Genomic DNA, 115,343 nt, shown 5'->3' with positions numbered 1-115,343 from the left:
GATGCCGACGTCGGCGGCGCTGTTCGCGTCCTGCACGCCGCGGATGCCCTGGCGACGCAGACTGCTCCGCAGCTCTTCGGCGGTGACGCCCGGAGCAGGTTCGTAGATTGCGGTGTATGTGGTGCCGTCAGAACGTGGCTGGATCACGTAGACGGCGTTGTCCGCTCCGGCTTGGGCGCGCGTCTTCCCCGCCGAGGCACTCGTGTCTGCTTGTACGGCCGGGGCCGAGAGCGCGACGACCAGCGCGGTCACCGCCAGTCCGATCGCGGTTCTCGTTCTTCGCAGCATGTCCTTTCCCCCCAATCGCCCTCGGCCGTCTCCCACCGCTGACTTGGGGCGGGATGCGTGAACGGCCGTGGACAGGTGGCGCAAGACTGGCATGTCCTCGACAATCCGGGAACGGCGTGAACACGCCATACTGCGCTGCACCGGACCCCAGGCTCGCTGCGAAGATCACACATCGTTCGGCCAAGGGCTGAGGGAACGGGTGCCACTGAGGAGCACGAATGCGGAAAGGGTCGGCCCGTTTGCGCTGGCCGATCCCATGCTGGTCCCGTGGCCCATGGGTAAACCCCTGCGGTAGCTGAGATCAACCTGCCGTTGGATTCGCTGCTCTGGCGTGCTGTCTACCGTCGAAATGCTCGTCTGCCGACCGCAGACCACGTTTCTATGGGGGTAACAATGCGCCTGAAGCGCACCGTCGCCGCACTGGGCACCTGTGCGGCCGGAATCGGGCTGACACTCGGACTGTCGCCGCAAGCAATGGCCGTGGATCACTGGGATCCGGGCTATATCAGGTATCCGCATGTTCGCGATGTCCGCGACTCCGTGGAGTGGCACGGTGCCGTCGGCAGCGTCAGGATCTCCTGGGGGAGCTACACCCAAGTAAGCCTCAGCGGCTGGGTCAAGGACACCAGGGCCGACGGCAGGGGCGCGACCGTGCAGGTGTCGTACTACTGGTACGACTCCGGCGCCTGGGAATACGAGGTGAAGACCTTCATCTCCGCCTCTGGCGGCGTGGGCGACGTGCGGAAGAACGCGCAGCACACCACCGCTGAGATCAAGGACCTGGAGGTGCGGTTCTGCACCGTGAAGGGGGCCGACGAGTCCTGTACGCCGTGGGCGTGACCTTCTGCGGGCAGCGGATCCAGCTCACCTGTGCCGCGACATGTAGACCGGGGAACATCCTGGGCCGCACGCCCGGCTGACGAGCCGTTGGAAGCTGCTGTATGACAGAAGACGGTGTTGGCCGGTCCGTGCCGCCGCAGCGAAGTCGCTGGTGCCTCCAGGCCCATGGGGCCGCCAGAGCACCCGTCCGCTATCCGCCCGGGGTCACGAGCCCCGATTCGTACGCCACCACTACCGCTTGTGCCCTGCTGTCCAGGGCCAGTTTGTTCATCGTGCGGTTGAGGTGGGTCTTGACGGTCGCCTCGCTGATGTAGAGGCGGTCAGCGATCTCCAGGTTGGACAGGCCGCGTGCGATCAGTTCCAGTACCTCTAGCTCACGGGAGGTCAATGCATCCAGACCGGTCGGCTGTTCGCAGGCAGTCTGGCGCGCGTATGCCTGGACCAGGCGGCGGGTGACGCTGGGCGCGAAGAGGGCGTCACCAGCGGCGACCGCGGCCACCGCGGCGAGCAGCCGTTCCGGACCGGAGTCCTTGAGTAGAAACCCGGCGGCTCCGGCGCGCAGCGCCCCGTACACGTACTCGTCGAGGTCGAAGGTGGTCAGCACCAGAATCCGGGGCGGGCGATCGGCGCCCTGGGCGAGGATGCGTTCGGTGGCCTCGATGCCATTGATGCCCGGCATCCGGATGTCCATCAGGATCACGTCCGGGGCGGTCTCGGCGGCCAGCGCCACGGCCTCCGCGCCGTCGCCGGCCTCGCCGACCACCTCGATGCCGGGTGCGGCGCGCAGCAACCCCACCAGTCCGGCCCGGATGAGGAACTGGTCGTCCACGACGAGCACAGTGGTCATTGGCTGGCGTCGTCCCCCCCGCCCTGCTGCCCGCGCGGAGGTCGGTAGGGTCAGCCTGACGGCGAAGCCCCCTTGCTCCTGCGGGCCGATGCTGATCTGCCCGCCGTAGAGCTTGGCCCGCTCACGCATGCCGAGCAAGCCATGCCCGCCGTCGGTTCGTACTCTGTCTGGAATCACCCCCTCTCCGTCGTCTGTGACCGAAACGGCCACCTGATGCGGTTCATACCTCAGCCGTACTTCCGCACGCGCGCCGGGCGCGTGTTTCAGGACGTTGGTGAGCGCCTCCTGCACGACTCGGTAGGCGCACAGATCCACGCCGGGAGCGAGCGGGCGCGGAGTGCCCTCGACGGTCAGGGCCACCGGGACGCCGCCGGTGCGGACGCGTTCGGCCATCTCCTCGAGGCGGGCCAGGCCCGGCATCGGGCCGACCGGGGCGCCGTCGTCGGCGGCGCGCAGCACCGTGAGCATGCGGCGTAGCTCTTCGAGGGCCTCCTTGCCGGTGGCGTTGATGGTGTCGAGAGCGGTACGGGCGGTCTGGTGATCGGTGTCGAAGACGAACCGGGCGAGACCGGACTGCACGGAAATCACGGACATGTGGTGGGCGACCACGTCGTGCAGTTCGCGGGCGATCCGGCCCCGCTCCTCGGCCACCGCGCGCCGGGCCCGCTCGGCCTGTTCCCGGCGCAGTTGCCGGGTCAACTCGGCCGAGCGGCGGGCGACGACACCGAACCGCCACAACACCGCCGGATAGACCACGGCCTGCCCGACGACAGACGGCCAGGAGTCGGTGGGACTCACCGCGCCCGCATAGATCCAGACTCCGCCCATCAGCGCGGCGCAGGGGACGGAGACGCGCAGTGCTCGCAGGGAGGCGACGGTGTAGACGGCGAGCATGGGGCCGAAGCTGCACACGACGGGCCAGTAGCCGGCCGTGATGTACACCAGCCAGGTCGCGTGCGCGAGACAGCAGACCACGACGGGGGCCCGTCCGCGAAGCACGAGCGGCAGGTGGACCAGGACCACCAACGCATAGGCGGTCGCATCGAGCGGATTCTGCCCCTGTCGCGCGGCCTCCGGCCCCAGCAGCATCGCCACACTGGTCAGCGCCGCCGCAATCAGCGCGTCGACTGCGAGGGGGCGGATGCGCATCGCAGCAGCGTAAGGCCCACCCTGGCTGATGGGCGTCAAACTTCCGCGGTTCCACGGCAGTTGCAGGACCCGGGTGTACCGCGCTGGTCTGCAGAGCCCCGCTTGTGCAGGTGGGCGAGGGTCTCGTCCGGATCGGTCCGGCTGGCGAATTCCATCTGCCGGATCCGCTGTGCCACCCGCGCACGAGGGACGCCGGGTCGTCGAACCACTCGCCCTCGCTGTTCCGCACCCATGGCTCTACCGGTAGCAGCCGGGGCACCGAGGCCGTCAGAGGGTACGGCCGGCCGTCGAGCCCGTTCGTCGGGCCCGTTCGTCGGCCTCCTCCCCCAGGGGCAGGACGCTGCCGGCCTATGTGCACGACGTTCTGGCCCCACTTGGCGCTCCGAGGTCCTGCGCGGACGGCCTCATGACACGCGGTCGTCTTCCCTTCCCATCGCCAAGCCGTGCCGTTCGCCCGAGCACGGCCTGCCCCTTTTTCCGTTCGGTACAACCGAACACGTATCTGGCGTGTCTCAGATCTCACAACGCGCGTAAAGCGCCACACATGTGCCCAGGGGGGACCGAGTTGAGGAACATGAAACGAGTCGCGCAGGCGTGTCTGATCGGTGTCGGGATGGTCGTCACCGTCTGCGGGACCGCCCAGGCCGCTCCGGTGACCGAGGGCGGATCCAAGCCGGCCAGGACGATCGAGAAGGGCCACGCCCTGTCCTGCACCGGGCAGTCCGGAGGCGTCGCCGTCGCGGTGGACCTCTACCAGAACTCCGCGTTCGGCTCGCACGCCAGCCTGTCGGTCGAGACTCCGGAGGGGGAGTACGGCGGCGGTTACGGACCCGAGGACACCACGCTGTTCACCAACGGGACGATCGCGGCCGACATCCCGGTCAGGAAACTGGACGACACGGCCGAGCCCGTGGGCGATGCCGTCATCAGCGGCACCTACGCGGCCGCAGGACGGCCGAAGCCCGTACACGAGGTCATCGAGGACCCGGCGGGACACTACGTGATCACCAAGGGCACCAACACACCGCTCCGGACCGTGGCCACGGTGGATGTGCTCGGTGAGAGGGTCCCGCTGTCCTGTTCCACCGCCTTCGCGTTCGACCTCACGGTGTGGCGGCTGACTCCTGGCCAGGGCTGAGGAAGGGTTGCGCATGACCGGCCGCCGGGGCAGCGGCGGCCGGTTACGAGCGTGATCTGCATCCAGCGAGCGCATCCGTTCGCTTCACGAACGGGCCAGGCCGCGCGGTAGCGCTGCCGCTGGTGTTGCGAGGAAATGGGTCACTCCACGGGGATCGCGAGCTCCACCCAGAGCAGGTAACGGAAAGAGCTCGTTGTCAGAACCGCGCGGCACTCTTGATCCATGCAAACACTCTTCAGCGGCGAAGTGCACGTGGCCTACGGGCAGGTCTATGTCTGCAGCGACGACGACGGTCACGACCTCGGAGATTCTTTCGCCGGGCAGCGGGCCGGGCTGTGCGGCGGGGCGGTGCCAGGCCATCTCTTTCTGCTGACCGGAACGCACACCGGCTCCGTCCCCATGACCGTCGAGCTGTACGCGACGGAACCGCCCCTGGACGCCGACGCATGGGAGGACATCGTCGAGGTGTCTTTCCAACCCGTATCGGACAAGACCTGTCTCGTGGAGTGGGACTACCGCTGGTATCCGCTCCCCCTCTCCGAGACGTCGTACCGGGTCCGTTACCACTGTCGAGGTATGGACGAGACGCACAACGCGGTACGCGGCGCGGGTGAGCCCGTGCTGGACGAGTATCTGCTGCGATTCTGGCCGAGCCCGCCGGCCTCGGACCGCGTGGTCAAGGAAACCAGCCGAGCCGCCGCCTATTGGCACGAGTTCGCGCGCAAGCAACCCCCAGGCCCCACCCCCGAGGAGCAGGCCGAGGCGGAGCGCCGAGCCCGCGAGGAGCAGGAGCAAGCCAAGCTTCAAAAGGAGATGGACGCGTGGGGCGGGCGCCTGCCCAGCGGCCGACTGCGGGAGGTCCGGGACAAGCTCCGGGGGATCCAGGGCTATCCCAAGGGCCTCGTCGGCCTCGATGCCGCACTCGTGCATGCGATCGACGCCGCAGGTCCCGAGGAACAGCGCGCGCTCGCCCGCTGGGCAGCGCACCGCGCCTGTGCGGCAGCAGGGATCAGCGAAATCGACTGGGTGGCGCGCGGCCTGGCGGAGCTCGACAGGGGCGAGCCCTACTCGCCGCCCCTGGACGACTCACGACGGCTGCGGGACGCCGTGTTCTCCGACGCACGCGTTCCTCTGTCCCACGACGGAACCCCCGGCTTGCCCCAGGTCGCCGCCTTCACCGCGCTCTGGGACGCTGCCGCAGCCGACCCCCTCAAGGCGGCGCTGGACGCCCTCCTCGCGGCGGTGGTCACCCAAGGCGCCGACTACCCGCACCTCTTCGCGGAGGTCCGCCGCACCCTCTCAACGACGGCCCCCGCGCCCCGGATAGAGCGGAACGACCGCCAGTAGGAAACGCAAGGCGCTTCGGTATTCGCCTTCTGAGCCACCGCGGCCAGCGCACAGGGGCGGCGAAGGTGACGGCCAGGCAGCGGTGTTCGTGCCAGGCGCGGCCCCGCCTTCGCGTGGGGAGGGAATCGAGTTGCTGGGGACACACCCTCCTCACCAGACCTGCACCCGCGTCATCCGGTTCCCAGCGAGGCGGTCTGCGATGCGGTCGTCCACGTGAAGCCGTCCGGGTCGGTGAATGGCCCGGCATCGCTGCCGATCGTGAGCCGGTGCGATCCGGCGCCTTCGGCAGGGACGCCGACCACCTTGGCCAAGGCGCGGCGCTTGTACAGCGCCAGCTTGACGGGGCCCGACCCGGTGACGAACTCGACGTACTTGCTGCCGAAGCTCTTCGCCACGGCCAGTCCGCGCTCGACGTAGAACTGCTTGCCGGCCTTCACGTCCTCGACGCCGAGAAGAAGCACGATCTCGTCCATCTGCCGGGTGGCCGGCCCGGTGTCCTTCTTCGACGACAATGCGACTTGCCAGATCGTGCCGTCCGGGGCCTGTACGACGCCGCCGTAGCCCCAAAGCGACTTGGCGGCAGGCTTCAGCGTCGTGGCGCCGGCGTCCACGGCTGCGTCGATGAGGGCGTTGACGTCGGCCGGTTGGGACACCACGAGCGACAGCGTGAACCCGCGGAAGCCGGTGGTCGGTGTCTCCGAGGCCCGCAGTCGGATCTGACTGCCCAGGCCGAAGGCGGTGGCGTAGAAGCGGTGGGCAGCAGTGGGGTCGGTCACCTCAAGGGTGACGGATTCGATCGAAGTCATGCTGAAGACGCTAGCCACGGCTCCAGGACCTGCGCTTCTCGATTCCTGACCAGAACGAAGACCCAGCAGGCATGATGCAGCCCGTCATCGCCGGCAACGGAACGAGACACGATCCCTCTGCTCGTGTGGTCGTGTTTGCCGGATCAGGGGCGTACATCGACGTAGTCGCCGGTGGCCTTGGCCGGGCCGGTGGTGGGGGTGCCGGTGAAGTTCCAACGCCAGTAGCCGTCCTTCACCGCCTTGACCGTGGTGTGCAGGGTGCCGGTGTTGCTGGTGTTCACCGTGGCCACCGTGGTGTAGGTGCTGCTGCCCTTGGGGCGGAACTGCAGTTTCACGGCTTGGCCCGCGTATCCCGCATACCGGTAGGTGTCCCAATTGGCCCGCACGAGCTTGCCGGTGACGGTGATACGTGCGCCCTTGTCCACCGGTTCCGGTGCGGCATTGACTGTGAGCCGCGCGGCGCGTTTGAGGCCGAACGACCCTACGCCGGGGGCAAAGACGGAATCGCCGTCCTGGGCATCGACCAAGGCGTCGACCGACCACGTTCCCGCGTTGGCGTTGGCCAGGTCCACCGGGTCGTCGCTGCCCGGGGCCGGGTGGGCGTTGACGGTGAACACCGTCGTGCATGCCGTCGCGGTCTCGCAGAACGCGTCGGTGGTGTAGAAACCGCCGTGCGGCCCCTTCAGATCCACATCGACGAAAGACAGGCCGGAGTCATCCGATCCTGTGACCGTGACCGGGAACACCACGTTGTGCGTGATCCCCACGATGACGTCATGTCCGGAGTTGACAGTGGCACCGCTCACTACCGGGTCGCCGGCCGCGGTGTCGGAGGCGGCATCGGCCGAGGCGCCGGCCCCGGCCCCGGCCAGCAGAACGGCGACGGCCCCCACCACGACAGCGCGGTTTGTCGCGCGACCGACGGGCTTGTGCCTTAGGACACGTACGGCGGGGAGGGGCGGGGCGATGTCGCGCCCCTCGCTGTGTCTGTCGCCAGGTGATGTGGTGCAGCGGCTCATGAATCCTCCCAGGGATGACAGACCCCGCTGCCAACCACCCGACGAGCGACGACAGTTGGTGGCGAGCGCGGGAGACGGAGAGACGGATGTGTCTCACTCCTACGACTGCCGAACCGGACCGATCGTTGCCCCCGGCGGGATGGGAAAACGAACCGCCACCTGCCACGGGAGTCGTTGTGCGGCCTGCAACCGTGTCTCAAGTTCCGCCGGCTGATCATGGAGCACCGTGATGGTGTGGTCAGCGGGGCCGGGAGTGGAAGGTGCGGCGGTAGGTGTCCGGCGGCACACCGACCGTGCGGTGGAAGTGGCGGCGCAGTGTCGTGGCGGTGCCCATGCCGGTGGCTGTCGCGATGGTGTCGATGCTGTCGTCGGTCTTTTCCAGTAGTTCCTGGGCGTGGCGGATGCGCTGGGTCAGCAGCCATTGCAGGGGGGTGGTGCCGGTCGTGGCTTTGAAGCGGCGGCCGAGGTGGCGTGAGCTCATGTGTGCCTGGCGGGCCAGGTCCTGAACGGTCAGCGGTTGGTCGAGCCGTTCGATGATCCACGGGAACAGGGCGGCGAGGGGGTGGTCGTCCTGGGCGGGTACCGGGGTGGTGACGAACTGGGATTGGCCGCCGGCCCGGTGCGGTGGGACGACCAGGCGGCGGGCGACGGTGTTGGCGGTCGAGGTGCCGTGGTCGAGGCGGACGAGGTGCAGGCACAGGTCCATGGCCGCGGCCTTGCCGGCGGAGGTGAGGACGGTGCCGTTGTCGACGTACAGGACGTCCGGGTCGACCTCAACATGGGGGTAGCGAGCGGCCAGAGCCTCCGTGTGTGCCCAATGGGTGGTGGCGCGTCTACCGTCCAGCAGGCCGGCTGCGGCCAGCACGAACGCGCCCGTGCACAGGGAGGCCACGCGTGCGCCCGCTTCGTGGGCCGCGCGCACTGCGTCGACCAGGTCGGTGGGTGGGTCCTCGTCGATGTCGGCCCAGCCCGGGACGATCACGGTGTCGGCGTGCTGGAGCCGGTCGAGCCCGTGGTCCGGCTCCAGCTGGAACCGGCCGAAGCGCACGGCGTTCGGCCCGCAGATGGTGACGTCGTACCAAGGGCCCGGCACGGAGGCCGGGGCGCCGCCGAACACCTCGTACGCCACCGACAGTTCGAAATGGAGCATCCCGTCGGTGACCGCCAGCGCGACAGTAGTCATGTCCGTAATTGTATGTGTCACGTCGTTCCGGACACTCACGGTGGAGCGTCCGCCCGCACCAGGATGGTCGTAGTCGACCGATCGAGTACGGGGAGAGAGACATGGCAACGGGTCACAAGATCGCGGTGTACGGCGCGTACGGGCACACGGGGCGGTTCGTGGTGACGGAGCTGCTGGAGCGCGGGTTCGTGCCCGTTCTCGCCGGTCGCGACGCCGAGAAGCTGCGGGCGATGGCGCGGTCTCACCCCGGACTCGAGGTCAGACCGGCGTCGGTCGACGACCCCGCGGCGCTCGACCGGGCGCTGAGCGGTGCGGCGGCCGTCATCAACAGCGCCGGCCCCTTCGCCACGACCGGCGCGCCCCTGATCGAGGCGGCCCTGCGGGCCGGGATCCCGTACGTGGACGTGGCGGCCGAGATCGAGGCCAACGTCGACACGTTCGAGCGGTTCTCGGACCGGGCACGCGCCGCGGGAGCGGTGATCGTCCCCGCGATGGCCTTCTACGGCGGTCTCGGCGACCTGCTGGCCACGGCGGCGATGGGTGACTGGACCGAGGCGGACGAGGCGCACATCGCGTACGGGCTGAACGGCTGGCACCCCACGGAGGGGACGAGGTCCGCGGGCGCGGTCTCCCGGCAACGGCGGGACGGCGCACGCGTGGTGTACCGGAACGGGCGGCTGGACTACCGGCACGACGACATGCCGACCCTCAAGTGGTCCTTCCCCGAGCCGATGGGCACCCGGGAGGTCATCGGGGAGTTCACGATGGCCGACGTCGTCACCATCCCCAGCCACCTGCCCATTCCCGAAGTGCGCACCTATATGACGACCGAAGCGGCCCGGGATCTGTCGTCCCCGGACACGCCGGCGCCGTCCGCGGTCGACGAGAGCGGGCGGTCCGCGCAGACCTTCCTGGTCGATGTCGTGGTGCGCTCGGGTGCCACCGAGCGGCGTGCTGTGGCGAGCGGCCAGGACATCTATGCCGTCACCGCGCCGCTCGCGGTGGAAGCGGTGGCCCGCATCGTCACGGGACGGACCAGGACGGCCGGTGTCGCCTCCGCCGGCGGGATCTTCGACGCGCCCGACTTCCTGCGTGCGCTGTCCTCGCACATCCGCCTGGAACTGCCTTCGTAGCGGGCCGGCCGTAGGCGCGGCAGGTCCATTCGGTGCATCCCTTGCTGCCGGCGGTGGTCGACAGCACGCAGGTACCGCGTTTGTCGTTCCGGGACTCGTGGAGGACCCGTGTCCGCGTGTCCTCGGATGCGGAGGAAACCAATCGCACCCGCGTCGGGGCTCCCGTAGGGTGCGCGGGTCGGCGTGACGGAGAGGCGGTTCGGAGCGTGGCACCCAAGGCAGTGACGCGGGAGCAGTGGGCGGGTGTGGCGCGGGCCGCGCTGGGCGGCGGGCGTCGGCTGGAGGCTGTCGAACGGGTCGCGGGTGGCAGCAAGAAGGGCGTGTACCGCCTGGTGATGGACGATGCGACGACGGTGATCGCCTACCTGTGGAGCGAGGCCGAGAACTACTGGCCGGTGGCGGAGGGCGACGACGACCTCGCCGACCCGTTCTCGCCCGGCCTCGGGCTCGACCTGTTCGAGGCCGCACACGCGCGGCTGGACGCGCTCGGCGTCCGTGTCCCGGAGTTCCGTCTCGTCGAGCGCGACGGCGCCCACGGCCCCGCCGACCTCGCGATCGTCGAGGACATCCCGGGCGACAGCCTCCAGGAACTGCTCGCGCGCGACCCGAGCGCGGCTGCCCCGGTCATGGCCCGGCTCGGGGAAGCGCTGGGGGCGATGCGGCGTCATCAGGCGTCGACGTACGGCAAGGTGGCCGTGGTCGACGAAGGAGGCACCTCGCGCGGGACCTCGTGCGAGGGAGTCGTCCTGGAGCGTGCGCTGCGGGACCTCGCCGAAGCGGCGGCGCGCGATCCACGGATCGCGGGCGCACGCGACCGGCTGGAGGAACGGCTGCTGGGTCTGGCGGCGGCGGTACGGCCGCGCGCGGAGTATGCGGTCGTGCACGGCGAACTGGGGCCCGACCATGTGCTGGTGGACGCCGGCGGGAACCCGGTGTTGATCGACATCGAGGGCTTGATGTACTTCGACGTCGAGTGGGAGCACGTCTTTCTGCGGATCCGTCTGCACGACGCCTACCGGCCGCTGGAGGCGGACGGACTGGACGAGGACCGGCTCGCGTTCTACACGCTCGCGCAGCGGCTGTCGTTGACGGCGGGTCCGTTGCGATTGCTCGACGGGGCCTTCCCCGACCGGGCGTTCATGGCGGGCATCGCCGAGTACAACCTGAAGAAGGCGCTGGACCTGGTCCGTGTCTGAACGCCTCGGCGGAGGCGTTCGTGGCTCGGGAAGCGGACCCTCGGCCGAACCCGCCCCGGGCTCCGCACTCCCCGAGCCGCGGACCGCCGGACGTGGCTGGTCGACACCACCCACACCCAGCCCCGGGCCGGCATGTACCCGCCGCCCGGCCTCTCACCTCACAGTCGGGGCTTGTGCGCCGCGGCGAAGGCGTCGGCGGCGGTCAGGTCGAAGTCACCGTGATCGCTGCCCAGACCCTGCGCCACCAACGCCGCCGCCGCGCAGCCGAGGACGGCGGAGTCGTACGGAGTACGACCCAAACCCATACCGCGCACGAAGCCCGCCGAGAAGGCATCGCCGCAGCCGGTCGTGTCCACCACCTCGACCGCGAACGCGGGTACCCGCTCGCTGCCCTCCCCGGTCACCAGCAGCGCGCCGTCACCGCCGCGGGTGACCGCGACCAGGCCGGCGCCGGCGGCGAGGAGCTTGTTCGCGCCCGCCACCAGGTCCTCCTCGCCGGTGAACCCGAGGACCTGGTCTTCGTTGGGCAGCATGTGGTCGACGTAGGGCAGTGCCGACGCTATCTGCTCGAAACTCCCCAGCGCGCCGGGGGCGAGCAGGTCCACCGAGGTGGCCACGCCGTGCTCCTTGGCGTACGACAGGATGCGCGCGGCCGTCTCGACCCCGATCAGCTCCGGGCCGCCGAGGTGGAGATGGGTGGCTTCGGCGATCGCCTCCCAGGGCACGTCGTCGAGGCCGTAGGTGATGTTGGCGCCGAGCAGATGCAGCGACGGCCGGTCGCCGTTGGGGCGGATGGGCAGGACACTCGCGGAAGTCGCGGTGTCCGTACGACGGACCAGGAACCGGGTGTCGATGCCTGCCGTGCCCAGCAGTTGGACCAGCATGTCACCGGTGGGGTCGGCTCCGATCGCCCCGGCGCTGCGCACCGAAGCGCCGAGCTTGGCGAGGGTCAGGGCGGTGCCGCCGGCCGTCCCGGCGGCCGTCATCCTGATGTCCTCCACCAGCGTCGCGCCCTGGCCCTCGGGTATCGCCTCCACCGGCCGCACCAGCACGTCCAGCACATGTACGCCCATCGTGACGACCTTCATCGGTTTCCCTCCTGCGCAGGCGGTACGGGGTGGGTGGTGCCGTAGTTCCGGGCGAGGGCGGCTTCGATCACCGCGAGCTGCTGGTGTTCGTCGAGGACGCGGGGTGTTCCGAGGGCGGCCGCGTGCTGGTAGACGCCGCACGCCCACTCCAGCAGCAGCGCGTGCTCGACCGCCTTGCCGAGCGTCGGCGCGTGAGTCAGCGCGCCATGGCTGGCCATCAGCGCGGCGCTGCGGCCCTCCAACGCCGTCAGGACCGACTCGGCGAGCGCCGGCGTGCCGAAGGTGGCATACGGGGCCACGCGTACCGAGCCGCCCAGAGTGAGCAACTGGTAGTGGATGCAGGGCAGTTCGTCGAGCACGCAGGACAGGGCCGTCGCCATCGGCGCATGGGTGTGCACGACCGCTCCGGCGCCGTAGCGGCGGTAGACACCCAGGTGCAGATCGAGTTCCGAAGTGGGCTCGAACCCCCCGGACACGATCTTTCCGTCGAGGTCGACCACGCTCACCTGGTCTGCCGTCAGTTCGGCGAGCACCGCACCGGTGGCCGTGATCGCGACCCGGTCCGCCACCCGCACGCTGACATTGCCGGCCGTGCCGATCAGCAGCCCCTGCGCCCCCAGTCGACGGCACGCTTCGGCCACGGCGGCGCGTTCCTCGCCCAGCACCGAGCTTGAGTCGGTCATGTACGCGACGGTAACCTAAACATGAAACAAAGTCACGTTCATGTTCGGAGGCGCACATGAGGGATGCGAGGACCCCGGATCCCGGCGGCACACGGCACGCCCCCCTGCGCCGCACGCCCCAGCAGGCGCGCAGCAAGGCCCGGCTGGCCCGCGTCCTTCAGGCCGCCGAACGCGTCCTGGTCGGCGAGGGCGTCCAGGCGCTGACCACGACTCGTATCGCGGCGGAGGCGAAGGTCTCGGTCGGTTCGCTGTACCAGTACCTGCCCGACCGCGACGCGATCATCGACGCCCTCGCGGCCGGCTACTTCGCCCGGCTCGAGACGGCCATGGACGACCTCGTCCGCGCCGCGGCCGACGAGCGGTGGGACGACCCCGTCGGTGTGCTCATCGACGCCTACGCCGCCATCTACCGCACCGAACACGGCTTCAGGGCCCTGTGGTTCGGCAGCAGCCTCACCGAGCGGACCCGTGCCGCGGACCGTGCGCACAAGCGCCGGATGGCGGACGGCATCCGGCGCGTCGTGCTGGCCCTCGGCGTGGCCCCGGACGGCGAGGCGCTCGCCCGTGCCTGCCACGCCGCGGTCCTGGCCGCCGACGCGCTGGCGCAGGAAGCCTTCCGTCGTGACCCCGAGGGTGATCCGGGCCTCCTCGACGAAGCCAAGCTCATGCTGCGCGGATACCTCACCGCGATCACCGCCCGCCATGAGGGACAGGAGACCACGAGGTGACCGACGGGGTCTGGCGCGGTTTCCGGCGTCGGATCAGGGCTCTGTCATCCTGATGTCGTGCCGAAGCCCACTCCCGTCACCCCGGACGCTCCCGCTCCGATACCCGTACCTCTCCTCACCCAGCAGTGGCTCGACCTCGCTTTCATCCACTGGGCCGTCGAGCCGGACGCCGTGGCGGGGCTGTTGCCGAAGGGGACCGTTGCGGACACGCACGACGGGGTCACGTACATCGGGCTCGTCGCCTTCCGGATGCACCGGGTCGGCTGGCTGCGGCTGCCCGGCGTGCCGTATCTGGGGACCTTTCCCGAGACCAACGTGCGCCTGTACTCCATCGACGCGCACGGACGACGCGGTGTCGTGTTCCGGTCGATGGACGCCGCACGGCTGATCCCGGTCGTGATGGGGCGCCTGGGCTTCCGGCTGCCCTACCTGTGGTCCCGGATGAGCGTCCGCACGGCCGGCGACACCGTCACCTACACCAGCTCCCGCCGCTGGCCGGGCCCGCGCGGCGCGTCCAGCCGCATCACCGTGCGCACCGGTGAGCGCATCAAGGAGCCCACCGAGCTGGAGCACTTCCTCACCGCCCGCTGGGGCATGCACAACGCCTTCTTCGGCGGGCCCGAGCCGCTGGCGTACCTGCCCAACCACCACCCTCGATGGCCGCTGTACCGCGCCGAGCTGATCACCTGCGAGGAGAACCTCGTCACCGCGGCCGGGCTGCCCGCCCCCACCACCGCCCCGGCCAGCGTCCTGTACTCCCCCGGCGTCCCCGTCCGCCTCGGCCGCCCGGCCCGCCCCGCCGGCATCCCCACACCGTGATCGGTACGACCGTCACGTCGGAACGCCAGGGGCCCGGACCGGAATGACCGGTCCGAGCCCCGAGGGAACGTGTCGGCGTCAAGCGCCGCCACGGGCCCTTGCCGTCATCCGGCGCGGCGGCGCGTACGCATGAGCAGCAGGAAGCCGGCCATGAGGAGTACGGCGCCGGCCGCGGCCGGCCACAGGGTGGTGCCGGTCTCCGCGAGCCCCCCGACCGCCTGCGGCTCCGTTCCGCCACCGTCACCGGACTCCTCGCCGGCCGCGGCGGGCTGCGTCTGCGTGGGGGTGCTTCCCGCGTCGGCGCCGCCGTCCGCCGAACCGCCCGGTGCCGGTGCGGTGGCGTCCTGCGTGGCCGACGGAGTTCCGTAGGCCTTGGGCGCCACCGTGCTCGACATGGTGGGCTTGTCGTCGTTCGCCGGTTCCGTCTCGGGCGCCTCGGTCGCCGGCTCGTCGGTCGCGGGCGGCTCCGTCGCAGGCTTCTCCGTCGCCGGCGCCTCGGTCGGCTCGTCCCCGCCGTTGCCGGGCTCCGGATCCTCGTTGCCGCCGGGCGGAGTGCCGGGAGACTGGGTCGGCTGCGGCTGCTGCGTCGGCTCCTCCTCGCCCGGGTCGCCGCCCTGGTCGGCTCCGGCGCCGCACTCGCGGCCCTCGTTGATGCAGTCGACCATCTGACCCATCAGGTCCTCGGAGAAGACGTTGATGAAGTCGCCGTGGTCGGTGACCGGCTTGTGCAGCTGCTCGGGGAAGGTGTCCAGCGCGAACAGCGGGGTCGTACGGCCGCCGTCCTGAAGGCTCGGCGCGTCGATGTCGTACACGATCCGCTGCACCAGCTGCGGAATGGCCTTGAAGCCGTCCGGGCAGCTGCCGTCGGCGGCCGCGAAGGCCACGTGGGTGCGGTGGTTGGCGGAGTCGATGTTCTGTCCGTCCCAGCAGCTCTGGAACTTGAACGTCCGCACCACGTCGCTGCCCTGCGGGCACAGCGGGTACTTGTCCTTCAGCTGCCGGTCCTCGAAGCCCGTGCAGCTCCAGGAGGCGTTGGCGTTGGCGGTGCCGTTCACGAAGGCCTTCGCGTCGCCGGTGATGATGCGCAGCAGGCGCGGCATCTCGGTGACCTTGCCGCGCGGGTTGCCCACGAACGTCAGCGTCACTTCCTTGGGCGTGACGATCTCGCCGGCGTTGCCCTCGATGCCGCCGCCGGGGGCGTTCGCGTCCTGCTCCTGGGTTCCGTTCTGCAGGCGGATCACGGGCCAGTAGTAGGTGGACTTGTCGCCCTGGTCGACACAGGTCGTCTCGGCGTTCGCCAGGTCCTCGTCGCTCGCGAACGCGTCGTTGGCCTGGTTGCCGACGTAGTCGTGGAAGTGGTGGGCGCCGTTGGAGACGCCGGGGGCCACGATCACGTTGTCGGAGTTGAACAGGCCGTTCTCGTTCACCCCGCAGCTGGTGGCGAAAGTGCCGCGCGAGGCGCCCTTCTGGAGGGCCGGGCCGGTCACGTTCGGCTGTACGGCGGTGATGTCGGCGAAGTCCGCGGCGACGGGGCCGTTGCCGGCCTGGCCGCCGTTGCCGGGCTGTTCGCCGTTGCCCGGCTGCTCGTTGCCCTGGTCAGCGCCTTCCTGGCCCGCCTCGTCGTCACCGCCCTCGGCCTGGCCGTCGTTGCCCTGGTCGCCGTTGCCGCTGTCGGCGGCGCGCAGGGTGCAAGAAGCGAGGGGCTCCAGGCCCTGGGGCCGTTCTCCCTCGCGATCGACGGCGATGGCGATCCGCTCGATCGTCGCGGTGCGCTTGTCCTTCAGCGGATTCATGATGGCGCTGTCGGCGAAGCCGGCGTCCTGCTGGACGGCCTGGGCCGACTCCTGCAACCGCTGGTAGGCCTCGGCGATCTGCTGGTCCAGGAGGGCGAGTTCCTTCGCGACGTCCTCCTTCGCCCCGTCCGGCACGGCCGTCAGCCGGCTGCCGACATCCGGGCAGTCGATGGTGCCGGCCGGGGAGGACAGCGTCCGAGCCGGATCCGCTCCGCCGTCCTCGGTGGCCGAGGCATAGACGTTGGCCGCAACCAGGCCGCCGCCGCCCAACATCAGCGCGACCGCCGCAAAGGTCGCTCGCCGTGCGCCCGTGGGGCGTCTTCGCGTGCTGCGTCCCAAGGAAGTACTCCTACGCCTCGTCGTCGTTCAGGGCATGAAAATCCCCCGGCCCTATACGGAGACGAGCGGCGCACTGTTCAAAGGCCGCACGGATTCACAGAAAATTCCTTAGGAGCGGGGTCACTTCATCAGGCCGGCGGCAAGCGTGGCGCCCAGTTCCCAGCACGCCTCGATGTCCGGTTTGCCGGGTTCCCCGGTCACTGTCACGGGTTGTGCCGTGCGTCGCCAGGCGAGGCCGGTGGTGATGGAGCCGATCGCCCGGACGGCGCCGGTGACGTCGCTGCCGCCGTGGACGTAGTAACCGAAGGGGCGGCCGCGGGTCGCGTCCAGGCAGGGGTAGTAGACCTGGTCGAAGAAATGCTTGAGGGCTCCCGAGATGTAGCCGAGGTTCGCCGGGGTGCCCAGGAGATAGCCATCGGCGTTCAGTACGTCGGAGACCGTGGCCGACAGTGCCGGTCGCCGTACGACCTCGACGTCCTCGATCTCGGGGGCCGTCGCGCCCGAGATGACGGCTTCGAGCAGGGCCTGACAGTTGGGCGAAGGGGTGTGATGCACGATCAGCAAGGTAGGCACACCCCGAACCCTGCCGGTGCGCCGCCGATCGACGCAACCGCGACGGTTCAGTCGGCGGCTTGGGCGGGCTCTTGGCCCTTCGCCTCGCCTCCCGTCGTTTCCGCGCCGGAATTGACCCTGGCGACCGCCGAGGACAGCTGTTCCTGCACGGCTTCCGGCAACGCGTCGCCCTTGACCGCGGTGACCAGGTCTCCGGCCAGGGAGTGCAGCTTGGTGTTGGTGTTCTGGGAGGCCGCGACCAGGACCGTCCAGGCCTCCTCGGAACTCAGGCTGAACGAGGCCATCAGGATGCCCCGGGCCAGGTCGATGGTCGGCCGGGTCTGCATGGCCCGTCGTAGTTGGGCGACCTCGATCCGCAGGTCGTAGTCGGCGCCCTCGGACGTCTCCATGTCCTGCGTCTCCATGTCCTGCGTCTCCGTGTCCTGCGTCTGCGTGTCCTGGACGTGCTTGACCGGCGTGCCCTGGCCGTCCGGGTTCGGGCGGGCGAACAGCGCTTGTGTGCCGGTCAGGGCGAGCAGGCGATCCACTTCCGTGCTCGCGTGGTGGATGGCGATCGTCTTGGCCTGCGCCAGGGCTCGCCGACGCTGGGTGAGCAGGATGTTGAGGGCGGAGCAGTCGCAGAAGGTGACGCCCCCCAGATCCAGGTCGATGCCGTGGACCGAGCGGTGCAAGGCTTCGCGCAGGACGCCGCGGAAGCGCTCACTGGAATCCAGGTCGAGTTCTCCGCTGACCTTCACGGTGATCCGGTCACCGTCCGGGTGTATGGCGGTCACCAGCGAGCACGCCCGGGCGGACGCCGATGCGCCGCCGGCGTCCGCAGGGTCGGCAATGCCCCCCGCATGGGGGTTCGCAGAGGACGCGAGCTCTGCCATGACCGCCTCTCCCTCAGGTACTCCCGGTCTCGGTACCAGACTGAACCCGAACTGAGGGACACGTCAACAGATACATGAAATGCAGTGCGTGTATTTGTATACGTGAACATCCAGTCGTAGGCTTGGTACATGGACGGAGTCCCTGAGCCGCACACCGGATGGACCTTTCTGACGAACCATGCCCGTGTGCTGGCGGCCATCGCCGACAACCCGAACATCCGCATCCGGAACATCGCCGCGCATTGCCGGCTCACGGAGCGCGCCGTCCAGAAGATCATTTCCGATCTGGAGCAGGAAGGGTATTTGTCGCACACCCGCGAGGGGCGCACCAATACCTACCGGATCGCCCCGGCCAAGGTGCTGCGTCACCCCGCCGAGGCCGGGCTGACCGTGGCCGCGTTGCTCTCGCTGCTCGCCCAGGACGAGGCCGATCGCACCTCGCTCGGCCAGGACGAGGCCGATCGCACCTCGCTCACCCAGGAGGCCGATCGCACCTCCGCCCCCCAGCAGTTGAGGACGGCACGCCAGCGGATGCCGGTGGACGGCGGATGAGCGGTGGCCGAACCCGGCCGTCGGCGCGACGCCGACAGCTCCGGCCCCCGCTCGGCTCAGTACGCGCGGCTCAGCTCAGTACGCGCAGCGCTCCCGGCAGGACTCTGACCGTGACCGGGAGAACCGCCTCGACCTCGCCGTCGGCGCCGTAGGGCACCTCGCGGTCGGCCTCGATGCGGATTTCCCTGCCCCGCAGGATCCGCACCTGGGGGCGGTGGACGTGGGTGCCCGTCTTGAGGTCGTTCATCAGGGCGAAGAACAGTCGGCGCGGCGCTTCCCGGATCATGACGACGTCCAGCAGGCCGTCGTCCACGCGGGCGTCGGGCGCGATGAGGCGGCCTGAGCCGTAGTAGCCGGAGTTGGCGGCCACGACCGTGTAACCGGTGAGAGGGTGTTCGCGGCCGTCGACGGTGACCCGGTAGCGCGCGGGACGCCAGGTGGTGACGGCGCGCAGTCCGCCCGCGTAGTAGGAGGCGGCGCCGCGCAGGAGTGTGGCGTTGTTGGCGTGGCGGTTGGCCAGGGCGTCGACGCCCGCGTACACGCTGCCGAGGACCACGGTGCGGTCGTGGACGGCCGACTCGACTTCGATGGTGTCGACCCTACGGGGCTCGTGGTGGAGCAGTACCTGTGCGAGTGCCGTGGGTTCGGTGGGGAGGTTCAGCGCCCGGGCGAAGTCGTTGCCCCGGCCGGCCGGGACTAGGCCGAGCAGGGCGTCCGTGCCGCTGAGGGCGCCGCCGATGCCACCGGCGATTCCGTCGCCGCCGACGGCGAGCACCACCCTGCCGCGCTGTCCGGCGTCCCGGGCGAGGTCCCGGGCGTGGGGCAGGCTGCGGCTGTACTCGGTCTCCAGGTCGGCCCCGGCCTCCCGCAGCAGCCGGGCCACCTGCAAGAGGGCGGCAGCTGAGGCGGATCCGCCCGCCGTGGGGTTGACGATGGCGGTGAACTGTCGCATCGGGGAGCCTTTCGGGCCGACGGGAGGGTGCGCCGGAGGCGGGTGCGGGTGGATGAGCGGGTGGGTACGGGATCAGTCGGTGGGCAGGAGGACGCCGGGGTTGAGCAGGCCCGCCGGGTCCAGTCGGCGTTTGACGGCTTGCAGCGCCTCGATGCCCAGGGGGCCCGCCTCGCGGACGTACCAGTCCCGGTGGTCGGTGCCCACGCCGTGGTGGTGGGTGATCGTGCCGCCCGCGGTGAGGATCGCCTCGTTGGCGGCGTGCTTGGCCCGCTGCCAGTGCGCCACCGGGTCGTCGCCCTGTGCCGAGACGACGGTGAAGTACAGGGAGGCGCCGTTCTCGTAGACGTGGGAGATGTGACACATGATCAGGGGCGGGGTGCCGGCCTCGGTGAGCGTGGTGGTGAGGGCTTCGCGGACCGAGGCGTACAGCTCGGGGACGCGCGACCAGAAGGTCGCCGTCTCCAGTGTCTCCGCGAACGCCCCCGCGTCCAGCAGGGAATCCCGCAGGTAGGGGGCCGAGTAGCGGCCGTGCGCCCAGCGCTGTCCCGGTTCCTCGCCGAGCGGGGTTCCACCGCACACGCGCAGGACGGCCGCGGCCCTCTCCCGGCGGTACGAGATGTCCGCTTCCGCGCCTTCGTAGCCGGTGATCGCCATGCATCCCGCGGACTGGTGCCCGGCGACGGAGGCGCCGATCGCGTCGGGCTGGGCGAGGCCGATCAGCGTCTCGGTCTCGTCGGACAGCCGCAGGACCGTGGGGCGCGGGCCGTCCTGGGCGAGGCGGCGCAGCGCGGCGGCGCCTTCCTCGAAGGAGGCGAAGCGCCAGCCCTCGTACACGCGGGCCTGAGGGACGGGGCGGATCCGGACCGTGACGGAGGTGATGACGCCGAAGGCCCCTTCCGAGCCGAGGAGGAGCTGGCGCAGGTCGGGTCCGGCCGCCGAGCGTGGCGCGCGGCCGGTGTCGAGGGTGCCCTCGGGGGTGGCGAGGGTCAGGCCGAGGACCATCTCGTCGAAGCGGCCGTAGCCGGCGGATGCCTGGCCGCTGGAGCGGGTGGCGGCGAATCCGCCGATGGTGGCCCACTCGTAGGACTGGGGGAAGTGGCCGAGGGTGAAGCCGTGTTCGGCGAGCAGCGCCTCGGCCTGGGGGGCACGCAGGCCGGGTTGCAGGGTGGCGGTGCGGGAGACCGGGTCGAGGGCGAGCAGCTGGTCCATGCGCCGCAGGTCAAGAGCGACGAAGGGGCTGCGCCGGGTCGGGGCGAGGCCGCCGACGACGGAGGTGCCGCCGCCGAACGGGACCACGAGCAGGCCGTGTTCGGCGCATGCGCGCAGTACGGCGAGTACGTCGTCGTGGTCGGCGGGGAGTACGACGGCTGCGGGGATGTCGTCGACTTCGCCGTCGCGGATCCGCAGCAGGTCGGGGGTGGACTTGCCCCGCGTGTGCCGGATGCGGGTCTCCGCGTCGGTGCGGACGTGCTCCTCGCCTCCGACGGCGGCGAACAGGGCCTGGAGCGCGGGGGGTTCGAGGCGCGGTTCGGGTACGGCGATGTCCTCCAGGGCGAGCGGCCCGGCGGTGCGCGGCTTGACGCCGAGCAGGTCGCGCAGCAGCCCGGTCACCGTCTCGGGCAGCGGCGCCGCCTTGGCCGGGTCGCCCCAGCCGCTCCACAACATGTCCATGGCGCTCGTCCTCACCGGTCGTTTCGAGCGATGCCGTGTCCCGGACGGCCTCGCAGGCGTTACACTGTGACACATGACGCCTATTCGTCACAACCACTCGGACAGCGACGCGGTGCTCGACGCGGTGCGCGACTGTGTCCTGGCCGTCGGTGTCCGCCGTACGACGCTGACCGACGTGGCCCGCCGCGCGGGTGTCTCCCGGATGACGCTGTACCGCCGATGGCCCGATGTGCGCACTCTGGTGGGGGACTTGATGACCCGGGAGTGGGTCGCCGTGGCCACCGGTGCCATGCCCGAGCGGCATCCCGGGGCCGACACGCGTGGCCTGATCGTCGACGGGCTCGTGGCCGGGGTGGCGGCCTTCCGCGCCCATCCGCTGTTCCGGAAGATCGTCGACGTCGATCCGGAACTGCTCCTCCCCTACGTCCTCGACCGACGCGGCGCGAGCCAGGAGGCCCTCATCGCGCTGCTGGCCGACGCCCTGCGCGAAGGCCACACCGACGGGTCCGTACGCACCGGCCATGCCGAACGGCAGGCGCGGGCGCTGCTGCTGATCGTCCAGTCCTTCACCCTGTCCCTGCGGACCATGACCGACGAGGACGACGCCGACCTGAGCAGCGAGGCCTTCCTGGCGGAACTGCGCAGCATCCTGGAGAGGACCCTCACCCCATGAGCACTGCCACTCCCCCGGTTCCCGGATCCTCGCTGTCCGCCGCCCGGCGCTCGCGCGAACTGGCCGAGACGGTCGGCGGTCCGGCCGTGGACGTCCTGGTCGTCGGGCTGGGCGCGACCGGCGCCGGGGCCGCCCTGGACGCCGCCGCCCGAGGCCTGACGGTCGCTGCCGTCGACGCACACGACCTGGCCTTCGGCACGTCCCGGTTCAGCAGCAAGCTCATCCACGGCGGGCTGCGCTATCTCGCCTCGGGGCAGTTCGACGTGGCCCACGAGAGCGCGGTCGAACGCGGGGTGCTGATGGAGCGCACGGCACCGCATCTGGTGCGGGCCCAGCCCTTCGTCCTGCCGCTCACCCCGCTGGTCTCCCGCGGGCAGTCCGCCCTGGCCTGGGCCGGATTCCGGGCGGGTGACACCCTGCGCCTGGCGGCCCGTACCGCCCGCGCCACCCTGCCGGCCCCGCGCCGGCTCTCCGCGGTGGAGACCCGGCACCTCGCCCCCGCCCTGCGCACCCAGGGCCTGCGCGGCGGTCTGCTGTCCTGGGACGGCCGGCTCACCGACGACGCCCGCCTGGTGAGCGCGATCGCCCGCACCGCCGCCGCCCGCGGGGCCCGGATCCTGACCCGGGTCAGGGCCCTGCGGCTCACCGCCTCCGGCGCCGTGATACGTGACGAACTCACGGGCGAGGAGGGCGAGATCAGGGCCCGAGCCGTGATCAACGCGTCCGGCGTCTGGGCGGGGGGCCTGGTGGACGGCATCCGGATCCGCCCCTCACGCGGCACGCATCTCGTCCTGCGCGCCGACCGCCTCGGCCCGCTGCCCGCGGGGCTCCACGTCCCCGTCCCCGGGGAGACCAACCGCTTCCTCCTCGTCCTGCCCCAGGGCGACGGCCGGGTCTACGTCGGTCTCACCGACGAGCCCGTCGACGGCGACATCCCCGACGTGCCCGAGGTACCCGAGACGGACATCGGTTTCCTCCTCGACGTCCTCGGCTCCGTCCTGGACGTCCCGGTCCAACGCTCCGACGTCGTGGGCGCGTTCGCCGGACTGCGTCCCCTGCTCGACACCACCCCTGCCGAGCAGTCCGGCGCGGCTCCCCGGACCGCCGACATCTCCCGCCGGCATGCGGTCCTCACCTCGCCGGACGGCGTGATCACCGTGGTCGGCGGCAAGCTCACCACCTACCGGCGCATGGCCGAGGACGCCGTCGACGCCGCCGTGGCCACCCGCCGGCTCACCGCCGGCCCCTCCCCCACCGCCGCCCTTCCCCTCGTCGGCGCCGCATCACCCGACGTGCTCGGCTCGCTCCGGGCGCCGCGCCGCCTCGTCCAGCGCTACGGCACCGAGGCACCGGCCGTCCAGGCGCTCGGCGCGCGCGATCCCCGGCTGGGCGAGCCGGTGCTGCCGGGGCATCCCGTCACCGCAGCCGAACTGCTCTGGGCCGTACGCCACGAAGGTGCCCTGGACGAGGCCGACCTGCTCGACCGGCGCACCCGCATCGGGCTGGTGCCCGCCGATCGGGCGGCGGCGCTGGATGTGGCGCGCGAGGTGCTGGGAGAGGCGTTGGCCCAGCAGGGTTGAATACTGGTGAGCCGGCCCCGGGGTGCGGCATCAATGGGAGCGCCGACGGGTCTGCGGCCACGGAACTGCCGTAACAGGATAGGGAGTTGTGGCTGTCGACACCGACCGGCCGCGGCTCGGGACGAGCACGGCACGGTCGAGCGCTCTCCGTCAGGCGTCGCTGCGCCGGAGCCGCCACACGTGGTCGTCCCGGAAGCCCTCCACGCCCTCGGGCGACACGTTCACGCTGCGCACCGTCTCCAGCGTTTCCACGCTCCAGTCGGCCTGCGGCAGGGCGAGTTCGTCGAGGACGCTGTGCAGCGTGGGGAACTCCGCCTCGAAGGGTGGCTCGCTCTGCCACGACGGCCAGCCGGCGTGCATGACGATCAGGAGGGTTCCGCCCGCGGCGACCGCCGCTGCGGCCTGCCGCAGAACCCGCTGCTGGTCCAGTGCGACCGGCGACTGCAGGTACTGCGCGTTCACCAGATCGAAGGAGCCCTCCGGGAACGTCTCGCCCAGCACGTGACGTTCCCAGACCGTACGATCGCTCACGCCTGCCTCGGTGGCGTGCAGGGCGGCACGTTCCAGAGCCGTGTGCGAGATGTCCACGCCGGTGACCCGCCAGCCGCGCGAGGCGAGCCACACCGCGTCGGCCCCTTCGCCACAGCCGAGGTCGAGCGCGCGGCCCGGCCCGAGGTCGCCGGCCTCGCGTACCAGTAGTGCGTTGGGCCGGCCGCTCCACAGGCGGCCACCGTCTCGGTAGCGGGCCTCCCAGAAATCGGCGGCCCTCAGGGCGGGGGTCTCGGTCATGGCGCCTCCCGGATGCGCAGGGGTCGGGGAGGGACTCGGACTAGCGTGGCTGCCCTGTCCCCCAGTGAAGAAGCCTGCGGGACGCCTCGGAGAGAGCCAAAGGTTCTTGCCGATTCGGCAACGCGGCGCAGCGGCGTTGGGCACACGGGCTCCCCGAGGTCACGCCTCCAGCCAGAATCCCGTGCGGATCAGCCAGAGATCGAGCAGGGCCGTGTCGCCCTGCACCTGGACGGCGCGTGCGGGGCGCCGGTAGAGGAACAGGAGCAGGGCCGTGACCGGCCCCTGTACGGCGACGGTGGCGTCGTGGCATCCGGGACGCCAGGCCGGACGGTCGCCGGTGAGATCGACGAGCCATGCTCCGCCGTCGGTCGTGTGGAAGCCGAGCGTGCGGTCGGAGGCGAGCAGGCCGGGCAGGTCCGGGCGGGGTTCGAACGCCTCGGAGACGGTCGAGAACTCCAGCCATTCCTCCACCGCGTCTACGGCGAGGTCGTCGTCGAGCGTGAACTCCGTGCCGGTGACGAGCGCCGCGTCGGCCCGGTGCACGACCGTCTCGTAGGTCATGCGGCGGGCCCAGAAGGACGCGGAATCCCGGTCATCGGCCGGAGTCCACACGCGTGCGTCGGGGCCGGAGGAGCGGAGGGTGGTGCTCAGGGCCTCGGCGCCCTCGCTGAGCCAGGGGGTCAGGAGGGACTCGTTCTCGTGGGTGTAGTCGGACAGGTCCTCGGGGAACGGACGGGCGCCCCCGGTCCGTACGACCTCCTCGGCCCATCGGTGGTCGCCGCCCACGTGCCGCAGCAGTTGGCCGAGGTTCCAGCCGGGGCAGGACGGCACCGGCGCGGTCATGTCCGCGCCTCGTATGTGGGCCGCGAGTTGTTCGGTCTGGGTGACGATCTCGTCGCAGTAGCGGTCGAAGGGCAGCGAGGTCATCGCCTCATGATGCCGCAGGGGCAGGACCTGCCTTGTCAGTGCTCTCGGATACTGTGTGCCGCCTGAGCAAGATCAGACGGCAAGATCGGGTGGGGAGAGAGAACGATGCTGGTGGGGGCGGGAAAGGTGCGGCGCCGGCTGGCCCAGGTCGCTTTGCTGGCCGGGGTGCTGACGGGCTGTTCGGGGGCCGCTGAGGTCGACGGGACGAAGACCTCGGCGAGCGCCTCGGCGTCGGCCGACGCGGCGAGTGACAGCGATACGGCGGTGAAGAGCGGCGGCACCATCGGCGCCGCCGGGTCGGCCTGTGAGCTGCCCGTCACGTTCGACATCGCCGAGGACTGGGAGGCGGAGGCCATCGACACCGGGGCGGCCGAGGAGAAGGGGGCCGGCAGCGGTGAGGGCTCCGGCGATTCCGAGAAGGACGAATCGGCCCAGGAGATCGTCGACGCGCTCCTGTACCAGGGCCCGGTCGCTGCCGCCTGTGAGGTCGACGCCAAGCCGGCGGGGAACATCGGCTTCCTCCGGGTCTGGACGGGCAAGCGGGGGGACGCTGACGCACGCGCCGTACTGGAGGCCTTCGTCGCGGCGGAGAACGGCGCGAGCAAGGAGAAGTACAGCACCTTCAAGGCGGGCGGCCTCGCCGGTGTCGAGGTGAAGTACCTCTACACCAGCGAGCTCCTGGAGGAGACGAAGGAGGAGTCGGCCATAGCCGTCACCACCGAGAAGGGCCCGGTCGTCATACACCTCGGCGGACTGGACACCGACGAGCACCGGGCGATGCTGCCGGCGTACGAACTCGCCAAGCGGACCCTGCGCACCGCCTGAGCGACGCGGGGTGTCCGGCGCGGACGGCGAGCGCGCCGCGCCGGACACAGGACCGTGGGTGGTCGGACGAGGTACCCGGAGCCGGTCAGGACACCAAGCACCGCGTTGTACGGCCGGCTTCTTGTCGTAGTTGCCGTCGAACAGCAGCGGTGTTCCGCTCGCGCGCCAGGTGTACTTGTCGGTGACGCCCCAGAGGGTGATGCCGGTGCAGCGCGAGACCACCAGGAAGGCCCGCACCACGTTGCCATAGCTGTTGGCCTGTGCCGTTCCGGAGCCCTCGATGTCCGGCTCAGTTTGGCGGCCGGGTCGGCGGCGCGGGCTGTATCGCCGATCTGCGGTCGGGGGTGCCGAGTCCCGCGACCCAGCTCGGTAACCGGGAGTGCCAGACCAGGGTGTGGCCGCGGACCTTCATGCCTCTGCTCTGGGCGTGGTTCACGATCTGCTCGGCGGAGCCGAAGGCAAAGACACCTACGACTCGACTCCGGTGTAGAACGCGATCGTCGCCCTCGTCGTGGCCGTCACGGTCTCCTCGTCGGCACCCGAGGCGGCGTAGGCCTCTCCCCACAGCTCGCCCGACCGCGTCGCGTACGCCTTGCCCTCGTCCGAGAGCTGCCAGGCCTCGGCCTCCTCCCTGCTCATCCCGCCCCCGGCGAGGTGCATGCCGAGGCCCAGCAACGCCCCGTCCCAGCCGACACCTACGGCTCCCGGCCCGAACCTGCCCCAGAAGTCGGGCGGCACCACGGCCACGTGCTCCAGCTCCAGCACCGTCCGCTCCTCGCCCTCCGGCGTGAGCCGCACCTCGACCTCGCTGAAGCCGGGATCGGGCCCGTACAGCCAGCTGACCCGCAGCCGTGTCGGCTCCTCGCACTGCAGGATCTCCCCGCCGGCCTGGCCCTCCAGCTGGTAGCGCCCGCCCACCTTGAACTCTCCGCTCACCGGCAGGAACCAGCGGCCGATCCGCTCGGGCGACGTCACCGCGTCCCACACGTCCGCGATCTCGGCGTCGTAGGTGCGCCGCAGCAGCACCGTGCGAGCCTCGCCCGCCTCGACCTGCCGTACACCGACCTGCCGGTGCAGGCGGTTCAACTCGTCGACGATCTCACTCATCCCCGCTCACGTCCTTTCTCCGTCTGCGTTCGCGCTTGCCTCGCGCGAGTTCCGTTCCGAGGGCGTCGAGCCGCTGCTCCCAGAAACCGCGGAACCTCTCCAGCCAGGCGTCCACCTCCCGCAGCGGCGCGGCGTCGACGGCGTACAGCCGCCGTGTGCCCTCCGCCCGCACGGACGCGAAGCCGCTCTCGCGCAGCACCCTCAGGTGCTGCGAGACAGCCGGCTGGGAGATCCCGAACTCTTCCTGGATCACGGCACTGATGTCACCCGATGCCTGCTCGCCGTCGGCGAGCAGCTCCAATATCCGGCGCCTGACCGGATCACCCAGCACATCGAAGGCGTGCACGGTGCCCACTATGCCAGTGCCTGCTTATATAAGACAAGACTTAAATAAAGCGCCTGGTCGGGCCGGGGCCCGAGCTGGGTGTCCGCGTGTTTCTCCCGCCTATCCGCGGTCGGCGAGGAAGCGGTCGAGTGCCACCGTCAGTTCCGCCGGCTTCTCCACCGGTAGTTCGTGGCCGGCGTCCAGGATGCGGATCACCGCGTCCGGGTAGGCCTTGGCCATCCGCAGCATCTGGGCGACGGGCAGCTGGATGTCGTGATAGCCGTGCACCATCAGGGTGGGCGTGGCCATCTCGCCGACCCTGTCCAGCACATCGAAGGCGCGCATGGCGCCGTAGAGCGTCATGACGACCTCGCGGGGAGTCTCGGCGGAGCCGCGGATGTACGCGCGAACCTCCTCGCGCGGGTAACCGGGCGCGAAGGCGCGCTTGATGTTGGCGGCGACGAACAGCTTGAAGGGGGCGAGCGTCGAGGCGGCCATCAGCAGGGCGCGGCCCCGGCTGTAGGCCATCCTGCCGATGGAGTTCACCAGCACCATGCGTTCGACTCGCTCCTGGTGGGCGAGGGCGATGGTCTGGGCGATCATGCCGCCCATGGAGTGGCCGATGATCACGAACCGCTCGATCTTCAGGTGATCGAGGAGGGCGAGTACGTCCTTCGCCAGGTCGTCGATCGTGCGCGCCCCCGATCCGCTGCTCTCGCCGTGCCCGCGCAGGTCGAGGCGGACCACGCGGCGCGCCTCGGCGAAGTGGGCCACCTGGTGGTCCCAGCGGTGCCGGTTCGCCGTCCAGCCGTGGACGAACACCAGGGGCACACCGTCGCCGTCGCGGGGGCCCTCGTCGTCGTACGTCAGTGTCGCGCCGTCGACTTCGAGCTGCGGCATGGGTGGCCTCCTGGAGTGCGGCTTCTGGTTACTGACGCGTACGGTAACTGGCCGTCCCGGCTGCCGTCACCGGCGTTCGCCCAGGAAATCGAGGATGTGCCCGAAGACGTCGAGGGCCGCTCCCCTGCCGAGGAAGGTGTCCAGGTGGCCGTAGCCGGGGATCTCGGTGTAGGTGACGTCCAGTTGGGGTTGGCGGTGGGCGAGGACGTCGCGGCAGAGTTTCTGGGAGTCGAGCCACAGGCCGTTCTCGCTGCCCGCCAGGAGCAGGACCGGGGTGTCGATACGGGCCGCCGCGTCCAGGGCGTTCTGCGGGAGGGCCCGGTAGCGGTGGTCGGTGTCGTGCCAGCGGACCACGGTGCGGGCCAGTTCGATGCGGCGCAGGTGCGGCAGGATCCACAGCGGGGCGGGGCCGAGTAGTTCGGCGAGGCGGTCGTGGGTGGCGTCGGTCAGGTGCTCGTGGACGAACAGGGAAGCCCCGGTTCCCCAGGCCGAGTTGTGCAGGATCTGGCAGGTGGGGTCCGGGCATGCCGCCTTGCGGGAGGCGAGGGCGAACAGCGGGGTGTACTTGGACCAGAGGCCGACCTTGCGGAAGTCGACGGGGATGTGGTCGATACGGGACTTCAGGAGCTCTCCGGCCAAGGTCATGCGCAGGGAAGTGCGGCCCGCGAGCTTCGGGGTGAGGAAGACGCCCTGGGACACCACGCCGGCGAGGCCGGGCACGAGGCCTGCCGTCAGGCTCATCGAGAGGGTGAGGGAGCCTATGCAGTGGGCGACGACGAACAGGGGGCGGTCGCCGATGCGGGTGCGGATGTGGCGGACGGTCTCGGGGATGTCGTAGAGGGCTACGTCGTCGTAGGTGTAGCGGCGGCCCGTCTCGTTGTAGGGCAGGCGGCAGCTGCCTCGCCAGTCGAGCAGCCAGGGCTCGTGGCCCTCGTCCAGGAGGACGTCGACCAGGTTGCGGGTCTCGGGCAGCAGGAACATGTCGGCCGAGGCCGTGTGTCCGTGCAGGAGCAGGACGGCGGGGCGGTCGCGGGCGGGGGTGCGGTCGCCCGGGTCGATGCGGGTCAGGCCGAGGCGTACGCCGTCGGTCGTGTGGAACGGGATCTCCTCGACCGTCGCCGGGTCGAGGCGGTGGCGGAGCGGGCGCAGGGTCGTGGTGGTCCTGACTCTGCGCAGGGTCGGCCTGGTGGTCCTGGGGTTCGTCGTCCGGAAGATCATCGGTGGTGCTCCGTGGGGTTCGTGGTGCGGCGCAGGTCGAGCAGGTCCGCGGCGGCCCGGGCGAAGGGGCCGAGCAGGCCGCGGCCCATCTCCAGGCCGAACCAGGCGAGCCAGGTGAGCTTGGCGGCGCGCTTCTCCTGGCTGGTCAGGCGCGGGTCGACCTTGATGCCGTCGATCTGGTCGCGTACGTAGGAGTCGGCGGGGACGACCACCTCGCCGGCCAGGCTCGCCGGTTCGCCCTCGCGGCCGAGCTGCACGGTCAGGGCGCGGGTCTGGCGCCAGAGGTCGCGGCGGGGGCGGGCGTACTTGTGGCCCTCCAGCCACCAGCGGCCGCCGTCGGTGTCCGTCAACCGCAGGTGGTAGCGCAGGAGTTGGTGGCGCAGGCCGTGGCGGTGCGGGATGCCTTCCTCGGGGCGGATCCAGATGTCGCCGTGTTCCACGGTGAGCGGGTCGGGGTGCAGTGCCGGGCAGGTGACCTGGCCGCGGACGTCGATGCGGCGGTCCGTCAGCAGCTGGTGCATGCTCGCGATGGAGAGGGTGAGGGACATCGCGCAGGGGAGGTCAGGGCCGGCGGGAGATGCGGGCGTGGCGGGGGTAGCAGGCGTGGCGTCGATCGGGGCGACGGTTCCTTCGGTGGTCTCGGTGAACCACAGGTAGGGCTGGTCGTCCTTGTGCGGCAGGTGGGCCAGGCCGTCGTGGGCGAGGCGTTCGAAGGTCCTCAGCTGGGCTCGGGCGTCGTAGCGGGAGGCCGGCGGGAGGCCGAGGGCGTCGACGAGTGCGGTGGTGCGGTCGGCGGTGGCGGCCGGGCCTTTGAGGGTCGCCTCGCAGAGTTTCAGGGCGGTGGGGCTCTGCAACACGCGGGTGAGGAAGGCCAGTTCGGGGATCGGCTCGGCCTGGAGGCGGGCCAGGGCGTCGGTGCGCCACTCGTCCCAGTCCTGGACGCGGACGTGCATGCCGCCGAGGGCCATGTCCCGTACGACGTCGTCGAGGGTGTTGGGGACGCCGGTGAGGTGGTAGTCGAAGCCCCAGGCGTCGGGTTCGCAGATGACGGCGGCCGCGACGCGGCTGACCCAGTCGACGGGGGCGGCGTTGAGGTAGCGGAAGGCGGGGACCGTGCGGAAGCGGCCGAAGGCGGAGATGAGGCCGCTGCTGAGGTCCTGGGGGTTGTAGGCGCCGGTCTTCGTGTGGCCGCCGATGCCGCCGGGGCGCAGGGCGGTGACGACCAGGCCGTGGTCGCGGGCGCGGCGCAGGGCGACTTCGGCGGCCCATTTCGTCTGGTCGTAGCCGGCCACGAGGCGGTCGATGTGGGCGAGGGGGTCGTCCTCACCCATGGCGGGGATACCGACCTCGTTGAAGACGGCGATGGACGAGATGTGGTGCAGGGGCTTGGCGCGGCCGGTCGCGGCGAGTTCGGCGAGGGTGAGGGCGCCGAGGACGTTGCTGCTGCGCAGGGACTGGTAGCCGCGCAGGAAGTCCACGGCGGCCGCCACACCGACGATGCTGTCCACTTCGTGGGCGAGGGTGTTCCAGAGGTCGTCGGTGAGGCCCAGGTGGGGGTGGCGGATGTCGCCGGGCAGCACGGTGATGCGGCGGCGGATCTCCGACGACCAGGGCAGCGCGTAGCTCTTGAGTGCCTCGCCCAGCCGGGCCACGGCCGCCTCCTGGTCGGCGGCGCGGACCAGGCAGTACACGTGGGCGTCGCTGTGGCGCAGCAGGTCCAGGAGCAGGTGGCTGCCGAGGAAGCCGGTGGCGCCGGTCAGCAGGATGCGGCGGGGTGGGAGGGGGGCGGGCGAGGCCGTGAAGGGGAGGCGGTCGGCGAGGGCCAGGTCGGCGAGGATCTGGGCGAGGTCGTCGGGGCGGGCTGTGGAGTCGGACGGGTCGGTGCGGGCGAGGGTGACCGGTGGAGCGGCGACCGCCGCCGACTCAACCGCCTGGATCGCCCCATGGCCAGCCGTTTCCGGTACGGCGGGAGTGGCTCCGGTCCTTTCCAGGTGGCGTTCGGCCAGACTGATCGGCCGGGCGTCGGCGAACACCTCGTCCAGGTCGATCTCCATGCCCAGCTCGTCCTCCAGCGCGCCGACGAGTTCCACGGCGTTCACCGAGGTGCCTCCGGCGTCGAAGAAGTCCGCGTCGGGCACCAGGTGTCCGGAGGGAACGTAGCGGCCCGCTATGGCTGCGATGGTGGCGGCGAGCGTCTCCCCGTCAGGCGGCGGGGTGGTGTGGGCAGCCGACGTCCCGGCAGATCCCGTCACCCTGGCCAGCAGGTCGGTCACGGTCAGGCCGGTGCCGGCCCGCTCTATCGTCTCCGCGGTCGCCCGCTGATCGGCGGCTGCCGACACGTTCTCGTTCACCTCACGCATGAGAGCCCTTCACGGTGTTGCCCTGCCCCTTCATCGGTGCTGTCCGGGCGGCCCTTGGCCCCACCCTGATCCGCATCGTCATTGCTGCCGCCACGAGCGGAACGTCCGCAGCCGCTCCGGAGTGACCACGGTCTCCAGCCGTTCGTCGTCCTGATCGCCGCCGCCCAGTGCCGACAGCAGCCGGCGGGCGGGGGCGTTGCGCGGCGTCCGTTGCCCTGCCAGGCGGACCTTTGCGCAGCCGAGTTCCTCGGCGCGGTCGGCCAGCCATTGCAGGAGACGCTCCTCGACGCCCCGGCCGAGTGCGCGGCAGCTCATCAGCCAGGCCAGGACGTCGAGTTGGTCGCCCTCGTGGCGCAAGGCGAGCAGGCCGATCTGGCCGTAGTCGCCGAAGCGGTCGCGGGCCGCCGCCGTCCAGACCTCGCCGTGAGCGCGCCACCGGGCGACGTCGCCGTTGTCGGTGGAGCGGGCACGCAGGGTGAACTGGTTGGTGCGGCGGACGAGTTGCTCGGCCCGCTGCACATCGGCGTCGGACAGGGCCCGGATGTCGACCTCCAGTTCCAGCCGGTCCAGGAACTCCTCGAAGCCGGCCTGTTCGCGTACGGCGTCCCGCTCCCGCTCCTCCTCGTAGAACCGTGCGCGCAGCGCGTCCTCGGCCGTCGCCGCCGCAGGGACCAGCGGCCACAACCGGCCCAGGAAGTCCGGGAGTTCGGCTTCCGCCGGGCAGGTCACCGACAGCACCTGCGGCAGCGCGGCGCGCATCTTGGCGATCTCGGCGGGGTTGTCGTCAAGGAACAGGAAGCTGTCCAGTCCGAGGTTGAGCGTGCGGGCCGCCTCGACGAGGCGAGCCGGTTTCGGGCCCCAGGCGGCGGAGAGCACGCTGAAGTGCTCGGCGTTCAGGGGGTTTTCCGGGCGGTCCAGTACGGCGTGGACGGTGTCCTCGTCGTTGTTGCTGACCAGCACGAGCAGCGCGCCCGCCGCCCGCCACTGCAGGAGCCTGCGGGCGAGCAGGGCGCGCGGGCCGGTCAGGTCCACGGCGTCGGGGCCGATCTCCCCGGCCACGCCGCCCCACAGGGTCTCGTCGCCGTCGACCGCGATCACCTTCGGTGCCGGGCGTCGTGCCGCTTCGACGACCTCGGCGAGGCGGAGGGCCACGGCTGCCTGGAAGTGCGGGGTGAAGGGGAGGTGGGCCAGGCGTTCGGTCCGCTCGTCGAAGCGTTCCTCGACGGGGTGGTGGCGGGTCCAGTCGTCGTGGCCGAGCACGGCGATGCCTGGCGTGTCGGCCAACTCGGCGGAGATCTCCCGTTCCCATCGGCTGAGGCGGTCCTCGCCCTGTGCGGCGGGCAGGAAGCCGACGATCAGCGGCTTGCGGGTGCGCTCGGCGGCCGCGCGCAGTGCGGCCGGGTAGGCGGTGCGCAGTTCGGCGAGCAGCGCGTCGTCGACCGGGCCGAAGCGTTGCAGGTCCGTCGCCCGCAGCAGTACGACGCCCACCGTCGTGGCCGGGTCGGCGAACACTCCGGACGGGTCGCGCAGGCTCGCCAGTACGTGGTGGTACGGGGCCTGCGCGACGGTCGTCACGCTGCCGTCCCGTGCGGACTCCTTGATCGCCGTCTCGCACATCAGGGGCAGGTTGCCGAGGGCGAACGTGGCGGCGAGGGCGAGCGTGTGGCCCGGCTCGGCCAAGGCCGCTTCGTCGGTCGCCCTCGCCGCGCGCACCGGCCCCGACGGATCCTCGGCCGCCTCCGCGAGCAGACGCAGCAGTTCCTCACCGAGCTCGGTGACCGTCGCCGCGTCCAGGATGTCGAGGCTGTGGTCGAGGCGGATCCGGCCCGCGTCCGGCGTCATGGTGATCATCAGGTCGAGGTCGGAGTAACCGGTCCCGGCCGGCAGCACCTCCAGGCCGGTCAGCCCGCGGGCGGCACGGACGTAGTTGAAGTACACCTCCACCAGCGGTGCGTTGGCCCGGTACAGGCCCTGTCGGGCCAGCACCGGCAGCACGTCGGAGAACATCGCGCCCTTGGCCAGCACCCTCTCCAGCCGCCCGTCGGTGCGGCGCAGCACCTCCGCGATCCGCTCCCCCGCGTGCGCTTCGGCGGGGAACGGCACCGGCACACCGAAGAAGCCCACCGCGTCGTAGGCGTCGGCGTGGATGCGTGTGTCCACGGGCACGGCGAGGACGAAGCGTTCGCGCTCGCGCTTCCTGGCCAGCAGGACGGTCAGGGTGCCCAGGCAGAACGCGGCCGGGGTCACGGCCAGGCGGCTCGCGGTGGCCGAGATCCGGTCCATGAGGCCGTCGGGGATCGGCACGGTGACGCTGCCGGCGCGGTACGAGCGGGTCTGCGGGCGGGGTCGGCTCAGGGTCAGGTCGAGACGGGCGCTGCCTTGGAACGTCTCGCGCCAATCGCCCGCGTCCGGGCGCCTGTTGGCCTGCTCGGTGGACCGCCCATTGGCTTGCCCGGTGACCTGCCCGTCGGTCTGCTGCGCCTCGATCAGCAGGTCGATGTCCCGGTTGGTGACGGTGTCATCGAGGGTGTCGCCGGACAGTTCTGCGTCGATCTCGCCCGCCACCAGCAGCAGCGACTGCAGATCACTGACGGCGTGGTGGGCGCCGTACACGAGGATCTGGCCGCGCTCGCCGCCGTCCAGCAGCTCGAATCGCCACAGGGACACGGCGGTCAGGTCGAACGGTGGCTCCAGGAGCTCGCGCAGCCGGTCCGCGGCTTCCAGGGGGGTGTCCGCCGGGACGGCCGTCCATCGCAGCAGCGGTTCCGGCAGTTCGCGGTCCACCCTCAGCTGCCGGCCGCCTGCCTCGGCGGGGACGATGGCGGTGCGCAGGGCCGCGTGCCGGGCGGCGAGGCGGGTGAGGATGCCGGTGAGGGTCTCGCGGGTGGCCGGCGTGGTGAGGCGTACGGCGAGGCCGACGGCGTGGGCCGCGTCCGGCATGTCGGGCTGGGCGCTGCGAAGCAGCCGTACGACGTCGCGGGTCGCGGGGTGCAGTGCGCTCTCCGGTGCCTCGGGCGCGTGCTCCGGCTCCTCCTGTGGTGTTGTCGACCGTTCGGGAAGCGCCGTTGACAGGGCTTGGGCGAGGCCGCGGATGTCGGCGGCCGAGAAGACGGTGGCGGTGGGGAGTTCGACGCCGAGTTCGCGGGCGAAGGCGTTGCGCAGCCGCACGAGCATGAGGGAGTCGAGGCCGAGTTCCTTCAGGGCCGTGGTCGCGGAGACCTGGACCGCACCGCCGGACACCTCACCGACCCGGGCGCGCACATAGGCCTCCAGGCGTACGGCCCGTTCGGTGTCGGTCGTCGCCGCGAAAACCTTCTTGACGAGGTCGTCCGTGCCGGGCGTGCCGGTGGGGGCGGTGATCAGGTCGGCCAGGATCGGGCGGGTGCGAGCCGCGTCGGGGTCGAGGGCCAGCATCTCCCGGTCCAGGGCGAGCGGGGCGAGCTGACGGCGGGCCGTGGTCAGGACGCGGTCGAAGAGTTCGCCGCCGTCCTGCGCGGAGAAGGCGACCAGGCCCGAGCGGGCCGTCTCGGCCTCGCGGACACCGGACTGCGACACCATGCCCACGCCCGACCAGGCGCCCCAGTCCAGGCTCAGCGCCCGACGGTCCGTGTGGGAGAGGTGATGGGCCCAGGCGTCGAGGAAGGCGTTCGCGGCCGAGTACGGGCTCTGACCGGCCGAGCCGAGCAGGCCGGCCGCCGAGGCGAACAGGACGAAGTCCTTTGCGTCCGGGAGCAGTTCGGTGAGCAGGGTGGTGCCGAGGACCTTGGGGGCGAGGACACGCAGGACGCGCTCGTCGGTCAGGTGGGCGATCGTCGCGTCGTCGAGGACGCCGGCCGCGTGGACGACGCCGGTGATCGGACCGAGTTCGTGCCGTACGGCGTCCAGGGCGGCGGTGAGGCCGTCGCGGTCGGCGACGTCCGCGCGCGCCAAGTGCACGGTCACGCCGCGTTCTTGGAGATCCCGGATCCACTCCGAGGCGTCCTCGGCGGGCCTGCCGCGGCCCATCAGGGCCAGTCGACGGGCGCCGCGCCGGACCAGCCGCTCGGCGACGACACGTCCGAGGCCGCCGAGGCCACCGGTGATCAGGTACACGCCGTCCGGGACGATGGCGCCGTGGCCGCCGTCGTCCGGACGGGTGCGGGTCAGCCGGGGTACGAGCCGTCCGGCGCCGCGCAGCGCGACGAGCCGTTCGTCGTCGGCGTGCCGCAGCTGGGTCCACAGAGCGTCGGTGCCGCCCATGGGTGGGAGGTCGACGAGGGTGGTCCTCAGCTCCGGGTGCTCCTGCGCCACCGCGAGGCCGAAGCCCCAGGCGAGCGCCTGCTGAGGGTTCGTCACCTGCGTGCTGTCACCGTTGGCGCCGGTGGCAGCGGCTGCCTGGCTGCCCCGTGCGACGACGAAGAGGCGGGGCGCCTGGGTCGGCGTCCGGTCGGCGAGCGTGCGCACCAGGTGCAGGGTGCTCAGGCAGCACAGCCGCGCCGCCTCCTCGGCCGTATGAGCGTCCTCGATCGCGGGCGCGTCGAGTGCGGACAACTGCACTACCAGCTCGGGCGGTTCGCTCGCGAAGGCCTCGTCGAGGAGACGGGTCAGGTGCCGCGGGTCGGCCGGGTCGAGGACATAGCGGCCGGAGCCCCGGGCGGCGAACTCCTCACCCCTGCGGGCGATCACATAGGGCACCGAGGTGTCGCCCAGCCGCTCGACAAGTTCGGCGGCCACACCGGAATCGTCGGCCAGGATCAGCCACCTTCCCCGTACGGGCGGCTCGTTGGCGATCGGGCGGTGCTGCCAGCGGGTCTCGAACAGTGCTCCGTCCAGGTGTGAGAGCGCGGCGAGCTGGAACTCCTGGGCCTCCAGGAGCAGTTGCTCCTTGTCGTCGTAGAGCCGAAGGTCCAGTGTCGCGGTGTCGCCGGACACGGACCGCAGTTCGCATGTGACCCACGCGGGGCTGGTGCGCAGGCCGGTGTGGCGGAGCCGTCCGACGCCTGCGGGGATGAACGCCCGTCCCTGGGGGGCGTTGCCGGGCAGTGCGGCCGTGTGGAAGGCGGCGTCGAGGACGGCCGGGTGCAGGAGGTGACCGGCGGCGGGCTTGTCGGCCAGTCGGGCGAGGGCGGTGGAGTGGGTGCGGTGACCCGACTCCAGGCCTCGGAAGGCGGGGCCGTAGTCGATGCCGAGGGCGGCCAGGGCGCCGTAGACGGACGGGAGGCCGACCTGTTCGGTGCACCGTGCGCGCAGCGTGGCGAGCGGCTCGCTCGGCTCGGCGGTGGGTTCGGCGGGGGTGACGGCGATGCGTCCGCCGACGTGGCGCTCCCAGCGTCCGCGCTGTCCGCCGCCGGTGGGCGCCGAAGCGATGGTGAAGTCCCGGAATCCGTCCGTGGCGGGGCGCAGGACCAGTTGCAGGCGGGTCGGCCGGGCCTCGTCGAGGCGGAGCGGCTGGACGAACCTGATGTCGGCGACCCGTACCTCTCCCCCATCCTGAACCGCCGAGGCGGCCTCCAGGGCCATCTCGAGGAAGGCGGCGCCGGGCAGCCACACCTCGCCGGTGACCCGGTGGTCGGCCAGATAGGCGAAGCGGCTGTCGCGCAGGTCCACCTCGCTCTGGAAGATGTGCCGGTCGGCCTCGTCGCTGGCCTCGACGTGCGTGCTTAGGAGGGGTGAGGCGCCGGTCGCGGTGGCCGGGGCGGGCGCCAGCCAGTGGCGTTCGCGGGCGAAGGCGTAGGTCGGCAGGTCGACACGGCGGCCCGTCGGGAACAGCGTCGGCCAGTCGGGCGTGTGGCCGGCCGTGTACAACTCCCCCAGCGCGCGCAGCAGTACGTCCCGTCCGCCCTGCTGCCGACGCAGCGAGCCCACGCTCACCGCGTCGATTCCGGCGTCGGCCGCCACCGCCTCGATGGACGCGCCGAGCGAGGGGTGCGGGCTCAGCTCGACGAAGTAGCGGTAGCCGTCGTCCAGCATGCGCCGGATCGTCTCCGCGAAGCGGACGGGCTCGCTGAGGTTGGCGTACCAGTAGGCGGAGTCCAGGCGGTCTCCGGGCACGGGCTCCGCCAGCACCGTCGAGTACAGCGCAGTCGCAGGTCGCGTGCCCCGGACACCGGAGAGGCGGTCGAGCAGCTCAGCGCGGAGCGGCGCCATGAGAGGGGTGTGCGAGGCGAACGGGGTCGACAGCGACCGGGCCTCGATCCCCTGCTCGTCGAGGCTCCGGCGCAGGTCGGCCAGTGCGTCGCCGTCGCCGGAGACGGCCGTGGAGTGCGGGCTGTTGACGGCGGCGACGAACAGCCGACCCGCGTACGGCGCGAGCAGTTCCTCGACGTGCGGGCGCGGCAGGTCCAGGGACAGCATGCCGCCCTTGCCCGCGACCGGTACGACCGCCTGGGCCCGCCCGGTCACCACGGTGACGGCGTCGTCCAGGGTGAGGGCGCCCGCGCTGTAGGCGGCGGCGATCTCGCCGAGGCTGTGGCCGGTCATGGCGTCCGGGGTGACGCCGAGCGAGCGCCAGGCAGCGGTCAGTGCCGCGTTCACCGCGAACAGCGTCGGCTGCAGATACTCGGTCCGTTCCAGCGGAGAGAACTCCTCCGGTGCCCGCAGCACGTTGAGCACCGACCAGCCGACTTGCCGCTCCACCGCGTCGTCGATCCGGGACAACTCCTCACGGAACGCCTCCGACTCGGGCATCAGGTCCAGACCCATGCCGGGCCATTGGCCCCCGTGTCCGGCGTGGACGAAGGCGACCTTGCCCGTCCGCTCCTCACGCAGCGGGGACAGCGGCACCCGGCCCGCCGCCAACTCACCGAGCGCGGAGCGCAGTTCCTCCCCGCCTTCGGCGAGCACCGCCACGCGCCGCTCGAAGTGGCTGCGGTGGCGGGCCAGCGTGTGGGCGATGTCCGACAGCGCGGCATCGCGGTCCTGAGCGTGGTCGCTCCCGGAAAGGTGGCGGGCCAGCGCCGCGGCCTGTCCGCGCAGGCCCTCCTCACTGCGGCCGGAGATGACGAACAGGCGCTTGCCCGGCGGGAGTGCACGTGCCGACGGCTGAGGCTCGGACCCCGCCGGCGGGGCTTCCTCGACGATCACGTGCGCGTTCGTTCCGCTGATCCCGAAGGCGCTCACACCCGCACGCCGCACCCGCCGCGCCGACGCGGGCCAGGGCACCGACTCCCTCAGCACGTGCAGCCCGCTGTCCGCCCAGTCGACGTGACGGCTGGGCATGTCGGCGTGCAGGGTGCGCGGGAGGATTTCGTTGCGCAGTGACTGCACGACCTTGATCAGGCCGGCGACACCCGAAGCCGCCTGGACATGCCCGATGTTGGACTTCAACGAGCCCAGGTGGAGCGGGCGGCCTTCGGGGCGGGAGGCGCCGAAGACCTCCGCGAGGGCGTTCGCCTCGATCGGGTCGCCCAGGGCCGTGCCCGTGCCGTGTGCCTCGACGTGGTCGATGTCGGCGGGCCGCAGTCCGGACCGCTCCAACGCGCGGCGGATCACCTGCTCCTGCGCGGGGCCGTTCGGCGCGGACAGGCCCTGGCTGCGGCCGTCCTGGTTGACGGCGGTGCCGCGCAGCACGGCCAGGATCCGGTCCCCCTCGCGCCGGGCGTCGCTCAGCCGTTTCAGTACGACCATGCCGGCGCCCTCGGCCCAGATCGCGCCGTCGGCGCCGTCGGAGAAGGAGCGGCAGCGGCCCGTCGGGGACAGGCCGCGCAGCCGGCTGAACTCGACGAAGGTCTGCGGCGTCACCATCAGGGTGACGCCGCCCGCGAGCGCCAGATCGCACTCGCCCGCGCGCAGCGCCTGCGCCGCCAGATGCACGGCCACCAGCGACGACGAGCAGGCGGTGTCCACCGTCAGCGCGGGGCCGTTCAGCCCGAGCGTGTAGGCGAGCCGGCCCGAGGCGACGCTCAGGGCGGAGCCCGTGCCGACGTAGCCGTCCAGTTGGTCGAGCCGGGTGCCGGACAGGTAGTCGCTGCCGAACATGCCGACGTACACGCCAGTGGTGCTGCCCGCCAGGTCGCCGGGCACGATCCCGGCGCGCTCCAGCGACTCCCAGGCCGTCTCCAGCAGCAGTCGCTGCTGCGGGTCCATGGCGGCGGCCTCCTTCGGCGTGATGCCGAAGAAGCCCGCGTCGAAGGACTCGATGTCGTCGAGGAAGCCGCCCTCGCGGGCGTAGGACTTGCCGACGGCGTCCGGGTCGGGGTCGTAGAGCGACTCCACGTCCCACCGCCCCGCGGGGAACGGTCCGACGGCGTCCCGCCCCTCCTCGACCAGCCGCCACAGTCCTTCGGGGTCCTTCACTCCGCCGGGCAGACGGCATGCCATCGCGACGAGGGCCACCGGCTCGTCCGAAGGAGGTCCCGGCGTGGGCGCGGGCGCAGCGGCCCTGTGACTCGTACGTCCTGTTGTCGCCAGGGCGCCGGCCAGCAGGTACTCGGCGAGGCGCGTGGGCGTGGGGTGGTCGAAGAGGAGAGTGGCGGGGAGTCTGGTGCCGAGGCGGGTGCTGATGCGGTTGCGCAGGTCGACCGCCGTCACCGAGTCCATGCCGAGGTCGCGCAGTGGCTGGTCGGGGCGGACGGGTTCGGTCGAGGGCAGGCCGAGCGCGTGGGCGGCCTCCTCGCGGACGAGGGCGAGGACGCGTGCGGCGCGTTCGGGCTCCGGCAGCCGGGACAGTCGGTCCGCCACGGTGTGGCTGCCGGCCCGGTCGGTGCGGGGTGCGGGGAGCAGGGAGCGCCACAGTGCGCCCGCCGGTGCGGCGGCTCGCAGCCGGGGCAGGTCCAGCGCCCAGGCGACCAGGTGCGCGGTGTCGCGCCGCAGGGACAGCTCGGTCAGCTCGCGGCCCTGGTCGGGGGTGAGGGCGCGGTGGCCGAGGTGGGCCATCCGCTCCAGGTCGGCGTGCTCGGCGGCGAGCCCCTCCCCCGCCCAGGCGCCGAAGGACACGGATACGCCCGGCAGCCCCAACGCCCGTCGGTGATAGGCGAGTTGGTCCAGGAAGACGTTGGCGGCCGCGTAGTTGCTCTGGCCCGCGTTACCGACGACTCCGGCGGCCGAGGAGACCAGGAGGAAGAGGTCGAGCGGGTGGCCGGCGGTGAGCCGATGCAGGTGGGCGGCGCCGTCGACCTTGGGGCGCAGCACCTGCGCGAGGCGTTCGGGGGTCAGTTCGGCGAGCACCCCGTCGGCGAGGACTCCGGCGCAGTGGACGACGCCACGCAGGGGCGAGTCGGCGCCGACACGGGCCAGTACGTCCGCCAGCGCAGCCTCGTCCGCGACATCGCACGCGGCGACCTCGACTTCGGCGCCCAATGCGGTCAGTTCGGCGGTCGCTTCGGACGCGCCGGGGTCGTCGGTGCCCTGACGAGACGTCAGCAGCAGGCGCGGGACGCCGTTCTCGGCAAGCAGGCGGGCGATGTGGCGGCCTACCGCGCCGAGTCCGCCGGTGATCAGCACGGTGCCGTCCGTGGGGATCGGGGCGGGGCGGTCGGATGGCGCTGGGCGGGCCCGTATCAGGCGCGGCGCGAGCAACTCGCCGCGCCGCAGGACGAGTTCTGGCTCGTCGGCGTGTGTGAGGGCGGAGAGCAGGGGCGGCTCGTCGCCGCCGCCAAGGTCCAGGTAAAGGTCTAGGTCGATCAGGGTCAGTCCGAGGTCCGGGTGTTCGGTACGGGCGCTGCGCACCAGACCCCACAGCACCGACTGGGCGAGGCCCGGGACGGCATCCCCGTCGGCGGCTGCGATCGCGCCGCGTGTAATCCAGATGGTGCGGGTGGGCGCCTTGTCCGGCGGGAGGGAGATCAGCGCCTGCAGTTCCGCGAGGGCCGTGGTTGCCAACTCTTGGGCGGTGGCGGCTGGTTCGGCGTCAGCCGCCGTCGGTGGCCAGAATCGTACGACGATGTCGGTGTCCTCGTCGGCGACCTGGACGCCCGCCGCGCGCAGGTCGCGCCGGGCCGCCGCGACTACGGGGTCGGGCGGGTCCCCGTACACGGCCCACACGGAGCCGGGTGTCTCGGCCCGCGCCTTCGGTACGGCCGTCCAAGCCATCTCGTACAGGTGTCGGCCGTTCCGCGAGCTGTTCAGGTCGGCCGGGTTCGCGGCGCGCAGGCGTACGCCTTCCAGGCGGCCCGCCGGGAAACCGTCGGCGTCCCACAGGCTGACGTCCAGGGTGAGGTCCGTGCCGGAGCCGCCGGTTCGGCGTACGGACGCCGTCAGGTCCGTCGCGCCGCCGGGCGGCAGCACACAGCGGGCCACCGCGACCGGCAGCAGGACCCGCCGGTCGCCGGTGTCGAGGGCGACGGCCACGTGCAGGGCGGCGTCCAGGAGCGCCGGGTGCACTGGGTAAGGGCCGACCGCGTCGCGGGCCATGGGCGGCAGGGAGAGGCGGGCGAGCACGGTTCCGTCGCCGGTCGCGGCGGCCTGTCGTACGCCCTGGAAGGCGGGGCCGTAGCCGAGGCCGAGCCCGGTCAGTCGGTCGTAGGTGTCCTCGTCCCAGGCCGGCTCGGCCGGCTCGGGCCACGTCGGAGGCCGATCGGCCGGCGCAGTGCTCGACTCGGCGGCGGACGCGGTGGCGTGCAGGGTCCAGTCCGCAGGCTCCTGGCCACGCGGGCGGCTGTGGACCGTGATCTCGGGGGCGGTCCCGGCGGTCACCACCTCCACGGACACCTCGACCGTGTTGGTGTCGGGCAGGGTGAGCGGGGCCAGGAGGAGCAGGTCGGTGACGTCGGCCGGGGTGTCCGGGCGGGCCACGGCGAGGGCGGCGCGGCAGAGTTCCATCAAGGTGGTGCCCGAGACGACGGTCCGGCCGAAGACGGTGTGGTCGGGCAGCCAGTCGGCGGTGGCCGGGGACCACTCGTTGCGGAAGGTCCAGCGGGTCTCGTCGGCCGACTGGAGCTGGATGCCGAGCAACGGGTGGGCGGCGCGGTCGAAGAGACCGGGGGCGGTGGCGGAGGCGTCGGGCTCGATCCAGTGGCGTTGTGCGTCCCAGGCGTAGGTCGGCAGATCCGCGGGGTTGGCGTGCGGGACCAGGCGGCGCCAGTCGATCTTGTGTCCGTGGACGTGGAGTTCGGCTGCGGCGCGGTCCAGGCAGGCGGGGCCGTCCTCCTCGCGGCGGAGGGATCCGATCGCGATCAGGTTCTCGTCGATGGTGTGCAGGGCGGTGAGGAGGGAGGGGTGCGGGCTGAGTTCGACGAAGCAGCGGTAGCCGTCGGCCGCCATGCGCTCGACCGTGGGTGCGAAGCGGACGGGTTCGCGCAGGTTGGTGTACCAGTAATCGGATTCGAGTTCCTCGGCGACCGGCTCGGCCGTGACCGTGGAGTACCAGGCGACAGAAGTGGGGTGGGTGGTGACGCCGTCGAGGTCGTCGAGGATCGTGGTGCGGACGGGCTCGACCCGGGCGCTGTGGGAGGCGTAGTCGACGTCGAGGCGGCGGGCGAAGACCTGTTGTCGGTCGAGTTCGGCGAGCAGGACTTCCACCGCCTCCACGTCGCCCGCGATCACCGTCGAGCGGCCGCTGTTGACGGCGGCGACACCGATCCGGCCACCATGGTCGGCGAGTCGGGCCTCGACCTCGGTGTGGGGCAGGGCGACGACGGCCATCGTGCCGGTGCCGGACAGGGCGGTCAGGGCCTGGCTGCGCAGGGCGACCACCGCTGCCGCGTCGTTGAGGCTGAGCGCCCCGGCGACGCAGGCGGCGGCGACCTCGCCCTGGCTGTGTCCGACGACGGCGTCCGGACGGATGCCGCGAGCGCGCCATACGGCGGCGAGCGACACCATCACCGCGAAGAGCACCGGCTGGACGACGTCGACGCGGTCCAGGGCCGGGGCGCCTGGACCGCCGCGCAGAACGGATGTCACGGACCAGTCGGTGAACGGGCGCAAGGCGGCGTCGCAGCGGTCGAGTTCGTCGGCGAACACCGGGTCACGGTCGAGGAGATCGCGCGCCATGCCGGCCCACTGGGCTCCTTGGCCGGGGAAGACGAACGCCAACTTGCCTGTGAGGCCAACCGGTTGGGGGCCCGTGATCAGGTCCGTGGCGGCGTCGGCGTCGGCTTGGGTCGCGGTGAGCGCGCGCAGCGCGGTGAGGAGTTCGGCGCGGTCGCTCGCCCGGACGACGGCTCGGTGCTCGAAGTGGGTGCGGTGGTGGGTCAGGGTCGCCGCCACGGCTGCGAGCGGCAACTCGGGCTGCCGCTCAAGGGTTTCGAGGAGTCGACCGGCCTGTGCCCGGAGCGCGGGGAGGGTGCGGGCGGAGAGCGGAAAGAGGGTCGCAGCGGGGAGGTCGCGGGGCGGCTGTGTGTGCTCCTCGGGAGCTTCCTCCAGCACCACATGGGCGTTCGTGCCGCTGATCCCGAACGCGCTCACTCCGGCACGCCGCACCCGCTCGGGGTCCCGCGGCCAGGCCTGGGCCTCGGCGAGTACGCGCAGACCGCTGTGTGCCCAGTCGATGTGCTCGGTCGGGGTCTCGGCGTGCAGGGACGCCGGTATCCGTTCGTGGCGCAGGGCCAGTACGGTCTTGATGACGCCGGCGATGCCCGCGGCGGCCTGGGTGTGGCCGAGGTTGGACTTCAGCGAGCCCACGCCGAGGGGGCGGTCGGCCGGACGGTCGGGGCCGAAGACGGCGGCCAGGGCCCTGCCCTCGATGGGATCGCCCAGCCGGGTGCCGGTGCCGTGCGCCTCGACGTGGTCCAGGTCGTGCGGCCGGAGCCCGGCGGCGGCGAGGGCGGCGCGCAACACCCGTTCCTGGGCAGGGCCGTTGGGGGCACTGAGGCCCTGGCTGCGGCCGTCCTGATTGATCGCCGAACCCTTGACGACCGCGAGGATCCGATCACCGTCACGCCGTGCGTCCGCCAGCCGCTTTAGCAGCACCATGCCGCAGCCCTCGGCCCACACCACACCGTCCGCGTCGGCCGAGAACGGACTGCACCGCCCGGACGGCGACAGCCCGCGCAGCCTGCTGAACTCGACGTGCCCACGCGGAGTCACCAGCAGCGTCGCACCACCCGCCAGCGCGAGGTCGCACTCACCGCCCGCCAGTGCTCGCGCCGCCAGGTGCAGGGCGACCAGGGAGGACGAGCAGGCGGTGTCGACGGTGACCGCCGGGCCCTGGAGGCCGAGGGAGTAGGCGATACGGCCGGACGCCACGCTGTTCGCCGAGCCGGTGCCGACGTGCCCGTCGAGCTGGTCCAGGGCGGCCGAGGCCAGATATCCGCTGTCGTACAGGCCGATGTAGACGCCGGTGGAGCTGCCGTTCAGCGTGTCCGGGACGATCCCGGCGCGTTCGATCGTCTCCCAGGCGGTCTGCAGGAGCAGCCGTTGCTGGGGGTCCATGGCCGCCGCCTCACGCGGCGAGATCCCGAAGAAGCTCGCGTCGAAGCGGTCGATGCCAAAGACGTAGCCGCCGCGTAGGGAGTACGCCTTGCCGGTGGCTTCCGGGTCGGGGTCGTGCAGCCCTTGCGTGTCCCAACGGCCCGCCGGTGCCTCGGTGATGGCGTCCTCGCCGGCCGCCAGCAGCCGCCACAGCGCTTCGGGGTCGTCGGCGCCGCCGGGGAAGCGGCAGGCCATGGAGATGATCGCGATGTCGTCGTCGGTCCGGGCGGGCGTGCCGTGCGGAGCCGGGACCGCTGCCGGGGTACGAGCGGGCGCCTCCTCGAGGGCCGCCTCGTCGAACACCGCCTCGGCGAGCGCCGCGACGGTCGGGTGGTTGAAGACCAGGGACGGGTCCAGGGCCCGGCCGGTCAGTGCCGAGAGCTCGGCCGCGAGTGTCACCAACTGCCGGGATCCAAGCCCCAGTTCGGCGATCGGCCGGTCCGGGTCGACGGCCGTCGGGGCGAGCCCGGCCGCCGCGGCGACGGCCGACTCCAGCCAGGCCCGCACGTCCTGCGGTGTCGTGAGGGGCGGCGCTGGGGACTGCTTCGGCGACTCGTACGCAGGCATGCAGACAGGTGTCCTCGTGGATTCGGGCAAGAGGGGGGCCGTACGACGGTGGAGCGGGCTGGGTCAGCTCAGGGCGGGCGCCTCGATCACGGCGAGGGTGCGGTCCAGGTAGGCGGCCCGGGAGGCGTGGCGCTGAATCTTGCCGCTGGACGTCTTGGGGATGGTGCCCGGCCGGACCAGGACGACGTCACGCACCGACAAGCCATGGGCCTCGGCGATCGCGCTGCGGACGACGTCGGTGATCTTCTCCGCCTCGCCTGCCGAGTCGGGGGCGATCTCGGCGACGACGACGGGTTGCTCGCCGTCCGCGCCGACGTCCGACCCGTCTCCCGCGTCCCCCGCGCCGACGCCTCCCGCCTCGACGGAGAACGCGGCGGTGCAGCCGGGGCGCAGGGCCGGGTGGGCCATCTCAGCCGTCAACTCCAGGTCCTGCGGGTAGTGGTTGCGTCCGTCGATGACGATGAGGTCCTTCAGGCGGCCGGTCACGAACAGTTCGCCGTCGCGCAGGAATCCGAGGTCGCCGGTGCGCAGGAAGCGGCCTTCGCGGCCGGTCAGGGTGGCGCGGAAGGTCTCGCGGGTGGCGAGGGCGTTGCGCCAGTAGCCCTTGGCGACGCTCGCGCCGCGCACCCAGATCTCGCCGACCTCGCCGTCGGGCAGTTCCTCGTGCCGTTCGGGATCGGCGATGGCGACGGTGACGTCGGGGCCGGGGCGTCCGCAGCCGACGGCCGCGGCGTCGGCCCGGCCGGCGTGCGGGCCCGTTTCGGAGGCCTGGAGCAGGGTGGGCGGGGCGGTGAGCGTGCTGCCGGTGACCATCAGGGTGGCCTCGGCCAGGCCGTAACAGGGGTAGAGGGCCTCGCCGCGGAAGCCGGCGGGGGCGAAGGTGTCGGTGAAGCGTCGCAGCGTGGCGGCCCGGACCGGTTCGGCGCCGTTGAAGGCGACCTTCCAGCTGCTGAGGTCGAGTCCGTCGAGGAGTTCGGGGCCGGCCTGCTTGAGACAGAGCTCGTAGGCGAAGTTGGGGCCGCCGCTGGTGTGCGGTCGGTAGCGGTCGATCGCGGTCAGCCAGCGCCGGGGCTGCTGGAGGAAGTGCAGCGGGGAGAAGAGGGTGGCGGTCGCGCCCAGGTAGACCGTGTTCAGGACGGGGCCTATGAGGCCCATGTCGTGGTACACGGGCAGCCAGCTGACGAACATCTCGTGGCCGTACTCCGCGATGGTGTCCGGCGTGTGGCCCATGCGCTCGGTGATGACCCGCTGGTTGGCCAGCAGGTTTCCGTGGGTGACCATCACGCCGCGCGGGGCGGAGGTGGAGCCGGAGGTGTACTGGAGGAAGGCCACCGAGTCGGCGGTGAGGTCCGGCTCGCGCCAGGAGGCGGCCGCCTCGTCGGGGATGTCCTCGGTGGCGAGGAGGATGAGGTCGGCGAGGTCGGGCAGGTGCTCCACCATGCCGGACAGGGCCGTGATCACCTCGCGGCCGCCGAGGATCACCTTGGCGTCGGCGTCGGCGATGAGCCGCTTCATCCGGGTCAGGGCGCGGTGGTTCTGCGCACGGCCCTGGGGCGGGACGCCCGGTACGGCGACGACACCGGCCGCGAGGCAGCCCAGGTAGCCGCAGATGAACTCCGGGCCGGGCGGGTAGAGCAGCATGGCGCGGCTGCCGGTCAGTCCCCGCTCCTGCAGCCAGGCCGCGACGGCCCGGGACCGTTCGGCGAGACGGCCGTACGAGGTCTCCTGGATCTCGCCGTCGCGGTCGCCGGTGACGAGGTACCGGTAGGCGGTCCGGTCGGGATGGTGCGAGGCATGCGTGGTCAGCAGATCGACCAGGGAACGAACCATGTGGCGAGTCACACCTGTCTGGATCGATGGGTGAGGAACTGGAGTTCGAGGGGCGCGTGATGACAACGCGCAGACGCCTCGGTCGGCCCGGCCCCCTTGCCGGACCTTCCGTCTCGACGACCCGCCGAGGAGTTGTGGCGCTGGTCCGCCTACTCCTCGCGCCCCCCGTTCGGCTTCGACTTCCTACCGGCGAGTAGCACCATAGCAAGCACGCTCGGTCCGACGAGTCGAACGAAAGTAAACCCTATGTGTCCAACAGGTGGTTGAAGAAGTGACGGTCCGCCACGAATCCGCCACCGCGTCCGAGGCGGACGAAAACCCGGACACCTAGGCTTCGTCGGTGTCCGGGCTCTGCGGGAGGGCCGGCCCCTGCGGGAGGGGCTGAGCCCTACGGAAGGGCTTGGTCAGCCGCCGTTGGGGTCAGCCGCCGATCGGGTCAGCCGCCGTTCAGCCGCCTGCGCAGCAGCGTCTTGCCCAGTTCGGCGCCCTTGCGGCTGTCCGCCTGAGCCTTGCGGAACAGGTCGGCCACCTCGGTGTCCTTGCCGCGCTCCGCGTCCTCGATGTAGCTCTCCAGGCGCAGCGCGTTGCTCAGGCATGCCTCCACGTACCAGATCAGGTTGTAGTCCTTGTCCGGCGTACCGGTTACGTGGCCGGCTTCCGTGCCACTGGTCATTCTGGCCTCCTCCGGCGTTGTCGTTCCTGGCCTCGCCGAGTACCCGCCGCCCGAACAGGCACACACGCGACCCCGCAGGAGGCGGGCATTCGCGCCAACTCCCGCATGTTGTGCGGCAATTCAGACACTCGACACAGAAGCGATCAGAGTCCCGGCACTTTCGGAGCGAAGTGTCGATCGACCGTGCGAGATCGGTCGATGACGGTGTGTACTGTGCTCCGAACGCCTCGCCGCAAGGCCTCGGAAACAGCCCTGCCCGACTGCCCCCGACCCGACCCCCTGGGAACCGACTCGATGATCGAAATACCGGACCTGGCGACCGGCGGTCTCGCCGTCGGCATGCTGTCCGCGCTCGCCCTGGGCGGCGGGCTGCTGCGCGCACAGCGGCAACAGGCCAGGCAGCGTGCCGAGATCGCCGCGTTGCGCCGCCAACTCAACGGCGTGGTCGAGGTGTTCACGGCCGAGGTCGAGCATCTCGCGGCGCGGCGCGTCCCGGCCGCCGCCCGACAGCCGGCCCATCCGCATGTCACCGTGCCGGGGCCACTGCATCCGCAGACGGCGGGGACACCGCTGGGCCGCGCGCTGGAGCAGGTGCTGGCCGGACTGCACACCGAGCTGGCCGCGCAGCGCACCCGGATCGACGCGGCCGCACAGGCCGGCATGCGCGGGGCGACGCGCGAGATCCAGGCCGGGCTGTACCGGCTGCAGGACGCGTTGCGCGGGCTTCAACAGAAGTACGACGACCCGGAGTTGACGCAGACCCTGTTCCAACTGGACCACGAGAACGAGCAGTCGCTGCGGCGGGCGCAGGTCGCCGCCGTGGTGTGCGGAGCCTGGGTCGGGCTGGCCCGCGAGGAGTCGCATCTGGTGGACGCGGTGACCGGCGGCCAGGCCCGGCTCGCGGGCTACCACCGGGTGCGGGTCCACCATCACCTGGCGGCCGGGACCGCCCTGGTGTCGCACGCCGTGGAGCCGGTCGCGATCATCGTCGCCGAACTCCTCGACAACGCCCTGCGGCACTCCGCGCCGGACACGGATGTCGTGGTCAACCTGGAGCATGTGCATCACGGCGCCTGCGTCACCATAGACGACGCGGGTCTGGGCATGGCCCAGGACGAACGCGCCCGCGCTCAGCGGCTGGTGGCGGGCTCCGAGCCGATTCTCCTCACCGAACTCGGCGATCCGCCGCGCATGGGGCTCGCCGCGATCGGACAGCTGACCCGGCAGTTCGACCTGAGCGTGGACATGTCGTCGCCGTCGCCGTACGGCGGAGTGCGGGCGGTGCTGCGGGTCGACAGCCATCTGCTCAGCCGTATCGACCCCGACGAGCGACCGCCCGCGGCGAGCGCGCCGCGCTCGACCCGCACGGCCTCCCGGGACGCGGAGTCCGTCGACGCACGGGGCGCGGCCCCTCCCGACTCGCGAGGCGAGGAGTCCGGCCCGTCCCGGGACGAGGCGTCCGGCGCCTCGCACGGATACGGGGCCGAACACGACGACGCCGCCTCCGGTGCCGTATCCGGCCATCACGCCCCGCGCGACACTGGCGGTCTGCCGCAGCGCCGACGCCGTGCGAGGGTGGCCGCCGCGGCGAGTGACGTGCCCGCGCCGCCGCCCGCCGTACGCCGCCCGGAGCAGGCCGCCGCCGCGCTGGGTGCGCTGCAAGCGGGTACCGCCGCCGCGCGCTCCGCGGCCGACGAGACAACCGGCGACGCCTCCACCGCCGTACCGGAAACCGCGACGCCGAACGACACCGATCAGATCGACCATGAAGGGGGAACGGCTCGATGACCAGCCGCGATGTGGGAGACACGGCATGGGTGCTCGAACCGATCCTGCAGGTGCCACATGTGGTGGCCGCCGTGCTGCTCACGCGGGACGGACTGGTGACGGGGTACACGGACGCGCTCACCCGGCCCTCGGCCGAGCGGGTGGCCGCGATCACCAGCACCGTGCAGGGAGCGTGCCGTACCGCGGCGGCCGCGTTCGCCGACCGGGAGCGGGCCGAGGTGCGGCAGGTCGTCATCGAGTCGGACCACGGTTACGTACTGATCGTGCCGACGGACCACGGCACTTGCGTGGCCGCGTACGGGGACGCGGAGGTGCGCCTGGATCTGCTCGCGCACCGGGTGCACTCGCAGGTGGCCCGGCTGGGCGAGAAGGCGATGGCCGCCGCGCCCCGGCGTGCCGACGGCGGCGCTTCGGCATGACCGGCCGCCGTGCCGGCCGCCCCCTGGTCCCCGCGTATCTGTCGACCGGCGGCGTGGCCCGGCCCAGTCGGCCCCATCTGGAACGGCTGTCGGTGCTCACCGGCGCCGGCGCGCCCGCCCCCGCCGGTCTGCCCGCCGCCCAACTCGCCCTGCTGGACGCCCTGGACGATGGTTCGCTGACCGTCGTCGAGGCCGCGGCGCTGCTGCGGTTGCCGGTGTCCGCGGTACGCGTCCTGGCGGCCGAACTCATCGACCGCGACCTCGTACTGGCCCGTGCGCCGATCCCGCCCGCCGGACGCTTCGACCCCGACCTGCTGAAGAGAGTGGCCGATGGCCTTCGCGCCCTCAAGCACAACTAGCCGCACGGCCAGGGTAGTTGGTGAGCCCCCTGGTGAGACACCTGGTGCGGCCGCCGGCATCCACCTGCCCGACACCGCCCTCGACCTGGTCAAGATCCTGGTCGCCGGTCCCTTCGGCGTGGGCAAGACGACGCTGATCGACTCGGTCTCCGAGATCCGGCCCCTGCACACCGAGGAGCCACTCAGCGAGGCGTCCGCGCAGGTGGACGATCTCGCCGGGGTGCGGGACAAGTCGACTACCACCGTCGCCGTCGACTTCGGCCGGATCAGCCTGCCGGGCGGGGTCGTGCTGTATCTGTTCGGCACGCCCGGGCAGGAGCGGTTCCGGGCGCTGTGGGACGACATCGCCTACGGCGCGCTGGGTGCCCTGGTCCTGGTCGACAGCCGTCGGATCGACGCGTCGTTCGACGTGCTGGGGCTGGTGGAGGAGTCGGGGCTGCCGTACGCCGTCGCCTTCAACACCTTTCCGGACGCACCGCGCCACTACAGCGAGGAACGGCTGCGCGCCGCCCTGGACCTGGACGCGGACACGCCGATGGTGACGTGTGACGCGCGGGATGCCGTCTCGTCCGTCGACGCGCTGCTCGCGCTGGTCCAGAACCTGATCGACCGTCACGCTCCGGAGGACCGGTGACCGCCCACTCCCCCGACCGGCAGGCCTTCTCCCGCTCGGCGCCCGTGCGCCTGTGGGAGGACGGCTTCGCGCTGGATCCGTACCCGTACTACGAGGCCCTGCGCGCCCAGGGCCCGGTCGGCTGGGGGGAGTTGGCGCCGGGCGTGCCGGCGTATGTCGTCACCGACCGGCGCGCGGCGCTGGATCTGCTGCACGACACGGACACGTTCTCGCACGACCCGCGGCCGTGGGAGTCGACGGTCGCGGACGACTCGCCGATCCTGGGCATGATGCGCTGGCGGCCCAACTCGCTGTTCGCCGACGGCGCGGCCCATGTCCGGTACCGCACCTCGCTGATCGACACCTTCGACCGGATCGAGCCGCACGACCTGCGGGCGCGGGTGCACCGGGCGGTGCGGGTGCTGGTGGGCCGGTTCGGGCCCAAGGGCGAAGCAGATCTCGTGGGCGAGTTCACGCGTCCGCTGATGGCGTTGGTGTTCAACAACCTCTTCGGGCTGCCGGACAGTCACAGCGACCGGCTCCACGTGGCGCTCGGCAAGATGATGGAGGGCGGCGCCGAAGCGGCCGAGGGCGAGGCGGAGTACGGCGGTTACGTACTGGAGCTGATCGCGGCCAAGGCCGAGCGGCGGGGCGACGATCTGCCGAGCCGGCTGCTGGACCACCCCGCCGGCCTCACCGCCGAGGAGGTCACCTGGCAGGTGTTCCTCACCCTCGGCGCCGGACATGAGCCCACCGCCAACCTGGTGTCCAACGCGCTCTCCCGCATCCTCGGCAACCCGCTCTACTACTCCACCCTGACCAGCGGAGCCCGCCCCGTGATGGACGCGGTGGTGGAGGTGCTCCACCACGAGACCCCGCTGGCGAACTACGGCATCCACTACGCCCGCACGCCCGTGTCCTTCCACGGCACGTGGATCAGGGCCGCGGTGCCGGTGGTCGTCTCCTACGGAGCGCTCACCTGCTTCGCCGAGCGGGAGATCACCAGCGGCCGCCACCCCAGGGACACCTCGCACCTGTCCTGGTCGGCGGGCCCGCACGCCTGCCCGGTCCGGCAGCACACGCTGCTCATCGCCACCGAGGCGATCGAACGGCTCACCCAGTGGCTGCCCGACCTGGAGCCGGTCCTGCCCCGCGAGCGCCTGACCTGGCGGCCCGGCCCCTTCCACCGCTCCCTGACCGCCCTGCCCGTCCGGTTCAGCCCCCGCTCCCTCGACCAGCCAGGAGTTCCGTCGTGACCGTGTCCGACCGTATCGACCGCGTCGCCATCGACCCGTTCGGCGCCGACATCCCCGGCGAGAGCGCCCGGCTGCGCGCCCTCGGCCCGATCGTGCCCGTGGAACTGCCCGGCTCCATCCCCGCCTGGGCGCCCACGGGCTACGACACCCTCAAGGAGCTCATCCTCGACCCGCGGGTCAGCAAGGACCCGCGACAGCACTGGCGACTGTGGCCCGAGATCGCAGAACGCCCCTCCTGGGCCTGGATCCTGGGCTGGGTCGGGGTGGTCAACATGCTCTCCACCTACGGCGCCGACCACACGCGGCTGCGCAAGCTGGTCGCGCCGAGTTTCACGCAGCGGCGTACGGAGATGATGCGGCCACGGGTGGAGGCGATCACCGCGGAGTTGCTCGACGCGCTCGATGACGGCGGGTCGGTCATCGACGTCAAGGCCGGGCTCGCCCACCCCCTGCCGATGCGGATGATCTGCGAACTGTTCGGTGTGCCCGAGGAGTTGCGGAAGGACACCGGAGCGCTCATCGCGGCCATCATGGACACCTCCGACCCGACTCCGGAGCACGCCGCGTTCGTGCAGCAGCAGATCGGTGCGGTACTGGGGGCACTGATCGCCCACCGCAGCGAGCACCCCGGGGACGATCTGACGACCGAGTTGATCCGAGTGCGGGACGAGGACGGTGACCGGCTCAGCGACGAGGAGCTGCTGTACACGCTGCTGTTGGTGATCGGTGCCGGTTTCGAGACGACCGTCAATCTCATCGGCAACGCGGTCGTCGCCCTGCTCACGCACCCCGAGCAGCTGGCCGCCGTACGGTCCGGCGAGATCGGCTGGGACGCGGTGATCGACGAGACCCTGCGGGTGCACCCGTCGATCGCGTCGCTCCCCCTGCGGTTCGCCGTCAGCGACCTCAAGGTCGGGGACGTGACCATCGCGGCCGGGGATGCGATCATCACGACGTACGCCGCCGCGGGGCTGGATCCCGCGCGCTACGGGCCGGACGCGGCCGGCTTCGACGCGTCGCGCGGAGCCGATGACCATCTGGCGTTCGGGATCGGGGTGCACCGGTGCATCGGCGCCCCGCTCGCTCGCGTGGAGGCGCTGACGGCGTTGCCCGCCCTCTTCGACCGCTTCCCCGGTCTGCGTCTTGCCGTCGGGGAGGACGAGCTGCGTCAGGTGCCGTCGTTCATCGCGTTCGGCTGGCGGGAGATACCGGTGCGGTTGCGGGCCTGAACGGCCGGAAGCGGGGACGCGACCGGTCCCCCGTTCCGGTCGTGCCCCCGCGGCGAGTCGAACTTACGTCTACGCGGGCAGATTGGGTATCGCATCAATGCCCGCTGCGGCGCCCTCGGGACTCACCTGTGCACAGGTGAGTCCGGAAGGCCCGGTTTCGCCCCGTGCAGGGTGGGCTGATCCAGGTCGCCCACGACGAGATGGGCCAGGACGACCTCGTACAGGTCGCTGCCGCCGGCGAGGAGTTGCCGTTCGAGGACGGGTTCCGCGCTGCGGACGTGCTCGCGGACCGTCTGGGCGTGGACGCCGAGGGTCTGCGCGGCGCGTTCGGCGTTGCCGCCCTCGGCGATCCAGGTGCGCAGGGTGCGGCGCAGGTCCCGGGTGTCCTGCTCCAGGCGGGCGAGGAGTTCTTGCGCCCAGGTGCGCATGGCGGGCCCGGACAGCAGGTCGTGCAGCGAGGCGTAGGCCGCTTCGCAGGAGCCGGTGTCGGCCGGTGTGTCCGCCAGGCTCACCTGGCTGTTGAGCGCCAGGTGGACCACGGCACGGGCGGTCAGGTCGGCGAAGTCCGTGCGCAGGAGGGCTTCCACGCGTTCCATGCGGGCGCGGACGGTGTTGCGGCTCACGCCCAGCACCTTGGCCGTGTTCACGGCCGTGAACTCCAGGCCCAGCCGGGTGGTGGCGAGCAGTTCGGCGCGGGTGTGGTGCGGCAGGGTGTCGAGCGGGTGCAGCAGCCGGGCCGTCCAGCCGCGCAGTGCAGCCGGGTCGGTCAGGCGCTCGGGATGGGTGCGTTCGGCGTAGACCGCGGCCTTGTCCGAACGGAAGTGCGCGACGGCGAGGGCACTGACGGCCTGGCCGTACGCGGTGGCGGTGCGGGCCAGGCTCTGCCGGGCGCTGCCGCCGAGGAAGGTGCGGGGGCGGGGGCCGATCAGCGAGCGCAGTTCCTGGGCCTCGGCCTCACCGGGCGTCACGACGATGACGTGTTCGTCGACCGCCGGGCAGAGCACGACCAGCGCCCGTTCGCCCGTCGCGTCGATGCACTCTCCGGCCAGCCGGTCCCGGTCCTCGGCGGTGCACTCGACGACGTAGACGCAGGCGGTGTCGGTGTCGAGCAGTCCGGGCCACAGTCCCGCGGCCACCCGGCGTGCGGAGACGGTGTCCTCCACCATCAGCAACTGCAGGATGGCCAGGCGCAGATCGGATGTCGCCCGCTCGAGTCGGCGTCCGGCGGCGGTCATCTCGCTCGCTCTGAGCAGGACTTCGATCACCTGGACGGTGTGCGTGACGATCTCGGAGGAGCGCCGGTCGAAGGGGGTCTCGCGCGATACCGCGAGGACGCCGGCCGACGGCCGGTTCGGGTACGCCACCCTGACCAGGCGCAGGTGACGGCCCTGGTGCTCCCAGGCGGCGGAGGCGATACGGCCGGCGGTGACGGCCGCGACGAGGTGCTCGTCCAGGGTCGGCCGGGTGCCGCCGAGGAGCGTTCCGGTGTCGTCCTGCAGCGAGGCGGTGCCCTGTACGGCGTCCGCGAGCCAGGCGACGACCCGGGGTATGCCCTGCCCGGTCGGCCGCAGGTGGTCCAGCAACTCCTGCGCCCACAGCGAGGCGTCGGCGTCCCGGACGCCCGCCTGACGGACCCCGTCCCCTCTGCCAGCCACGTCGGCCTTCACCTCGTCCTGAACTTTATTCACGACATACCGCTCGGACGTTACCTCACCCGTGCACGGCGGTACGCCCAGGTACGCATCGGGGGCGGGTTCCCAGGGGTGCGACGGTCATCCCCCGCGGCCTTTGCACCCGCTCTCGACCCCACTCTTGACCCCGCCTCATATCGACGCGTAGAACATTCCCCAGCAGAAAACGTTTACCGTACGCATCCTCCACTCGGATCGAGCCGTGCACCGCCGCGGCGCTCAAGGGAGAGGTCCCTTCCAAGATGAGAACTTCGCAGGACCGGGAAGAGCTCGCGCCGGACGGAGTGGGCAGCCCGGGGGCGCTGTCGCGGCGGGGGATGCTCAAGGGCACGGCCGTCACCGCCGGTCTGGCCGCGGCGGGGGTCGGCGCCGCGCGGCCGGCCCACGCGGCGGATGGCCCGGCCGTTGCGCGGGACTCGGTCGACGCGACCGCGCGCATGGGCGGCAACACCATCACGATGTCGGTGGTGGACGGAGCGCTGCGGTGGTCCGCCCGGCACAACGGCAGGACGGTGATCGACACGTCCGTCCTGGGTCTCAGGCTGAGCGACGGGAGCGTCCTCGGCAACGACGTGACGGTGACCGGGCAGGGGCACCGGACCTCCCGCACCACCTGGACCCCGGTGTACGGGCGCAACGCCACCGTCACGGACCTCTACCAGGAGCAGCGCTGGGACCTGCGGGACAACGCCACGGGGATCGGCTTCGGCGTCCGGATCCGTGCCTACAAGACCGGTGTCGCGCTGCGCTATGTCCTGCTCGGCGAGGGCACCGCGACCGTCTCCGACGAGCTGACGACGTTCGTCTTCCCCGACGACACCACCGTCTACAGCGCCCGCGACGAGAACGCCTACCTCCCGGTGGCGCCGGGCTCCATCCCGGTCACCGGTACCTCCACCACGGACAACGGCCCCCTGACCGACCTCCCGCTGACCGCGACGCTCTCCGACGGGCTCATCGCCTGTATCTGCGAGTCCTCCCGGCTGAACTTCCCGCGCCTGATGCTCAGTTCGGTCGACGGGCAGCCGGGCACCCTCTCCGCCTTCCTGATGGAGCACACCGCCCGCGGCACCGGAACGGTCGAGACGACCAGCACGGTCACGACCCCGTTCGCCACGCCGTGGCGCGCGCTGGTCATCGGTTCCACCCACGCCGAACTGGTCGACAACGCCGAACTGGTGCTCAATCTGGCCCCGCCCAGCGCACTGACCGACACCTCGTGGATCAAGCCGGGCAAGGTCTTCCGCTGCGAGCTCAGCACCGCGGCCGGCCTCGCGGGCGTCGACTTCGCCGTGGCCCGGGGCCTTGAGTACATCGAGTACGACGCCGGCTGGTACGGCCCCGAGTTCAGCACCCCCGACGCGACCAAGCCGATCGCCGCCATCGACCTGCCGTCGGTCATCTCGTACGCCACGAGCAAGGGCATCGGCGTCTTCCTCTACGTCAACTGGCTGGCGCTGACCGACGCGGACTCCCTCTTCGGCCTCTACAAGAGCTGGGGCGTCGCGGGCATCAAGCTCGGCTTCATCAACGACGGCACCCAGACGATGACCGACCAGATCACCGACTGGGCTCAGGTGGCCGCCAAGCACCGGCTGCTGATCGACATGCACGACGACGTCCGGCCGTTCGGCTACGAGCGCACGTACCCGAACTACATCAGCCTGGAAGGCGTCCGGGGCAATGAGCAGTTCCCGACCGCCACGCACAACGTGACGTTGCCCTTCGCCCGCAACATCGGCGGCCCGATGGACTACACCATCTGCTACGGCCAGTCACGCGACAAGACGACCAACGCCCACCAGATGGCGATGGCCGCGGTGTACTACCAGCCCCTCAACTTCCTCTTCTGGTACGACAAGCCGTCCAAGTACTCCAACCCCGCCAACTGGCCGGGACTGCCCTGGTTCAACGCCGTCCCCACGACCTGGGACGAGAGCCGGACCCTGGCCGGGTCGATCGGCGAGTACGTGGCGGTCGCCCGCCGGTCCGGCGGCACCTGGTACCTCGGGGCCATGACCAACGAGACGTCCCGGACCCTGTCGCTCCCCCTGTCGTTCCTGGGCGGCGGAACGTACACGGCTACCGTCTACGCCGACGGCACCCCGGGCACCAGCCCGTACCGGACCCCGGTCGTGGTCAGCACCGGGACCGTCACCGCGGAGACCACGCTGAGCGTGGCCATGGCCCCGGCGGGCGGGCAAGCGGTGGTGCTGACGCCGAGCTGACGAACACCGAGCGGGAAACGTTTTCCCCCGCGCATGGCTTACGTGGGCCCGTACTTCTCCGATCCGCGGGCTCACGAGGCCGAGCCGGTGCAGTAACGTCGGAACCGTGACGGACGAGGAAGAAGGCCCATCCGGCGGGCCGGGAGCGAAGAAGGCGAAGCGGAAAGCACGATCGGCCGACCGGCCGAGCACCATCCGTGATGTCGCCGCGAAGGCCGGTGTCTCGGTAGCAACCGTTTCCCGGACGCTGGCGGGCAACTATCCGGTGTCCGCGGAAACCAGACAGCGGGTCATGGCCGCCGTCGACTCCCTCCACTACGTCGTGAACGTCCACGCCAAGGCGCTCTCCGGACGTGTCGCCGGCCCCATCGCCCTCGTCCTCCAGGACATCACCGGGCCGTCCCTCGCCCACGTCGCCGCCGGAGTGGAGCAGGAGGCCGGGAGCCGGGGGCGGCTGAGCCTGGTGTGCTCCACCAAGGGCGACACGAAGCGGGAGGACGACCTCGTCCAGCTCATGCGGGAACAGCACGCGGCGGCGGTCGTCCTCGTCGGCGGCACAGTGCCGGACGACGCCTATCACCGCCGGATGGCCGGCTACGCCAAGGCGCTGGACTCCGCGGGTTCCCGGCTGGTGCTGTGCGGCCGGCCGCCCCTTCCCGAGGGCGTGCCGGCGACGGTGGTGGACTACGACAACCGCGGCGGCGCCTTCCAGGCCACCGCGCACCTGCTGACCTCCGGTCACCGGCGCGTCCTCTTCCTCGGCGGCGCTCGCGGCTTCAGCAGCGCGGAGGAGCGCCACCTCGGTCACCAGGACGCCCTGCGCGCCCACGGCACGCCGTACGTCGAGGAGCTGGACACCGCCGGGGACTACACCCGGAAGTCGGGCTACCTGCGCACCCGGGATGCGCTGCGCGCGGGAGTCGGGTTCACGGCGGTCTTCGCAGGGTCCGACGTGGTCGCGCTGGGGGCGCTGGCGGCCCTGCGCGAGGCCGGTCTCCGCGTCCCGCGCGATGTCTCCGTGGTCGGCTTCGACGATGTCCCGTTCGCCGCCGACCTGACCCCGGCCCTCACCACGGTCCGCGTCCCCTACGAGGAGCTGGGCCGCACCGCCGTACGCCTCGCTCTGGAACGCGAGGTGGGTTTCCCGTCCGACAACCACGTCGTGCTGAGCACGCAGCTGGTGATCCGGGATTCGGTGCGTACGGCAGGTTGAGAACAGCCGTCGGGGGCGGTCACGGCGAGGCCGATGTCCCGGGCCGGTGTCCCGGGCCGGTGTCCCGGACCGCGGGGCCGGCGGCGGGCGCCGAGGGCCGCCGCGTACGTGTTCTTCGTGCGCCATCGACAGCGCAGCACCCACCTTTCGCACTCCCCCCACCGGCCGAACCACGATCACCGCGTCGACGTGCATCCCGCGCACCCGCGCAGTACCTGCCGCGCGGCCACACTCCCCTGGTCCGACTGCCCCGGCCTGCGCGGCTGTCGGGCATCGAGGGCATAGGCTCGGTGAATGGCGAAGTACTTCGACGTGCACCCCGACAACCCCCAGCCGCGCACCATCACCCAGGTCGCCGACAGCGTCCGCTCCGGTGCGCTCATCGCGTATCCGACGGACTCCTGTTATGCGCTGGGCTGCCGACTGGGCAGCCGTGACGGCATCGACCGGATCCGGACCATTCGCCGACTGGACGACCGGCACCATTTCACCCTCGTCTGCCAGGACTTCGCGCAGCTCGGCCAGTTCGTGCTGGTCGACAAGGACGTGTTCCGCGCGATCAAGGCGTCGACGCCCGGCAGCTACACCTTCATCCTGCCCGCGACGAAGGAGGTGCCGCGCATGCTCCAGCATCCGAAGAAGAAGACGGTCGGCGTGCGCATCCCCGCCCACGTCGTCACCCAGGCGCTGCTCGCCGAGCTCGGGGAGCCGCTGCTGTCCAGCACGCTGCTGCTGCCCGACGAGGACGAGCCGATGACCCAGGGCTGGGAGATCAAGGACCGGCTGGACCATGTGCTGGACGCGGTGGTCGACTCCGGGGACTGCGGCACCGAACCGACGACGGTGATCGACTTCTCGGGCGGCGAGGCCGAGATCGTGCGGAAGGGAGCGGGCGACACATCCCGGTTCGAGTGAGAGGGGCCGAGGTGGGGGGTGGGTCGCGGCGCCCTCGGGCTCGCGTGCCACGATGATCCCGACCCGGCCCCTCCCACGGGCCGGCCCTCGCCGACGCCCCCACGCAGAGAGGCACGTCCCAGCCATGACCGCCGTACAGGGAAACGCCGTCGACATCCCCACCGAGGACGGCACCGTCGACGCCTATCTGGCCCACCCCGCTGACGGGGAGCCCCGTCCGGCGGTCCTGCTGTACATGGACGCCTTCGGTCTGCGGCCCCGGCTCAGGGAGATGGCGGACCGCCTCGCGGAGGCCGGCTACACGGTGCTGGTGCCCAATGTGTTCTACCGTCACGGGCGCGCTCCGGTGGTCGAGTTGCCGGAGTTCATCGATCCCGGCGCCCGGCCGGAGATCTTCGAGAACATCATGCCGATCATGCGGGCGCTGACGCCCGAACTCGCGATGCGGGACGCCGACGCCTATCTGCGCTGGCTGGCCGACTGCCCCGTGGCGGCCGACGGTCCGGTGGCGCTGACCGGCTACTGCATGGGCGCGCGACTGTCCCTGCTCACCGCCGGCACGTTCCCGGACCGGGTCGCGGCGGCGGCCGGATTCCACGGCGGACGGCTGGCGACGGAGGCTCCGGACAGCCCGCACCTGGTGGCCGAGCACATCACCGCCGAGCTGTACTTCGGTCATGCGGACCAGGACCCGTCCCTGCCCGTCGACCAGATAGAGCGCCTCGAGAGCGCGCTCACCGAGGCGGGGGTTCGGCACCGCTGCGAGGTCTACCCGGGGGCGGGGCACGGGTTCACGCAGGCCGACACCTCCGCGTACAACGCCGAGGCGGACGAACGGCACTGGGCGACGCTGCTCGAGCTGCTGAAGCGGACGTTCTGAGCCGCTCGGGAACCACGCGGCCACTGACGCGCCCTCAGCTGGCGGGCGCGCCGAACCACTCGGTCAGCCGGGTGAGCAGGTCCTGCTGGTCTTCGCCGACCCACGCCACGTGGCCGTCCGGTCGCAGCAGTACCGCGGGCAGGTCCAGCTCCTCGCTGACGTCGACGACGTGGTCGACCCGGTCCGCCCAGCCCGACACCGAGAGCCGGCCGGTCCGGTCGAGCAGCAGTCCGCGGCCGCCGTGCATCAGCTCGTAGAGGCGACCGCGCTTGAGCGCGATGTCCCGCATGCGCCGGCCGAGCAGTTCATGGCCGTCGCCGAAGTCGTAGCGGACGCCGATCGCGGTGATCTTCTCGATCAGGAAGCGGTTCACGTCCTCGAAGTCCATCAGCTGCGACAGCAGCCGGCGCAGTGATTGCGTCCCCGGCTCGGTGGACAGCAGCTGCATCTGCGCGCGGGTGTTGTCCAGCACGTCGGCGGCCACCGGGTGCCGTTCGGTGTGGTAGCTGTCCAGCAACCCCTCCGGTGCCCAGCCGGCCACCTCGGCGGCGAGTTTCCAGCCGAGGTTGAACGCGTCCTGGATGCCGAGGTTGAGCCCCTGTCCGCCGGTCGGCGGATGGATGTGCGCCGCGTCGCCGGCCAGCAGCACGCGGCCGACCCGGTAGCGCTCGGCCTGCCGGGTGGCGTCGCCGAACCGGGACAGCCAGCGCGGTGAGTGCACGCCGAAGTCGGTGCCGGCGACCGCCCGGAGCTGTTTCCTGAACTCTTCGAGGGTCGGCGCGACCGAGCGGTCCTCGGTCACCCCCTCGGCGGGCACGACGACGCGGTACACCCCGTCCCCCATGGGGCCGAGCCCGAACCGCTTCTGGGTCTTGCGGACTTCGGTCACTACCGCGGTCACCGTCTCCGGCGGCACGCCCACCTCCATCGCGCCCAGCAGCGTCTCGACCTTGGTGGGTTCACCGGGGAAGCCGACGCCGAGCAGCTTGCGCACCGTGCTGCGGCCGCCGTCGCAGCCGACGAGATAGCGCGAGCGCAGCCGCGTGCCGTCGGCCAGCTCGGCGCTCACCCCGTCCTCGTCCTGGCTCAGCCCGACCAGCTCGCAGCCGCGCCGCACCTCGGCGCCGAGCTCGACGGCACGCTCGGCCAGCAGGCGGTCGGTGACGGTCTGGGGGATGCCGAGGATGTAGCCGTGCGCGGTGTCCATCCGCTCGGGCCAGGGCTTTTCGATGGCGGCGAAGAAGCCGCCGACCTGGTACTGCCGTCCGTGTGCGAGGAACCGCTCCAGCAGACCGCGCTGGTCCATCACCTCGATGCTGCGCACGTGCAGGCCGAGCGCGCGGACGTACGCGGGCGGCTCCGGCGCCTGTTCCAGCACGAGCACGTGCACGCCGTGCAGCCGCAGCTCACCGGCCAGCATCAAGCCGGTCGGGCCGCCGCCGACCACGATCACGTCGATCATGTGAACCCCCATTTGACGATGTTGAGTCTCGGCCGGCCCCACCGCGAGCACGCATGCTTCGCGAATGCCTGATTTCCGCCCGGTCCTGGCTTCGGCCGACGATTCTGCGGCACGACGGGGGCCTTGCCGCAAGGCCCCCTGTGCGCTATATGTTGAGAGTGGCAAGGAGTGGGTGACCTCCTTGCCTTTGCTTTTGTCGGCCTCGCTCGTCCTCGGGCGACGCTCACGCCCTCGCGGGTACCGGCCGCCGCACCAGGTAGACGGCCGCGGTCGAGACGAGGACGGCCATGCAGGCGATGAACACCAGCCCCGCGCCCTCCAGGCCGATCGGGCCCGTGAGCACCCCCACGCCGATGACCGGTACCGAGATGCCCGTGTAGGCCACCACGAACAGCGTCGAAATCACCGCCGCGCGCCGGTCCGCCGGGGACGCCTCGGCCACGGCGGCCAGCGCCCCGCGAAACGCCAGCCCCTGCCCGCCCCCGCCGACGAGCGCGCTCGCCACCACCAGCGCCATCAGGTCCCACCGCAGTGCCCCCGCGAGCAGCGCCAGCCCGGCGAGGAGACCGGCGCACCCCAGCGGCAGCGATCGCCCCACCCCGACCCGGCCGACGGCCAGCTGTCCGGCGGTGGAGGCGAAGAAGGCCAGCGCCACGACCAGCCCGCTCACCGCGTGGCTGTCCACGTCCAGGGACTCCGCGAGGAATGCCGGACTGACCGACGTGAACACCCCGAACAGCGCGAACCCCACGAAAGACGCGATCGCCGCGGGCCCGAACACTGCCCGCACCCGCACGGGCAGACCCGGCCGTTGAGGCCGTACGGTGCTCAGCGGCGCCCGCTGCCGCACCGTCTCCGTCAGCCGCAGCAGGACGGCGACGGAGCCGGCCACCAGGGCGAGGTGCACGACGAACGGCAGGTACAGCGGCCAGGCGGCGTACTGCGCGAGCACCCCGGCCAGCAGCGGACCACAGCCCAGTCCCCCCATGTTGGCCGCCGTCGCCACGAACGTGGCCCGCGCGGTGCCGCCGTGGGGCGCCAGCTCCATCACGTACGCCGTGCCGGCCCCGGTGAACAGGCCCGCGGACAGTCCCGACAGCAGCCGTCCCGCGAAGAGCCAGCCCAGCCCTGTGGCGCACAGGAAGCAGACGGCACTGGCGGCCGCGAACCCCAGGCCCCACAGCAGGACCGTACGTCGTCCCACCGCGTCCGAGGCGTTGCCCACCAGCAGCAGCACGCCGATGACCGCGAAGGCGTACACGGCGTACACGACGGTCACCGTCAGCTCGGAGAACCCGAACTTCTCCCGGTAGAGGGGGTAGAGCGGGGTCGGCAGCGTGGTGCCGGCCATGCACACGGCGAACACCGCCCCGCTGAGCAGACACTCGCGCCATCCCCGGCGATCGCCGTCCATGCCGCCGACGGTAACCCCGCGGGCCGCCTCGGCCCGGCCCGGCACGCCCCCCGTACGGACCCTCGTGCGGTTACTGGTGTGCGGGTGATCCGGCCAGGTGTGCGGCCACGGCCATGACGGCGACGGAGACGAGGACGATGCCGGCGCCGACGTAGAGCGGCGCCGTGTAGCCGAGGCCCGCGGTGATGGCGACGCCTCCGAGCCACGCGCCGAGGGCGTTGCCGAGGTTGGACGCGGAGACGTTGGCGCTCGCGGCCAGCGCCGCCCCGTGGGCGAAGTCGGTGACGCGAGTGATCAAGCCGGGCACGCCGGCGAACCCGAAGAGCCCCATCAGGAACGTCAGCATCACCGACGCCACGGCGCTGTCGGCCAGCAGACCGAACAGGGCGAGGGTGAGGGTGAGTCCGAGGAAGGCGAGGACCAGGGCGCGGTCACGGTCACGGTCGGCCGCTCGTCCGCCGATCAGGTTCCCGACGACCAGGCCGACCCCGTACACCATCAGCAGCCAGGAGACGTCCGCCGGCGAGAATCCGCCGACCTCGGTGAACGTGTAGGCGATGTAGCTGAACGCGCCGAACATGCCGCCGTAGCTCAACGCGGTGGCTGTCAGTGTCAGCCAGACCTGCCAGGACCGGAACGCACGGAGCTGGGCTCGCAGGCCGCTGGGCGGTATCGGGTGTGCGGGGCTCGTCGTCGCTGTCGGCGGCCGCGTCCGGCCGGCGTCCGCCCGGCCAGGAACGAAGGCGGCGATCCCGGCCAGCGCCAGTACGCCGATCGCGGTGACCGCCCAGAAGGCCGCCCGCCAGCCCCAACGCTCACCGACCCACGCCCCGAACGGCACGCCCAACACGTTAGCGACCGTCAGGCCGGCGAACATGACCGCCACCGCGCGGGACTTCCTCTCCGGCGCGACCAGACTGCGGGCGACCAGCGAGCCGATGCCGAAGAACGAGCCGTGGCACAACGCCGCGACGATCCGGCCGAGCAGCATCACCGGATAGTTCGGTGCGACGGCGGACAGCAGGTTGCCGATGACGAACAGCGCCACCAGGCCGACCAGGACCGGCTTGCGGGGCAGGCGGGCCGTCGCCGCGGTCAGGGCGATCGCGCCGATCGCGACACTCAGCGCGTACCCGGAGATCAGCCGGCCCGCCGCCGCCTCGGACACCGCGAAGCTCGACGCCACCTGCGGCAGCAGCCCGGCGATCAGGAACTCCGTCAGCCCGATGCCGAACCCGCCCAATGCCAGCGCGATCAGTCCTCTCGGCATCCGGCGCCGTTCGGTGGTGCGCTCGTGCAGGAGGGAGTCCGACTCCCTGGTACCGAATTCGCTCATGGTCCCACCCTCGCCCCCGTCGGCGGATCCGCCCATGGACAAAGATCGACGACGCTTGGACGAACGGTCGCGCACACACGGGCCGGCTCCTCGGAATGGGTCGGTCACGCACGTGGGCGGGCCTTGCCCCTCAATGCCCGGCGCAGGCACGCGGCGAGGCGGGCGGCGATGCTGCCGTCCGGGTCGAGGCGTGGGTTGAAGATCGTGACGTCGAGCCCCACGGCTCCGGGGTCGCTCAGCGCCGTATCCAGTACGCCTTCCAGTTCCTCCCAGGTCAGCCCGCCCGGTTGGCGGTAGTCGACGGCCGGCATGAGCGTGTCGTCCAGGACGTCGACGTCGAGGTGGACCCAGAACCGGGCGCCGGTGCCTGCGGTGAGTCGGTCGACCGCCCGGCGCGCTGCCGTGGTGGCGCCGGACGCGCGCACGTCGTCGAGGTCGATCGCGTGCAGGTGGGGCGGGAGCGGCTGCATCCCGGCCTCGGTCGACTCGACGGTGTCGCGGAAGCCGAAGGCGACGACGTCCTCGTCCCGCAGCAGGGGGCCGCGGCCTTCGAGGTCGGTGAGCAGCCGAGGGCCGCGGCCCGTGGCCAGGGCGAGTTCCATCGAGGCCGCCTCGCCCATCGGCTCGGCCGAGGGCTGGTAGAAGTCGGTGTGGCCGTCGAGGAACAGCAGTCCATGGCGGCCGCGGCGGCGCAGGGCGAGGAGGTTGCCGAGCAGGATGGTGCAGTCTCCGCCGAGCACGAGGGGAAAGCGCCCGGCGTCGAGGACACCGCCGACCACGTCGGCCAGCCGGATGGAGTACTCCGCGATGCCGTGCGGGTTGAGGATCCCGGTGCCGGCGTCCCGCGTCGGGTCGTATGCCGTTGGTTCGACGCGGCCGGCCCGTACCGCGTCGACCCCGAGCAGCAGACCGGCGTCGAACAGAGCCTCCGGCAGGTCCTGGACGCCGGACGGCCGCAGCCCCAGCACGGACGGTGCCTCGATGATCGCCAGGTTCCGCATGTCCCGACCCTTCGGCTGCCGGCCCGCGCCTCACACCCACCATCTGTGCCACATTCCGGGGCCCGGCACCACTTGGGGCTTGGCACCGGGGCAGGTGCAGCCGTTCCCGGGCCTGACTCGCGCCTGGCCGAATCTCGCCCCCGTGTGACCGAAGTCGACTCACGGTGATGCAGAGTTCAACGGCTACCGGCGGTAAAGGCTTGCTTTACGCACCCTTGACCCGTACACCTTGCATCTCACAACAGCCATGGCTCTGGGGGGAGTTGGCGCATGCAAGGCACGGTTGACGGGTTCCAATATGGTGCGGTGACGCCGGTGGCGGCCTATCTGATGGCTTGCCTGGGAGGGGCGTTGGGGCTGCGGTGCATTGTCCGGTCCCTGTTCGACGGACAGTCCTGGAAGCCGGGCTGGCTCGCGCTCGGCGCGGCGTCGATCGGCTGCGGCATCTGGACGATGCACTTCATCGGCATGATCGGCTTCGATGTCGAGGAGAGCGGGATCCGTTACGACACGGGCCTGACCGTCCTCAGTCTCACCGTGGCGATCGTCGTCGTCGGCATCGGCGTGTTCATCGTGGGCTATCTGGGTGCGGGCAAGGGGGCGCTGACCGGCGCGGGCGTCATCACCGGGCTCGGCGTGGCCGCCATGCACTATCTGGGCATGGCGGCGCTGCGCCTCGACGGCAGCATTCAGTACGACGCGTTCACCGTGGGGCTCTCCGTTCTGATCGCGATCGTCGCCGCGACCGCGGCGCTGTGGGCGGCCGTCACCATCCGCGGTTTCCTGACCAGCCTCGGGGCCAGCCTGATCATGGGTGTGGCCGTCTGCGGGATGCACTACACGGGTATGGCCGCCGTCAGTGTTCATCTGCACGGCACGACCGGCGGGTCGTGGGCCGGTGACTCGCCCACCTCGCTGCTGCTGCCGATGCTCCTGGGGCCGGTCATCTTCCTCGTGCTGGCCGGAGTGGTGGTGATGTTCGACCCGCTCCTGGTCCTCGGCGAGGGTCAGCGGGGCCCGGCGGGTGCGCCCCGGGGGATCGGTCCGAGCAGCGTCTCCGGGCAACGGCCGGGCGTCGGCGCCGAGTTGACCGCACCCGTCGGCGGCCCGCAGCCACGCCGGAGCCAGGAGCCGTACGCCCACAAGTGGTGACTCGGAGAGGGCGGGAGGCTCGGCGACTCGCCGGGCCCCGCCTCCCCTGCCCGGCGTCCACTCGATCATTGTTACGGTGCACCGGTGTCTGACTCCTCACGCGATACCGCCGAAGGCGCCGGCTGGGGCGCCGCCGAACTCGGTGAGTACAAGCGGCTGATGCCGCACAAGGTCGAGAAAATCTCCTGGCTCAACCCCAAGACGCTGTGGGCCGCCCGCAACGGCGTGCTCGCGTCCTGGTTCGGGGACCCCACGGGGCGTACCCGCGGCCGCTGGGTGGCGCAGCAAGCGGCGGCCGGGGCGCCCGCCGACAAGGTGATCCGGCGCGACGACCCGGACAGGTTCTCCTTCCTCGTCATCGGTGACACCGGTGAGGGCGACGACTCCCAATACGCTGTGGTACCAGGCCTTTTGAAGGTGGGTCAGGACACACGGTTCGCGGTCGTCGCCAGTGATGTGATCTATCCGGTGGGCAGCGCCGACGACTACAACGCCAAGTTCTTCCGGCCCTACCAGGACTACCGGGCGCCCATGTACGCGATCCCGGGCAACCACGACTGGTACGAGGACCTCGGCGCGTTCATGCGCGTCTTCTGCGACGACGCCCCGCCCCTCGACCCCGAGGCCGCCCCGCGTCCGCTCAGCAGGGCATGGCTGCGGTCGCTGCTGTGGCACCGGCCGCGCAAGGGTGACGGCCAAAGTCTCCCAGAAGCACGGAAGTTGAGGTCGGACGCAGCCCAACAAGCCGTCCAGCCGGGGCCGTACTGGGCGATCGACGCCGGGCCGGTGCGGATCATAGGCATCGACACGGGACTGTTGGGCACCATCGACGCCGAACAGGGCGCGTGGCTGCGCGAGGTGTCCCAGGATCCCCGGCCGAAGATCCTCATCACGGGCCAGCCCCTGTACGTGGACGGTGAGCACCACCCCTGCGCGATCGAAGGGGGCGGCACCGTCGACGAGATCGTCCGCGACCCGGCACACCGCTATGTCGCGGCGATAGGCGGCGACATCCACAACTACCAGCGCTACCCCGTGCGGGTGGACGGCCGCACCATCCAGTACGTGGTCGCGGGCGGCGGCGGTGCGTTCATGCACGCAACGCACACCATTCCGCGGGTCGACATCGCGAACGTCACCGAGAACGAGTTCCGCTGCTACCCCCTGCGCGGCGACTCCCTGGCCTTCTACAGCAGGCTCTACGGACGGCGGCTGCGCATGCGCCGCTTCTTCACTCTCACCGAGGCGGAGGCGACGGCCGTCATCGCCGAGCGGCTGGAGATCCAGCCGGGTCGCGCACCGGCCCCGGACGCCCGCGTCACTTGGCGCACACGGCTGGTCGCGGGCCTGCTGGGCACCGGACGCCGACCCGACCGGGCCAAGCGGTTCCGCCTTCCCGTGCGCAAGATCTACACCCAGCTGTTCTCGCCGAGCTCGGCGACCTACAGCCCGCCGTTCTTCAAGTGCTTCCTGCGGCTGGACGTCACCCCGGAGACCGTCCGGCTGCGCTGCTACGCCGCGACCGGCAACCGCGCCCAGGAGGTCGACCCGCCGGTCGAGGACGAGGTCACCATTTCCCTGGTCTGATCCGCTGGTCTGCTCCCCGGTCTGACCTGGGAGCACGGGAACATCATCGGCCGCGGGCCCGTTGGCACTGCCGTACGACTCGATCAGTGGATGATGGAGGGCCCGTGCCGCCGACCTCACGACCGCTCAGCAAGCTGGGTTTCCTCACCATCGGCCTGTTCGACGAGGCGGATCCGCGCCGGGGCCACGAGTCCACGCTCGAGATCATCGAGCTGGGCGAACGGCTAGGCTTCGACAGCGCGTGGATCCGCCACCGTCATCTGCAGTACGGCATCTCCTCCCCCGTCGCGGTCCTGGCGGCGGCCTCCCAGCGCACCCGCCGTATCGAACTCGGCACCGCGGTCATCCCGCTCGGCTGGGAGAACCCGCTGCGGCTGGCCGAGGACCTGGCGACGGTCGACCTCCTGTCGGGCGGCCGCCTCAACCCGGGCGTCAGCGTGGGTCCGCCGATGCACTACGACCGCGTCAAGGACGCCCTCTACCCCGACACGGCGGACGTCGAGGACTTCGGCTACGAGCGGGTGCGGCGGCTGCTGGACTTCGTGCGGGGCGAGCCGGCCACCGACTTCAGCGGGATGGAGGGGTTTGAGGTGTTCGCGGACCGTGTGCAACCACACTCCCCCGGCCTCGGCAGCCGTATGTGGTACGGCGGCGGCAGTCTGCGTTCGGCGCAGTGGGCAGGCGAGCACCGGATGAACTTCCTGACCAGCAGCGTCGTCAAAGCCGAGGGCTCGGAAGACGCGGAGGCGTCACCGGACTTCGCGGAGATCCAGCTCGCTCACATACGCGCCTTCCGCGCCCGCCACCCCGACGGCGACGGCGCCCGTGTCTCCCAGGGCCTCGTCGTCATCCCCACCGACTCCGCGACGCCCGAACAGCGCGCGAAGTACGAGGAGTACGTCGCGCAGCGCACCCCTCGGACCCTGTCGCCGCAGGGTCCGGCACGGCTGCTGTTCGCGCCGGACTTCGTCGGTACCTCGGAGGAGATCGCCGAACGCCTCCTGGCCCACGCCGCGTTCCGCGAGGTGGACGAGGTGGCGTTCGCGCTGCCGTTCACCTTCGAGCACGAGGACTATGTGCAGATCCTCACCGATATCGCCGCCCGGCTCGGGCCTGCGCTGGGATGGCGTCCGGGGCGATGACACGGTCGAGGAGATGCAGCGGGGCGGCCCGCACTCCGGCGGCCTCGGCCGCGTCCCAGTGGGCGAGGGCGCGGGGCAGGTCGACGAGGCCGTGGATCAGGGGGAGGTCGCTCGGGGCCCGGCCGGCTTCCCTGAGGTGGGCGTGGAGCAGTGACTCCAGTCGGCAAGAGGCCAAAGTGCCCGGAATCGCAGGGCGCATGGCGAAGCCCGCGCTTGCCGCGCTCGGCAGGTCCTCGCTGAGCTGTGTCTGCGTGGAGTCGAGCGCCAGCAGCCCGCCTCCGACGACGAGGACGTCCTGCTCCCGGCTCATCCGGTCCAGTGCGCTCGCTGTGTCGAAGCAGTGCGGGAAGGAGTCGTCGACCACGATCGTGCCGGGGCGCAGCCGGTCGACGTCCAGGAGGGCCGTCGCGCCGCTGACGGCGGTGATGATGACGTCGGCGTCGTAGAGCGGGGCGGGCAACTTCCGCCCCGATGCGACGACCTGGACCGACGTCGCCGGATGCTCCGACGCCAGGTCCGCGGCCGGCCGTTCGAGTCGCGCGGTGTTGCCGGGCAGGTCGCACAGCAGCAGGCGGGCCGGTGGACGGGGCGCCGTCGCCAGCAGCAGTCGCAGGGACGAGAGGCCGATCGAGCCGCATCCGACGACGGCCAGGGAGAGCTCGTCGAGGCGGCGGCCGGTCGCCGCGAGTGCGCTGTGGACGGTCTTGGCCACGGCGACGGTCGTCGACCCGTGGCCGGTGGTGATCGCCGCGCTCGTCGTGGTCGCCCGCAGGACGTCGTAGCCGTAGCCGGTGAGGGACGGGATCATGCCCGCGAGCGAGACACAGCGGGCGCCGAGTGAGGCGGCCTGCTCCACGGCGCGGGCCGTGCGGGCGGCCAGATCGGAGGCGGCCGGGGCCAGTTCGTCGGCGAAGAGCGGGAGAGCGAGAAACCCGGAGTTCCCGAGCGGGGTCCTGGTCTCCTCCAGCAACCTCGCGCGACCGTCCGGGAAGAGCAGCGCCCGAATCTCCTCGCGGCCGAGGCCGGGGCTGTCGTGCGGCAGTCCGGCGAGGGCGGCGAGATGGTCGGGGGCGGGCAGGTATCCGACGAGCGCGGCATCGAGGTGGGGGCGCCGGCGGCGGCTGCTGCGGACGGGGGCGGGGTCAGGGGCGGGGTCGGAGCCGAAACCGGCTTCGCTCAGCGCGTCCTGAAGCTGTCGCCGCATCTTCTCCGCGAACCCGGCGACTTCCCCGGCCGTGAGGGCCGCCGCCGAAGCGCGCACGGTGACGCGCAGGCCCCCGCCGTCCGCCACCGGCCGTACGGCCAAGAACACGTCGGTGCCCAGCGGCGGCGGGGCGAGGGCGGTGTCGGACGCATCCGCGTGCAGGGTGAGGCCGCCGCCGGCCTCGGTGCCCAGGGAGGTGAAGTCGAGGAAGGTGAAGAAGAACTGGGCGTGGCGGGGCAGTCCCGCGGCCGTGCGCACCTCGCTGGGGCCTTCGGCCCGGGCCAAGTCGGCCTCGGCGGCAAGGCGCCTCAAGTCCTCGCCGAATCGGGGTAGTTGGTCCTGCTCGCGTCCACCGCCGGGCAGGGCCGGGCGCAGCGCCACCGCTTCCGCGAACGGGCCGAACACCCGGTGTGCGTCCGGCGTGGACTCCTCGCGCCCGGTGACGGCGAGCCCGAGCAGCAGGTCGCGTCGGCCGGTGAGTTCCGCGAGGGCGCGGTAGTACGCGGTGAGCAGCGGGGTGTACAGGGTGCGGTGGGCGGCTCGGGCGAGCCGGCGCAGTCCCTGTGTCGTGGTGGCGTCCAGGGTGAACCCTGTGGTGTGGAACGCCGGTTGGCCATCGGCGGCATGGGCGGTCGGCCGCCGCAGCACGGGCGGCGTGTAGGGCGCGCGCAGGCGTGCGCGGTACTCCTCGGCCTCTGGTCCTTGCGGGCGCGGGCGTACGGCGGACCGGGTGACGTGGTCGCGGAAGGTGCTGTGGAGCGGCGGCAGGCCGTGCGGCCGGCCTCGGTCGAGGCGGTCGTATGCGGTGAGCAGTTCCCTGGCGAGGAGGGCGGCGCTGTAGCCGTCGCCGATGAGGTGGTGCGCGTGGACGAGGAGCACATGCTCGCCGGGCGCCACGGTGAGCAGCCGCAGACGCAGCAACGGCCAGGCCCAGGGCTCTGGTCGGCGCCGTGCCTCCTCGGCGATCCGCTGCTCCAGCAGGTCGGGGTGCGCGAGGGTCTCCGTCTCCACGGGCAGGCGCAACGAGTCCGGCAGTTCCTGCTGCACGGGCGGTCGGGCGCCTGCCGGGAAGACGGTGCGCAGCATCGGATGACGGGCCACCAGAACGTCCACGGCGCGCTGGAAGACGTCATGGCGCAGCGGTCCGCTCAGCCGGAACCGGGCGAGCCAGCCGGAGCCCGCCCCGGGCTCGATGGTCTCGGCGAGCAGGAATCCCCGCTGGGAGGGGGTGAGGGGGTAAGGGCCCGTCGGTTGCGCGGGGACGGCTTCCGGGGTCGGATCGGGTGAGGGGCGTGTGACGGCGCTGGCGGTGGCGGCGGAGGTGTCGAGGGCCGACGCGAGTGCGCTCAGCGTGCGGTGGGTGTAGACGGTTGTCGGCCGTGGGACGGCCGACAGCTCCTGACGCAGGCGGGCGAAGAGTTCGAGCACCATGATCGAGTCGCCGCCGAGTGCGAAGAAGTCGTCCTCGCGCGTCACATCCGGTACGTCCAGCAGCGTCGACCAGATGCGTGCGACGGTGTGCTCGGTCGGGGTGGCGGGCGCGGTGACGGGCGGGGTTCCGGGCCCGGACGCCCGCCGGCTGTCCTCCGATGCGCTCGCCAGCGAGTTGCGGTCGGTCTTGCCGGTGCCGGTCAGGGGCATCGCCGGGATCGAGCGGATGCGGCCGGGCAGCATGTACGGCGGCAGCACCCGGGACAGGAAGGCGCGCACCTCGCGGGCGTCGGGCTCGTCGGAGCCGGGGCGGGGTTCGACGTACGCCAGCAGACGTCCGTCGACGAGCAGCACGGCGGCACGGGCAACGTCCGGGTGGGTGAGCAGGGCGGCCTCCACCTCGCCGAGCTCCACGCGGTGGCCCCGGACCTTGACCTGGTCGTCGAGGCGGCCGAGGAACTCCAGTACGCCGTCCGCGGTGCGGCGGACCCGGTCGCCGCTGCGGTACCAGCGGCGTCCGTCGCGTTCGACGAAGGCCTCCGCGGTGAGCTGCGGCTCGCCGAGGTAACCGGGTGTCAGCCCGGTTCCGGCAATGAGCAGTTCACCGGATTCGCCGGGGGCGCAGGGGCGTCCGTCCTCGGTGACGACGGCCAGTTCGGCTCCGGCGACCGGCCTGCCGATGGGCAACTGACGTACCTCGTCGGCCGGTCGGCTGTCGATGATGTGGCAGGTGGCGTTGATGGTGGCCTCGGTGGGCCCGTACAGGTTGGCGACCCGGTGCTCGGGCCCGCCGCAGGCGTCGAGCAGGTCGAACCAGCGGCGTACGTGTGCGGCGGGCAGTGCCTCGCCGCCGACGTGGACCCAGCGCAGCGCCGAGAGGTCCGGGGGTGTTCCGTCCTGTCGCGCCCGGGTCTCGGCCGCCGTCAGCAGTCGCTCCCACAAGGTCGGTACCGAACTCCACACCGTGATCCGGTGGTTGACGATCCGGTCGAGCAATGCTTCGGGGTCGCGCAGGTCGTCCCGGCTGAGGGTATGGATGGTGGCGCCGGCCAGCAGCGGTGCCAGCAACTGGCGTACGGAGGCGTCGAAGCAGACGGACGCCGTCTGTACGAGGTGGTCCCCGGGGCGGTAACCGAAGGTGGCCAGTGACCAGTCGAGGTAGTCGAGCATGGAGCGGTGGGTGATCGGGACCGCCTTGGGGCGACCCGTGGAACCCGAGGTGAAGATGACGTAGGCGATGGCGTCGGGGTCGGCGGGCGGCGGCTCGACCGGGGGCGGGGCGGCCACGGGCCCGTCATCGGCGGTGACCGGCGTGATGCGGTGGACTGTGACCGGCGTGATGCCCTCCAGCGCGGCGACGGCTTCGCGCGTCGCGGCGTGGCAGACCACTGCGCCGACGCCGGTGCGTGTCACCTGGTCCCGCAGCCGGGCCACGGGATGGGTCGCGTCCAGGGGCACCCAGCCGGCGCCCGCCCGAAGAATGCCCACCACGCCGAGGACGGTGTCCGCGCCCGGTTCGGTGAGGAGGCCGACCAGGTCGCCGGGGCGTACGCCGTTCGCTCGGAGCCGGGCCGCGAGAGCGCAGGAGGCGGCGTCGAGTTCGGCGTAGGTGAGCGTGGTACGGCCGGTGTCCACCGCGACGGCTCGCGGTGTCGCGCGGAAGCGGGCACCCAGGCGGTCCACGATCCCCCGGTCCCTGGTGGGTCCCTCGGCGTCGGTGGTCCGCCCGGCCGCGGCGTGCAGTTCCGCCACGTACTCCGCGCCGAGCCGCTCGACGGTCTCGGGCCGGAAGAGGTGGGCGGGGTGATTCCAGGAGAAGCGGAGTGTCGCATCCGATTCCCAGCAGAGCAGTCCGAGCCGGGTCGCGGCGGAGGCGGTGGCCGCCGCGGTCGGGGTCACGGTGACCGGCCAGTCGCGGCCGTGGCTCACGGGGAAGCGGGCGAAGCTGAACCCGGCCGGGGCGACCGTGCGCGGGGCGGGGCCGGTGGCGGGCAGCAGCGCGGCGATGTCGGGGCTGCCGAGGGTGGCGTGGGACTCCGCCTCCTGCCAGATCCGCTGGAGCCGCCCCGCCAGTACGGCCACGGGCTCGGCGGGGTCGACGGAGGCGAACACCGGCAGGGTGTCGGCGAACGGCCCCACGAGGCGGTCGACGCCGGGCAGGGGCGCCTCACGGCGGGCGCGGGCCACGTTCACGGCGACGGCCCGCTGTCCGCTCCAGCGGGCCAGACAGCGGCCGTACACCGCGAGCAGCAGGTGGAAGAGGGTGACTTCGTGCCGGGCTGCCACCTCGCGCAGCGCCGCCGTGAGCGAGGCGTCGATGCCCGTCTCGTGGTGGGTGAGCGGCGGGGCGGGAAGCGCGTCCGGGTCGCCGTCGTACGGCAGTGCCTGAGCCGTGGCCGCCGCGGTGTGTTCGGCGATGCGGTCACGCCAGTACTGCTGGTCGCGGGCGAAGGCCGGTGACTGGCGTTCCGCGGTGACGAGGGCGACGTAGTCGACGAACTCGGCATCGGCGGCCGGGAGTTCGAGGGGGCCACGGCCCTCCGCGAGCGCGGTGTAGAGCGACCAGAGATCCTCGCACAGGACCTTGAGGCTGAAGCCGTCCGCGGCGCTGTGGTGGACGGCCAGGAGGAGATGGGCGAGGTGTGCGTCCCGGCGGTCGCGGACCAGGAGCGCGCGCGCAGGGGGCTCGGTGGTCAGGTCGAACGGGCGGTTGTACAGCCGCTGTTCGAGGTCCGGCAGCGGCGGCGCGTTGTCGTCCGGCTCGTGCACCTCGTACCAGCGGGGAGCGCGGTCGGTGGGGTCGGCCGGCACCGTGTACTGACGTGGCGGTGTGCCGTCCGTGGTGATGCGCAGACGCAGCATGGAGTGGCGTGCGGCGAGGTGGGCCAGGGCGCGGCCCAGGAGGCCGGGGTCGAGGGGGCCGCGGATGGTCTGGCGTATGTAGCCGTAGGCGGTGACGCCCTCGTACAGCGCCTCGGTGGTGAGGAAGGCGAGTTGGAGCGGAGTGAGGGGGCGCGGAGTGAGGGGGCGCGGGGCGAGAAGGGGCGGGGTGTCCGGCTTGCCGCGGGTCGCGGTGGTGGGGGCGTGGAGGCCGGTCGACCGCTGCCCGCTGAGGTGGGCGGTCAGTTCGCCGACCGTGCGGTATTCGAAGAGCAGCGTGGCGGGCAGGGGCAGTCCGAGTTCCGTCTCCAGGCGGCGCGCGAGGTCGACGGCGGTCAGGGAGTCGAGCCCGAGTCCGAGGAACTGCTCGTCGTCGCCGATGTCCTCGGGAGCACGGTGCAGTGACTCGGCCAGCAGCCGTCGTATCAGGCCGGTGATGCGGGCCGGGTCGGTCACGGTGCCATCGCCGCCCCCGTCACCTTCGCCGCCCGGCTGGTTGCGGACCGTGGATGGCGCGCCTGCGAGCGGGGCATCCGTGCGGTCCGCAACGGTGGCGACCTGCGCGGGTGGGGAGGTCGCCGAGGACGCCACAAGCAGGTGAGTGGCGTCGGTGGCGACGGCCGTCCGCAGCGCCGCGACCGCCGTCCGCGTGGTCACGGGGCCGAGTCCGCGGTCGCGCAGCCGCTGATGCCGAGCAGGTGACCTGGCGGCCAGTCCCGCATCGGTGACCGGCCCGAACCCGATCGACCGCCAGGGCCGTCCCGCCGCGCGCTCGGCTGCGGCGAAGGCGTCGAGGAAGGCGTTGGCCGCCGCGTAGTCGCCGAGCGCACCCGCCAGGCCGGGCAGCACCGAGGAGATGGAGGAGAAGGCGACGCATACGGCCGGTTCCTGACCGTGCCCGCGCAGTGCCTCGGCGAGCAGTACCGTGCCGCGCACCTTCGCGGCGAGCACCTGCTCGATCTCCCCGTCGGTCTTGGCGCGAAGGGCGCCGGGCCGGACGGTACCGGCGGCATGGAACACCCCGTCCAGCGGGGGAAGTTCGGCGAACAGGGCGTGGACGGCGGCTTCGTCGGACACGTCGGCCGTGTAGTACCGGGCGCGGGCGCCGTGGGCGCAGAGATCGGTGAGCAGATCGTCGGGAGCGGTCTCGGAGCGTCCGGTCAGGATCAGCTCGCATGCGCCGCGTTCCGCCAGGTCCCGCGCGAGTGCGGAACCGAGCCCACCGGCTCCCCCGGTGATCAGGTAGGTGCCGTCGGGCGGCAGGGCGTCGGGCGCCGTCGGGGCGTCCGTCGCGTCGGCCGGGGTACGGCTGAGCCTGCGGCCGGCGCGCCAGGCGACCGCGTCCTGCGCGCCCGGCTCGTGGGCCGAGCAGAGCTCCCGCTCCAGGGCATCGACCCGGGCGTCGAGGGTGTCGTGGGAGGACAGGTCCACGCCGCGGGCGGCGAGCCCTGGGTGCTCCTCCGGAAGTGCGAGTGCGAAGCCGTGCAGGAGTGCCTGGGCCGGCCGCGCCCGTTCCGTCGAGGTGCCGGTGACGTACGCGTCCTCGGTGACCACCAGCAGGCGGGAGCAGTCGGCGCGGAGCAGGTCGAGTACAGGGCGCAACGCGGTGATCGCGTCCGGGGCCTGCCGGCCTCCGTCTCCGGCGCCCTCCACGCCTCCCAGCCACACCACGGTGTACGCCGACACCGCGCCCGGCCGGTGAGCGAGGTCGTCCCCCAGTACCGTCGTTCCACGGTCGGCGAGCCGCTCGGCCAGGGCCCGGCCAAGCGCCTGACCGCCGCCGATCAACCGCACGACGCGGGGCCCGGCCGCAGGTACGAGCGGGGTGTCCCGCCAGTCGAGGCGGCGCACCACAGGCTCGGCACTGGGCTTGCGCGGCCAGTAGCGGGTGCGCTGGAACGGATACGTCGGTACGGACACCCTCGGCGGCCGCCCGGCGGCCCCGGTCATCCGATCCGCAGCCGTCCGGTCAACAGCCGTCCGGTCCAGAGCCGTCCGCTCCAGAGCCGTCCGCTCCAGGGCCGTACCGCGCATCCACAGTCGGCCCGCCGCCTCCAGTAGCATCCGTGCCCCGGAGGCGTCCCCTTCACGGCCCACAGTCGAGGTGACCCCGGTCGTCAACACCGCCACGTCCGAGGCGCCGTGCGCACCGGCGACCGCGCGGACCGCGCCGCCCAGGGTGTTCCCCGGGCCGAGCTCGACGAAGGTGTCGTAGCCCTCCTCCAGGAGCCTCGCCACAGCTGCCCCGAACCGCACCGGCTCGACGGCATGCCCCTGCCAGTAGGCCGGCGTGAGGCGGGGCCGCCACTCGCCGGTGACCGTGCTCAGCATCGGTACGGCCGCCGGCTTGACCGTCAGCCCCTTCGCGGCCTCCCCCAGCGGATCGAGGACCGGCTCCAGCAACGGCGAGTGGAAGCCATGCGAGACACGCAGCCTGCGCGTGGCCACGCCGCGTCCGGTCAGCTCGGCGAGGGCGCGCCGGACGGCTTCTGCGGAGCCCGAAATGACCACCTGCTCGGGCCCGTTGACGGCGGCCACGCTCAGCACGCCGCCCGATGCCCGCACGAGCCCGGCGACCGTGTCCTCGTCACCTCTTACGGCGGCCATGGCTCCCGGGAGGGCCAGTTCGCCCACCAGGCGTCCGCGCTCCGCGGCGAACCCGACCGCCTCGGACAGGCTCAGCGCACCGGCGACACACGCGGCCGCGATCTCGCCCACGCTGTGTCCGGCGACGGCGTCCGCGGACAGGCCCCACGCCTCCAACTGCCGGGCCAGACCCACACCGAACGCGACGAGCAGCGGCTGGGCCACCTCCGTCCTGGCCAACTGCCCGGGATCCGTACGGGGATCGAGGCACCACTCGGCCAGTGAACGCCCGAGTACGGGTCCCGTCAGTGCGGAGGCCTCGTCCAGGACCTCCCGGAACACCGGGGCCGACCGGTACAGGGCGCGTCCTTGGCCGGGCCGCTGGGCCCCCTGGCCCGGCAGCAGGAACACCGTCCGGGGCCGGGAGGACCGGGCGAGCGTGAGGTTTGCCGTGCGGGCGGCTTCGAGTCGGTCCGCCAGATCGCCGTCGGCGACCACGGCGAGGCGACAAGGACGGTCGCCACGCGCGGAGTTGACGGTGGCGCAGATGTCGGCCTCGGGCAGTTCCGGGTGTGCCCGCACATACGCCGCCAGGTCGGCGACGGCTGCCCGCAGTGCGTCGGCGCTGTGGGCCGACAGCGTGAGCAGGTGCGAGCCGCCCGCGACGGAACTCGCGGACGTCGTCCGTCCAGGTGCCTCCTCCAGGACGACGTGCGCGTTGGTGCCGCCGAAGCCGAAGGCGTTGACGCCCGCGATCAAGGGCCCGGGGGACTGCCATGCGCGCTGCTCGGTGACGAGTTCGAAGCCGGGGGCGACGCGGTGCAGATAGGGCGCGGGCGGGGTGGCGTTCGGGGCGGGCGGGACCTGGCGGTGCTGGAGCGCCAGGACCGTCTTGACCAGGCCCGGCATGCCGGCGGCGTTGAGCAGGTGCCCGATGTTCGCCTTGACCGAGCCGAGCAGGCGCGGGAGCCCGTCCGTGCGGGGCGGGAAGGCGTGCCCGAGCGACCGCGCCTCGACGGGGTCGCCGACGGGGGTGCCGGTTCCGTGCGCCTCGACGTACGACACCGTGCCGGGGTCGATGCCGCACTCGCCGTAGGCCCGGGTGATGACCTCGTGCTGGGTGCGCGGGTTGGGGGCGAGCAGGCTGAGGGACCGGCCGTCGTTGTTGACGGCCGTGCCGCGGACCAGGGCGAGTACCGGGTCGCCGGCCCGCAGCGCGTCGTCCAGGCGGGCGAGGACGAGGGCCGCTCCGCCTTCCCCGGGCACGATTCCGTCGGCGGCGGCTGCGAAGGGGCGGCTGCTGCCCGTCGGGGACAGCGCGCCCGCGCGTGCGAGCAGCCGGTGGCCGGTCGGGGTGAGGGCGAGCTGGACGCCGCCGACCACGGCGACGTCGCACTCGCCGCTTTCGAGGCTGCGCCGCGCCAGGTGCAGCGCCACGAGCGCGGAGGAGCATGCGGTGTCCACCGCGAGGGCGGGGCCGTCGAGGTCGAGTGCCTGGGAGAGGCGGGCGGCGATCAGGTTGGGCAGGTTGCCGGTGAGCGCGCCGGGGTGGGCGGCGAGGTCGCCGTCCGTGGCGGCGGCCAGGATCTCGCGGTATCCGCTGTCACCGACGGCGGCGAACACGCCGATCCTGCGGCCGGTGCGTCGCGGCCCCGCGTAGCCGGAGCGCTCCAGGGCTTCGTGGGCCAGCTCCAGGAAGATCCGGGCCTGGGGGTCGGTCGCGCGGGCCTCGTCGTCGTCCATGCCGAAGCAGGCGGCGTCGAAGGCGGCGGGTTCGGGGAGGAAGGACCCGAAGAGGCCCGGGACGCCCGGTGCGCTCCCCAAGCCCCGCGAGCCCTCCGAACCCCGCGAGCCCTCCGAGCCCCGCGAGCCCTCCGAGCCCTGCCAGTCCTCCCAGCGGCCCTCGGGGACTGCTGTCACCGTGTCTCGGCCGGACACCAGCAACTCCCAGAACGCTTCCGGCGTTTCGGCACCGGGGAACCGGCACGCCATGCCGAGCACCGCCACCGGCCCCCGGTTCTGCGCACGCTCGGCGGACGTCAGCGGCGCGCGCCCGGTATCCGCGCTCGCCCCGGAGCGGTCAGCCGACTCTCCGTCAAGTGTCCTGTCGGAGCCGGCGAGCAGGGCCAGCACATGGCCGGCCAGCGCGGCCACGGTGTCATGGTCGCGCAGCACGCGCGGCTCCACCGCGACGGAGAAGGCGTCCTCGATCCCCGCGAGTACCGCCATCGCCTTCAGCGAGGAGCCCCCGAGGGCGAAGAACCTCTCGTCCCGGTCGATGTCCGCCGGCGGGAGTTCCAGCGTCCGTGCCCAGATGCCCCGGACCACGTCCTCGACGTCACGCCGCGAACGCGGCACGGCACCCTGCGGACCGCGCTCTTCCCACCGGGCGGGCCCGCGCTCGGCCCGCGCGGCCGACAACCGCTCCTCGACCGCCGTATAGGCACCTGCCTCGAACCGGACGCGCATCAGAGCGCGCCGCAGCTTGCCGCTCGTCGTCCGGGGAAACGCGCCGGGCGGCAGGGGCAACACCCGTACGTCGTCGTGGCCCAGCGCCTCCCGGACCCGGGCCGCCGCCGCGTCGAGCACCGGAAGGGCCGCGGCCGGGGCGGGCCGCGCCCACTGCACGAACACCACCACCCGATCGCCGCCGGTGCCGGGGTCGGGGGAGCCGATCGCTGCCACCGTTCCGCCGGGCAGTCCCGGGGTGGCGGCGACGGTCTCTTCGAGGTCGGGTGCGTGGAAGGTGCGGCCGCCCACGAAGACGACGTCCTTGTGCCGGCCGGTGACGCACAGCCGGCCCTCGTTCAGGAAGCCGAGGTCGCCGGTGCGCAGCCAGCCGCTGCCGAACGCGGACGCGCTCGCCTCGGGGGCGCGGTGGTAGCCGCGGGCGACCTGAGGACCGCGTACCTCGAGGTGACCGACCCGCATGTCGCCGAGCGGCTTGCCGGAATCGTCGGTGACACGGACCTCGCAGTCCGGGACGGGACGGCCCAGGTCCATCAACTCCACGGCGTCCGGGCCGGGTTCCACGGGAACGGCGCGGCCACGGCTGAGCGCCGCCCGGTCGAGTCGCAGGGGCTCGGCGATCTCCCCGAGCGGCGGCACGGTCACGGCGAGTGTGGCCTCGGCCAGTCCGTACACGGGGAGCATCGCCCTGGCGTCCAGCCCCGCCGCACCCGCCTTGGCCGTGAACTCCCGCCACACACGCGGTGCGATCGGCTCTGCGCCCACGAGCATCAGGCGTACGGAGGTCAGGTCCAGGCCGGCCCAGGTGCTGTCCGGCACCCGCCGCGTCACCAGCGCCAGCGCGAAGTTCGCCGCCGACAGCAGGGTCGCCCGGTGCCGCGCCACCGCCTCCAGCCAGCGGGTGGGGCGCTTGGCGAAGGTCAGGGGTTCCAGGCGCACCTGCTTCAGGCGGGCCGCCAAGGGGACGAGGTGGGTGCCGATCAGCCCCATGTCGTGGAAGTACGGCATCCAGGTCGCCACCACGTCGTCCGGCGTGATCGCCATGGCGGCGCGGATCTGCCGGAGGTTGGCGAGCACGGCCTCGTGGGTGAGTTCGACGCCCTTCGGGGTGCCGGTGCTGCCGGAGGAGAACTGCAGGAAGGCGAGGTCCTGTGGGTCGCGGCGTGGCAGCGAGCGCAGCGGGCGGGCCTCGCGCAGCGCGTCCAGCCGCAGGGCGCGCACCGGGCCCGGGGTCTCGGCGAACAGGGCTTCGGTGGTGGCGTCCACCAAGACGGCGGGCCTGCCGAGGAACTCCCACACCGGTCCCACCCGGCGGGTCTCCGGGGCGAGCGGCACGGGCACGAGTCCCGCCGCCAGCGCTCCCCAGAACATCGGTTGGAAGTCCTCGCCGAGTTCCGCGACGAGTGGAACGGGGGTGCCGGGTTCCAGTCCCGCCGCACGCAGGCCCCCGGCCACGCGCAGTGCGTCGTCGTGGAGCTCGGCGAAGGTGACGGTGCGTTCGCCGCCGTCTGCGCGGACATGGACGACGACCTGACCGGGGGCCTCCTCGGCGGCGTTGCGCAGGAGGTCGAGGAGCGTGACGGCGGTACGGCGCCCGGGAGTCGACATGCGGTTCCTTCCTCATCGCACGGGGTCAGCGCCCGCGGACGCGCCGTGCCGGAGTCCGGTACCGGGCTGGAGCGTGGTCGATCATTCACCTGTACGACGACGAGATTCGTCAAACCGTTCACGTGTGCGACCAAGCGCTTTGGCCGGCCGAAGTCACCCCGCTGAGGACGGTGAGCTCACCGGCGGTCACCAGCGTCCCGGTTCGGTCCCGATGATCGGCTCCGACAGTGTGCCGTCCACGCCGACGGGCACGTCACCGGCGAGCATCACCCGGTGCATGGTCCGGGGGAAGTCGAGGTGGGCGTTGTCGCTGGGGGCGAGGTGGATGGTGGCCCGGTTGTCCCAGAAGGCCACGCTGCCGGGCTCCCAGCGGAAGCGGACGGTGTACTCGGGCCGTACCGCCTGCTCCAGCAGCATGTCGAGGATCGCCCGGCTCTCGGGGCGGGAGAGGCCGGCGATCTGCTCGACGTAGTAGCCGTTGACGTACAGCACCCGCTCGCCCGTCTCCGGATGGACGCGGACCAGGGGATGCAGCGAGGCCACCTGATGGTCCAGCAGATGGCGGATGTAGGCGTCGTCGCCGGGTCGCGGCTGGTAGCCGACGCCGAGGCGGTGCTCGGCGCGCAGGCCGTCCACGAACTCCCGCACGGGGCCGGACAGTCCGGCGTACGCGGCGGCGAGGTTGGACCAGGTCGTGTCGCCGCCGTACGGCGGTACGGTCTCGGCGCGCAGGATCGTCGCGGCGGGCGGGTCGATGCGGGCGCCGTGGTCGCAGTGCCAGCCGCGCAGCAGGGTGTGGCGGCGGCGGCGCAGCCACTCGTCGTGCTCCATGCCGAACTTCCCGCCCAGCTCCAGCCGGTCGGCGGTCGTCTCGACCTCGGGGAAGTCCGCCGGGGAGGCACTCCCCCGCTTGCGCAGGACGACCGGTTCGCCGAAGCGGCGCGCGAACGCCACATGCCCGGCGTGGTCCAGCCGCTGCCCGCGGAAGAACACCACCTTCCAGCGCAGTACCGCCGCCCGGATCACGGCGACCACGGCGTCGTCGAGCTCTCCGGCCAGGTCGACGCCCGTGATCTCCGCCCCGATGTGTCCGGCGACCGGTTTCACCTCGATCGCGGTGGCCTGCTCCGTCCCGTCCGCAGTGGCCCTGTCCGTCGTCATGCGCGCTCCGTAGGTCCGTCCGCCCGGCTCCGGTGGAGAGCCGGTTCCCCGAAGATCGTGACAGTGTTTCTCGGCACTGGCGACAGGGCCCGTTCCCTGCCCCTTCGCCTACCCGGCGCGCGCGTCGACGGCCGCCAGCACCAGGTCCGCCACTTCGGCCGCCGAGCACCCTGCCGTGTCGATCCGCATCAGATCGTGCCGGTCGACGGCCTGCGCCATCAGCTCCTGGTAGCGCTCGGTGCGGGCGAGGAACTTGTCCACCAAGTACCGCTCGGGGTCGGCCAGTTGGGCGTAGCGGGCCGATGTCCGCATCCGCTCGCGCAGGGTCGTGTCGTCCGCCGTGAGCCATACGGCCCGTGTGTGCGGCGTGGCCAGACCGGCCACGCGGGCCGGCCAGAGCGCGGAGCCCTCCAGGACCAGGCCCGGTCCGTGCCCGGTCGCGTGGTCGGTGACCAGTTCCTCGATGCGCGGCCACAGGTGTGCGTAGTGGTCGAGCACCGAGCGGATCAGCTCGTCGACGCCGAGGGTGGCGTAGTGCTCGGCCACATGCGGTGGCGGCTCCCACTCCGGCGTCCGCCAGGGCCGCCCCGGGTGACGGGCCAGCAGGTCGGTCGAGCGGCAGTCGAACCCGAGCCGCCGCGCGACGGCCCGGGCCGCGGTCGACTTGCCGGTGTGGGACGTTCCCCCGATGAGCACTACGCGCACGTCCTGCATGCCGGTGATCCTAGGGGCTTCTCACACCGAGAACTCCCTGATCACGGTGGAGCGGAACACCGCCGTCCCGTCGATCGTGAACAGCGCGAGCCCGGTGTCGGCCGGATCCGGGAATGCCTCGGTCGAGTGCGCGTACCGGCCGTCGTCCACGAACATCTCGACGGACGTACGGTCGATCAGGATGCGCAGTCGCACCGTGCGCGCGGACGGGTCGAAGGGGCTGCGGCTCTCCTGCCATCGGCCGGAGGTGTCGGGGCTCACGGTGTATCCGCGGTTGACGAAGGCGTAGTCGCCGTAGACGCCGGCGTCGATGTGGCGGCCGCCGTCGGAGGATCGCCGCAACTGCAGCCCCGCACCCGTGAGTTGGTCCCAGGTGATCTCTGTGGTCAGCTCGTAGGCCGTGCCCGTGTAGTCGAGCAGGAGGGTCCCGTCGACCTCCAGGTCGCCGAGATCCACCGTGCGCGAGACGTGGTCGTCGAGGCCGGCGACCGGCTGAGAGGCCAGGTAGTACGTACTGTCCGCCGCCCGCTTCAGCGTGACCTCGCGGACGATCGAGTCGGTGCCGTTGAAGCCGTCGCACTCCATCGTGGGCGTGGTGTTGGCGTAGTCCCAGTGGTTCATCCAGCCGCTCGCGTAGCGGGCGGCCGGGTCGAGCGTGCCGTTCGCGTCCCGCTTCTCGAAGGTGACGGCCGCGTACCAGTCCCAGCCGTGGTCGAGCCACTGAGGGTCGGAGGCGTCGGCGGTGAAGGTGGTGCCGTCGAAGGCGCCCGTCCAGTAGGCGTAGGTGCTCGGCAGCCCGGATGCCTTGCCGTTGGCACTCACGCCCAGCACCCACTTCCAGGTGCCGTCCTCGGCCTGGATGCGGAACAGATCCGGGCACTCCAGGACGCCGATGCCGCCCTTGATGAAGCCGCCGACGTACGTCCACGACTTCAGGTCGCCGGAGTGGTAGAACCCCACCTTGTCGTTCTCGGCGAGCGTCATCACCCAACGGCCGCGCTCCTCGTCGCGGATCACCTTGGGGTCGCGGAAGTCCCGGACGCCGGGGTTGGGCAGGACCGGATCGGTGCCGTGGTTGGTGAAGGTCCGGCCGCCGTCGGTCGAGTAGTACAGGTACTGCGCCTGCGTGACCTCGTCGGGCGCCATGGTGGCGATGACGATCACCGCGCCCGCGCCGAAGCCCGCTGTGTTCTCGGTGTCGATCACCGCCGAGCCGGACCAGACGTCGCCGTTGGGGGTGGTGTCCTTCGGCACGGCGATCCCGCGGTCGGTGAAGGAGACCAGGTCGGTGCTGGTGGCCAGACGCCAGGTGGTGCCGGCGGTCGTGCCGCCCGTCGAGTAGTCGGGGTTGTAGAGGTAGTAGTAGTGGTACTCGCCGTCGATCCACACCGGCCGCTGGGGATCGTTCATCCACTGGTCGGGGACGGTGAAGTGGTACTCGGCGCGGTAGCTGCCGGTGCACGCCGCGGCGGCTTCGGACGCGGCCGCCGCGGGCCTCGAACCGGTCGGCAGTAACGCGCCGGCCGCGCCCACGGCCGAGGCGATGAACAGTGATCTCCTGGATATTCCGGGCATGGATATTCCGGGTATGCCGGATGCGCCACGCATAGTGCGGCTCCCTTCCCTGACGCCGTCGTCAGGTCTTGCGGCTCATGTGGAGCAGGACTCTGCGACCTAACTCGTTAAAGGTCAAGTGGTTCACGACTATTGACAGGGCCGTAACACGGTTTCCATCATCTGGGGCATCACTACTCGACTAACACGAGTTAGGCCCGTTAGATGACCGACTCGCACCTCACCCGCCGCACCTTGCTGCGGTACGGCGCCTACGGCGCGGGAGCCGCCGCGCTCGCCGGTACCGCCGCCGGCTGGGACCGGCTCACCGGAGCCGACATCCCCGGCCGCGACGACGGCTCCCTCGTCGTCGCCACCCTCGGCCCCGCCTACGGGCCGGAGGCCATCCGCACGCTCACCGAGGGCTTCAAGCAGGTCCACCCCGACATCAAGCTCCGTATCAACGCCGTGCAGGCCGTCGACTGGTCGGACTTCTTCGCGAAGATCCTCACCCAGATCGCGGCGGGCACCGCTCCCGACCTCGTGTATGTCGCCACGGAGGGCGTCCAGCTGTTCGCGCAGCGCCTCGGGGTCCCGCTGGACGACTGGGTGAAGCGGGACGCCGAGGAGCTGCGCGAGTACTTCGCCGACGTCCATCCCTCGCTGGTGGAGTCGATGATGTACGAGGGGAGCCTCTACCAGCTGCCGGTCGAGTTCAACGCGGCCGACATGTACCTCAACAACCAGGTGCTGAAGCGGGCGGGAGCGGACTTCCCGGCGGCCGACTGGACCCGCGACGACTTCACCGGCCTGCTGCGGGACATGAAGAAGTCCAGTGGTTCGCAGTTCACGCCGTACTTCTGGACCAACCGGCTGTGGGGCGGCGTGGTGCCGTGGCTGTTCGCCAACGACACCAACCTGCTCGCCGAGTCCAAGGCGCCGGGCGGGGCCTGGCTGTGGGACTCCTTCTACCCGGCCGACCGGCGGCAGGGGCGCGGGGGCGGCTTCCGTTGGACGACCCCGCAGGCCACCGACGCGCGTGTGGAGGAGGCGTACGACTATCTCGCCTCCCTCGTCCAGGAGGGCCTGTGCACCCGGCCCGAGGGCGGCAACGGCCAGAACCTGATCGGCGTGTTCTCCACCGGCCGGGTCGGCGTCACACCCGCGGGCGGCTTCTGGGCGGGCGGCCTGCACCTGGCCGGCATGCGGGCCAACGGCTTCGACGTGCAGTACTTCCCGCGCTGGCGCACCCAGCGCATGCAGTACGGCGCCGCGGGCTACGCGCTGCTGCGTACCTCGAAGCGGCAGGAGGAGGCCTGGGAGTTCATCAAGTACGCCGCCCGCCGGGACACCCTGACGCGGCTGTTCGAGACCAACCAGACCACCCCGGCGCGCCGCTCGATGCTGACCGCCGACCGCTACCGCGAGACCGGCCCGGATCACTGGCAGGTCTTCTACGACACCCTCGACAAGTTCCCCGACACCGGGCCGATACCCGCGCCGCCGCAGGTCGCCGAGGTCGAGCAGGTGCTGCTCAAGCACACCGGTACGGCCCTGGCCTCCCGGCGTGCGGTGGCTCCCGCGCTGCGGCGGATGCAGAGCGATCTGGAGAAGGCCATGGAGCGTGACGTATGACGAACACCCAGATCCCGGCCGCACGGCCGAAGCAGCCAGCCGCGCCGCCGGCCGTCGCTCCCCGTGCCTCCGCCCGCGACCGTGGCACCCGGCTGCTGGCCACGCTGTTCCTGACGCCCACGATCGTCGGCATCGTCGTCTTCACGGTCGTACCGATCGTCGGCTCGGTGGTACTGAGCCTCTTCCACTGGAACGTGATCGACGACCCGAGCTTCGCCGGGGCCGCCAACTACCGTGAGGTCTTCACCGATTCGACGGTGCTGGTCTCCTTCGGCAACACGCTGGTGTTCATGGTGTTCGCGGTCGCGCTGCAACTGCTGATCGCCCTGGTGCTGGCGCTGGCGGTGAACGGGCGGATGCCGGTGTGGCTGCGCTCGGTGTTCCGGTCGGCGTTCTTCTTCCCGCTGGTGCTGTCCGCCGCGTCGATCTCCGTGGTGATGAAGTACCTCTTCAACCAGGACTTCGGGGTCGTGAACTGGCTGCTGGGACTGGTCGGCGTCGCTCCGGTGCCGTGGCTGACGTCCGAGAACGCGGCCATGGCCACGGTGATCCTGGTCTATGTCTGGCAGCAGTTCGGGTTCTCGTTCCTGCTGTTCGTGGGCGGTCTGAACAACATCCCCAAGGAGATCCACGAGGCCGCCTCGCTCGACGGCGCGACGGGGCTGCGCAAGCACCTCAACATCACGCTCCCCCTGCTGTCGCCCACGCTGCTGGTCGCCTCGGTGGTCGGCATCATCAACGCGCTCCAGGTCTTCGAGCAGCCGTACGTCCTCACCAACGGCGGGCCCGGTGACGCCACCCGGACCGTGGTGATGGTCATCTACGAGAGCGCGTTCGAGCAGCTGCGCTTCGGCGAGGCCTCGGCGGTGGGTGTGCTGCTCTTCGTGCTGATCATGGCGGTGACCGCCCTCCAGTTCCGGCTCAGCCGGCGTTTCGTCCACTACCAGTGAGCCGGGTGAGTCCCTTGAGCCAAGCAACCCTGTCCCTGAGCCGCACCCGGCACTCCCTCGCGCCGTGGGCCCGGATCGCCGCGCTGGCCGTGTGCGCGCTGCTGACCCTGGGCCCGGTCATCTGGACCGTCTCCACCTCGCTGCGCACCCCCGCCGAGGCCTTCGACCTGCCGCCGAAGCTCATCCCGACGGACCCGTCCACGGAGGCGTACCGCGGGGTCTTCGACCAGATCGACGTCTGGGTGCTCGCCCTCAACTCCACGCTGGTGACCGCGCTGATCGCGGTGGGCCAGATGATCACGGCCGGGCTCGCCGGATACGCCTTCGCGCGCCTCGAATTCCGGTTCAAGAAGCCGCTGTTCGGGCTGGTCCTGGCGACGATGATGGTGCCGTTGCAGGTCACCATCGTGCCGGTGTTCCTGGTGCTGAAGTCGATGGGCCTGACCGACACCCTGCTCGGTCTGATCATCCCGGCCTTCCCGACCGCCTTCGGGACGTTCCTGATGCGCCAGTACTTCCTGGGCATGCCGAAGGACCTGGGCGAGGCGGCGATGCTGGACGGCTGCGGGCCCTGGCGGATCTTCCGATCGGTGTACGCGCCGCTGGCCGCGCCCGGCCTCGCGATCGTCGGCGTGCTGGCCTTCAACTACCACTGGAACGAGTTCTTCCGGCCGCTGATCCTGGAGACCTCCGGGCAGAACTACACGCTCCCCCTGGGCCTGGTCTCGCTCCAGGGCAACCTGGGCACCGGCTCCATCTCGGTGGTGCTCGCCGGTGTCGTCCTCTCCATGATCCCCGCCGTCGCCGTGTTCGTCGTCGGTCAGCGCCCTCTGCGTGAGGGCATCACGTCCGCAGGAGTCAACCGTTGAGCCTCACCGCTCAGTCCACGGACCCCGGCGCCCCGCGCTTCCGGGTCCGTCCCCCCGCCAACTGGATCAACGACCCGAACGGGCCCTTCCGTTGGCGGGACCGGTACCACCTCTTCTACCAGCACAACCCCGACGCCCCGGTGCACACGAACGTCCACTGGGGGCATGTCTCCAGCCACGACCTCGTCCACTGGGAGCACCATCCGATCGCGCTCACCCCGACGCCCGGCGGCCCGGACGAGGCGGGCTGCTGGTCGGGCTGTGTGGTCGACGACGACGGCGTGCCTACGGCCGTGTACACGGGCGTCGACCGGCACCACACCGGGCTCGGCTCGATCTGCCTCGCGCGGGCGCTGGTGCCGGAGGACGAGACACTCACCGACTGGCGCCCCCTGCCCACGCCCGTCGTGACGGGTCCGCCCGCCGGCCTGGACGTGGTGATGTTCCGCGACCCGTTCGTGTTCCGGAGCGGTGGCCGACGGTGGGCCCTGGTCGGTGCGGGGCACGCCGACGGAACCCCGTCGGTGCTGCTGTACGACTGCGACGACCTGGCCGACTGGCGGTTCGCCGGGGTGCTGCTCGACGGCGACGACCCTGTCGCGAGGGACGCGTTCGGCGACAAGGCGGTCGGCTGGGAGTGCCCGCAGCTGTACGCGACGGCGGGCGGGGAGTGGGTGCTGGTGGTGTCGCTGTGGGACGGCGACCCGTGCTCCACCGGCTATCTGACGGGCCGTCTCCAGCCGCATGGCGAGGGCGGGTTGCGCTTCGAAGCCCGCGTCGGCGGGCGGCTCGACCACGGACGGGACTTCTACGCCCCCGCCGTGCTCCAGGAGCCGGACCGGGCGTTGCTGTGGGGCTGGTCGTGGGAGGCCCGTGAGCAGGACGAGGTCGACCGCGCGGGCTGGGCCGGGGTGCTGACCGCGCCGCGTGTCGTGGACGTCCATCCCGACGGCGCGCTGTGTGTCGTACCGGCCCCGGAGCTCGAACTCCTGCGTGCGCCCGAGCCGTTCGTCACGGCAACAGGACGCCGTACTCCGCTCCCTGAGGCGTACGACCTGACCGTCACCGCATCCGGCCGCACCACCGTGAGTCTGCTGCGGTCCGCCTCGGGCGCGGAGCTGACGGTCGTGCTGGACCCGGCCGAGGGCACGGTGACGCTCGACCGCGGGGACTGGCCGCGCACCCGGCCCGGCGGATCGGCGCCGATCGTGGTGCGGGCACCGGCAGGTGAGGTGCGGATCCTCGTCGACGGCTCGCTGCTGGAGCTGTTCGTCGGCGACCGGGCCACGGTCACCGAACGGGTCTACCGGCGCCCCGACGACGTGCCCGAACTCCTCGTCACCGGCGCCGGAGCCACCGTCACCGGCTGGGAGCAGGCCCCACCGACGCACGACTGATCACCGGACAGGCCAGACGCCGCACCGTCGCGGGCGGCGTCCGGCCCGTGTCGATGGCATCCAGGAGCAGCCGGGCGGCGACCTCACCCATCGCCCGGTGGGGCAGGGCGACGGTGGTGAGGGGCGGGGTGAGGAACTCGGCCATGTGTTCCTGGTCGTCGTAGCCGACCACCGACAGCTCGCCGGGCACGGTGAGGCCGAGCCGGGTCGCGGCGTGCAGGGCGCCCGCCGCGACGCGGTCGTTGTAGCAGAACAGGCCGGTGGGGCGCCGGTCGGCGGGGGCGCCGTCGAGGACGCGCATGGCGCCCTCGTACCCGCCGGCGATCTCGCCGCCGGTACGCACGACCCACTCCATGGGGACGGTGATCCCTTCGGCGCGCAGCGCGTCGCGGAAGCCGCGCAGGCGGTCGACGGAGGCGATGTCCTCCTGGCCGCCCACCATGGCGACCCTGCGGTGCCCCTCGTCCAGCAGCAGCCGGGCCGCCGTACGGCCTCCCGCGCGCTCGGCGGGGATGACGGCGGGCAGGGAGTCGTCCTCGGGCAGGCAGTTGGCGAGGACGGAGTGGGTGCGGTGCAGGCCCTCGGGGACGCGGACGCGGCGCAGCGACATGGCGGCGTAGATGATGCCGTCCACACGCCGGTCGAGGAGTTCGGCGACGGCCGCGTCCTCCTTGGCCGGGTCGCCGCCGGAGTCGATGGTCAGGACGAGGTGCTCGCTGTCCCAGGCGGTCTCCATGGCGCCGCGCAGCAGCCGGCCGGCGAACGGCGAGGAGGCGATCTCGTCGGTGACCAGGCCGATCACGGCCGTACGGCGGCGGCGCAGGCCGCGTGCGACGGGGTCGGGGCGGTAGCCGAGCTCGGCGGCGGCCCGGCGGATGCGCTCCTGGGTGGCGGGCGAGAGGTTGCCCTCGGCGCGGCCGTTGAAGACGAAGGAGACGGCCGTGTGCGACACCCCGGCGAGCCGGGCGACGTCCCGTGACGTGGGACGCCCCGATCCCGTCGGGTGCTTCTCCTCGGTGCCGTCCATGCCGTCCGCTGCCCTCATGCCCCACCCGTCCGGTTGATCAATCCTCACCCTATCCGTGACGCTGGATGCACGACACAGTCAAGGGAAGGTCCGGCAGTGATCAGCATCCCGACCCACACGCTCAACGACGGCACGACCCTCCCCGCCCTCGGCCTCGGCACCTGGCCGATGGACGACACGCAGGCCGAGCAGGCGGTTCACGAAGCGCTGGAACTGGGGTACCGCCTCGTGGACACGGCGACGAACTACCGCAACGAGACCGGCGTGGGCCGTGGCGTCGCGAGCAGCGGCGTGCCCCGCGAGGAGATCGTCGTGACGACCAAGCTCCCCGGCCGGCACCACGGCTACGAGGAGACCCTCGCCTCCTTCGAGGAGTCCCGCGCCCGCCTCGGCCTGGACTACGTGGACCTGTACCTCATCCACTGGCCGCTCCCCCGCGTCGACAAGTACGTCGACTCCTGGAAGGCCATGATCAAGCTGCGTGAGGACGGACTCGTCCGGTCGATCGGCGTCTCCAACTTCACGGCCGAGCACATCGAACGGCTGGAGAAGGAGACCGGGGTCCTGCCGTCGGTCAACCAGATCGAGCTGCACCCCTTCTTCCCGCAGGCGGAGCTGCGCGCCTTCCACACCGGCAAGGGCGTCCTGACCGAGAGCTGGAGCCCGCTGGGCCGCGGCACGGACCTGCTGGACGATCCCGTGATCGTCCGGATCGCCGAGACGCTCGGCGTGACACCCGGCCAGGTCGTCCTGCGCTGGCACGTCCAGCTGGGCGCCGTCCCCATCCCGAAGTCGGCCGATCCCGGGCGGCAGCGCGCGAACCTCGATGTCTTCGGATTCGAACTGGACCCCGAGCGGATGACGGCGATCGCGGACCGGGCCCACCGGCGCGTCGGCGGGGATCCCGAGGTGCACGAGGAGTTCTGACGGGGGCGGAGCGCGCGTTGCGCGCTGAGCTGCGCGCGGGCGTCGGCGGCGCCTCGCAGGGTACTCGGGACGCTCGGAAAGGAGGCCCTCGTGGGTGAGAAGGACCGGCTTCGGGACTACCACGGCAAGCGTGACTTCGGGCGGACCGGGGAGCCGCGGGGGCGTGCGGCGGCCTCCGGCCAGGAGCCGCGGTTCGTGGTGCAGATCCATGACGCCCGCACCCTGCACTTCGACTTCCGGCTCCAGGTGGACGACGTACTGAAGTCCTGGTCGGTGCCGAAGGGGCCCTCCGACGATCCGCACGACAAGCGGCTCGCCATGCCCACCGAGGACCATCCGCTGGAGTACGAGGAGTTCGAGGGTGTGATCCCGAAGGGCGAGTACGGCGGCGGCACGGTGATCGTCTGGGACAACGGCACGTACGAGCCGATGAGCCATGACCGCAAGGGGCGGCCCGTCGACTTCGGCGAGTCGCTTGAGCGCGGTCATGCCACGTTCCGGCTGAGCGGGTCGAAGCTGCACGGCGAGTACGCGCTCACCCGGATCCGTGACGGGCAAGGCGGTGAGCGGGAGGCGTGGCTGCTGGTGAAGGCCCGCAAGGGCCGGGCCCGCGGGCACGGCACGCCCGACCCGTACCGGGCCCGTTCGGTGCGGACCGGGCGCACGCTCGCCCAGGTAGCCGCGGACGGCGTCGACGAAAAAACCGGCAGATAATTCGGTTCCGGCCTCAACTACCTTTCCCTGCCTCTATGTTCACGGCGACATCCGCTCTCGCCGCAGGAGGCTCCTCGTATGCGCACCGCGCTCCGCACCGCCGTCACCGGCGCCGTGGCCGCCGCCACCGTCTTCGTCGCCGGGCCCGCCCAGGCGACCCCGCCCGGGCCCGGCGTCACCGCACGGACGATCAGCCAGAAGACCGTCGGCGACACCGACTACATCCTTCGGGAGATCACCATTCCGCCGGGTCAGGCCACCGGCTGGCACTACCACGACGGGCCCCTCTACGCCTTCACCCAGCAGGGCACGCTCAGCCACTACGACTCCACCTGCGCCTCCGACGGCGTCTACCCGCAGGGCAGTTTCATCCAGGAACCGGCCGGCCCCGGGAACGTCCACATAGGCCGCAACCTGGGGGACACGGCGGTCGTCCTCGACGTGCTCTATGTACTGCCGCACGGCGCGCCGTTCTCCCAGGACGCGCCGAACCCGGGCTGCCCGTTCCAGTGAGCGCGGCGCGGGGGTGATCACAGCGGCGGCAGCGGCTGTTCGGCCCAGATGGTCTTGCCGCTGCCGGTCTGCCGGCTCCCCCAGCGCTGGGTGAGCTGGGCGACCAGCAGCAGTCCGCGGCCGCCCTCGTCGTAGGCGTGGGCCCGGCGCAGATGCGGGGACGTGGAACTGCCGTCGGAGACCTCGCAGATGAGGGTGCGGTCGCGGATCAGGCGGAGCTGGATGGGGGGTGCGCCGTACCGGATGGCGTTGGTGACGAGTTCGCTGACGACGAGTTCGGTGACGAAGGCGGCCTCGTCCAGTCCCCAGGCGGTCAGTTGCTCCGTGGCGGCCTGTCGGGTGGCCGCCACGTGCTCCGGGTCCGGCAGTACGTCCCAGGTGGCGATGCGGTCCGCGCCCAGGGCCCGGGTGCGGGCCAGCAGCAGGGCCACGTCGTCGCTGGGGTCCTCCGGCAGGACGGCCTTCAGCACGGTGTCGCACAGGGCGTCGAGGGTGTCGGCGGGCGCGGTCAGCGCGCGGCACAGTTCGGCGATGGCGTGGTCGATGTCGCGGTCGCGGTCCTCGATGAGGCCGTCCGTGTACAGGGCGACCAGGGAGCCCTCGGGCAGCTCCACCTCCACCGCCTCGAAGGGCAGCCCGCCGACCCCGAGCGGGGGTCCGACGCTCATCTCGACGACCTGCGTGGTGCCGTCGGGCAGGACGAGGGCCGGCGATGGATGGCCGGCGGCGGCCAGGGTGAGGCGGCGGGAGACGGGGTCGTAGACGGAGTACAGGCAGGTGGCGCCCAGTTCGGCGACCTCCTCGCTGTCCTCCCCGGCCAGGTGGGTGACCAGGTCGTCCAGATGGGTGAGGAGCTCGTCGGGCGGCAGGTCCACGTCGGCGAGGGTGCGTACGGCCGTGCACAGGCGGCCCATGGTGGCCGACGACGGGATGCCGTGTCCGACGACGTCGCCGACGACGAGGGCGACACGGCCGCCGGACAGCGGGATCACGTCGAACCAGTCGCCGCCGATGCCGGCCTGCGATCCGGACGGACGGTAGCGGTGGGCCACCTCGACGGCCGCCTGCCCGGGCAGGCCCCGCGGCAGCAGATTGTGCTGCAGGGCCAGCGCGGTGGTGCGTTCCCGGTCGAAGCGGCGGGCGTTGTCGATGCAGACGGCGGCCCGGCTGGCGAGTTCCTCGGCGAAGACGGCGTCGTCGGTGACGTATTCGTCCGGCTGCCTGATGCGCACGGCCACCACGACGCCGAGCGTGGTGCCGCGGGCCCGCAGCGGCGCCGCCATCATGGAGTGGGCGCCGACGCGGTGGCTCCGGCCTGCCGGAGCGCGCGCGTTGCGCTCCGCCACCCAGCGCATGAACGCCGGCTCACCCGCCTGGCTGAGGACCACCTGGCCGTCCAGGATGGCCCGCGCGGGCGGCGAGAACGGCGGGTAGAAGTCCACCTCGCCCAGGTGCACGGCCGCTTCCGGGGTGCCCTCGGTGCCGGAGCCGTGGGCGACACGGCGCAGCGCGATCTCGGTGCCGGCCAGCGCCGGCGCCTCCTCCGCGCCCAGGACCCAGTCGAACAGGTCCACGCTGGCGAAGTCCGCGAACCGGGGCACCATGATCCCGACCAGCTCCTCCGCCGTGCGCACCAGGTCCAGGGTGGTGCCGATGGCGGCCGCCGCCTCGTTCAGCAGGGCCAGCCGCTGCCGCGCCCAGTACTGCGCGGTGCTGTCGAACGCGGCCAGCGCGGTCCCGACCAGTCGGCCCGAGGAGTCCCGCACCGGCCACATGTCGGTGGTCCAGGCATGTTCCCGGTTCAGGGCCGGGGCGCCGGTGAAGCTCTCGTAGCGCAGCGGCCTGCCCGTCTCGGCGACCTGGCGCAGATGCCGCAGAAAGCCTCGGCTGTGTACCTCGTCCTCCACGGTCTCCGGGAAGGGGCGGCCGAGCAGGACCTCCTCGGGTACGCCCATGACCTTGCAGGCGGCTTCGTTGAGCCGCAGGTAGCGCTGGTCGGTGTCGAAGACGGACATCGACATGGACGCCTGCTGGAAGGCCTGCTCCGCGAGGGTGGGCTCGGCCCGGCCGGACGGCACGGTGGTGATCACGTATCCGCCGGGCCCGCCGTCGTCGCCGAGCAGGACGCATGCCGTCACGTTCAGGGCGACGGGCGAGCCGTCCCGGTGACGCACCACGGCGGTGCCGGCCAGCGCGGCCACGGCCTCGGGCGGCGGCTGCTCGGCGAGCAGCTCGCGCACCGGCCGCCCCAGGGTTTCCTCGGCCGTCAGCCCCGTCAGCCGCCGGGCGCCCTCGCTCCACCCGGTGACGACACCGTGGGCATCGATGATCGCCGCAGCGGAGACGTGCTCCATATCGTCCAGGATGAGTCCTGAGCCGCACCGCATCAACCGCGATGCCCGATCGGTCGGTGACTGATTGCTGGCTGCAGGTCGCCGTGCGGTCGTCAGTCGGGCGTGGTGGATGAGTTCGTGAGGGTGTCGAGCTCGGCGGCGAGGTCGGGGTGGGCGGGTGTCAGGTGGGGGCGGGTGGCGTCGAGGGGTCGCAGGAGGGCGGCGGGGTCGTCCTGGGCGAGGGCCGTGTGGAGTTGGCCGACCGGGTGACGGGCGGCCGCGGGGAGGTCGGTGAGGGCGGTGATCCGACCGGCGATGCGGCGTAGGTCGGCGGCGTTGCGACGGGCCCAGGTGGCGATGTTGCGGTCGGCGGCGCGCCGCTCGCGGGTGGCCTGGACGCGTTGTTCGCCGGTGGTGCCGGCGGGGCCGGGCCGGTTGCGCAGGTAGCGGCGTTCGGCGGCCTGGCGGCTGGCGACGCCGAGGGGGTGGGCGAGGTCGGCCCAGCTGGCGCCGGCATCGCGGGCCGTTTCGATCAGCCCGGTCTCCCATCCGGCGAGCTGCTCGCGAATCCGCCGCAGCAGCAGGAGCGAGGCCAGGGCCTGCTCGGGGCCGGTGTGCTCGGCGTCGGTGGGGCCGGGGGGCTCGTGCTGGGCGGCGTGCAGAGCGTCGCCGATGGCTTCCAGGGCCGCCGCGGCGGCGAGGAACGAGGTTGGGGTCTGACTGCCGGCGCTGGACGAGGCCGGCTGGTCGGCTGCTGCCATGGGCACCTCCCTGGAGGTTGTCATCCTTTCGACGACATCGTGTTTGTCATCCATTGGATGACATGTTACAACGGTTTCAGCGAGGCGCATTGGCAGGTACTGCCCGAACCTTTGGAGGTGTTTCGCGATGTTGATGCGCACCGACCCCTTCCGCGAACTCGACCGGCTGACTCAGCAGCTGATGAGCCCGGGCACCTGGACGCGGCCGTCCACGATGGCGATGGACGCCTACCGCGAGGGTGACGAGTACGTGGTGGCATTCGACCTTCCAGGCGTCAGCACGGAAGCGATCGACATCGACGTCGAGCGGAACATGCTGACCGTCAGGGCCGAGCGCCGACCCGTCACGAAGGCCGACGACGTCCAGATGGAACTGTCGGAGCGGCCGCTGGGCGTCTTCTCCCGCCAGATCGTGCTGGCCGACACGCTGGACACCGAGCACATCAAGGCCGACTACGACGCCGGGGTGCTGACCCTGCGCATCCCGATCGCCGAGCGCGCCAAGCCCCGCAAGATCGCCATCGGCGGGGACTCCTCCCGCAAGGAAATCTCCGGCTGACCCGGGGCGACCCGGGCCGATCAGCGGCGGAGGACGGGCACCTGATCCGGGACTCCCCCGTCCTCCGCGCCCGCCGGGCTCGAGAAGGGTGGCGGCCGACGTGACCTTGCGATGGGACGCGTTCCTGGACCGTGTGAGGGAACGCGGCGAATACGACAGCCGGCAGGAAGCGGAACGCGCGGCCCGCGTGGTGCTCGGCCTGCTCGGCGCACACCTGGTCGGCGAGGTGCGTGCCCAGCTGGCGGCGCGACTTCCGGAAGACTTCGCCCTGATCCTGCTCAACCCGCTGCAGAGCGCCGAACCGCTGTCCCCTGAGCGGTTCGTACGGGCGACGGCGGCCTGGATCGAGGGGGCCACCGACCGGACCGCGGCCTGGGACGTCGGCGCCGTCCTCAGCACGGTCGCCGACGCGGCCGGCGACGACCTGCTCAACCAGATCCTGCTCCAGCTCCCCGCAGGCTACGACCTGCTCTTCGGCCGACCCCAGCCCACCTGAACAGCCGCGTGCCCGCGTCGCCCACGGCGGGCACCGGCGACCCCAAAACGACAGAAAGGCAAACACCGCAGTGATGTCCGACCGGCGTGCACCGCTTCAGCACCCCTGCGCGATGACGTTCGAGCACATGCTGGAGAAGGTCCGTTACGAAGGCGCCTACCCCACCCGGGAACGGGCCGAGGAAGCCGTCCGCCTGGTCGTGGCGGGACTCGGGCGCCAGTTGACGGGCGACGAACGCGTCGAACTGGCCGCCCGCCTGCCCCTCGAGGCGGCCCGCATCCTCACCGAACAGATCCCCGACACCCAGCCCCTCACCGGCTGGTCCTTCGTCAAGGACCTCGCCGCCCGAACCGGCGCCACCCTGGCCACCACCCGCTGGGACACCGGCTCCGTCCTCACCACCGTCGCCGCTCTGGCCGGCCCCGAACTGCTCACCCGGATCCTGGACCAGCTCCCCTCGGGCTACGCCCTGCTGTTCGGCCGCGCCGAACTCACCCAAGCCGCCTGACTCTGCGGCTTCCCTGGGCCCGCGAGGGCGGCCGAACGGGCAGGACGGCGTTCGAGGCGCCCCCGGCGCCGGCCATCCCGCGGGTCCCGCCCTCCAGGCACCCCCGCTAGCCGCGCAGTGCGGCGAGGGCCCGGTCGGCGTGGGTGTTCATGCGCAGTTCGCTGCGGACGATCTCCAGGACCGTGCGGTCCTGCCCTATGACGAAGGTGACCCGCTTGGTGGGGGCCAGCGAGAAGCCGCGTGTCACGCCGAAGCGGTCCCGGACCGTCCCGTCCGCGTCGGAGAGCAGCGGGATGCCGAGCGTGTGCCGGTCGGCGAACTCCTGCTGCCGTTCGACCGCGTCGCCGCTGATGCCGACGGGCCGGGCTCCGACGGCGGCGAACTCGGCGGCGAGATCACGGAAGTGGCAGGCCTCCGCGGTGCAGCCCGGGGTGAGGGCGGCGGGGTAGAAGAAGAGCACCACCGGCCCTTCGGCGAGCAGCTCGGTGAGGTTGCGGGTGGTGCCCGTCTCGTCCGGCAGTGCGAAGTCCTCGACCTTGTCGCCGACCTTCAGCTGTGCGCTCATGCCTGGGCCTCCGCACTCTTCGCGACCCCGCGCGCCCACAGCACGAGGGGGATCTGCAGGGGCAGCCGGCCGATGGCGGCGGCCTTCTGCGGGACGGGGCGGTGGCGCCAGTCGACGGCCATCTTCACGTTCGCGGGGAACACGCCGACGAAGAAGGCCGCCGTGGCCAGTGCGGCGGCCTTGCGGGTACGCGGCAGCGCCACCCCGGCCGCCAGCGCGAGCTCGGCGACGCCACTGGCGTACGTCCAGGTCCGGGGCGTCCCCGGCAGGGCGCTCGGCACGGTCGCGTCGAACTGCCGTGGGGTGGCGAAGTGGGCGACGCCCGCGGCGGCCAGCAGGCCGGCGAGCAGCAGGGGCGAACGTTCGGACCGGGGCACGGATCCTCCTAGGGTGACCTGCCGCCGGATGCTACCGGAGGGTAGATCACGACCCGGCAGCCGCCCCGGTCGCCACCGGCTCTGCTCGGTGCGGCGGTTGCGGGTTCGGGCGGGTACCCACAGGACCGGCGGAAGACGTCGATAAGGCGCTGGCGGAGGACCAGCCGCAGCGGTGGGCGTCGGTCGTGACGGGCGGGTCCTCGGCGAGCAGCCGCAGCGCGTGGCAGAGGCGCGACTGGGTGCGCCACTGCGGCAAGGTCATGTCACGCTCGGTCAGGACTGTCTGACCCGGCAGTTGGGCACCGCGAGCAGTGTGGCGCTGGGGCTGACGGTGAGCGTGGGCGGTCTCTTCGCATCGGCCGTCGGAGCGCCGGCCGACGCCACGTCTTTGCGGACCGCGCATAAGCGAAACCGCGGCGCGTGTGGATCAGCGCCGGGTCGTCGTCCCGGTCCACCTTGCGGCGCAGGCGGGAGACGAGCTGCTCGGTCGCGTTGTCGTCGCGGTGGTCGCCCCAGACATGGCGTCCGATCTGCTCCTTGGACAGCACCCGGTGCGCGTTGCCCAGGAGGAGCGCCCGCGTCCCGCGCCGGGCCCGGCACACGGTGTCGTCCAGCACGAGGTCGCCGTACTCCAGCGGGTTGCCTCTGGGCGGGCCGGTGCGGGGGCCGCGCAGCAGCACCTGGATCCTGGCGAGGACTTCGGCCACCCGGAACGGCTTGGTGACGTAGTCCCGCTCCCCCAGGCCGAGTTCGGGCACGAGCCGGTGCAGGTGGTCGTACTCGGTGAGGAGGACGGGCGGGCGGTGCGGGACGGCGGGTCGGCGCTCCCGGCCCGGGTTCGCCACGTCCGGCAGGGTGGTGCCGAGGACCACCAGGTCGAAGCGGTGCCGTGCGACGCGGGGCGGGTTTGTCGCCGGGGGCACCGTCCAGGGGCGCGGCCTCTGCCGAGGGCTCATGACCGGCCGAGGCTGCCGCCGCGGCGGCGGCCTGGGCCAAGAGTCGCTTTCACGGTCGTACTCCTTGTGCGGCGGCGGTCAGCGGCCGGGTGAGACGGGTGCCAGCCACATGCCCACGACGGCGTCGGCGAGGCCCGTGGCGGCGTCGTCCCAGCTGGACCGAGGGGTGGGGGTGTTCTCGGCGAGGGCGCGCTCACGCTCGGCGGCCACGTGGACGACCAGGTGGCGGACCATCTCGCCGCGCTCGGCGCGGACCTCGGCGGGGAGGTCGGGCAGGCACCGGTTCAGCCCTTCGATGATCTCCTGGAGGGCCGGGGAGGCGAGGGCCTCCTCGACCATGATCCGGTGCAGGGCCGGATCGGCGACGACCTGGGCGCAGAACCGCGCGTACCAGGTGGGGCTGCCCAGTGCGGCGAGGTGTTCGAGCGCCGGGCGGACCAGGCAGTCCACCCAGCCACGCAGGTCGTCCGGGTCCGCGAGGTCGGCGACCAGGCGGGCACGGATGTCCTCGATGCGCGTGGCGTGCCGCCGGACGATGGCGCGGACCAGGTCGGTCTTGGTGCCGAAGTGGTAGCCGACCGCGGTGTTGTTGCCCTGCCCCGCGGCCTCGCTGACCCGGCGGTTGGACACCGCGGACACGCCGTGTTCGGCGAAGAGCCGCTCGGCCGCGGTCAGCAGCAGCTCCCGCGTCGCGTTGACCTGTTCCTCGCGCAAAGTCCTGCTCGCCATGATCACCACCGCACGGGACTTCCCACACCCCTGCGACGGCCAGTCCCTCGAGCCGTCGCGGGTTCGCACACCTACAATCTAAGTCACGTGATTGAACGACGCGGTGGAGTTGCCGGTGCGTGGGGTGAGGACGGGCCCTGCTCCCCCTCGGGGATGACCTTGCCCGTGGCGCGTACTGCGTTCCGAGTACCGGCGAATGTCGGCAGACGCACGACGACGTGCCGGGCCGTTCCCTGGACCCTGGCAGATGTCCGAGGCGGGAAGATCTCTCGTTCGCCGGCACCGCACCCTGCCGCACCCGCACCCGACCGCTCCGGAACCGGAAGACCCCGCCCATGACCATCCGCGTACTGCTCGTCGACGACCAGGCCCTGCTGCGGGCCACCTTCCGGATCCTGATCGACTCCTGCGCGGACATGGCGGTGGTCGGCGAGGCCGCCGACGGCGCCGAGGCCCTCGATCTCGCCCGGGCCCACCGCCCGGACCTGGTCCTGATGGACATCCGCATGCCCGGCACCGACGGACTGGCCGCCACGTCCGCGATCTGCGCGGATCCGGACCTCGCGGCGGTGCGCGTGCTGATCCTGACCACGTTCGAGATCGACGAGTACGTCGCGCAGGCGCTGCGGGCCGGGGCGAGCGGCTTCCTCGGCAAGGACGTCACCGCGGACGTGCTGCTCGACGGTATCCGGACCGTGGCCGCCGGCGAGTCCCTGCTCTCCCCCACCGCCACCCGCACGCTGATCACACGGTTCCTGGCCTCGCCCACCGAGAGCTCGCAGTCGGTCGCGCCCGAGCACCTCGCCGCTCTCACCGCCCGGGAGCGGGAGGTCATGGCCTGGGTGGCCGAGGGCCACTCCAACGAGGAGATCGCCGAGAAGCTCTTCGTCAGCCCGCTGACCGTGCGCACCCACGTCCACCGTGCCATGACGAAGCTGGGCGCCCGCGACCGTGCCCAACTCGTCGTCATGGCCTACCAGTCGGGTCTGGTGCGGGCCGTGCCGCCGAACGGGGACGGCTGACCGCCCTTGCGCTGTCCGGGGGACAGCCGCCTCGGCCGCCGTTCAGGGGAAAACGACGGCGGGGGCGCGTGGCGGCGGGCGGGACCGTCGACAACTGACCCGTGAGTCTGCCGCTGATCCCTCCCATGCTCGCCACGCCCGGCACCCTGCCGCCCGCCGCGCAGGACGCGCGCTGGGCGTACGAGACCAAGCAGGACGGCCAGCGCGCGGTGGTCTATCTGGAAGGCGACGGCAGCCTGCTGCTGCGTGCCCGTTCCGGCGAGGACATCACGGCCGCCTACCCCGAACTGGGGCCGCTGGGCAGCGCGCTCGGCACCACCCGCGCCGTACTGGACGGGGAGATCCTGGCGCTGGACGAACAGGGCCGCGCCGACTTCCAGTTGCTGCAGTCCCGCATGGGCCTGGCGCACGCGCCGACACGCGCCGCGCGGATGGCCGCTCACACCCCCGTCCATCTGGTCCTGTTCGACGTGATGCACCTGGCGGGCCGCTCGCTCCTCACGCTGCCCTACACCCGGCGGCGCGGGCGGCTGGAGGAGCTGGGCCTGAGCGGGCCGTTCTGGTCGACGCCGGGCGCGCTGGTCGGACACGGCGCCGAGGCCCTGCGGGCGACGCTGGAGCACGGGCTGGAGGGGCTCGTCTGCAAGCGGCTGGACTCGGTGTACGAGCCGGGGGTGCGCTCCCGCGCCTGGATCAAGATCCGCAACATGCGCACGGAGGACGTCATCGTCGGGGGCTGGCTGCCCGGCAAGGGACGACTCACGGGCCTGCCGGGCGCGGTACTGGTCGGACAGCGCGCGGCCGGAAGTCTGCGGTACGTCGGCGGCGTGGGCACCGGCTGGAGCGAGGCGGAACGGACGCGGCTGGCCGAGCTGTTGCGGGCGTCCGAGACGGACACCTGCCCCTTCGACCCCGCCCCGCGCGCGGTCGGCGCGCACTGGGTGCTGCCCCGGCTGGTCGGCGAGGTCCGCTACAGCGTCCGCACCCGGTCCGGCATGCTGCGCCAGCCGTCCTGGCTGCGGCTCAGGCCGGACCTCGCACCGGAGGACGCGGCGGCCGACCTGCCGGACGACGGTGTGTGAGGCGACTCCAGCCCCCAAGTGCCCGGCCTTCCCCACGGGGTTCGACCCGCCCCGACTGTTGCACTGATCGTTACCACAGGTACGCCCGTGACTCTTGGCACGGAAGTGAAAAGCCAGGATCCTGAACTGCCTTTCCCCCCATAGCCGTTGTGGCTGCGCCCGAGCCAGGAGGAGGACGCAGTGTCGTCACAGACGTTCCGTACCCAGCGCAGGAGATGGCTCACCGGTCTTGCCGGTGCCGCCGCCCTCGTCATCGCCTTCCCCGCCGTGGCCTTCGCGGCCCCGCCGCCGGCGCTGCCCGCCAACGCCGACACGGCCGAGAGGACGTACCAGCCGGCCTACGACTACGACACCGACGGCTGCTACTCCACCCCCGCCATCGGCCCGGACGGAACCGTCAACGGCGGTCTCAATCCGACCGGTTCGCTCAGCGGCGACTGCCGTGACGCCTCGGACCTCGACAACACCAACGGCTACTCCCGCTACAAGTGCAACAACGGCTGGTGCGCCTACATGTACGGCCTGTACTTCGAGAAGGACCAGGCCGTGGCGGGCAGCAGCATCGGCGGGCACCGGCACGACTGGGAGCATGTCGTGGTGTGGGTGCAGAACAACGCGGTGCAGTACGTCTCGACGTCCAACCACGGCTCGTTCACGGTGAGCGCCGCGTCCTCGGTGCGCTTCGACGGCACGCACCCGAAGATCGTGTACCACAAGGACGGCGTCAGCACGCACTGCTTCCGCCTCGCGGGCTCGAACGACGAGCCGCCGGAGAACCACAAGGGCACCTGGCAGTACCCGCCGTTGGTCGGCTGGAACGGCTACCCGTCGGGCGTGCGCGACAAGCTGGTCGCCTACGACTTCGGCAGCGCCAACTTCGGCCTGAAGGACGCCAATTTCACGAACCATCTGGCGTCGGCGAAACCGTCCGGCATCGCGTTCGACCCGTACGCCTGATCGGCCCCTCGGGCTCCAGTAGGTCCTCGCCCACGGCGACGAGCGCGCGGCCGGTGTCAGCCGGCCGCCGGTCGGGCGTTCCCGTCGATGCTCCCGTCGACGAGGGCGTCTCCCAGGGCCGTTCGTCCGTACAGCACGTAGTGGCCCTGACGCCGGGACTCCAGCAGGCCGGCCTCCCGCAGGACCGAGAGGTGGGCCGACACGGTGGAGGGGGCCAGGCCGTGACGGCGGGCCAGGTCCGTCGTCGAGGACGGAGTGGTCAGGTCGGCGAGGACGGCGGCCCGCTGGTGACCGAGCAGCCGGGCGAGCGCCTCCGCCGGGCGCCGTGCGGGGACGCTGTGCAGGCGGCCCATGCCTCGGGCGGGGTAGATGACGGTCGGCTGCCAGGGCCGGGCGAAGCCGCTGACCACGTCCGGCCACACGAACACGCTCGGCATGAGCAACACCCCTCTGCCGTCGGGTGTCTGGGCGTCCGGCACATCGCTGTACCCGCGCAGCGTGAGGGTGTGGCCCGCCCAGTCGACGGCTGGATGCAGTCCGGTGAGCAGCGCGTCGAGCCCGGCGTCCGCCGCCCTGCGCGAGCGGTGCGCGATGTCCGCCTCCAGAACAGCGCGGTGGCGCGGCCAGTCCGGTGCGAGCAGGGCGTGCCAGGCCTGTTCGGTGAGGTCGGCCAGGCGCCGTACGGTGGCGGCCGGGTCGTCGAGCGCGGCGCGCCCCTGGGGTGACTCGGCGAGTCCCGGGGTGCAGTCGAGCGAGCGGGTCATCTCCGCGTGGGCCAGGTCGGGGTCGGTGGCACGCATCCGCGCCAACTCGTCCTCGATCGAGGGATACGGCTCCTGCGGCGGCGGGCCCAGGAAGTCCGGGGTGTAGCCGCCGGGCGGGGGGATGAACAGCCACAGCGGTGTCAGGTCGAGTCCGGCGACCGTACGACGCATCCGGCGCAACCAGCCTTGGTGGTAGCCGTGCCGGGCGGGCCGGCGGAGCAGGCGCAGCGCCTCGTGGGTCTGGCACAGCGGCGAGATCGCGAACCGGCAGCGCGTGAGGTCGTCGGTGCCGAGGTGCAGGGCGAGCGGCATGGCGACCCCCGTCGTGAGCAGCGATTCGTACCGGATCGAAAGCCTCGTGCCGGCCCGAGGATTCGTCCTGGAGCGAAAGAGTAGAGGCGCCCGCCGCCGACCGGCACGCTTGCCCCGACTCCCCTCTCGGAAAGGCGGATGGATGGGCAGCGTACGTCCGGCACCCTGGCGGCGTGGAGCCGTCGTCGCGGCGCTGATGCTGGCGGCATTCACGTTCAACACCACCGAGAACCTGCCGGTCGGCCTGCTCGCGCTCATGGCGGACGACCTGCGGGTCTCGCTGGCGGCCGTGGGCGCCCTGGTGACCGGGTACGGCCTGACCGTGGCGGTCGTGTCGCTGCCCCTCGCCCATGCCGCCCGGTCCCTGCCACGCCGGTATCTGCTCGCGGGGCTGCTGGGGCTGCTCGCCGTGGCCAGTTGGGTGTCGGCGCTGGGAGGGGTGTCGTATGGGCTGCTGCTCGCGGCGCGGGTGGCGACGGCGACGGCGCAGGCGTTGTTCTGGTCGGTGATGGGGCCGGTCGCGGTCGGGCTGTTTCCGCCCGAGCGCCGGGGGCGGATCATCGGGCTGCTGTCCGTCGGTGGTTCCCTGGCCACGGTGGTCGGGGTGCCGGCCGGGACCTGGCTGGGCGGGCACACCGGCTGGCGGACGCCCTTCGCGCTGCTCGGGGTACTCGCGCTCGTGTCGCTCGTGACCATCGGCGTCCTGCTGCCGTTGTCCCGCCCGGAGGACGGCCACTCCGCGTACGGGGTCACCCCCGACCGGCGCGGGTTCTACGTCGTGCTGACCGTCACCGCCCTGTCGGTGACCGGTTTCTTCGCCGGGTTCACCTACGTCGTCGCCTTCCTCGACGAGGTGAGCGGGCTGGGCGAGGACGCGGTGAGCGGCGTGCTGTTCGCGTTCGGCGGGGCGGCGCTGGCCGGGGTCGCCGTGACGGGGCCACTCCTCGACCGCTTTCCGCGGGCCACGCTGGCCGTGCCGGTGGCGGCCCAGGCGGTGGCGCTGCTCGGTCTCCACGCGGCGGGCCACGTCCCGGCGGCGAGCGTCGTGCTGATCATGCTGCTCGGCGCCTCGGTCGCGACCACCTTCATGGCGTCGCAGAGCCGGGTTCTCCAGGTGGCGCCGGGTCGCACGGAGACCGCCCTCGCGGCCAACTCGGCCGCCTACAACGTGGGCATCGCCGCGGGTGCGCTGCTCGGGGGCGTCCTGCTGCCCGGGGTCGGGGTGCGCGGCACGTTCCTCGTCGGGGGGCTGCTGACGGTGGCGGCGCTGGCGGTGCTGATCCGGCCGGTGCGGGCGGGCGTCGAGGGCGGGGCGGGCGGCAAGGGCCGGGCGGGAATGGGGCGGTACCGCACGGACGCGGGGTTGTGACGGTCTATCGTGTCCACATGTCCGTCCCTGAACTGATCCGTATCGTCTCCCGTGACTCGCCCATGGCGCTCGCCCAAGTGGAGCGAGTCCGCGCCGAGTTGGCGGCCCTGCACCCCGGTGTGCGCACCGAGGTCGTGCCCGTGAAGACGACCGGCGACAAGTGGATGGGCGACCTGTCCCAGGTCGAGGGCAAGGGGGCGTTCACCAAGGAGGTGGACGCCGCGCTGCTGGCGGGCGAGGCCGATCTCGCCGTGCACTGCGTCAAGGACATCCCCGCCGACCGGCCGCTGCCCGCGGGGACGACGTTCGCCGCGTTCCTGAAGCGGGACGACGTCCGGGACGCCCTCATCCATCCCGACGGGCTGACACTGGACGAGCTGCCGGCCGGGACCCGGATCGGCACCTCCTCGGTCCGCCGCGTCGCCCAGCTGGCCGCCACCCACCCGCACCTCCAGTGCGTGCCGTTCCGCGGCAACGCCAACCGGCGGCTGGAGAAGCTGGCCGCAGGCGAGGCGGACGCGCTGCTGCTGGCGGTGGCCGGCCTGGAGCGCATCGGTCGCCCCGACGTGATCAGCGAGGTCCTCTCCCCCGAGGTGATGATGCCGCCGATCGGCGCGGGCATCCTCGCGCTCCAGTGTCGGGAGGGCGACACCGAGCTGATCGACGCGGTCAGCGGCCTCGGTGACCCGGACACCTATCGGGAGGCCACCGCCGAGCGCATGTTCCTGCATGTCCTGCAGGGGCACTGCAACAGCCCGATCGCCGGGTACGCGCGCGTGGACCGGGGCGGCGAACTGTCCCTGCGGGCCTGTGTGTTCACTCCGGACGGCAAGACGCGACTGAACGCCCACGAGTGGGCCGGCCGGCTGGACCCGGCGACGCTCGGTACGTCGGTGGCGGTCGCGCTGCTGCGTCAGGGGGCACGGGAGATCATCGACGGCATCCCGCACTGAGACATCGGGCGCGGAGGGCGTTCCCGCGTCGGACGACGCCCTCCCCCGCCGAGACGCGACGCGTCAGGCGGTGCCCTCTTCGGCCTGGTCCCGCAGGAAGTTGCTCACCTGGAGCGCGAGGCCGTCGCGCAGGGTGGCGGTGTGGGCGCCGACGGAGTTCTCCTGCAGCCCGAGGCCGCCGGTCCACAGCCGGCGGTCGGCCCACTCCTCCTCGACGCGCAGCTGGATCTGCACGTCGACCTGGCTCAGGCTCGCCTCCGGGCCCGCCGCGTACAGCACGGCGGTGGCCCGGCGCAGCGGGTAGACGTCGAAGCCCTCGATGAACTGCGAGTTGCGCCAGTCGATGAACGCCGCCTCGCCGTCACGGCCGATCCGCACGTCGATCTGGCCGTCCTCGAGGTGGATGCCGAGGTGCCGGTCGCCACGGTTCTCGACGGTGACGCGGACCCTGAAGTACGTCAGGCCTTCGGCGGCGTCGTCCCGTCCGCGCGGCGGCTCGGCGGCTTCCAGGCGGTGGACGCGGACACGCAGACCGGCATGCTCGTCGTACTCGTGCCAGTCCCCGACCACGTTCGGCTCGTACACAGTCCACCTCTCGACCTCAGAGAGCTGCTTCCTATCTTTGCGCCGTGTGCACTGTCAAATGAGCAGAATGCGCGGTGGCCAGCGCATTCGCCCCCTTGATCACCGATCAAGCCGTGGGCAGGAAGAATCCGCTTTCTGGGCCGGCGGCCGGGTTCGACCACGTGCCGCACATCACGTTGCGCACCAAGATCAGCGAGCCGGCCGGTCCAGCAGCGAGGAGTCTCCTGAAACTCTCGCCGAGTCCGCCGCCGGCGAGGTCGCGGAAGACGTCCTCCAGCGTGGGCAGCGGGTCGGTGACGGCCGCCCCGCGGCAGTCGGCGGGCGCCGGGCCCTTCCCTGAGCTCGGTCGGGGTGCCGAGGGCCCGGATGCGGCCTCGGTGGTGACCAGGACCGTCATGCCGGTGGCGGCGCGGACGGCGCCGATGTGCTCCCACACGCCGGTGCGGGCGATCGGGTCCAGGCCGATGGTCGGTTCGTCGAGGATCAGCAGGCGGGCGCGCTGACCAGGGCCTGGGCGAGTTCGAGGCGGCGGACCATGCCGCCGGGGTGGATGCCGGCGAGCTGGTCGGCGGCGTCGCTGAGGCCGACCGCGCCGGCGCCCGGCCGACATACGGTCGCCGCGGCGTCGTACCCGAAGACGTGGACCATGCCGACGGGCACTGGCAGAAGGGATCGCCGCGAGCAGCGTCTCCCGGTCCGCCTCGTCGAGGCCGGACACCTGACGTCGTACGAGATCGGCGCGCCGCTTGCGCCACTCGCCGAGCCGGGCCTCGGCCACCGGAGTGGGCAGCAGTCGGGCGGCGCGCCGGCCGGCCGGGGCCGTCTCGTGGACCAAATAGCCCTGCCGGGCCAGCTGGTGACCAGTGTCGACACCGAATTGCCCGGCAGGTACAGCTCCTTGGCCGCGTCCGAGATCCCGATGCCGGGCCGTTCCACGACCAGCCGCAACAGCTCCATTTCGGCACCGCGCAGCTGCGGGGCGGGCAGACCTCCTGCTCCGGGAAGGTCTCCTGCGTCCTGCCACCGAGTTACCTCTGCAACAGAGGTAACGGACCAAGGGACGGCAATGGCGGCCCCGTTTCTCCGCAAACACAGAGTCATTCGACGGTGACACGAAGTCGCATTCACGAAGTTTGTTTCAGTTACCCCTTCAGGGGGGAATCCACCCATATGTGCTTCGGACAGGAGGCACGTCCGTGGGAGCCGGCCCACCGGGCCCCGGGATGTCCTCCTGGGGTCCGACTCCGCGCCTCCCATGGTGTCTGTCCAGTCAGCACCTGTCTGAGGAGGTGCGCACGGATGAGTGCCACCACCAGAACGAAGCAGCATCCGCACGACGACGCCCCTGACACCGCGGAAGCGTTCGACCGGCTCGTGGGAATGCCGGACGGGCCGGAACGCAAGGCGCTCAGGGACGATCTCGTTCAGGCCTGGTTGCCCATGGCCGAGCGGATCGCCGTCCGGTTCAAGGGGCGCGGTGAATCCCTCGAGGACCTGTACCAGGTGGCCGCCCTGGGACTGGTGAAGGCCGTCGACCACTACGACCCGGCCCGCGGCCACGCCTTCGAGGCGTACGCGGTGCCCACCATCACCGGCGAGATCAAGCGGCATTTCCGCGACCACATGTGGACGCTGCACGTGCCGCGCCGGGTCCAGGATCTGCGCAACCGGGTGCGCAGCTCCGCGAAGGAGCTGTCGCAGCGGACCCCGGGGCGCGTGCCCACCGTGTCGGAGATCGCCGAGCACGCGCATCTGACCGAGGCCGAGGTGCGCACCGGCATGGAGGCCCTGGAGTGCTTCTCCGCGCTGTCGCTGGAGGCGGAGATGCCCGGCACGGACGGTTACGCGCTGGGCGACGCGCTCGGCGGTCCCGATCCGGCGTACGACGTCGTCGTCGACCGGGTGACCGTCAGCCCGTGCCTGCAGCGGCTTCCGGAGCGTGAGCGGACCATCCTCTACCTCCGCTTCTTCGGCGGGATGACCCAGAGCCGCATCGCGCAGCAGCTCGGCATCTCGCAGATGCACGTCTCCCGGTTGCTGAGCGGCTGCTTCGCCCATTTGCGCGACGAAATGCTCGTGGAAGTCCGTTGAACCCGAAGGGAGGAGTCACTCCTGGGCCGATCCCGGAATCTGCGTCGGGCCACGACGTTCGAGGGCCTCTTCGAGCTCGACGCTGATTTCGGGCGGCATCTCCCCGTCCCGGCCCCAGCGAAGAATCAGTTCCGCGACCTGGCGGAGCTTGATGTTCGTGTGCTGGGAGACGTCCTTCAGTACGGCCCACCCCTGCTCCGGCGACACCCGGCCGAGGGCGACGACCATGCCGATCGCCTGGTCCACGACGGCGTGCGAGACGACCGCCTCCTTGAGCTGGTCGATTTCCTCTTGCAGCTCGAGGATCCGGTCGGTCTCGTCTGCGGGCTCGTGCGGTACGGATGCCACGCCTCCATCCTCGCCGCTTCGCCCCCCGTGTGCCAGTGAAGCGGAGGGCCGGCCACCGTCCGTTTCGGCGCCACGCCGGGGGTAACTCGACAGGCCCCGGAGCGGTTCCGGCTGGACACTGGGAGGAGACCGGTGGCCGCCGGTCGCGCGAGAGCCAGGACGCGACTGACATGAACGACGATGCGAGAAACCCCACGGGCACGACCGACGTCGTGTCCACACACTCAGTATTCGGGGCACCCTGCTGGGTGAGCCTGACCAGCCGCGATCTCGAGGCCACCCACGAGTTCTACTCGGCCGTACTGGGCTGGCGCTGGCGGCCCGCCAAGCTCGGTGACCGCTTCTGGGTGGCCCTGGCCGACGGAATTCCGGTGGCCGGGGTCGCGGCGGTCGCCACGATGTGGCAAATGGCCGTCGCCTGGACGCCCTACTTCGCCGTGCCGAGCGCGGACGAGGCCGTGGCACGCGTCCAGGAGCGCGGCGGCACCTCGGCCGTCGGACCGCTCTCCCTGCCGCCCGGGCGTGCGGCGCTGCTGGCCGACCGTGACGGCGCGACTTTCGGCGTCTGGGAGGGCGAGCTGCACTCCAGCTGGGAGACCTGGCGGCGCGCGGCGCCCACCTTCATCCGCCTGCACACCCGCGACGCCTTCGACGCCGCCATGTTCTACGGCGAGGTCCTGGACTGGGCGACGGAGCGGCCCGGGTGCTGCGAGGTCCGCTACGAGGGCGGGGAGGTCGTGCTGCGCAGCGGCGGCGACGTCGTGGCGCGAATCGAGTCGGGTGCGCTGGAGGCGGCGCCGGATCCGACGATCCGGCCGCACTGGCAGGTTCACTTCGCGGTGGCCGACGTGGCGGGGTGTGCGCGGGCGGCGGAGCTGCATGGGGGCAGCGTGCTGTCGAAGGGGAGCGAGGAAGCTGTGCTGCGTGATCCGGATGGGGCGCAGTTCACGGTGACGTCGCGGCGAGCACGGTAGAGGGTGCGACCAGGGGGTGCCGCGCTGGGTTCGTTGTCGTCTGCGGCTTTGTTGTGGCTGGTCGCGCAGTTCCCCGCGCCCCCTTTCAGGGGCGCTTTCGCGAGGGTCTTGAGAGGAGCAGGAGGCTGCGGCGCTCCACCAGGACAGTGGTGGCCGCCTTGTACTCCGATTCGTCGGGAGGGCCCTGTGGTTCGGCGGTGTCGATCAAGAGGGTCCAGCGCTCGCCGAATGTGGCGTCCGGCAGGCGGAACTCCACCGGCTCCCAGTAGCTGTTGAGCATGAGCAGGAACGAGTCGTCCACGACGGGCTCGCCGCACCAGTCCGGTTCGGCGATCGCGTCGCCGTTGAGGAAGGCGGCGACCGAGTGGGCGTCGGAGCGTTGCCAGTCCTCGTCGGTCATCTCGCGTCCGTCGGGGAGCAGCCACACCAGGTCGGGCAGCGGCTGTTCGGGGTGGGTCGGCGTCTCTCCCTGGAAGAAGCGGCGGCGGCGCAGGACGGGGTGGGCGGCGCGCAGCGCGATGACGTAGCGGGTGAAGCCGGCGAGGTCGCGCTGGTCGTCGGTGAGCCGCCAGTCGATCCAGGAGACCTCGTTGTCCTGGCAGTAGGCGTTGTTGTTGCCGCGCTGGGTGCGGCCGAGTTCGTCGCCGTGGCCGAGCATGGGGATGCCCTGCGAGAGCAGCAGCGTGGCAATGAAGTTGCGCTGTTGGCGGGCGCGCAGTCGCAGGACGGCCGGGTCGCGGGTCTCGCCCTCGGCGCCGCAGTTCCAGGACCGGTTGTGGCTCTCGCCGTCCCGATTGCCCTCACCGTTGGCCTCGTTGTGCTTGTCGTTGTAGGAGACGAGGTCGCGCAGGGTGAACCCGTCGTGCGCGGTCACGAAGTTGACGCTGGCGCGCGGGCGTCGCCGGCTGTGCGCGTACAGGTCGGAGGAGCCGGTCAGCCGGGAGGCGAACTCGCCGAGCGAACCGGGCTCGCCGCGCCAGAAGTCCCGTACAGCGTCCCGGTACTTGCCGTTCCACTCCGACCACAGCGGCGGGAAGTTGCCCACCTGGTAGCCGCCCTCCCCCACGTCCCACGGCTCGGCGATCAGCTTGACCCTGCTGATCACCGGGTCCTGCTGGATGAGGTCGAAGAACGCCGAGAGCCGGTCCACCTCGTGGAACTGCCGGGCCAGCGTGGCCGCCAGGTCGAAGCGGAAACCGTCGACGTGCATGTCCGTGACCCAGTAGCGCAGCGAGTCCATGATCAGTTGGAGGACGTACGGGTGGCGCATCAGCAGGCTGTTGCCGGTGCCGGTGGTGTCGTAGTAGTGCGCCCAGTCGCCGTCGACCAGGCGGTAGTACGAGGCGTTGTCGATGCCGCGGAAGGAGAGGGTGGGGCCGCGCTCGTTGCCCTCGGCGGTGTGGTTGTAGACCACGTCGAGGATCACTTCGAGGCCGGCCGCGTGCAGCGACTTCACCATCGACTTGAACTCGTCGACCTGCTGACCGCGGGTGCCGTGGGCGGCGTAGCCGTTGTGCGGCGCGAAGAAGCCGATCGTGTTGTAGCCCCAGTAGTTGGACAGGCCCCGGTCGAGGAGCACACCGTCCTGGACGTACTGGTGCACCGGCATCAGCTCGACGGCGGTCACCCCGAGGTTCGTCAGGTGCTCGACGACCGCGGGGTGCGCAAGGCCCGCATAGGTGCCGCGCAGTTCCGGCGGGACGTCGGGGTGGGTGCGGGTCAGGCCCCGTACGTGCGCCTCGTAGATGACGGTGTCGGCGTACGGCCGCCCCAGCGGGCGGTCGTCGCCCCAGTCGAAGTGCGGGTCGGTCACCACACCGAGCATGGTGTGCCCGGCGCTGTCGGCCGGGGACGGGGCGCCCGGGGTGCGCTCGAAGAGCGAGGCGTGGTTGTCCACCTGGCCGTCCACCGCCCGGCTGTACGGGTCGAGCAGCAGCTTCGCCGGATTGCACCGATGGCCGAGGCCGGGGTCCCAGGGGCCGTGGACGCGGTAGCCGTAGCGCTGTCCGGGTCCGACGCCGGGCAGATACCCGTGCCACACGAAGCCGTCGACCTCGGTCAGCTCTACGACGCTGTGCCGGTCCTTGTCGTCGACGAGGACGAGCTCGACGCGTTCGGCGACCTCGCTGAACAGGGCGAAGTTCGTACCCTGTCCGTCGAAGACGGCTCCCAGCGGATAGGGGTGCCCGCTCCAGGCCGGCACCCCCTTGCCGCGTCGTCGCACGGTCACCGGGCCTCCTCCAGGACGACGTCCCGGGTGCCCGCCGCGTCGGCCACGGCGGTGACGGGCACCTCGCGGGGTACCTGAAGGGCCTCCCGCAGGTGGGGAGCGGGCGCCGTGGGCACGAGCGGGGCGCGTTCGCCGGCGCGGGCGCGCTGCGAGAACCAGATGATCTTGCTGCCGGTCTCGGTGGCACAGCAGCCCCAGCCGTCGCTCATGGCGGCGAGGTGTTGCAGACAGGCGCGCAGTTCGTGGTCCGGGCGCAGGGCGCGGTCGTTGTCGCCGATGGCGGTGATGAGGTGCTGGCCGTTCCACCACATCTCGATGGAGGTGTTCTTGTCCTTCGCGTGCTCGTCGATGGCCCGCAGCAGCATCTCCGTGCCGTGGCGGACGGGCTCGACAAGCGTCTCCAGGTCCCAGTACCGGAGGTGAGCGGCCAGAATTCGGCTGACCTGCCCCACCCGTTCGGGGCTCACTTCCACGTCGAGGTGGTAGTAGCAGGGCACTGCGGTCTTCACCGTCGTTACCTCCTCACCGCGAAAGCTCCCGCTCTCCTCGCCCCTGCGGGACGGGCCCCGAGCACGGAGCGTGAGCGCTGATCGCTTCTGAGTCACTCCAGGGTGGGGTTGGTACGCCATTCGTGCAACAGGAGCACGCATCTGAGGTAGTTGAAGAACCAACAAGACGCTGAGTCGTCAACCGTGCACCATGTGTGAAGACCTCGATGCCCGTAACGGAACCCGCGTGTGTGCGCGCAAGGGTTCCGCCCGACGGTCGGGAGACGCGTCATCGAGCAGCCCGGAAGGTGAACGGCGCCATGCTGCTACCGGCCAAAGCCGAAGTCGCTCGGCAACTGCGGCGTTATCGGGCCTGGGAGCGCGCCATGCTCGCGGCCCCTGCCGACCACACGGTGCGCGCCACCTTCGAGGACGCCGGCTACACCCTGTGTGTGCTGATGGGCAAGCGCTGCGCGCGCGAGGCCGCGGACGCGGCGGAACGCTATCTGCGCGTCACCCTGGCGGCCTACCTCCGGGAGCAGGACGAGCGGCCCCGCTTGGGCGCCACCGCGCGCCGGGGCCCACCGAGATCACGGCGGTGGCGTTTCGTTGCCGGGAAGTAGACACCTTCCGGCGCAGCTTCGACCCCCGGCCGGGCCTGGTGCCCGGCCTCGAGCACGGCGGAGGTGAACCATGGGCAGGACCAAGACGAAGACCCGGACCAGGACCGGGACGATCGGCCGCATCCCGGTACGGGACGTACAGCCGGCCGTGGAGTGCGGCAGGCATCCGGCGAAGGCCGTCGCGGGAGAGACCTTCGAGGTCACCGCCGCCGTGTTCCGCGAAGGCCATGACGCCGTGGCCGCCAATGTCGTGCTGACCGATCCCGACGGCCGCCTGGGCCCGTGGACGCCGATGCATGAACTGGCCCCGGGCAGCGACCGCTGGGGCGCCAAGGTGACGCCGTCGTCGGTGGGCCACTGGACCTTCCAGGTGGAGGCCTGGAGCGACCCGGTGGCCACGTGGCGCCACACCGCCCGGATCAAGGTTCCGGCCGGGATCGACGTCGGGCTCGTCCTGGAGGAGGGCAGCGAGCTGTACGAGCGTGCGGCGGCCGCGGTGCCCGACGAGGCGGGGCGGGCGACCGTGCTGGCCGCCGCGGAGGCGTTGCGGGACGACTCACTGCCGCCCGCGTCACGGCTGGAGGCGGCGTTCGCGGCGAACGTGGATGCGGTGTTGGGGCGGTATCCGTTGCGGGATCTGGTCACCGCGTCGGATCCGCTGCCGCTGCTGGTGGAGCGGGAGCGGGCCCTGTACGGCTCCTGGTACGAGTTCTTCCCCCGCTCCGAAGGCACCCCGCAGCACCTCCACGGCACCTTCCGCACCGCCGCGCGCCGGCTCCCGGCGATCGCCGCGATGGGCTTCGACGTGGTCTACCTGCCGC

At 71.8% G+C, this 115,343-nt stretch carries 87 protein-coding genes and 5 pseudogenes (1 of these 92 running past the window's edge); 43 read left to right on the top strand and 49 right to left on the bottom strand.

Annotated elements, in window-relative coordinates:
• Positions 1-288, bottom strand: the start of a protein-coding gene (locus ACTMVF_RS39565; protein ID WP_441275926.1) for a matrixin family metalloprotease. The gene continues 504 nt to the left of window position 1, outside the view; the window shows 288 of its 792 coding nt (coding positions 1-288); it begins with the start codon at positions 286-288; its stop codon lies off the left edge, out of view.
• 393 nt (positions 289-681) lie between these two features.
• Between ACTMVF_RS39565 and ACTMVF_RS39560 the strand changes: the two genes are divergently transcribed.
• A complete protein-coding gene (locus tag ACTMVF_RS39560) occupies positions 682-1,128 on the top strand; it encodes a hypothetical protein (RefSeq protein ID WP_441275925.1) in 447 nt (148 codons plus the stop codon).
• A 190-nt stretch (positions 1,129-1,318) separates the two neighbouring features.
• Here ACTMVF_RS39560 and ACTMVF_RS39555 read toward each other — a convergent pair whose 3' ends face one another.
• Positions 1,319-1,975 (bottom strand): response regulator, encoded by a 657-nt coding sequence (locus ACTMVF_RS39555; RefSeq protein ID WP_441275939.1) that lies wholly within the window; start codon positions 1,973-1,975, stop codon positions 1,319-1,321.
• A gap of 15 nt (positions 1,976-1,990) precedes the next feature.
• A pseudogene (locus tag ACTMVF_RS39550) lies at positions 1,991-3,124 on the bottom strand (sensor histidine kinase); the annotation flags it as partial.
• A 574-nt stretch (positions 3,125-3,698) separates the two neighbouring features.
• Between ACTMVF_RS39550 and ACTMVF_RS39545 the strand changes: the two are divergent.
• Positions 3,699-4,262: a hypothetical protein gene (locus ACTMVF_RS39545; protein WP_441275924.1), complete on the top strand. Its 564-nt coding sequence runs from the start codon at positions 3,699-3,701 to the stop codon at positions 4,260-4,262.
• Positions 4,263-4,484: 222 nt separating this feature from the next.
• Positions 4,485-5,609, top strand: coding sequence for a hypothetical protein (locus tag ACTMVF_RS39540; RefSeq protein WP_441275923.1), 1,125 nt, complete (start codon positions 4,485-4,487; stop codon positions 5,607-5,609).
• 170 nt (positions 5,610-5,779) lie between these two features.
• On the opposite strand, the gene ACTMVF_RS39535 is transcribed toward ACTMVF_RS39540, so the two are convergent.
• The 3 genes from ACTMVF_RS39535 to ACTMVF_RS39525 form a co-directional block, all read right to left on the bottom strand.
• Positions 5,780-6,415: a glyoxalase gene (locus ACTMVF_RS39535; RefSeq protein WP_441275922.1), complete on the bottom strand. Its 636-nt coding sequence runs from the start codon at positions 6,413-6,415 to the stop codon at positions 5,780-5,782.
• A 143-nt stretch (positions 6,416-6,558) separates the two neighbouring features.
• A complete protein-coding gene (locus tag ACTMVF_RS39530; RefSeq protein WP_441275921.1) occupies positions 6,559-7,311 on the bottom strand; it encodes a calcium-binding protein in 753 nt (250 codons plus the stop codon).
• Between the two features lie 361 nt (positions 7,312-7,672).
• Positions 7,673-8,617, bottom strand: a complete 945-nt coding sequence (locus tag ACTMVF_RS39525; RefSeq protein WP_441275920.1) for a helix-turn-helix domain-containing protein — start codon at positions 8,615-8,617, stop codon at positions 7,673-7,675.
• A 101-nt stretch (positions 8,618-8,718) separates the two neighbouring features.
• Here ACTMVF_RS39525 and ACTMVF_RS39520 point away from each other — a divergent pair, with 101 nt between their 5' ends.
• Complete coding sequence (locus ACTMVF_RS39520) at positions 8,719-9,750, top strand: saccharopine dehydrogenase family protein (RefSeq protein WP_441275919.1); 1,032 nt, start codon at positions 8,719-8,721, stop codon at positions 9,748-9,750.
• Positions 9,751-9,971: 221 nt separating this feature from the next.
• Positions 9,972-10,946 (top strand): phosphotransferase family protein, encoded by a 975-nt coding sequence (locus tag ACTMVF_RS39515; protein ID WP_441275938.1) that lies wholly within the window; start codon positions 9,972-9,974, stop codon positions 10,944-10,946.
• A 158-nt stretch (positions 10,947-11,104) separates the two neighbouring features.
• Here the strand turns inward: ACTMVF_RS39515 and ACTMVF_RS39510 are convergent, their stop codons facing one another.
• Together ACTMVF_RS39510 and ACTMVF_RS39505 are read right to left on the bottom strand one after the other, a co-directional pair.
• On the bottom strand, positions 11,105-12,034 hold the full coding sequence (locus tag ACTMVF_RS39510) for a carbohydrate kinase family protein (RefSeq protein ID WP_441275918.1): 930 nt from the start codon (positions 12,032-12,034) through the stop codon (positions 11,105-11,107).
• Positions 12,031-12,717 carry a class II aldolase/adducin family protein gene (locus ACTMVF_RS39505; RefSeq protein WP_441275917.1) on the bottom strand — a complete coding sequence of 229 codons (687 nt, stop codon included), beginning with the start codon at positions 12,715-12,717 and terminating at the stop codon, positions 12,031-12,033. Before ACTMVF_RS39505 ends, ACTMVF_RS39510 begins: the two co-directional genes overlap by 4 nt.
• A gap of 56 nt (positions 12,718-12,773) precedes the next feature.
• Between ACTMVF_RS39505 and ACTMVF_RS39500 the strand changes: the two genes are divergently transcribed.
• The gene (locus ACTMVF_RS39500) at positions 12,774-13,445 is read left to right on the top strand and encodes a TetR family transcriptional regulator (protein ID WP_441275916.1); all 672 of its coding nucleotides are present in this window, start codon (positions 12,774-12,776) and stop codon (positions 13,443-13,445) included.
• A 57-nt stretch (positions 13,446-13,502) separates the two neighbouring features.
• Positions 13,503-14,264, top strand: a complete 762-nt coding sequence (locus ACTMVF_RS39495) for a YqjF family protein (RefSeq protein ID WP_441275915.1) — start codon at positions 13,503-13,505, stop codon at positions 14,262-14,264.
• Positions 14,265-14,368: 104 nt separating this feature from the next.
• On the opposite strand, the gene ACTMVF_RS39490 is transcribed toward ACTMVF_RS39495, so the two are convergent.
• The 3 genes from ACTMVF_RS39490 to ACTMVF_RS39480 form a co-directional block, all read right to left on the bottom strand.
• Complete coding sequence (locus ACTMVF_RS39490) at positions 14,369-16,330, bottom strand: DUF1996 domain-containing protein (RefSeq protein ID WP_441275937.1); 1,962 nt, start codon at positions 16,328-16,330, stop codon at positions 14,369-14,371.
• Positions 16,331-16,516: 186 nt separating this feature from the next.
• The gene (locus ACTMVF_RS39485) at positions 16,517-16,969 is read right to left on the bottom strand and encodes a flavodoxin family protein (protein ID WP_441275914.1); all 453 of its coding nucleotides are present in this window, start codon (positions 16,967-16,969) and stop codon (positions 16,517-16,519) included.
• A 47-nt stretch (positions 16,970-17,016) separates the two neighbouring features.
• The gene (locus ACTMVF_RS39480) at positions 17,017-17,841 is read right to left on the bottom strand and encodes an ANTAR domain-containing protein (RefSeq protein WP_441275913.1); all 825 of its coding nucleotides are present in this window, start codon (positions 17,839-17,841) and stop codon (positions 17,017-17,019) included.
• Positions 17,842-17,970: 129 nt separating this feature from the next.
• Here ACTMVF_RS39480 and ACTMVF_RS39475 point away from each other — a divergent pair, with 129 nt between their 5' ends.
• A complete protein-coding gene (locus ACTMVF_RS39475; RefSeq protein WP_441275912.1) occupies positions 17,971-18,393 on the top strand; it encodes a helix-turn-helix transcriptional regulator in 423 nt (140 codons plus the stop codon).
• A 70-nt stretch (positions 18,394-18,463) separates the two neighbouring features.
• Here the strand turns inward: ACTMVF_RS39475 and ACTMVF_RS39470 are convergent, their stop codons facing one another.
• Together ACTMVF_RS39470 and ACTMVF_RS39465 are read right to left on the bottom strand one after the other, a co-directional pair.
• Positions 18,464-19,345 (bottom strand): YegS/Rv2252/BmrU family lipid kinase, encoded by an 882-nt coding sequence (locus tag ACTMVF_RS39470; RefSeq protein WP_441275911.1) that lies wholly within the window; start codon positions 19,343-19,345, stop codon positions 18,464-18,466.
• Positions 19,346-19,417: 72 nt separating this feature from the next.
• Positions 19,418-21,016, bottom strand: a complete 1,599-nt coding sequence (locus ACTMVF_RS39465; RefSeq protein ID WP_441275910.1) for an FAD-binding oxidoreductase — start codon at positions 21,014-21,016, stop codon at positions 19,418-19,420.
• A gap of 73 nt (positions 21,017-21,089) precedes the next feature.
• Between ACTMVF_RS39465 and ACTMVF_RS39460 the strand changes: the two genes are divergently transcribed.
• Complete coding sequence (locus ACTMVF_RS39460; protein WP_441275909.1) at positions 21,090-21,689, top strand: TetR/AcrR family transcriptional regulator; 600 nt, start codon at positions 21,090-21,092, stop codon at positions 21,687-21,689.
• Positions 21,686-23,269, top strand: a complete 1,584-nt coding sequence (locus ACTMVF_RS39455; protein ID WP_441275908.1) for a glycerol-3-phosphate dehydrogenase/oxidase — start codon at positions 21,686-21,688, stop codon at positions 23,267-23,269. Before ACTMVF_RS39460 ends, ACTMVF_RS39455 begins: the two co-directional genes overlap by 4 nt.
• 150 nt (positions 23,270-23,419) lie before the next feature.
• On the opposite strand, the gene ACTMVF_RS39450 is transcribed toward ACTMVF_RS39455, so the two are convergent.
• Together ACTMVF_RS39450 and ACTMVF_RS39445 are read right to left on the bottom strand one after the other, a co-directional pair.
• Positions 23,420-24,058, bottom strand: a complete 639-nt coding sequence (locus ACTMVF_RS39450) for a class I SAM-dependent methyltransferase (RefSeq protein ID WP_441275907.1) — start codon at positions 24,056-24,058, stop codon at positions 23,420-23,422.
• Between the two features lie 159 nt (positions 24,059-24,217).
• Positions 24,218-24,985 (bottom strand): maleylpyruvate isomerase family mycothiol-dependent enzyme, encoded by a 768-nt coding sequence (locus ACTMVF_RS39445; RefSeq protein WP_441275906.1) that lies wholly within the window; start codon positions 24,983-24,985, stop codon positions 24,218-24,220.
• A gap of 105 nt (positions 24,986-25,090) precedes the next feature.
• Here ACTMVF_RS39445 and ACTMVF_RS39440 point away from each other — a divergent pair, with 105 nt between their 5' ends.
• Positions 25,091-25,810 carry a lipoprotein gene (locus ACTMVF_RS39440; RefSeq protein WP_441275905.1) on the top strand — a complete coding sequence of 240 codons (720 nt, stop codon included), beginning with the start codon at positions 25,091-25,093 and terminating at the stop codon, positions 25,808-25,810.
• Between the two features lie 165 nt (positions 25,811-25,975).
• Here the strand turns inward: ACTMVF_RS39440 and ACTMVF_RS39435 are convergent.
• The 10 genes and pseudogenes from ACTMVF_RS39435 to ACTMVF_RS39390 all read right to left on the bottom strand — a co-directional run.
• Positions 25,976-26,047, bottom strand: a pseudogene (locus tag ACTMVF_RS39435) (endo-1,4-beta-xylanase); the annotation flags it as partial.
• A gap of 52 nt (positions 26,048-26,099) precedes the next feature.
• Complete coding sequence (locus tag ACTMVF_RS39430) at positions 26,100-26,246, bottom strand: endo-1,4-beta-xylanase (protein ID WP_441275904.1); 147 nt, start codon at positions 26,244-26,246, stop codon at positions 26,100-26,102.
• A 32-nt stretch (positions 26,247-26,278) separates the two neighbouring features.
• Positions 26,279-26,917 (bottom strand): SRPBCC family protein, encoded by a 639-nt coding sequence (locus tag ACTMVF_RS39425; RefSeq protein ID WP_441275903.1) that lies wholly within the window; start codon positions 26,915-26,917, stop codon positions 26,279-26,281.
• Positions 26,910-27,272: an ArsR/SmtB family transcription factor gene (locus ACTMVF_RS39420; protein ID WP_441275902.1), complete on the bottom strand. Its 363-nt coding sequence runs from the start codon at positions 27,270-27,272 to the stop codon at positions 26,910-26,912. Before ACTMVF_RS39420 ends, ACTMVF_RS39425 begins: the two co-directional genes overlap by 8 nt.
• A 90-nt stretch (positions 27,273-27,362) precedes the next feature.
• A complete protein-coding gene (locus ACTMVF_RS39415) occupies positions 27,363-28,142 on the bottom strand; it encodes an alpha/beta fold hydrolase (RefSeq protein ID WP_441275901.1) in 780 nt (259 codons plus the stop codon).
• A gap of 66 nt (positions 28,143-28,208) precedes the next feature.
• Complete coding sequence (locus ACTMVF_RS39410) at positions 28,209-29,360, bottom strand: alpha/beta hydrolase (RefSeq protein ID WP_441275900.1); 1,152 nt, start codon at positions 29,358-29,360, stop codon at positions 28,209-28,211.
• Positions 29,357-31,720 carry a thioester reductase domain-containing protein gene (locus ACTMVF_RS39405; protein WP_441275899.1) on the bottom strand — a complete coding sequence of 788 codons (2,364 nt, stop codon included), beginning with the start codon at positions 31,718-31,720 and terminating at the stop codon, positions 29,357-29,359. The genes ACTMVF_RS39410 and ACTMVF_RS39405 overlap by 4 nt, the downstream gene beginning before the upstream one ends.
• Before the next feature lie 78 nt (positions 31,721-31,798).
• Positions 31,799-45,613 (bottom strand): SDR family NAD(P)-dependent oxidoreductase, encoded by a 13,815-nt coding sequence (locus ACTMVF_RS39400; RefSeq protein ID WP_441275898.1) that lies wholly within the window; start codon positions 45,611-45,613, stop codon positions 31,799-31,801.
• A 63-nt stretch (positions 45,614-45,676) separates the two neighbouring features.
• Positions 45,677-47,443, bottom strand: coding sequence for a fatty acyl-AMP ligase (locus ACTMVF_RS39395; protein WP_441275897.1), 1,767 nt, complete (start codon positions 47,441-47,443; stop codon positions 45,677-45,679).
• Between the two features lie 436 nt (positions 47,444-47,879).
• On the bottom strand, positions 47,880-48,116 hold the full coding sequence (locus tag ACTMVF_RS39390) for a hypothetical protein (protein ID WP_403337808.1): 237 nt from the start codon (positions 48,114-48,116) through the stop codon (positions 47,880-47,882).
• 294 nt (positions 48,117-48,410) lie between these two features.
• On the opposite strand from ACTMVF_RS39390, the gene ACTMVF_RS39385 reads away from it, so the two are divergent.
• From ACTMVF_RS39385 to ACTMVF_RS39360, 6 genes are read left to right on the top strand one after another with little or no spacing between them, the layout of a single operon-like run.
• Positions 48,411-49,904 (top strand): ATP-binding protein, encoded by a 1,494-nt coding sequence (locus ACTMVF_RS39385; protein ID WP_441275896.1) that lies wholly within the window; start codon positions 48,411-48,413, stop codon positions 49,902-49,904.
• Positions 49,901-50,323: a roadblock/LC7 domain-containing protein gene (locus ACTMVF_RS39380; protein ID WP_441275895.1), complete on the top strand. Its 423-nt coding sequence runs from the start codon at positions 49,901-49,903 to the stop codon at positions 50,321-50,323. Before ACTMVF_RS39385 ends, ACTMVF_RS39380 begins: the two co-directional genes overlap by 4 nt.
• Complete coding sequence (locus ACTMVF_RS39375) at positions 50,320-50,682, top strand: DUF742 domain-containing protein (protein ID WP_441275894.1); 363 nt, start codon at positions 50,320-50,322, stop codon at positions 50,680-50,682. Before ACTMVF_RS39380 ends, ACTMVF_RS39375 begins: the two co-directional genes overlap by 4 nt.
• Positions 50,654-51,316: a GTP-binding protein gene (locus ACTMVF_RS39370; protein ID WP_441275893.1), complete on the top strand. Its 663-nt coding sequence runs from the start codon at positions 50,654-50,656 to the stop codon at positions 51,314-51,316. Before ACTMVF_RS39375 ends, ACTMVF_RS39370 begins: the two co-directional genes overlap by 29 nt.
• On the top strand, positions 51,313-52,551 hold the full coding sequence (locus ACTMVF_RS39365; RefSeq protein ID WP_441275892.1) for a cytochrome P450: 1,239 nt from the start codon (positions 51,313-51,315) through the stop codon (positions 52,549-52,551). Before ACTMVF_RS39370 ends, ACTMVF_RS39365 begins: the two co-directional genes overlap by 4 nt.
• On the top strand, positions 52,548-53,780 hold the full coding sequence (locus ACTMVF_RS39360; protein ID WP_441275891.1) for a cytochrome P450 family protein: 1,233 nt from the start codon (positions 52,548-52,550) through the stop codon (positions 53,778-53,780). Before ACTMVF_RS39365 ends, ACTMVF_RS39360 begins: the two co-directional genes overlap by 4 nt.
• A 122-nt stretch (positions 53,781-53,902) precedes the next feature.
• On the opposite strand, the gene ACTMVF_RS39355 is transcribed toward ACTMVF_RS39360, so the two are convergent.
• Positions 53,903-55,435 carry a helix-turn-helix domain-containing protein gene (locus tag ACTMVF_RS39355; protein ID WP_441275890.1) on the bottom strand — a complete coding sequence of 511 codons (1,533 nt, stop codon included), beginning with the start codon at positions 55,433-55,435 and terminating at the stop codon, positions 53,903-53,905.
• 278 nt (positions 55,436-55,713) lie between these two features.
• Between ACTMVF_RS39355 and ACTMVF_RS39350 the strand changes: the two genes are divergently transcribed.
• The 4 genes from ACTMVF_RS39350 (at position 55,714) to ACTMVF_RS39335 (ending at position 60,707) form a co-directional block, all read left to right on the top strand.
• A complete protein-coding gene (locus ACTMVF_RS39350) occupies positions 55,714-57,699 on the top strand; it encodes a glycoside hydrolase family 97 catalytic domain-containing protein (RefSeq protein ID WP_441275889.1) in 1,986 nt (661 codons plus the stop codon).
• A gap of 106 nt (positions 57,700-57,805) precedes the next feature.
• The gene (locus ACTMVF_RS39345) at positions 57,806-58,912 is read left to right on the top strand and encodes a LacI family DNA-binding transcriptional regulator (RefSeq protein WP_441275888.1); all 1,107 of its coding nucleotides are present in this window, start codon (positions 57,806-57,808) and stop codon (positions 58,910-58,912) included.
• A 294-nt stretch (positions 58,913-59,206) separates the two neighbouring features.
• The gene (locus ACTMVF_RS39340) at positions 59,207-59,827 is read left to right on the top strand and encodes an L-threonylcarbamoyladenylate synthase (RefSeq protein ID WP_274248915.1); all 621 of its coding nucleotides are present in this window, start codon (positions 59,207-59,209) and stop codon (positions 59,825-59,827) included.
• A 124-nt stretch (positions 59,828-59,951) separates the two neighbouring features.
• Complete coding sequence (locus ACTMVF_RS39335; RefSeq protein ID WP_441275887.1) at positions 59,952-60,707, top strand: dienelactone hydrolase family protein; 756 nt, start codon at positions 59,952-59,954, stop codon at positions 60,705-60,707.
• Between the two features lie 34 nt (positions 60,708-60,741).
• Here the strand turns inward: ACTMVF_RS39335 and rox are convergent, their stop codons facing one another.
• The 4 genes from rox to ACTMVF_RS39315 form a co-directional block, all read right to left on the bottom strand.
• Positions 60,742-62,169 (bottom strand): rifampin monooxygenase, encoded by a 1,428-nt coding sequence (gene rox / locus ACTMVF_RS39330; protein ID WP_441275936.1) that lies wholly within the window; start codon positions 62,167-62,169, stop codon positions 60,742-60,744.
• A gap of 223 nt (positions 62,170-62,392) precedes the next feature.
• The gene (locus tag ACTMVF_RS39325) at positions 62,393-63,583 is read right to left on the bottom strand and encodes an MFS transporter (RefSeq protein WP_441275886.1); all 1,191 of its coding nucleotides are present in this window, start codon (positions 63,581-63,583) and stop codon (positions 62,393-62,395) included.
• Positions 63,584-63,653: 70 nt separating this feature from the next.
• A complete protein-coding gene (locus tag ACTMVF_RS39320; protein ID WP_441275935.1) occupies positions 63,654-64,853 on the bottom strand; it encodes an MFS transporter in 1,200 nt (399 codons plus the stop codon).
• Positions 64,854-65,023: 170 nt separating this feature from the next.
• A complete protein-coding gene (locus tag ACTMVF_RS39315) occupies positions 65,024-65,920 on the bottom strand; it encodes an arginase family protein (RefSeq protein WP_441275885.1) in 897 nt (298 codons plus the stop codon).
• 270 nt (positions 65,921-66,190) lie between these two features.
• On the opposite strand from ACTMVF_RS39315, the gene ACTMVF_RS39310 reads away from it, so the two are divergent.
• The 3 genes from ACTMVF_RS39310 to ACTMVF_RS39300 all read left to right on the top strand — a co-directional run bounded on the left by ACTMVF_RS39310 (position 66,191) and on the right by ACTMVF_RS39300 (position 69,801).
• Positions 66,191-67,072: an MHYT domain-containing protein gene (locus ACTMVF_RS39310; protein ID WP_441275884.1), complete on the top strand. Its 882-nt coding sequence runs from the start codon at positions 66,191-66,193 to the stop codon at positions 67,070-67,072.
• Between the two features lie 84 nt (positions 67,073-67,156).
• Complete coding sequence (locus ACTMVF_RS39305) at positions 67,157-68,659, top strand: metallophosphoesterase family protein (protein ID WP_441275883.1); 1,503 nt, start codon at positions 67,157-67,159, stop codon at positions 68,657-68,659.
• Positions 68,660-68,763: 104 nt separating this feature from the next.
• Positions 68,764-69,801 carry an LLM class flavin-dependent oxidoreductase gene (locus ACTMVF_RS39300; RefSeq protein ID WP_441275882.1) on the top strand — a complete coding sequence of 346 codons (1,038 nt, stop codon included), beginning with the start codon at positions 68,764-68,766 and terminating at the stop codon, positions 69,799-69,801.
• Here the strand turns inward: ACTMVF_RS39300 and ACTMVF_RS39295 are convergent.
• The 4 genes from ACTMVF_RS39295 to ACTMVF_RS39280 form a co-directional block, all read right to left on the bottom strand.
• The gene (locus tag ACTMVF_RS39295) at positions 69,746-81,979 is read right to left on the bottom strand and encodes an amino acid adenylation domain-containing protein (protein ID WP_441275881.1); all 12,234 of its coding nucleotides are present in this window, start codon (positions 81,977-81,979) and stop codon (positions 69,746-69,748) included. The two genes, ACTMVF_RS39300 and ACTMVF_RS39295, sit on opposite strands and share 56 nt — an antisense overlap.
• A 186-nt stretch (positions 81,980-82,165) precedes the next feature.
• Positions 82,166-83,140, bottom strand: a complete 975-nt coding sequence (locus ACTMVF_RS39290; protein WP_441275880.1) for a TauD/TfdA dioxygenase family protein — start codon at positions 83,138-83,140, stop codon at positions 82,166-82,168.
• A gap of 108 nt (positions 83,141-83,248) precedes the next feature.
• The gene (locus ACTMVF_RS39285; RefSeq protein ID WP_441275879.1) at positions 83,249-83,854 is read right to left on the bottom strand and encodes an AAA family ATPase; all 606 of its coding nucleotides are present in this window, start codon (positions 83,852-83,854) and stop codon (positions 83,249-83,251) included.
• Between the two features lie 21 nt (positions 83,855-83,875).
• On the bottom strand, positions 83,876-85,429 hold the full coding sequence (locus ACTMVF_RS39280) for a glycoside hydrolase family 32 protein (RefSeq protein WP_441275878.1): 1,554 nt from the start codon (positions 85,427-85,429) through the stop codon (positions 83,876-83,878).
• A gap of 204 nt (positions 85,430-85,633) precedes the next feature.
• On the opposite strand from ACTMVF_RS39280, the gene ACTMVF_RS39275 reads away from it, so the two are divergent.
• Genes ACTMVF_RS39275 through ACTMVF_RS39260 form a run of 4 tightly spaced genes read left to right on the top strand, consistent with a single transcriptional unit; the run spans position 85,634 to position 90,259 of the window.
• A complete protein-coding gene (locus tag ACTMVF_RS39275) occupies positions 85,634-87,043 on the top strand; it encodes an extracellular solute-binding protein (protein WP_441275877.1) in 1,410 nt (469 codons plus the stop codon).
• Entirely contained in the window at positions 87,040-87,993 is a 954-nt protein-coding gene (locus tag ACTMVF_RS39270) for a carbohydrate ABC transporter permease (RefSeq protein WP_441275876.1), read from the top strand. Before ACTMVF_RS39275 ends, ACTMVF_RS39270 begins: the two co-directional genes overlap by 4 nt.
• A gap of 14 nt (positions 87,994-88,007) precedes the next feature.
• The gene (locus ACTMVF_RS39265) at positions 88,008-88,862 is read left to right on the top strand and encodes a carbohydrate ABC transporter permease (RefSeq protein ID WP_441275875.1); all 855 of its coding nucleotides are present in this window, start codon (positions 88,008-88,010) and stop codon (positions 88,860-88,862) included.
• Complete coding sequence (locus ACTMVF_RS39260) at positions 88,859-90,259, top strand: glycoside hydrolase family 32 protein (protein ID WP_441275874.1); 1,401 nt, start codon at positions 88,859-88,861, stop codon at positions 90,257-90,259. Before ACTMVF_RS39265 ends, ACTMVF_RS39260 begins: the two co-directional genes overlap by 4 nt.
• On the opposite strand, the gene ACTMVF_RS39255 is transcribed toward ACTMVF_RS39260, so the two are convergent.
• A complete protein-coding gene (locus ACTMVF_RS39255) occupies positions 90,222-91,286 on the bottom strand; it encodes a LacI family DNA-binding transcriptional regulator (RefSeq protein WP_441275934.1) in 1,065 nt (354 codons plus the stop codon). The genes ACTMVF_RS39260 and ACTMVF_RS39255 overlap by 38 nt on opposite strands.
• A gap of 96 nt (positions 91,287-91,382) precedes the next feature.
• On the opposite strand from ACTMVF_RS39255, the gene ACTMVF_RS39250 reads away from it, so the two are divergent.
• The 3 genes from ACTMVF_RS39250 (at position 91,383) to ACTMVF_RS39240 (ending at position 93,440) form a co-directional block, all read left to right on the top strand.
• Positions 91,383-92,213, top strand: coding sequence for an aldo/keto reductase (locus ACTMVF_RS39250; RefSeq protein WP_441275873.1), 831 nt, complete (start codon positions 91,383-91,385; stop codon positions 92,211-92,213).
• 90 nt (positions 92,214-92,303) lie between these two features.
• Positions 92,304-92,927: a DNA polymerase ligase N-terminal domain-containing protein gene (locus ACTMVF_RS39245; protein WP_441275872.1), complete on the top strand. Its 624-nt coding sequence runs from the start codon at positions 92,304-92,306 to the stop codon at positions 92,925-92,927.
• A 78-nt stretch (positions 92,928-93,005) separates the two neighbouring features.
• Complete coding sequence (locus tag ACTMVF_RS39240; RefSeq protein WP_302003347.1) at positions 93,006-93,440, top strand: cupin domain-containing protein; 435 nt, start codon at positions 93,006-93,008, stop codon at positions 93,438-93,440.
• A gap of 17 nt (positions 93,441-93,457) precedes the next feature.
• Here the strand turns inward: ACTMVF_RS39240 and ACTMVF_RS39235 are convergent, their stop codons facing one another.
• Positions 93,458-95,794: a SpoIIE family protein phosphatase gene (locus tag ACTMVF_RS39235; protein WP_441275871.1), complete on the bottom strand. Its 2,337-nt coding sequence runs from the start codon at positions 95,792-95,794 to the stop codon at positions 93,458-93,460.
• Positions 95,795-95,886: 92 nt separating this feature from the next.
• Positions 95,887-96,534, bottom strand: coding sequence for a type III effector protein (locus ACTMVF_RS39230; RefSeq protein WP_441275870.1), 648 nt, complete (start codon positions 96,532-96,534; stop codon positions 95,887-95,889).
• Between the two features lie 127 nt (positions 96,535-96,661).
• On the opposite strand from ACTMVF_RS39230, the gene ACTMVF_RS39225 reads away from it, so the two are divergent.
• The 3 genes from ACTMVF_RS39225 (at position 96,662) to ACTMVF_RS39215 (ending at position 98,097) form a co-directional block, all read left to right on the top strand.
• Positions 96,662-97,093 carry an Hsp20/alpha crystallin family protein gene (locus ACTMVF_RS39225; RefSeq protein ID WP_403337891.1) on the top strand — a complete coding sequence of 144 codons (432 nt, stop codon included), beginning with the start codon at positions 96,662-96,664 and terminating at the stop codon, positions 97,091-97,093.
• A 100-nt stretch (positions 97,094-97,193) separates the two neighbouring features.
• Positions 97,194-97,589 (top strand): DUF2267 domain-containing protein, encoded by a 396-nt coding sequence (locus ACTMVF_RS39220; protein ID WP_441275869.1) that lies wholly within the window; start codon positions 97,194-97,196, stop codon positions 97,587-97,589.
• A gap of 73 nt (positions 97,590-97,662) precedes the next feature.
• Complete coding sequence (locus tag ACTMVF_RS39215) at positions 97,663-98,097, top strand: DUF2267 domain-containing protein (RefSeq protein WP_441275868.1); 435 nt, start codon at positions 97,663-97,665, stop codon at positions 98,095-98,097.
• Between the two features lie 106 nt (positions 98,098-98,203).
• On the opposite strand, the gene ACTMVF_RS39210 is transcribed toward ACTMVF_RS39215, so the two are convergent.
• The 5 genes and pseudogenes from ACTMVF_RS39210 to ACTMVF_RS39190 form a co-directional block, all read right to left on the bottom strand.
• A complete protein-coding gene (locus ACTMVF_RS39210; protein WP_441275867.1) occupies positions 98,204-98,662 on the bottom strand; it encodes a peroxiredoxin in 459 nt (152 codons plus the stop codon).
• Positions 98,659-99,039, bottom strand: coding sequence for a DoxX family protein (locus tag ACTMVF_RS39205; protein ID WP_441275866.1), 381 nt, complete (start codon positions 99,037-99,039; stop codon positions 98,659-98,661). The genes ACTMVF_RS39210 and ACTMVF_RS39205 overlap by 4 nt, the downstream gene beginning before the upstream one ends.
• An 8-nt stretch (positions 99,040-99,047) precedes the next feature.
• Positions 99,048-99,310: pseudogene (locus ACTMVF_RS39200) on the bottom strand (helix-turn-helix domain-containing protein); the annotation flags it as partial.
• The gene (locus ACTMVF_RS39195; RefSeq protein ID WP_441275865.1) at positions 99,303-99,995 is read right to left on the bottom strand and encodes a response regulator transcription factor; all 693 of its coding nucleotides are present in this window, start codon (positions 99,993-99,995) and stop codon (positions 99,303-99,305) included. The gene ACTMVF_RS39195 and the pseudogene ACTMVF_RS39200, both read right to left, overlap by 8 nt.
• A gap of 78 nt (positions 99,996-100,073) precedes the next feature.
• Positions 100,074-100,724: a TetR/AcrR family transcriptional regulator gene (locus ACTMVF_RS39190; RefSeq protein WP_441275864.1), complete on the bottom strand. Its 651-nt coding sequence runs from the start codon at positions 100,722-100,724 to the stop codon at positions 100,074-100,076.
• A gap of 335 nt (positions 100,725-101,059) precedes the next feature.
• Between ACTMVF_RS39190 and ACTMVF_RS39185 the strand changes: the two genes are divergently transcribed.
• The 3 genes from ACTMVF_RS39185 to ACTMVF_RS39175 all read left to right on the top strand — a co-directional run bounded on the left by ACTMVF_RS39185 (position 101,060) and on the right by ACTMVF_RS39175 (position 103,785).
• A complete protein-coding gene (locus tag ACTMVF_RS39185; RefSeq protein WP_441275863.1) occupies positions 101,060-101,746 on the top strand; it encodes a response regulator transcription factor in 687 nt (228 codons plus the stop codon).
• Between the two features lie 101 nt (positions 101,747-101,847).
• Positions 101,848-102,828 carry an ATP-dependent DNA ligase gene (locus tag ACTMVF_RS39180; protein WP_441275862.1) on the top strand — a complete coding sequence of 327 codons (981 nt, stop codon included), beginning with the start codon at positions 101,848-101,850 and terminating at the stop codon, positions 102,826-102,828.
• 180 nt (positions 102,829-103,008) lie between these two features.
• A complete protein-coding gene (locus ACTMVF_RS39175) occupies positions 103,009-103,785 on the top strand; it encodes an NPP1 family protein (protein ID WP_441275861.1) in 777 nt (258 codons plus the stop codon).
• A gap of 56 nt (positions 103,786-103,841) precedes the next feature.
• On the opposite strand, the gene ACTMVF_RS39170 is transcribed toward ACTMVF_RS39175, so the two are convergent.
• Entirely contained in the window at positions 103,842-104,861 is a 1,020-nt protein-coding gene (locus tag ACTMVF_RS39170) for a DUF5937 family protein (RefSeq protein ID WP_441275860.1), read from the bottom strand.
• Positions 104,862-105,003: 142 nt separating this feature from the next.
• On the opposite strand from ACTMVF_RS39170, the gene ACTMVF_RS39165 reads away from it, so the two are divergent.
• Together ACTMVF_RS39165 and hemC are read left to right on the top strand one after the other, a co-directional pair.
• Positions 105,004-106,230: an MFS transporter gene (locus ACTMVF_RS39165; RefSeq protein ID WP_441275859.1), complete on the top strand. Its 1,227-nt coding sequence runs from the start codon at positions 105,004-105,006 to the stop codon at positions 106,228-106,230.
• A 17-nt stretch (positions 106,231-106,247) separates the two neighbouring features.
• A complete protein-coding gene (gene hemC / locus ACTMVF_RS39160) occupies positions 106,248-107,183 on the top strand; it encodes a hydroxymethylbilane synthase (RefSeq protein WP_441275858.1) in 936 nt (311 codons plus the stop codon).
• A gap of 63 nt (positions 107,184-107,246) precedes the next feature.
• Here hemC and ACTMVF_RS39155 read toward each other — a convergent pair whose 3' ends face one another.
• The 3 genes and pseudogenes from ACTMVF_RS39155 to ACTMVF_RS39145 all read right to left on the bottom strand — a co-directional run.
• Positions 107,247-107,768 (bottom strand): hypothetical protein, encoded by a 522-nt coding sequence (locus ACTMVF_RS39155; RefSeq protein WP_441275857.1) that lies wholly within the window; start codon positions 107,766-107,768, stop codon positions 107,247-107,249.
• Between the two features lie 232 nt (positions 107,769-108,000).
• Positions 108,001-108,470: pseudogene (locus ACTMVF_RS39150) on the bottom strand (ATP-binding cassette domain-containing protein); the annotation flags it as partial.
• Positions 108,433-108,758: pseudogene (locus tag ACTMVF_RS39145) on the bottom strand (MarR family winged helix-turn-helix transcriptional regulator); the annotation flags it as partial. The pseudogenes ACTMVF_RS39150 and ACTMVF_RS39145, both read right to left, overlap by 38 nt.
• 309 nt (positions 108,759-109,067) lie before the next feature.
• Here ACTMVF_RS39145 and ACTMVF_RS39140 point away from each other — a divergent pair.
• Positions 109,068-109,859 (top strand): SigB/SigF/SigG family RNA polymerase sigma factor, encoded by a 792-nt coding sequence (locus tag ACTMVF_RS39140; RefSeq protein ID WP_441275856.1) that lies wholly within the window; start codon positions 109,068-109,070, stop codon positions 109,857-109,859.
• A 15-nt stretch (positions 109,860-109,874) separates the two neighbouring features.
• Here ACTMVF_RS39140 and ACTMVF_RS39135 read toward each other — a convergent pair whose 3' ends face one another.
• Positions 109,875-110,207 (bottom strand): ANTAR domain-containing protein, encoded by a 333-nt coding sequence (locus tag ACTMVF_RS39135; RefSeq protein ID WP_441275855.1) that lies wholly within the window; start codon positions 110,205-110,207, stop codon positions 109,875-109,877.
• Between the two features lie 170 nt (positions 110,208-110,377).
• On the opposite strand from ACTMVF_RS39135, the gene ACTMVF_RS39130 reads away from it, so the two are divergent.
• The gene (locus ACTMVF_RS39130) at positions 110,378-111,181 is read left to right on the top strand and encodes a VOC family protein (RefSeq protein ID WP_441275854.1); all 804 of its coding nucleotides are present in this window, start codon (positions 110,378-110,380) and stop codon (positions 111,179-111,181) included.
• Between the two features lie 85 nt (positions 111,182-111,266).
• Here ACTMVF_RS39130 and glgX read toward each other — a convergent pair whose 3' ends face one another.
• Both glgX and ACTMVF_RS39120 read right to left on the bottom strand, forming a co-directional pair.
• Positions 111,267-113,411, bottom strand: a complete 2,145-nt coding sequence (glgX, locus tag ACTMVF_RS39125) for a glycogen debranching protein GlgX (RefSeq protein ID WP_441275853.1) — start codon at positions 113,409-113,411, stop codon at positions 111,267-111,269.
• Complete coding sequence (locus ACTMVF_RS39120; RefSeq protein ID WP_441275852.1) at positions 113,408-113,920, bottom strand: pep a2; 513 nt, start codon at positions 113,918-113,920, stop codon at positions 113,408-113,410. The genes glgX and ACTMVF_RS39120 overlap by 4 nt, the downstream gene beginning before the upstream one ends.
• 299 nt (positions 113,921-114,219) lie before the next feature.
• Between ACTMVF_RS39120 and ACTMVF_RS39115 the strand changes: the two genes are divergently transcribed.
• Both ACTMVF_RS39115 and ACTMVF_RS39110 read left to right on the top strand, forming a co-directional pair.
• Entirely contained in the window at positions 114,220-114,522 is a 303-nt protein-coding gene (locus ACTMVF_RS39115; RefSeq protein ID WP_441275851.1) for a DUF5133 domain-containing protein, read from the top strand.
• 70 nt (positions 114,523-114,592) lie between these two features.
• Positions 114,593-115,343, top strand: a 751-nt coding sequence (locus tag ACTMVF_RS39110) for a maltotransferase domain-containing protein (protein WP_441275850.1), incomplete at its 3' end; no start/stop codon positions are given.

Origin of the sequence: Streptomyces sp. SD31 (genome assembly GCF_052068475.1) — a bacterium.
GTDB lineage: Bacteria > Actinomycetota > Actinomycetes > Streptomycetales > Streptomycetaceae > Streptomyces.
The sequence above is the reverse complement of the archived record's forward strand: the minus strand, read 5'-3'. Positions and strand labels throughout refer to the sequence as shown.

Excerpts from the sequence above, each read along its gene's own strand:
- ACTMVF_RS39560 (WP_441275925.1), top strand. The coding sequence starts at position 682 with ATGCGCCTGAAGCGCACCGTCGCCGCACTGGGCACCTGTGCGGCCGGA.
- ACTMVF_RS39555 (WP_441275939.1), bottom strand. The coding sequence starts at position 1,975 with ATGACCACTGTGCTCGTCGTGGACGACCAGTTCCTCATCCGGGCCGGA.
- ACTMVF_RS39545 (WP_441275924.1), top strand. The coding sequence starts at position 3,699 with ATGAAACGAGTCGCGCAGGCGTGTCTGATCGGTGTCGGGATGGTCGTC.
- ACTMVF_RS39540 (WP_441275923.1), top strand. The coding sequence starts at position 4,485 with ATGCAAACACTCTTCAGCGGCGAAGTGCACGTGGCCTACGGGCAGGTC.
- ACTMVF_RS39535 (WP_441275922.1), bottom strand. The coding sequence starts at position 6,415 with ATGACTTCGATCGAATCCGTCACCCTTGAGGTGACCGACCCCACTGCT.
- ACTMVF_RS39525 (WP_441275920.1), bottom strand. The coding sequence starts at position 8,617 with ATGACTACTGTCGCGCTGGCGGTCACCGACGGGATGCTCCATTTCGAA.
- ACTMVF_RS39520 (WP_441275919.1), top strand. The coding sequence starts at position 8,719 with ATGGCAACGGGTCACAAGATCGCGGTGTACGGCGCGTACGGGCACACG.
- ACTMVF_RS39510 (WP_441275918.1), bottom strand. The coding sequence starts at position 12,034 with ATGAAGGTCGTCACGATGGGCGTACATGTGCTGGACGTGCTGGTGCGG.
- ACTMVF_RS39505 (WP_441275917.1), bottom strand. The coding sequence starts at position 12,717 with ATGACCGACTCAAGCTCGGTGCTGGGCGAGGAACGCGCCGCCGTGGCC.
- ACTMVF_RS39500 (WP_441275916.1), top strand. The coding sequence starts at position 12,774 with ATGAGGGATGCGAGGACCCCGGATCCCGGCGGCACACGGCACGCCCCC.
- ACTMVF_RS39490 (WP_441275937.1), bottom strand. The coding sequence starts at position 16,330 with ATGTTGGGCGGCGGCGGCCTGGTTGCGGCCAACGTCTATGCCTCGGCC.
- ACTMVF_RS39480 (WP_441275913.1), bottom strand. The coding sequence starts at position 17,841 with ATGGCAGAGCTCGCGTCCTCTGCGAACCCCCATGCGGGGGGCATTGCC.
- ACTMVF_RS39475 (WP_441275912.1), top strand. The coding sequence starts at position 17,971 with ATGGACGGAGTCCCTGAGCCGCACACCGGATGGACCTTTCTGACGAAC.
- ACTMVF_RS39470 (WP_441275911.1), bottom strand. The coding sequence starts at position 19,345 with ATGCGACAGTTCACCGCCATCGTCAACCCCACGGCGGGCGGATCCGCC.
- ACTMVF_RS39465 (WP_441275910.1), bottom strand. The coding sequence starts at position 21,016 with ATGGACATGTTGTGGAGCGGCTGGGGCGACCCGGCCAAGGCGGCGCCG.
- ACTMVF_RS39460 (WP_441275909.1), top strand. The coding sequence starts at position 21,090 with ATGACGCCTATTCGTCACAACCACTCGGACAGCGACGCGGTGCTCGAC.
- ACTMVF_RS39455 (WP_441275908.1), top strand. The coding sequence starts at position 21,686 with ATGAGCACTGCCACTCCCCCGGTTCCCGGATCCTCGCTGTCCGCCGCC.
- ACTMVF_RS39450 (WP_441275907.1), bottom strand. The coding sequence starts at position 24,058 with ATGACCGAGACCCCCGCCCTGAGGGCCGCCGATTTCTGGGAGGCCCGC.
- ACTMVF_RS39445 (WP_441275906.1), bottom strand. The coding sequence starts at position 24,985 with ATGACCTCGCTGCCCTTCGACCGCTACTGCGACGAGATCGTCACCCAG.
- ACTMVF_RS39440 (WP_441275905.1), top strand. The coding sequence starts at position 25,091 with ATGCTGGTGGGGGCGGGAAAGGTGCGGCGCCGGCTGGCCCAGGTCGCT.
- ACTMVF_RS39425 (WP_441275903.1), bottom strand. The coding sequence starts at position 26,917 with ATGAGTGAGATCGTCGACGAGTTGAACCGCCTGCACCGGCAGGTCGGT.
- ACTMVF_RS39415 (WP_441275901.1), bottom strand. The coding sequence starts at position 28,142 with ATGCCGCAGCTCGAAGTCGACGGCGCGACACTGACGTACGACGACGAG.
- ACTMVF_RS39410 (WP_441275900.1), bottom strand. The coding sequence starts at position 29,360 with ATGATCTTCCGGACGACGAACCCCAGGACCACCAGGCCGACCCTGCGC.
- ACTMVF_RS39405 (WP_441275899.1), bottom strand. The coding sequence starts at position 31,720 with ATGCGTGAGGTGAACGAGAACGTGTCGGCAGCCGCCGATCAGCGGGCG.
- ACTMVF_RS39400 (WP_441275898.1), bottom strand. The coding sequence starts at position 45,613 with ATGCCTGCGTACGAGTCGCCGAAGCAGTCCCCAGCGCCGCCCCTCACG.
- ACTMVF_RS39395 (WP_441275897.1), bottom strand. The coding sequence starts at position 47,443 with ATGGTTCGTTCCCTGGTCGATCTGCTGACCACGCATGCCTCGCACCAT.
- ACTMVF_RS39390 (WP_403337808.1), bottom strand. The coding sequence starts at position 48,116 with ATGACCAGTGGCACGGAAGCCGGCCACGTAACCGGTACGCCGGACAAG.
- ACTMVF_RS39385 (WP_441275896.1), top strand. The coding sequence starts at position 48,411 with ATGATCGAAATACCGGACCTGGCGACCGGCGGTCTCGCCGTCGGCATG.
- ACTMVF_RS39380 (WP_441275895.1), top strand. The coding sequence starts at position 49,901 with ATGACCAGCCGCGATGTGGGAGACACGGCATGGGTGCTCGAACCGATC.
- ACTMVF_RS39375 (WP_441275894.1), top strand. The coding sequence starts at position 50,320 with ATGACCGGCCGCCGTGCCGGCCGCCCCCTGGTCCCCGCGTATCTGTCG.
- ACTMVF_RS39370 (WP_441275893.1), top strand. The coding sequence starts at position 50,654 with ATGGCCTTCGCGCCCTCAAGCACAACTAGCCGCACGGCCAGGGTAGTT.
- ACTMVF_RS39350 (WP_441275889.1), top strand. The coding sequence starts at position 55,714 with ATGAGAACTTCGCAGGACCGGGAAGAGCTCGCGCCGGACGGAGTGGGC.
- ACTMVF_RS39340 (WP_274248915.1), top strand. The coding sequence starts at position 59,207 with ATGGCGAAGTACTTCGACGTGCACCCCGACAACCCCCAGCCGCGCACC.
- ACTMVF_RS39335 (WP_441275887.1), top strand. The coding sequence starts at position 59,952 with ATGACCGCCGTACAGGGAAACGCCGTCGACATCCCCACCGAGGACGGC.
- rox (WP_441275936.1), bottom strand. The coding sequence starts at position 62,169 with ATGATCGACGTGATCGTGGTCGGCGGCGGCCCGACCGGCTTGATGCTG.
- ACTMVF_RS39325 (WP_441275886.1), bottom strand. The coding sequence starts at position 63,583 with ATGGACGGCGATCGCCGGGGATGGCGCGAGTGTCTGCTCAGCGGGGCG.
- ACTMVF_RS39320 (WP_441275935.1), bottom strand. The coding sequence starts at position 64,853 with ATGCCGAGAGGACTGATCGCGCTGGCATTGGGCGGGTTCGGCATCGGG.
- ACTMVF_RS39315 (WP_441275885.1), bottom strand. The coding sequence starts at position 65,920 with ATGCGGAACCTGGCGATCATCGAGGCACCGTCCGTGCTGGGGCTGCGG.
- ACTMVF_RS39310 (WP_441275884.1), top strand. The coding sequence starts at position 66,191 with ATGCAAGGCACGGTTGACGGGTTCCAATATGGTGCGGTGACGCCGGTG.
- ACTMVF_RS39295 (WP_441275881.1), bottom strand. The coding sequence starts at position 81,979 with ATGTCGACTCCCGGGCGCCGTACCGCCGTCACGCTCCTCGACCTCCTG.
- ACTMVF_RS39290 (WP_441275880.1), bottom strand. The coding sequence starts at position 83,140 with ATGACGACGGACAGGGCCACTGCGGACGGGACGGAGCAGGCCACCGCG.
- ACTMVF_RS39285 (WP_441275879.1), bottom strand. The coding sequence starts at position 83,854 with ATGCAGGACGTGCGCGTAGTGCTCATCGGGGGAACGTCCCACACCGGC.
- ACTMVF_RS39280 (WP_441275878.1), bottom strand. The coding sequence starts at position 85,429 with ATGCCCGGAATATCCAGGAGATCACTGTTCATCGCCTCGGCCGTGGGC.
- ACTMVF_RS39275 (WP_441275877.1), top strand. The coding sequence starts at position 85,634 with ATGACCGACTCGCACCTCACCCGCCGCACCTTGCTGCGGTACGGCGCC.
- ACTMVF_RS39270 (WP_441275876.1), top strand. The coding sequence starts at position 87,040 with ATGACGAACACCCAGATCCCGGCCGCACGGCCGAAGCAGCCAGCCGCG.
- ACTMVF_RS39255 (WP_441275934.1), bottom strand. The coding sequence starts at position 91,286 with ATGGACGGCACCGAGGAGAAGCACCCGACGGGATCGGGGCGTCCCACG.
- ACTMVF_RS39240 (WP_302003347.1), top strand. The coding sequence starts at position 93,006 with ATGCGCACCGCGCTCCGCACCGCCGTCACCGGCGCCGTGGCCGCCGCC.
- ACTMVF_RS39235 (WP_441275871.1), bottom strand. The coding sequence starts at position 95,794 with ATGGAGCACGTCTCCGCTGCGGCGATCATCGATGCCCACGGTGTCGTC.
- ACTMVF_RS39230 (WP_441275870.1), bottom strand. The coding sequence starts at position 96,534 with ATGGCAGCAGCCGACCAGCCGGCCTCGTCCAGCGCCGGCAGTCAGACC.
- ACTMVF_RS39225 (WP_403337891.1), top strand. The coding sequence starts at position 96,662 with ATGTTGATGCGCACCGACCCCTTCCGCGAACTCGACCGGCTGACTCAG.
- ACTMVF_RS39215 (WP_441275868.1), top strand. The coding sequence starts at position 97,663 with ATGTCCGACCGGCGTGCACCGCTTCAGCACCCCTGCGCGATGACGTTC.
- ACTMVF_RS39210 (WP_441275867.1), bottom strand. The coding sequence starts at position 98,662 with ATGAGCGCACAGCTGAAGGTCGGCGACAAGGTCGAGGACTTCGCACTG.
- ACTMVF_RS39195 (WP_441275865.1), bottom strand. The coding sequence starts at position 99,995 with ATGAGCCCTCGGCAGAGGCCGCGCCCCTGGACGGTGCCCCCGGCGACA.
- ACTMVF_RS39190 (WP_441275864.1), bottom strand. The coding sequence starts at position 100,724 with ATGGCGAGCAGGACTTTGCGCGAGGAACAGGTCAACGCGACGCGGGAG.
- ACTMVF_RS39185 (WP_441275863.1), top strand. The coding sequence starts at position 101,060 with ATGACCATCCGCGTACTGCTCGTCGACGACCAGGCCCTGCTGCGGGCC.
- ACTMVF_RS39170 (WP_441275860.1), bottom strand. The coding sequence starts at position 104,861 with ATGCCGCTCGCCCTGCACCTCGGCACCGACGACCTCACGCGCTGCCGG.
- ACTMVF_RS39165 (WP_441275859.1), top strand. The coding sequence starts at position 105,004 with ATGGGCAGCGTACGTCCGGCACCCTGGCGGCGTGGAGCCGTCGTCGCG.
- hemC (WP_441275858.1), top strand. The coding sequence starts at position 106,248 with ATGTCCGTCCCTGAACTGATCCGTATCGTCTCCCGTGACTCGCCCATG.
- ACTMVF_RS39140 (WP_441275856.1), top strand. The coding sequence starts at position 109,068 with ATGAGTGCCACCACCAGAACGAAGCAGCATCCGCACGACGACGCCCCT.
- ACTMVF_RS39130 (WP_441275854.1), top strand. The coding sequence starts at position 110,378 with ATGAACGACGATGCGAGAAACCCCACGGGCACGACCGACGTCGTGTCC.
- ACTMVF_RS39115 (WP_441275851.1), top strand. The coding sequence starts at position 114,220 with ATGCTGCTACCGGCCAAAGCCGAAGTCGCTCGGCAACTGCGGCGTTAT.